Here is an 85,560-nt window from a genome sequence, read left to right on the forward strand (position 1 = left end):
TCTTCAAATCTTCAAATCTTCAAATCTTCAAATCTTCAAATCTTCAAATCTTCAAATCTTCAAATCTTCAAATCTTCAAATCTTCAAATCTTCAAATCTTCAAATCTTCAATAATCTCAGCGTGATCAATTTTTTACACCTTTCTGCATTTGCGAAGGGGTTTAGCGCATATTTTTATTTGGTTGGTCGAATGGGTTCTGGCACGTATAGCACCTTACTTTTGCCCTTGATTGCCTTATTGGTCTCTACTGGATGAAAAAGCTATCAATGGCACATTAATGCGGTGATTGGGGTGATTTTAATTCTGGCGGCTAATGCAATTTTCTTTATTCAAGTAGCTAGAAGATGGCGTAGATCTCACATCTAAATGCCATGATCGTGAAGCAGAATAGAGCTGAATAATATATAGCCATGAGCAAGGCAATCGGATTCAGCAAGCAAAAAAAACCACTCTCGAGAGAGTGGCTTGGAAAACGCGAGTTTTTAGGATGCTTTGCTGGCTTTAGCTTCGACTTGCTGTTCGGCTTGAATAGCAGTTAATGCGATCGTGAATACAATATCATCCACCAAGGCACCACGAGACAAGTCATTCACAGGTTTGTTTAAACCTTGCAGCATAGGCCCAACGCTGACGACATTGGCAGAACGCTGTACGGCTTTATAGGTGGTGTTCCCTGTATTCAAATCTGGGAAAATAAATACATTCGCACGACCTGCAACTTGCGAGTCTGGCGCTTTTGAGCGCCCCACACTTTCAACCGATGCTGCATCGTACTGTAACGGACCATCAATCAATAGGTCAGGGCGACGTTGTTTTGCAATCGCAGTGGCTTGCGCTACTTTTTCCACATCTGCACCTGCACCAGAAGTTCCTGTTGAGTAGGAAATCATGGCAATACGCGGGTCAATGCCGAAGGCTTTAGCTGAGTCTGCCGACTGAATCGCAATTTCAGCCAATTGTTCCGCATCTGGATCTGGGTTAATTGCACAGTCACCGTACACATAAACTTCATCTGGCAACAGCATAAAGAACACTGAAGATACTAGTGAATATTCTGGCGCAGTTTTAATCAGCTGGAATGCAGGACGAACGGTATTGGCGGTGGTATGTACTGCACCAGACACCAAGCCATCTACTTGATCCAGTGCTAGCATCATCGTGCCTAACACTACGGTATCTTGTAGCTGTTCGCGTGCTTGTAGTTCGTTAATTTTACCTTTGCGTAATTCAACCATCTGTGCGACATAGTTTTCACGGATCAGATCAGGGTCAATAACTTCAAGGTCAAATGGCAACTCGATATTACGTGCTTTAGCAACTTCGACCACAGCTTCTGGTTTTGCTAACAGAATACAATTTGCAATACCACGAGATTGGCAAATGGCAGCGGCTTGAATGGTACGTGGTTCATCACCTTCCGGTAAGACAATCCGTTTCTTGGCATGGATCGACTTTTGTACCAGCTCATGACGGAAAGCAGAAGGAGAAAGGCGCGGCTTATGCGTGCCTTTGATCAATTGTGCCAACCATTCTTCATTGATATGGCTAGACACAAAACGCGTCACCTGTTCTGCACGCTCAGTATCATCCACAGGAATTTCATTGCTTAAATTCATTAAGCTTTGTGCTGTTTCAAAGGTGCTGAGTGGGGTATGTAAAATTGGCAAGCCCTGCTTAATCGCGGCTTGACAGAAATCTAGAATCTGGCTGTTTGGGGCATGATGCTCAGTCAAGAGAAGACCCGCTAAAGGTGTGCCATTACTGCTGGCCAAACTACTTGCCAGTAATACATCAATACGGTCAGAAGCACTGATAATCAACTCACCCGCCACAAATTTGTCCAGTTCATGTTCAATATTCGCGGCAATCAGGCTGCTGTGCAGAACACGACGCTGTGAAGCTTCGCCTTGGTTAATCCATTCGGCTTGTAAATTGGCTGCTAAATCGGTCATGCGCGGTACGCTGAGCGTATTGCTAAATGGGACTAACCCAATCACAGGCAACTGAGCTGAGCCAATATGCGCATGGGTTTTTTGGATATTTGCCACAAAATTGTTGCTATCGCTAATCAGGCGTAGGCTAGGGTCAAATGTCAGTGGAATTTGTGCCGAACCTTCAGGTAAGCCTTTGGTACGCATTAATAATACGCCGGCAGTACGTTCACAGGTGGCACCGCCAAAATGACGTAACTGGGCTTCCACTTTGTCCGCAGTTGCTTGAGCATTGTTAATGTCAGCATTGCTGACAATAATGGCTTTAGCATCTAAAGCTTTGGCGAGAGCTGAATTGAGTTCGGAAGCAAATGCATCACGAGCATTCGGTAATAAGCCTTCTACAATGATGATGTCGTGTTTTTTTGCAATTTGACGATGTAAACGAACTGCTTCTTCAAGTAATTCGTCACTTTCACCATTGTTTAATTGCTGGGTAAGCTTGGCATAAGGAATGGGTTCAACCGTGTCACTTTTGGTGAGGTGATGAAATAGTGCACTGGTACGGTCAGCTTCAACTTTGCATTCTTGCGAAAAAGGTTTAAGAAAACCCGCTTTCACACCTTGGCATTCGAGCGCATAAATTAAACCTAAACATGCCGAAGTTAGACCAACGCCTTCTCCGGTAGGGACTAAAAGAATCGTTTTCATAGTCGTTAATTTTTTAATTTGGAAAAAAGGGAAAAGCCGAAAATGCGCGATTGCTTAAACAATCGCGGCATTAGATTCAGGCTTTTTTGAGGTTGTCTGATTAACCTCATTTTCAACCACACTTGCCGTTTCTTTGGCAATGCGGCCTTCTTCATCAGTCGGAATCACCCAAATTTGTGGACCTGTGCCAGTATCAATGCGGCCTTCAGTACCACGTTTGAGGGTGTTATTTTGTTCTTTGTTTAGGTTAAAACCAAAGTGCGGTAAGTACGCCATGGTTTTTTCACGAATGTAAGCTGAGTTTTCACCAATACCACCAGTGAAGAACAAGCCATCTAAGCGTGGTAAGCCACAGCTGAGCGCTGCTAATGATTTCGCTAGACGATAGCAGAATACTTCAATCGCCAGTGTTGCATCTTCATTGCCTTGTTCAGAGGCTTCAATCAAGGTACGCATGTCATTAGAAAGGTTGTCCGACAAGCCGAGCAAGCCGCTTTCTTTGTTCAGCATTTTGTCAATCTTGTAGACATCCCAACCGAGATTTGCAGCGAGGAAGCTATGTAAACTTGGGTCTACATCACCACTCCGCGTGCCCATCACAATCCCTTCGAGTGGGGTTAAGCCCATTGAAGTGTCGACACTTTGACCATTCCAGATGGCACAGGTTGAGCTACCATTACCCAAGTGCGCTGTGAGCCAGCCGCCTTGTTTTAGGCTACCCGCTAACTCTGAACCGCGCTCCGAAACATAGGCGTGGCTGGTGCCGTGGAAACCGTAGCGACGCACGTTGTGTTCTGTATATAAGAATTTTGGCACTGCATAGCGGTAAGCGTGTGCAGGCATGGTTTGATGGAATGCTGTATCGAATACTGCAACTTGAGGCAATTCTGGGAATAAGCGCATAGTTGCGTCAATGCCCACAAGGTGTGCAGGGTTGTGAAGCGGTGCCAGTGGCGTTGCTTCACGAATACGTTCAATAATTTCTGGTGTAAGTAATTCAGCTTTGGTCAATGTCCCACCATGGACAACGCGGTGACCAATCGCTTGAGGATTGTAGTGAGAAAGACGTTCTAAGATGGTTTCTAATGCTTTTTCGTGATCCGCATGTGGAATAGACAGTTCTAGTGGTGCGCCACCGACAGTGACGCCTTTAATGCGCGCTTCAGCAGAACCTAAGTTCTCTGCTAAACCAAAAATTCGATCTTCACGACGTTCTGAAACAAGTGCATATTTAATTGAAGATGAGCCGCAGTTAATAACTAATACTGATGTAGACACGTTTATATACCCGAATTTTAATTGAAATAAGTCGTCCCTAAAGTGATCTTTATGCAGTACTTATCAATGCAATCCAGATCAGTAGTAATGTTTTATCATGTGTTGATTTTCTGTCCTAGATAGACTTTAGGAGATTAGACTTAAGCACTATCGACCAGTGAAATAATAATAAATAGAATTTATTGGTTGATGGTTTTCATTTATTAATGAAATAGTACTCAAGCATCAATTCTCTTTCCTGTATATCTTTAACCCTAGCATGAGAAATGAATTTTGGGCAGGAGCTAAATGTTATTTTTATGCTTAGTTTTGATATTTGATTTCTGACCAGCGTACAATGACATAGGCAATTAATGCCACCATAAAAAACACCAGCATTATCCAAGCCAGACCTTGTAAGGTTTCAATGATCGTTCGGTAAATTTCCAGTACCCAGCGCTCTTGAGTCAGTTCAATCACAATTTTCTTGTCATTCTCAGTATAGGTCAGCGGCGTGATGTATTTTTCCATATCGTAAATACGAATGCCTGAAGATGTTCCGACCACCATGCCAGCAAATTTGGTGTATTTTGCCCAAGCTTCATGAATCGGGTCGTGAATAATGCGTGCCAGAATAGTATTAATCGAATTGGAAAAAATTTTCATTACTGTAAAAGAAACCAGTAATGCCAGTAAAAAGGTACAAATGATCAAATAGTAAAACATGCGATTTCCCTTTTATCTTTTTCAATTTTTTTATCATGTTACAAAATTTAGCGCAGGGATGGTGTAGTCGCTGTGTTCAGCTTCATGGTTGAAACTGAACACTTAAAGATACTTTAGATAAAGAGGAATTATTGGCGAATTTGTCCGTCGCCTAACACGATCCATTTTTGCGAAGTCAAACCTTCTAAACCGACAGGTCCACGGGCATGAATCTTATCTGTCGAGATACCGATTTCGGCACCAAGACCATATTCGAAGCCATCAGCAAAACGAGTTGAAGCATTGACCATGACTGAGCTTGAATCAACACGCGCAAGGAACTGGCGCGCTAAGCTGAAGTTTTCAGTAATGATGGCATCAGTATGGTGTGAACCATATTTGTTGATATGTTCAATCGCCTCATCCATGCCAGTCACCACTTTAATCGCTAAAATTGGACCTAAATATTCGGTGTACCAATCTTCTTCACTTGCAGGCTTGACGCCACTGCCGAGGATACGCTGAGTTTCACGGCAACCGCGTAATTCCACATTTTTCTCTGCATAGAGTTCAGCAATGCGCGGTAAAAACTCTTCGGCAACCTTTTCATCAACCAATAAGGTTTCCATGGCATTACACACGCCATAACGATGGGTTTTGGCATTCAAGGCAATTGGTAGTGCCTTGTGTAAGTCAGCATGCGCTTCAACAAAAACGTGACAGTTGCCATCGAGATGTTTAATTACTGGAATACGTGCTTCATTGCTAATGCGCTCAATTAAACCTTTGCCTCCACGTGGAACAATCACATCCACATATTCCGACATGGTAATCAGTTGGCCGACAGCAGCGCGGTCCGCGGTATTAATGACTTGTACCGCAGTTTCAGGTAGTCCAGAGGTTTTGAGGCCATGCTGAATGGCTTCGGCAATGGCTTTGTTCGACTCTAAGGCTTCTGAGCCACCACGTAAAATAATGGCATTGCCTGATTTGAGCGCCAGTGATGCCGCCTCTAAGGTAACATTTGGGCGTGACTCATAAATCATGCCGACCACACCGAGTGGCACGCGCATTTTACCGATTTGGATACCAGACGGGCGATAAGCTAAATCTGTGATTTCACCAATCGGGTCGACCAGGCTAATCACATCTTTTAAGCCTTGTAACATGGCTTTAAAGCGTGTGGGGTTCAGTTCTAAGCGATCAAGCAAGGCACTGTCTAATTGATTGTTACGACCTTTATCCATGTCTATTTGGTTGGCCGCTAAAATCGCAGACTCATTGTTTTGTAATGCTGTGTAAATAGCTGACAAAGCATTGTTTTTCATTTGGGTAGAAGCGCTGGCTAACACGCGCGATGCTTGGCGTGCTTGTTGTCCTACCGTTTGCATATATTGTTCAATCGACTCTTGCATGGCGGTTTGATCACTTAGAAATTTCAGTTCCGATAGTAACAGCCTGAGTTCCTACAATGAAGCATCTTCAGTGAAAATTGCTGAAACTTTCGTATGCATGGTGCCTCACATCGCTTTTGTGGCAAAAAAAAGATAAGCGGTCATGGAATGAGTTGCGCCCAAAAACATCATTTGTATATGATGGCTAGCGATAATGACATTGATGTCTTTAACAAAAAATGAGAATGGATTTGCACCAAAATCATCGGTGTATTCGTTGCATAAGCAAGTGTCTTGCACAATAAAAATAAAACAAGGATTGGAGGTAAGGGATATGAATTCCATTATCCAAATGGGCGCGGAATTACCGTCATCTATAAATCGTCATGGTTTTTTCGATTTATACAATAAACACAGTTTTAAACAAGCAGCCCGAACCACGTGGATAGATGGCTGGAAAATTGAGTATATGGCGATTGCTCAACCTGAAACGCTGCACTGTACGCCGATTGTGATTATTGGGGGCGCTTTTCAAAATTTTAACTCTTATAAATATTGTGTAGAACAACTGTTTGCTGCGGGACCCGTGATTTTAATTGATTTACCCTCTATGGGCGCCAATCAGCAAATTACCAATGTAGATACAGGACGTTCAGCAGGGACATTAGAGCTGAGTGATCTTGCTGCCATGCTGGGGCAGTGGCTCGATATTGTCGGCCAAAAACGGGTTTCGGTGATGGGGATGTCGTTGGGATCTGTGGTGGCGTCTAGTTTGGCAGACTCACGGCCTGAATTGATTGAGCGCATGATTTTGATGGGGGTGATGCAGAAAACTCGGAAAAGCTGGCGCATGCTCTTGGAAGAGTCTCTGTTCTTGATGCAGGAACAGCGTATGGAGGAGTTTGGTCAAGCCGTCATTTTGTATTTGGTCAATCATGCCAAACTGGATGTCACGCGTATGTCACCGACAGCCAAGCGCCTGTTCTTTCGGCAGATGGCGGACTTCACTGCAACCGAGCAGGAGCGTTATGAAATTAACTGTAATCGGCTGTTGCGTTTAACCGACGTCCCGATTCCACGCTGTAAGATTTTAGTCGCTTGTGGACAATATGACAGTTTTACCTTACCCCATGAAAATGCCAATTTTGCCTTGCAATGTCCTGATATGGAATTTGCCATGATTGCCAATGCGGATCATGTGCCCCAGTTACAACGTCGCAAAGAAACCATGCACTTGTTCGCCACGTATTTGCGGGGGGAATCCATTCAGCAGCTTGACGGAATTATTCCACTTTCACGTGCACAACTGTTAACCATGGAGCGTCGCGGAGAAGCACGTATTCAGGTGCGTTATCCGCACACGCATTTAAGCCATCGACACTCAGATTTACGCTTGGCTACCGAAATCGCAGATTTAAACTTCTTTGGACTCAAACTGAACTTTATACCTACACAAGTTACTGTCGCTGCACAGTATCCCCGTGATTTGGCTTTACATCTTGAGGATGAGGAAGGGGCGTTTGCGATTGAATGCCTGATTTTTGAAACAGGGCAAGATTATGTCCGAGCGTTATTTAAACATGGCAGTTTTGAGGTGGCAGAACGCTTATTACGTTATATACAGCGTCAGCAGTCCGTCTTAATGTCTGCGACTGCTTAATTGAGGTTGCTAGATCGAGGGTTTTGAAATTCAGGCAGCATATAAAAAGGGAGAAGCGTCTGGATTTCTCCCTTTTTTAATTGCAGGATTTAACTGGAAGACTGAGATTTACTGTAAGCATGTAGCATCCAAACCAAATCCCCTAGATGTTCTTCTGAAGAGGTCTGGCTATTCTCGACTTGAAAATAAAGTTGCGGTTGAAGCACATGGACATTTTCAAAACCCGCATGTCGTAAAAACTGCTGGGCTTCACTGGGACGAGTGAAATGAAAACTAAAGGCGCTGCGAGACATGAACTTTAATAGCTTGCTGCTGCTCCAAATAATATGTGCCAATTTGTTTTTGACAGGCTCGGGGTAAAGATCGCTGAGATAATGAATTTCGGGAAAGCTTTGCCCATATTGATGAATGGCTTTGAAGAGCTGGGACAATAAGGGCTGATCAAAATAATTAATGAGCCCTTCACTAATGACTACCAACGGGTAATTTAGATCAAATTGCTGAAAAACTTGGGCAAACTCAGTACTAAAAATATCAGCACTCAATACTGTGGGGCTGTTTGGATCAAGTTGCTGCAAAGCCTGTGTTTTGACGCGTGCCATTTCAGGTAAGTCCAATTCTCGATAAACCAAATTGCGGAATTTTTGCCGAAAATTCCAGCCGCGTGGAGAAAGTCCACAGGCTATTTCTAGAACCTGAAGCTTAGGGTGTTGCGCCAGTAATTGGTAAAGATGTTCATCAATCATGCGATGGCGTTGTTTGAGGGTGCTGCGCATACTGCCACCGACATGGCGCTCGGCCCATGCTTCTAAAGGATGCACGAGTTTTGCCAGAAATTTACCTTTACTTGTGGCAAAAATTGGATTTGAAATGCCCATCTGATACCAAATGTAGCCAGTATAGTGCGCCGTAAATGAAATATGACGATGTCGTGAAAGGGGCTGTGTCATGTCTTCCTGACCTGTTTTTTTTGTTTTGCTTTGAGTACAGCAAGATTCGCTGAAAGTGTTCACATCATAAAGAAAAAGGAGCACCTTGTCGTGCTCCTTCCGTCGAATAGTTAGCTGGCGTTTCTAAAGGCGACGAGCGTATCTCGTACAGTTTGCCATTCAGGGCCGAGGTCTAGCGTTTCACCAATTGCAAGCTTTGGAATTTTGCCGCGCATACGCTCTAAGCGTTGCTGATTTGGCAGGGGTAAGGTTGTGATTCCACTTAGTGCCACACATTGCGCAGCCCGGTCATTACAGACTAAGCCCATATCACAACCAGCTTTGAGTGCCGCTTGAATACGTGCATCGGCCCCGCCAGCGACACAAGCCGCTTGCATGCTCAAGTCATCCGAGAATAATACACCATCAAACTGCAGTTGCTCACGCAGCACTTTTTGAATCCAGAACTCCGAGAAGCCTGCTGGGTTCGGGTCAACTTGATCATAAATGACATGTGCTGGCATTAAGGCATCGAGCTGCGGCATCAGTTGGATGAAGCTTTGCATATCTTTGGCATAAATTTCATCAAAGGTACGAGAGTCAATGGCAGCAGCTACATGTGAGTCCGCTTTGACTGAACCATGTCCAGGAAAATGTTTCCCTGTTGAAGCCATGCCTGCACGTTTCATCCCTTTGAGGAACGCGCTGGCTAAAGGCACAATGTCCTGCATATTGGTTGCAAAACTACGGTCACCGATGACATCACTGATATCATTTAAGTCGAGCACGGGTGCAAAGCTAAAGTCGATGCCCACTGCAAGCACTTCAGTGGCCATGAGCCAACCACATTGTTCCGCCAGTTCCAGTGCTTGGGCTGGGTCTTGTTGATACAGCTCACCAAAACGTCCCATCGCTGGCAATAGGGTAAAGCCTTGTTTCAGGCGTTGCACTCGACCCCCTTCTTGATCGACAGCAATCAAAATTTCAGGGCGAATTTGACGCATATGGTCGGTCAGTGCGCGGACTTGCTGAGGGGATTGAATGTTGCGTGCGAATAAAATCACGCCACCGACTTGCGGAGCTTGCAATAGTTCAATATCTTCTTGGGTAAGTTCTGTGCCAGCGATGTCAAGCATCAATGCGCCAATCATATCGGTGTCCGTGTTTGAATTATTTAAATAAAGAGGCTGAGGGAGTCAGCATCCGCAAAACAATACCCGAATTCTGCAATGATTTGCTACATTTTGTCAGCACAGATTATGATAAAACTACACGACATAAACATATTCAGTTGTTTAAGATGTTGAATCTGCACCATTCAAGTTGAATAACGACGCAGTAATTTTGGTCGAAAACCAAGGAAGTACAAATTATTTATGAAACTTCAAACAATAGCTTGTGCAGTTGCGATTGCGACTGGTGGATTGTTCTTTACTCACGCAATTAATGAAGCAATTGCTGCAAATGATACGGCTGCTGTCTCTCAAGCAATCGTGCCAACCAAAGAGCAGGCGTTGGTTTCGCGACAATTGGCCACTTTAGTCGATCGTCAACATTATTTGAATATGCGTTTGGATGCGGAAACCTCGAACCGTATTCTTGATTTTTACTTGGATAGTCTAGACCCTGATCACACCATTTTTCTAAACTCAGAAGTTGAACAGTACAAAAAGCAATATGGGGCAACTTTTGGTGCGGCATTAAAAGCAGGCGACTTAACGGGCCCTTATGCGATTCATGCACAATATCGCGAGCGTTTGGCGCAGTTTTATGAATTTATGTTGGCTGAGCTGAAAAAGCCGCAAAATTTGAATCAGCCTAATGTGTATATTGATGTTGATCGCGAAAAAGCCGCCTATTTCAAAAATTCGCAAGAACAACGTAGCTATTGGCAGAAAATGCTGGTGTCGCAGCTGATTAATTTGACTATCAGCAAACAAGAAGAGCAGGCCAAGCAAAAAGTGCTGAAAGATAATCCAGAGCTTGCGAATGGTCAGGACTTGGCGAGTCCAGAAGATCTGACCCCCGTTCAGACCTTAACCAAGCGTTATACACGTCAATTGGAACGCATTAGCCGTACCAAGAGTGATGATGTGCTGGATAAAACCCTGAATGCAATGATGCTGACCTATGATCCACATAGTAACTATTTCCCGCCTGTGGATGCGATGGAGCTGAATCGACAAACCACATTGCAATTAGAAGGGATTGGGGTTTCGATTCGTCCAGAACGTGGCAATGAAGACTATACCAAGATTGAAACCATTGTGGATGGTGGACCAGCCAGCAAAACAGGACAAGTCAAATCAGGTGACCGCATTATTGGTGTGGCACAAGATGGCGAGAAAATGATTGATGTCATTGGTTGGCCAAGTAATGAAATTGTTGGTTTGATTCGTGGTAAACGTGGAACCAAGGTTACCGTTCGCTTACTGGCGACAGGCGCTGCTATGAGTCAGGCCCGAAACGTCACGATTGTGCGTGATGTGATTCAGGAAGAAGATGCAGGGGTACGCTCACGTGTGGTTGAAGTCAAACGTGATGGTAAAGTTCACCGTATGGGCGTGATAGAAATTCCATCTTTCTATTTGAATTACCGTGCGCGCCGTGCCGGCAATGAATATCGCTCTGTTTCAGAAGACACCAATAATGCATTTAAAGCACTGCAAAGCCAAAATGTTGAAGGTGTGATTGTCGATTTGCGCAATAACCCTGGCGGTTCTTTAGAAGAGGTTGCACGAATGCTCGGGCAAGTGATCAAGTCGGGTCCTGTGGTACAGATCCGTGATGGTAACGGTAATGTCAGTGTGTTTGAAGATGATGATGGCGGTGCACAAACCTATGCAGGTCCAATGGCTGTTTTGGTCAATTTAGCCTCGGCCTCAGCCAGTGAAATTTACTCGGCAGCGATTCAAGATTACCAGCGCGGTATTGTGATTGGGAGTACCACCACAGGTAAGGGTACCGCTCAAGTTCAATTGGATAGTTTGGCCTACGGGCAAGCAACCTTAACGCAGCGTAAGTTTTATCGCGTGACGGGTGGCAGTACCCAAAATAAAGGTGTAATTCCTGATATTAATTTGGTCGACATTTACAATGAAGAGTTTGGTGAACGCAAAGCCAAGAATGCATTGAAATGGGACACGATTCCAACGGCACCGTTCAAACGTGAAGGTTCTGTCCAACCTTATGTTCAGCAGCTTGAGCAATATTCACAACAGCGCGTTAAATTTGATCCGCAGTTTAAGTATCTAGAGCAGCGTAAGGCGATTGCGAAAAAGTCGGATGAGCAAAAACGTATTGTTCTAGATTTGAACCAACGTAAAGCAGAGCTCATCGCTTTAGAGCAGGAAACCTTGCAGGCGGAAAATCAGCGTCGACAAGCAACAGGTCAGAAGCCTTATGCCAACTGGGAAAGTTATCAAGCCTCTTTAGATGCTTTAGCCGAGTCGCGTGCCAAAATGAAAGCCACCCAGCGACCAGCATTGCCGGAAGAAGAAACTTTTGTTGTTGAAGCGGCCAATGTATTGTTGGACTACGCGCAGTTGCAAAAAGCCAAGTCTTAACATTAGCCTGATCCTGAACCGATCAAAGCCAGTCTTATTGAGACTGGCTTTTTTAATGCTTGGATTATAAAAAATTCCTAAAAAATAAATGGATATCAGTCAAGTTAGTCATTGGTTTATAGAAAAATTCACGAATAAGCACTTGACCAAAACGATAGAGTATTAGATTCTTAACGGGATTATAAGATTTGAAAAAACTTTACGTTTTTATCGTTTGAGAGCTCGACTTTGAATGTACTGATAAAAAAAAGATGACCTAAACGGAAGCTTTATATGGTTCATATTCATTATGATTTAAGCCTCGTTGTAGGTTCTATTTTATTTGCTTTGTTGGCATGTTTAATGGTCGTGTCACTCGAACAACTATTATTCCGTGAATCACAGCACAAGCTTCGCAAAGTCATTTTACTGGTGAGTGGCTTGGTCATGGCTGTTGCAATTTGGTGTATGCACTTTATTGCGATATTTGCAGGTCAATTTCCAGAAGCTTTTAATATCGATGTGGGTCTGACGTTAAGTTCTTATTTTATTGCATTTGTGGCTTCAACTTTTGCCATTTGGTTGGTGACACGCCCAACGCTGTCTTTTGTACGTCTGATGATGGGGGCGGTCTTGATGGGCGTAGGGATTTCAGGCATGCACTATACAGGTATGTTTGCTCTGAAATTCCCATCTTATCAGATTCAGTATGATGCCATGATGGTGGTATTTTCCATCATTTTCGCCGTTTGTGGCTCCGGGCTGACGTTCTGGTTAACCTTTAAATATAAAGCCGCGATTAAATACAAGTTCTGGTTAAAGCTGGGTATTGCTTTAATGATGTCGATTTCTATTGTCGGTATGCATTTTAGTGGTATGGCGGCAACACAATTTGTGAAAGACCCCAGTTACTTAATTGGGCTGAATCAGTCGGGCTATGGTTTGATTTTATTTACCGTTTTTCTGGTCACTGCTTTAATTTTTATTGCGGCATTTTTTGTGGCGGTTCTCGAGCAGCGTTTAGAAGAGCGTAATTTACAGCTCTATACGGCCAATCAAGAATTAGCCAAACAGGCTGTTCGAGATAACCTGACCAAGTTACCGAATCGGTTATATTTGGCCGAATACGCGCACTTTCTATTTACCAATCATCGTTATAATGATCAGAAAATTGCCTTTCTATTTATTGATTTAGATAGTTTTAAAGGGGTGAATGATGTCTTTGGTCACCATGTCGGTGACCAATTGTTGGTGCAGTTGTCGAGCCGAATTCATGCACAGTTAAATGATCGTCAAAAACTGCTTCGAATCGGTGGTGATGAGTTTTTATTGGTGATTGAAGATGCGAGCCTTGAACAAGCGGAACAGATGGCAGGGGTTGCACTAGAACAAATCCAAAATAGTTTTTTGATTGCAGGCAAAGAAATTAATATTTCTGCCAGTGTCGGCATCGCTATGTTTCCTGAACATGGTAATAATTTGCAGGATTTATTGATCAATGCGGATGCCGCAATGCTGTCTTCCAAGTATCAAGGTCGAAACACCTATTCGGTCTTTAACTATTCCGTGGATCAACAAGAAACCAAAAGCTTAACCAAGCTGATTAATGATCTGTATAAAGCCGTTGAAGAGCAGCAGTTTGTGCTGTTTTATCAGCCGAAATTCACCACACAAGATCATCAAATTTGTGGAGTCGAAGCCTTAATTCGTTGGCAACATCCAACCTTAGGCTTGCTGACCCCAAACATGTTTATTCGGGGTGCTGAAAAAACCGGATTGATTATTGAACTGGGCTACTGGGTGCTGGAACAGGCCTGTCGCCAAATTCAAATTTGGGAAAAGAATAATGCTCCCTTTTTTCCTGTGGCGGTGAATCTTTCGGCCGTGCAGTTTGAACATAAGCATTTATTTACAAATTTAGAAAACCTATTTGAAAAATATCAAATTGATCCGAGTCATTTGATGATTGAAATTACGGAAACTACAGCCATGCATCACATTGAGTCGAGCATTCTGAGTTTTGAGCGTTTACGTCAAATGGGCATCAAGTTGGCAATTGATGATTTTGGTACAGGTCATTCCAGCTTCCTGTATCTCAAGAATTTACCGGTGGATGAACTGAAGATTGATCGCGAGTTTATTTATGATCTGGAAGTCGACTCTAAAGAAGAAATGATTCTGGAGAGTATTATCCAACTGGCGATTAAACTCGGCTTGGTGGTGACCGCAGAAGGGGTGGAATGTGCCTCTCAAGCTGAAATTTTATCTCGTTTGGGCTGTCAGCAATTACAGGGCTATTTGTTGGCGATGCCGATGGAAGTTGAACAACTGGAACGTTTCTAAGCTGAGTTATCGATGACAGCCATCGCTCAGTCTGAACGGCTGTGTAGTTCAGGCTTCTGCTTCAATCTATGAATCTTGTCGGTAGATTGTGTTTATGCGGTCACACCGCTGGCTGTAGTATTTGACAACAGCCCCCCATTACATACAAATACGATTACGTCCTTCAGCTTTGGCTTGGTAGAGGTTCTCATCAGCCAGCTTCATGACCGCTTTAATGTGTACGGAAGAATCAGGCCAATGCGCCAGACCGATCGAAATGGTCACTGGACCGATGCCTTCAATCAGTGTGGTTTCCAGTTTTAGTCTGAGCCGTTCTGCTAATTTATAACCAATCGTCAGGTCGGTCGTTGGGGTGAGCACGATAAATTCCTCCCCACCAAAACGGCAACATACATCATTGTCCCGGAAATTGGCCTGAATTAATTCGGCGACTTTTTGTAATACCAGATCGCCTTTATCGTGACCATAGGTGTCATTGACTTGTTTGAAGTGGTCAATATCAATTGCGATCACACAAAACTGGGTGCGGGCATTGATCAGTTCTTGGGTAAAAACTTCCATGCCACGGCGGTTATAAAAACCAGTCAGCGGGTCTGTATTTACGTGGTAATTCAGTTCATTGATCCGCTTTTTAAAGTTTTGGGCACTGAGCAATAGCGAAAGTCGGAATTTCAATACTTCAAAATACCACGGTTCAATACTCTTAATTTTTTGATCAATATCGGGAGTATTCAGAATACTCGCCATTTTCGCCAGTTGTTCTAGAGGGTTAGAAATTAAATACGCAATACGCCAAACAATAAAGAAAATGATTAAATAAAAGATCGACATGCCAAACAAAATTTTATAGACAATATTGGTGGCTTGTTCTAACAATATAGCAGTCGGTTGTTGTGAAATCACGATCCATTGGGTGGATGGAACATAAGCAAAACCAGCCAGATTGTCCTTGCCTTCGCTATTGACCAATTGAGTCTTACCAAATTTGGTGGCTTGTATATAGGCCAGTCCCGTGTTGTTCGAAACCGTTTCTCCAATACGTTTAGCATCAGGATGGAAAATAATCCGGTTGTACTGGTCAAGTACATACATATAGCTGTTTTGATAGTTATATTTAATGCTCAACAATTCACGAATAATATTATTGTTTTTTAAGTAAACAGCACCGCCAATAAAGCCGAGATATTGATGGTTGCGGTCAAATACGGGTTGTGAAATAAAAACAATCAGATTTTTTCTGACTGAATAATACGGTGGGGTAATGACAGGGGCTTTTTTCTCTAAGGAAAGCTGAATGCCATAGGTTTTGTTGACTTGTTGTTTATTAAAAGCCAGTTGTTCAGGTGCAAAGGATACAAAGCGTCCATCCTTATTAATCACCACCACACTGTCGAAGAAATCGGATTGATAACGTAGGCGATTGACTTCACTTTGCAAGACGCGAGCATCACCGAAAGAATGCCCGAGAATTTCAGCACTATAGGCCAGTTCCTTGACGAGACTTTTAATTTGCAAATCTGTGCCATGCGCAATTTTTGAGGCATAGTCAAAATTGACAGAAAGCGAGTTTTCAATCAGCTGTTGACGTTGAATGTAGTAGCTGACCGCGAGAGAAACCACAAATAGACTAAACACACTAAACATAGCGAGAAAAAGAATGAGTTTTCTCAAATCTAGATTCAGAGTTGAAAGGAGCCTTTTCAGCATGGTCATCACATTATGGGAAATATTCTGCAAAATCAGGTTTCAGTTTAATTGACGCAAAGCGTAGCGAAGGACGAATCAATATACTTGCGATAAAACTTGCGCAATGTCGTTCAATGTATAGAGAAATGAGATAAAAATCTAGTTTTGATGAAATTTATCCATCTATTCATCACCTGTAAAACTGGTCAATTCTGTAATTAAGGACTATATTGTTTTTGTAACCATATTTTTATTTTTTGTATCCTCATTGAAAAGCTTGATCTGCTGTTGAGTCTCTGAATAAATAATCAAAATGATAGATCACAGGGTTTGATCGTCGTGTTTTCCCGAGGCACTTATGAATAGACAACTCCTTGAGATTGGCTCGGAAACAGAGCAATTGAGTGCATGTCGATTATCTTTGTTGTTGGGTATTTCGACGACTCCCAATCAAATTGCTACCTTTCTTCAGCTTGCGCGGCAATTGCTTGTCGTCGATTTCGCCTTATTGCAATTTTATAATGAGCCCTATGCATGGGTTGCGACCGAACAGGGGCTCAAAGCCTGTGAACGCAACATGGTCATGCCGATACACGCTGCCGTAGATCAGGTGATTGATGACCAGCATCCCTTGTATCCCAGCTTTGTCGCAGACCTCTCTGCTTTGGGTTTTATGGTGAATCCGCGTCTGATCGTACTGCATTTGCAAAACTCGGATGAACAGATGATTGGGCAAGTGATTCTGTTTGATCAACATACAGCGGCATTTAATCAAGCCCAGTTGCCGATGTTGCGGGAACTGTTTAACAGTTTGATCAGCCATATTGAACTCAAGATTGATTATGCTGAATTAAAAGAAATGTATGAGCAGCAGTCCGCCTTAAATTTCAGTAAAACTAAATTTTTCCAGATTATTGCGCATGATTTAAGAGCACCTTTTCATGGTTTGCTCGGGTTTTCCGAAGTGTTGGCGCAAGAGCGCGAAACTTTAGATGAAACCAGTGTGCAGAATATTGCCGATTATTTACACGACACTACGCAGTCGACCTATAGTTTGCTGGAAAGCTTACTCAATTGGGCGATGGCAGAGGGTGGGCGCTTTGTCTTCCATCCTATTAATTTTCAATTGAAACAAGCCACTAAAATTGTATTTGATGTTTTGAATGGTTTAGCGATTAAGAAAAGAATTCAATTGATTGATGCGGTGCCTGAAGAGATTAAGGTCTTTGCCGATATTAATATGGTGACTTCCGTGATTCAGAATTTGGTTTCGAATGCGCTGAAGTTTACCCACATGGATGGCACTGGTGTTGTGAAGATTTCTGCCATCACTCGTGATACAGACATTGAAATTTCGATACAAGATACGGGGCTAGGCATGACCCAACAACAAATCAAGCAATTGTTCCAACCACGTATGACCGTGAGTTTAAAAGGCACAGATGGCGAAAAAGGCATGGGGCTGGGTTTGGTGTTATGTAAACGTTTCGTCGAGATTAATCAGGGCGCAATTGAGGTCTATTCGAAAGAAGGTGAAGGCACTTTGTTCAAAGTAAGCTTGCCACAAGCAGAGTCACATTTAGCCTTAGACTTTGCACAAAAGAAAAAAGAAGTCTCTCCTTAAGGTTAGGTTTATTCAAGCTTGGCCAGTTGCTTTTCGCTCAGAAAATTCAGTGAAATCGCGAGAGAATCTGTAGTATCCAGTCGCTTGATTGAGTACACTCAGGTTTAACTCGACGTCATACCAATGCCGTATTTTCATAAAAAAGTTATCTGGAATATGCTGTCACGCTAGAAAAGCATATCGCATCGATGCAAGATCAAAATCGCCATGAGATTGTGCTGAACAGATTAAATAAAATTGAACAATGCTCTGATTATTGTCATGAAAATAGCAAAAGCATGAACTTCGAAAAATACAGATCAGCTGATCAGGCATTTACCAGAATAAGGAGCGCAGCTTTTGATGAACGCTGAACAATTGCAAAAAACCTTGTGTGCCAGCCAATATGCAGAACAAATCTTAGCCATTCATCCCATATTATTAGAACAAGATTATGCTGTTGATCAGTTTCAGTCCTCCTTAAGTACCGCGCAAATCTATGCACAAGTTGAACAAGAATTGCAAAGCGTTGCTGATGAAAGCACATGGTTGCGTCTTAGCCGTATTTTACGTGCACGCTTAATGTTTCGCTGGATTTGGCAAGATGCCAATCAACTCACCGATGTGGTGACCTTGACCCGAGAGCTGTCTGATTTTGCTGATGCTATGGTTTGTGCGGCTAAAGCCTTTGCTCGCGTGCCTTTGGTGGCCAAACATGGTGAACCCATCGGTTATAACGGTAAAGTGCAAGACCTGATCGTCATCGCGATGGGGAAACATGGTGCGCAAGAGTTAAATCTGTCGAGCGATATTGACCTGATCTTTGCCTTTGACGAGCAAGGAGAAACCAATGGGCGTAAATGTATCGATGTGCAGCAGTTTTGCGTGCTTTGGGGACAAAAACTGATTTACCTGCTGGATCACATCACCGCGGATGGTTTTGTGTTTCGCGTCGACATGCGCTTGCGTCCATGGGGGGATGGCTCAGCCTTGGCGATCAGCCATGTGGCATTAGAAAAATATTTGAGCCAGCATGGACGAGAGTGGGAGCGTTACGCTTGGATTAAGGCACGCATCGTCACGGGCGGTAAGGAAGGAGATGAATTACTGGCCATGACCCGTCCATTTGTATTCCGCCGTTATGTGGACTACACCGCCTTTGAAGCCATGCGTGAAATGAAAGCCATGATTGAACGCGAGGTGGCGCGACGTAATATTGAAGATGACATTAAGTTGGGTGCAGGGGGAATTCGCGAAGTTGAATTTATTGTGCAGGTGTTTCAGCTCATTTACGGGGGTTCCAAACTCGAGTTGCAAGATCGTCAATGCTTAGTCAGTTTGCATCATTTGGGAGAAGTGGGATTATTGGACCCACAAGTGGTGCTAGAGCTGGAAGATGCTTATTTATTTCTTCGCCGGATTGAACATGCCATTCAGGCCTTAAATGATCAGCAGACTCAATCACTACCAAGTGAGCCCGAGTTGCGCCAGCGGATGATTGACACCTTGGGTTATCCGAGTTGGGCGGCATTTCTTGAGGTGCTGAATCAAAAGCGTGCCAAAGTCATTTATCAGTTTGAACATCTAATTAAAGAAAAAGAACCAGACCCATTGCTCGAAAGTTTTGGTCAATTAGAACAGCGTTTACAAGCGGTACTGGATGAGGATGCCAAAAATCTGGTGCATGAGTTCTGGCATGGCAATGCTTTAAAAAAACTGCCAGCCAAAGCGGTACAGCGTTTAAAAATGTTTTGGCCGCATTTGATTGAAGCCATTTTAGAGTCCGATAAGCCGCAAACTGCGCTATTGCGTTTGATGCCCTTGGTTGAATCGGTCATGCGTCGTACGGTCTATCTGGTGATGCTGATTGAAAGTAAAGGCGCTTTGCAGCGTTTAGTCAAAATGGCCACTGTCAGCCCATGGATTTGTGAAGAATTGACGCATTATCCAGTGTTGTTGGATGAGTTTTTGTCCATGGATTTTGAACTGCCACGCCGTCAGGATTTACAGGATTCATTACGTCAGCAATTGCTGCGCATTGAGCTAGATGACGTTGAAGATTTAATGCGGGTCTTGCGCCTGTTTAAAAAATCGAATGTGTTGGCAGTGGCTGCCAGCGATGTCTTAGCGGAAAGCCCATTGATGAAAGTGTCGGATGCCTTGACGGATATTGCGGAAGTCTCGGTGAATGCCACCCTGAATATGGCCTATCAGATGGTGGCTAAACGACATGGTTTCCCGCTTGACATTGAAGGGCAGCGCTGTGCCATTGACCATACCGCCTTTGCCGTGGTGGGTTACGGCAAGGTCGGTGGGATTGAGCTGGGATATGGGTCAGATTTGGATCTGGTGTTTATTCATTATATGGATGAGCAAGCCGATACCGATGGTTCAAAATCCATCAGTGGCTTTGAATTTGCCATGCGCGTGGCCCAAAAATTTATTTCACTCATGACCACGCAGACTTTAGATGGTCGTGTCTATGAAATTGATACTCGATTGCGTCCCTCAGGTGAAGCTGGGGTGCTGGTGACCAGCTTGAAGGCCTTTGAACAGTATCAACTGAAAAATGCGTGGTTATGGGAGCATCAAGCGCTGGTGCGTGCCCGTTCCATCGCGGGAGAACAAAGCTTAAGAGATAAGTTTGAGCAATTACGTTGCCGCATTTTAACTTTGCCTAGAGCTGAAGAAAATGTCCGCGAAGAAGTGCTTAAAATGCGTCAGAAAATGAAAGACCATTTAGGGTCATCCAAGGAACAGCAAAAAGATGGAATTTTTCATTTAAAACAGGATGCAGGTGGTATCGTTGATATTGAATTTATGGCACAGTATGCTGTGTTAGCCTGGAGTGGGTCGAATCCGGATCTCGCCCATTACTCCGACAATGTACGAATCCTTGAAGACGCTGCAAAAGCAGGTTGCTTATCCAGTGACGATGCAACAGCATTGATTCAAGCTTATCTCAGTGAACGAGCCGAGAGCCACCGTTTAGCGCTTGCGAACCAATCCATGCAAGTAAATGCTGCGGACTGGCACGATACCCGCGTGATCGTTTGCAAGTTATGGCAAAGATTAATAGATCCAACCGCCACGGCAGTGTTGGATAAAAATGACTGTGTATAAAAAAATTTGGAGTGTGTGCCATGAATTTGGCTGATCGTGATGGTTTTATTTGGCAAGATGGACAATTGGTTGACTGGCGCGAAGCGAAAGTTCACGTTTTAACGCATACTTTGCACTACAGTATGGGTGTCTTTGAAGGTGTACGTGCTTACGAAACACCAAAAGGTACAGCGATTTTCCGTTTACAAGACCACACAAAGCGTTTGCTTAATTCTGCAAAAATTTATCAAATGAAAGTTCCGTTTGATCAAGCAACGCTAGAACAAGCTCAAATTGATGTGGTTCGTGAAAATAAATTAGCATCATGCTATTTACGTCCTTTGATCTGGATTGGTTCTGAAAAACTTGGTATTGCCGCAACAAACAATACCATTCATGCCGCTGTAGCAGCATGGGGTTGGGGAGCATATTTAGGTGAAGAAGCGATGGCGAAAGGCATCCGCGTAAAAACTTCATCGTTTACCCATCACCATCCAAACGTAACCATGTGTAAAGCAAAAGCATCAGGTAACTATACCTTGTCGATTCTTGCTCACCAAGAAGTGGCGCATTCAGGTTATGATGAAGCGATGCTTATGGATCCACAAGGCTATGTATGTCAAGGTTCTGGTGAAAACGTATTCTTAGTCAAAGATGGCGTTTTACATACCCCTGATATTGCAGGTGGGGCATTAGACGGCATTACCCGTCAAACCGTGATTACCATTGCCAAAGACTTGGGTTATGACGTAGTAGAACGCCGTATTACGCGTGATGAATTCTACATTGCCGATGAAGCGTTCTTCACAGGTACGGCGGCTGAAGTGACACCGATTCGTGAGTATGATGATCGTCAAATTGGTTGCGGTTCACGTGGTCCAATCACCACCGAAATTCAAAAGACTTATTTTGATGCAGTACAAGGCCGTAACGACAAATATGCACACTGGTTGACTTACGTAAACTAAGTTGATCGGTTAAGATCAAAAGGCGAGACTTCGGTTTCGCCTTTTTTCTTTGAGTTTTTAATATGGTTGTCGTTTATGCATATTGTCTATGTCAGTGATGGAAAAGCAGGGCATCGCTCTCAAGCCCTCGGCTTATTTAAGGCCATGCAAAGACAATCTACAGAAACCGTCAGTTTTGAAGAAATCTCCATCAATGATTTAGCAATATTGCCGCTCATTGCAGGTCTTTTTCGTGGATCGATTCCACAATTACAGACTGCACCTGATTTTATTTTGGGTGTGGGTAGTCATACTCATTTACGGGTGTTGTTACTGGGGAAAATTTATGCCTCAGCCAAGACCGTAATTTTAATGAAACCGAATTTTCCAAGTGCGTGGTTTGATTATAGTGTCATTCCCGAACATGATGGCGTGCAGGCTTCGAATCGCGTGATTGTGACGCAGGGTGCATTGAATCCGATTGTGAATGAGCAGCGACATCAAACAGGACGAATTTTAATTGCATTGGGCGGTTCATCTAAACGGCATCAGTGGAACGAAGAAAAAGTCTTTTCTGCAATTCAACAGATTGTCGAGCAACATTTGGATAGTGAAATTGTGATTACCACTTCACGAAGAACTCCTGAAGCATTTGTAGCCCGACTTAATGCTCACCCTTTTTTACCGAATGTACATTTTTTCCCTGTAGAGCATACCCCGCAAGGCTGGATTTTTGAAGAAATGCAGAAAGCGGAAGCCGTTTGGGTCACTGAAGACAGTGTATCCATGATTTATGAAGCATTGACGGCAGGTTGTAAGGTCGGAATTATTGAAATTGAACGAGTAAAGGAGGATAGGATTACTTGTTCTCTTGATAAATTAAAAACTTCAACTTTTTTTGATAATGAAAAAAAAATATTGTCTAATGCATTTCTAAATGAAGCAACTCGAGTTGCTAAAATTATATTATCTAGTTAGAGTTTTGATTTTTATGAAAATTTTGCATATATCTAATTTTGCTTTTAATAAGTTAGGAGAGCGGTATTATTCTATAGATCGAAAAATTTCTGCGGGATTAATAGAAAATGGCCATTTTGTCTATGATTATAGTTTTCGTGATATGGCAAGAATGGGAACAATTTTTAAGACAAAAAAGCTAGGAAGTGGTGTAGCTAATAATGAGATTTTAAAAATTATTGAAAATTTACGCCCAGATCTCCTATTGATAGGTCATAGTGATTTATTGAAAAAAGAAACTCTTCAAAATATTAGAAAAAATTATCCATCAATCAAAATTGGGTTTTGGTTTGTAGATTGGTTATGTGAACAATCTAAAGCAAATTATATACGAGGTTTTTCTCCTTATGTTGATGCTATTTTTTGTACTACGGGAGGGACGTTGTTAAAGCAATTTAAACTACCAAACAATAAAGTTGGCTATATCCCTAATATTTCTCAGAAATCTATTGAGGAACTTCAGCAGTTCAATAAAGAAACTTTTTCAAGAGATTTCGTGTTTTTTGGTACAGTATATAAAGATCCTGATCGTGAGGAATTTTTAAAACACCTGATTCAAAGTTTGGGTGAAAACTTTTATTGTTTTGGAGCTTTTGATAATAAAACAGTTTATGGGCATGAATACATTGATATCTTGTCTTCAGCTAGATGTGGATTAAACTTATCTAGGCGTAATGATATAGAACTATATTCATCTGATCGTATTGTTCAATTAACAGGTAACGGTTTATTGACTTTTACCCCTCAAGTACCAGGTTTTAATAAATTATATACTGATAATGAAGTAGTATATTTTAATGATATACAAGATCTTATAGAAAAATTTGAATACTATAAATGTAATATTGAACAAGCCAAAGCGATTGCGAAAAAAGGTTGGAAAAAATCACATCAATCATTCAATAGTAGAAGAGTAACGCAATATATGCTGGAGGTTATTTTCGATCAGCCTTTTTCTGAAGCTTATGAATGGTCACATGAGGTTTATCTTTAATGTGGATTTTATATATTGTTCTAGGAGTAGTTGTACTAGCCGCTCTCATCTATCTGTTGGGTAATTATACGTTTTGGCTACCATTTCGTAGTTCAAAGCTGCCTCGCGTGGTGATGCTGCATCAAGTGACACCAGACGAAGCGGCTTCGGGTATGAACATGCCACCAGAAAAATTTGAACAGCTATTGCAATATTTGGTCAACAAAAAGGCCACGTTTTGTTTTGTCTCGGAACTTGATCAATTCAAAGATCAAAGTAATGTTTTTGCTTTGTCTTTTGATGATGGCTTTTTGGATAACTATCAATATGCCTATCCATTGTTGAAAAAATACAATGCTAAAGCAACTATTTATTTGGCAACACAAATTGTAGGTATTGAAAAGTTAAATGAAGCACAGATTCATGAAATGGCAGATTCTGGTGTAATTGAGTTTGGTGCGCATACGCAGCATCATGTGAATTTATTAAAACTGTCTGATGAGGAAGCATTTGCAGAAATACAGGCATCGAAAAATGATGTAGAAGCTCTGGTTGGGAAATGTCCAAGCTTTGCTTATCCATTTGGACGGTTTAATGAAAAGCATCAACAGATGGCAAAAGAAATCGGTTTTAAAAATGCAGTTTCTACCCGTAAAAAAGTCGAGGCATATACTGCAACCAATCAATTTAATATTCCACGTGTTAGTACACATGGTGCCATGAATGCTTTACAAATGCGCATTGCTTTAGCTAAAGGACGCTACAAATTATGATTCCTTGCAGTGTTTATATCGTGACATTGAATTGTGGTGCGTGGCTTCAAGGTACTTTAAATAGTGTTAAAGACTTTGCAGAAGTGATCATTTTAGATTCGGGGAGTACCGATGATACCTATGCAATAGCGAAATCATTTCCCAATACCCGTATATCACATCAAGATTGGCTTGGTTATGCTGCACAAAAGAGCTTGGCATTGTCGCAGTGTCAACATGATTGGGTGCTGAACCTGGATGGCGATGAAGTATTGTCACCTGAATTAAAAAATGAAATTGAACAGGTCATTCAAACCAATCAAATTGATGCTTTAATTACACCGATTAATGATGTGTTCTTGGGCGTGCCGAACAGCAAGCACACCAAAAAACACGCCAAGGTACGTTTTTTTCGTAAGTCCAAAGGACAATATGATCTAGAAAATAAAGTGCATGAGAATGTGATTGTTGATGGTCATAGTATTCGTGCGGAAGGTGATATTTATCACTATGGTGAATCGAGTATTTTTGTCAAAGTTGAAAAGAATAATCAGTACTCTGAATTAAAAGCACAAGAGAAGTTTCAAAAAGGAAAATCTCCAAGTATTTTAAAATTGATATGTATCATGCCTTTAATGTTCGTAAAATCTTATTTTCTTAGACGAAATTTTATGAATGGTTGGCGTGGTTTTGTTGGTAGTATGATCAATGCTTTTTATGCTTTTCTAAAAGAAGCTAAATTGTTTGAAAAAAGAAGCTACAATAAGCGTGATTCTAAATATTGAGTATATAAAGTTGAAAATTTGCTTTATTTCTACAGATTTTCCACCAACATTGGGTGGCGTTGCATCCCATGCACATGAATTAGCAAAAGCGATGGTAAAACTTGGACATGAAGTTCATATTTTAACTTCCTTGGTTCATGGGAGTGAGCCCGAGGAAATGATGGATGGAATTTTTGTGCATCGTGCGAAAATTCTTTGGCAAAAGCCTTTTTATACTTGGGGGATGGCTAAGCATATAAAAAAATTAATAAAAGATAATTCAATAGATTTAATTCATGTGCATGGAATGCGACCTTTAGAAGCAACGAAAGGCTTAAATATTCCTGTTGTATTTACAAATCATACTTCAGGGTTTTTAAAAAGGTTAGAAAAGCCTTCAATTTTACAAGGTCGCTTAAAATCACGCTTACAACATGTTTCTCTGGTGTTAGCACCAAGTTATGAGTTATGTGATGCTACAGCCAAAATTGGCTACACTGGGCCTGTATATTTCGTTTCTAATGGGGTAGATACAAATAAGTTTTCAGCAAAAGAATTGAAGAATATCAATAAAGAAAAAACTTTCATTCTCGCGAGACGTTTAGTCGAAAAAAATGGTGTTGTAGTGTTTGCTGAAGCACTGACTAAAATAAAGAGCCCCAATTTTAAGGTGCTAATCGCTGGTATAGGCAGTGAGCAGCAAGCCATGCAGGAAATATTCAAAAAAGCCCGTATAGAAAATAAAGTTAAATTTATCGGGGCTGTGAAGAACTCGGATATGCCAGCTTTATATAAACAGGCGGATTACTCTGTTTTACCATCGTTTTATGAAGCTACAAGTATTACTGGGCTTGAGTCTATGGCTTCTGGATTGCCACTGATCGGAACAAATGTAGGTGGAATTCCATATCTTATTGAAGATGGGGTTACAGGCTTTCTTGTGCCTTCCCATGATGCTAATGCCCTAGCAGAAACAATGGATAAGGTTTTATCTTTTGATAATCAAAAATATATTCGGCTAAGTTTGGCGAGCTCAGAACGGGCAAAGTCTAAATTTGATTGGACTGTTATTGCGAAGCAAACAGAAACTTACTATAAACAAATTTTGTAAAATTTATATGCGTAAAATTAATGTATTAGTTGCTTTTGGTACGCGACCTGAAGCAATCAAAATGGCACCAGTAGTTAAAGCATTGCAAGCAGACATTACATTCAATGCAAAAGTTTTAGTAACTGCACAGCATCGTGAAATGTTAGATCAAGTATTAGCTGTATTTGATATTCATCCAGATTTTGATTTGGATATCATGAAACCTAATCAAACCTTAAGCCAGCTCTCTGCACGTATCTTAGGTAAAATGGATGATGTATTCCAAGAATTTCGTCCCGATATTGTACTAGTCCATGGTGATACCTTAACAGCTTTTGTAGTAGCACAATCAGCTTTTTATAATCAAATTGATATCGGACATGTGGAAGCAGGGTTGCGAACTTATAATTTGAAGTCACCTTGGCCAGAAGAGGGAAATCGCCAGCTAATATCTCGAATTGCACGTTTGCATTTTGCTCCTACCTCTATTTCAAGTCAAAGTTTGATTAATGAAGGATTGAAGCAAGAAGATATATTTATTACGGGTAATACTGTAATTGATGCTTTGTTAAGTATTGCAAATAAAAATGATTTACCCCTACCAAAACTTTCTGAAGAATTATTTTTGAAATTAAATTCTAATGAAAAAATAGTATTGATAACGGGTCATCGTCGTGAAAATTTTGGTGATGGATTTAAAAACATTTGTTTAGCATTAAAGCAGTTGGCAGAAAAAAATCCTACAGTTAAATTTATCTATCCTGTACATTTGAATCCAAACGTTAAAAATGTTGTGAACGATTATTTATCAGATGTCAAAAACATTGCTTTAATACCACCACAATCTTATTTAGAATTTGTGAACTTAATGAAGCATAGTTATATTATTTTGACAGACTCAGGCGGTATTCAAGAAGAAGCACCAAGTTTAGGTATTCCAGTGCTCGTAATGAGGGATACGACGGAACGACCAGAAGCAGTATCAGCTGGAACAGTGAAACTAGTCGGTACTGATCAAAATAGCATTATTTCTAATGTACAGGCTTTGTTAGATGATGAAGAAATTTACCATTATATGTCAACAGCAAGCAATCCATATGGAAATGGCCATGCTGCTAATCAAATAATAGATATATTAAAGCAAACTTACATTTAGGAAAGTTTTATTGTGTTTGGTATTTATGTTGTCAGTATTGAAGAAAGAAAGAGTCAAAGACTTTCTTCTTTCTTTAAACAAAATTTTTTTAAAGATATTCCTGAAAATGACATTAATATTTTAGGGGTCAAAGGGGGGGGGATGACAGCGAAAGAATACTTTAATTTAGCTGTGCATGGGAGAGCTAAACCTTTGACCCCTGGAGAATTAGGTTGTACTTTATCGCATCTGGAAATATATAAGAGACTCTTATTAACAGAAAACGATTTTGCATTAATTTTTGAAGATGATGCTATTTTTCCTGAGGCCTTAAACTATAAAGAACTCTTGGAACAAATTAAGCAATATAAATTTGACTCATGCTTTTTGTTAAGTTTGGGAGGGATTCAAATGAAAGTATGCCGTAATGTGAGAGGTGAAATCCAAAAAAATAAAATACTCTCTCAGCCTGTTATAACTGTCAATCCACATTTTTATAATAGAGTTTGTTATACATTTGCCTATGTAATTGATCGAGAAATGGCAGAAGTTCTACTAAAATATCATGATATACCACGAAGAGCAGATGATTGGAGTTATTTACATGATTTTAATTCTAAGGCAAGAATTTATATGACTAATTTAATAGATCATCCTGTTGATCAAAATATTAGTAATAGTTACATTGAATCTGAAAGAATAAAAAATAATGATATTCCTTTTAGTTGCTATGGGCATGGAATCTCAAAACAAGTAGCTAAAATAAAGTATAAAAGATTCAAGTTGTCTTAGAGTTTATTATTAAGATATTTTATATTTAATAAAATATCTTAATAATCTTAAAAAATTTTTTAAGATTAAATTTTTAGCGATTTCTTTAATAAAATTTTTTTCTTGATAAATTGAGTAGGAGTTGTTGACATTTTTAGCTTAAAAAAATAGCGAAGTAGTAAAATCAAATCGCTAAACCCAATTTTACTATTCGCTATGCCTCGTACTATGCTGACTAACCAACACTGGTCTAAGCTAAAACCTATTCTGTTCAATTTCGGTATTTATCTCAAACATAATTTGAAATTATTTCTGGAAGCTATTCTTTATAGAATTATAACAGGATGTCCTTGGCGAGATTTACCTGAAGCTTTTGGCAAATCTAATACGATTCTCAAACGATTCACTCGGTGGTCTAAAGACAATAAACTACTAAAAATATTTAATTTATTGTCCAAATGTGCAGATCTAGAATGGATTTTTATGGATGGTAGCTATGTCCGAGCTCATCAGCATGCGACTGGGATAAAAAACCAAGCTATTTCAAAAAGTATCGATGGAAACAGCTCTAAAATACATTTGGCTGTAGATGCTCATGGGAATCCGATTAAATTTATAGTGAGTGATGGGACAACACATGATGTAAAAATTGCACCCCAATTAGTTGATTCACTGGATTTGGAAGCAACAACAATTTTATGTGCTGATAAAGGATATGACTCCGAAAAACTGAGAGAGCAAATTATTAAAACAGATACAAAAGCCAATATACCTAAGAAATCCAATACCAATTCTGATAACAAGTATATGGATTGGTATTTATATAAAATTAGGCATTTAGTTGAAATCACATTTGTAATACTTAAACAATTTAGAGGTATTGCTACACGCTATGACAAGCTAAAGCGGAATTATGAAAATTCAGTTGCTTTAGCATGTGTCTTTATTTGGCTACCATTATGAAATGTCAACAAACCCTAGTATTTAATTGGAGATTTTATTAAATATTTTTCATGGACATTAAAATTAAAGTTTTTTTATTTCCGATCCATGAATCGCTAAAGTGATGTATGGTGTAATTGGTGTCAAGATTTGGGTAAAATGTGGTTGATAGATAAACTACAATTGAATTATTATTGTCACCTCTTTTTTTGTTATATTTCTAATATTTTGGTTGTGTTCTATGATATTAATTACTATGGCAGGTTTAAGCTCTAGATTTTCTAGAGCTGGTTATCAGTTGCCAAAATATATGCTTGAATTAGATGGTAAATCTCTATTTGAGTGGTCTGTATCTTCGTTTAAAAAATATTTTAAAACTGAGGATTTTACTTTTGTCATTAGAAGTAGTGATGAAATACGAACATATGTTGAAGCGAAAATTAAGTTATTAGGAATATTAAAATATAATATTATTGAGTTAAGCAATGATACTAGTGGGCAAGCAGAAACAGCATATTTGGCATTAAAAAATAATATAATAGATTTCTCAATCATAATATTTAATATAGATACAATTAGGTATGATTATATAAAGCCAGACTTCATTGACGAGTGCGATGGTTATTTAGAAGTATTTTATGATGAAGGAGAGCATTGGTCTTTTATTGATCCAGGGGTTGATGGTTTAGTCTTAAGAACTACGGAAAAGTTAAAAATTTCTAATCTATGTAGTGATGGACTCTATTATTTTAAAAGTCAGAAAGAATTTTGTAGAATTTTTGAAGAAGCATTGAATTCTAATGAATTGGTTAATAACGAGTTTTATATTGCCCCTTTATATAATAAACTGATTGAAAAAGGTAAAATTATTAAGTACTACGAAATTTCTTCAAGATATTTAGATTTTTCAGGAACACCTGTAGAATATGAAAATTTGTTAAAGAAGATGGGCAGTAGATGAAAAGATTAATTATGGATTTGGATGATACTATTTGCAGTACATTAAATGGTGATTATGAAAATTCATACCCTAATGTAGAAATTATAGAAAAAATGCACGAATATAAGCGGGAGGGTTTTGTTATTGTAATCAGTACTAGTAGGAACATGCGTACTTATGAAGGTAATCTAGGTAAAATAAATGCTAATACCCTCCCAGTCATAATTGATTGGTTGGAAAAGAATAATGTGCCATATGATGAAATTTATACAGGAAAACCCTGGTGTGGTTTTGAAGGATTTTATGTTGATGATAAAGCAATAAGGCCTGATGAATTTGCAAAATTGTCATTAAAAGAAATCAGAGATTTATTAGGTTTAAATTAATGATTATTATTAATTCTGCAGCATATGTTGTACCTGAGTTTCAGAGCGAATTAGGCGAGATACCACCATGTATGTTGCCTTTAGGTAACCGTAAACTTATACAGTATCAAGTAGAAAATTTAAGAAAATTCAAAAATGAAAGAATAGTACTTTCTTTACCACTTAGTTATAAAGTGAGTATAGCTGAAAGTAAGCTATTTGAAGATTTAGACATTGAAGTCATCACAATTCCAGATAATTTTTCATTAGTTAATGCATTAATTTATGTAATTAATGTTTCTGTTTGTTTGGATGACTATATCCGTATTTTACATGGCGATACGCTAATTTATGATCTACCTAATGAATTAGATAGAATTTCAGTAGCATATACTAGTGATGAATATAAATGGAAAACTGTTTCTCAGGATAAAAATGATACTATAGATTTAGTATGGTCAGGTTTTTTTTCGTTTTCTGATAGAAAAACATTATTAAAAGTATTATCTCTATCTAATGGTAATTTTGTAAATGCAATAATAAGATATCAGCATTTAAAAAATTCAAAAGAGATCGAATGTTATGAGTGGCATGATTTAGGACATGTAAATACATATTTTGTATCCAGATCATTTATTACGACGCAGCGAGCTTTTAATTCATTAAAGATTAGTGACGGAGTGGTATATAAAACAGGTATTCCTTATTTAAAGATAAAAGCTGAAGCTGAATGGTTTGAAAATATTCCCCCAATTGTAAAAAAATATACTCCTCAATTGATTTCTACGGGAATTAATGAATCTAATCAGCCATTTTATTCTCTAGAATACTTGCCTCATTTACCAATGAACGAAATTTTTGTACATGGCCGAAACTCCATTATATTTTGGAGTAGACAGTTTAATTTATTTCTTAAATATTTTGAAGATTCAAGGAAAGCTGTTGATGTTAAAATAATAAATACTCTTAGTAAGAAAATATCAAAAGATGCAGAATCATTATATTCTTTAAAAACCTACTCGAGACTGAAAGAATTTAAAAACTCTGAATTCCTTAATCATGAAGTCTCAGTGAATGCTCAGAAAATTTCAGTGGAAAACATAGTTGATGAATGTATTCATAGAACGTTGAAACTTCCCTTAGTTCCATCAGTTTTACATGGAGATTTTTGTTTTAGTAATATTTTATATGATTCAAGAGCAAAAAAAATTAAAGTTATTGATCCTAGGGGAATAAATTATAATAGTGAAATGACAATATATGGTGATCAAAAATATGATTTTGCTAAATTAACCCACTCTATATTGGGTCTTTATGATTTTATAATATCTGGAAGATATGAAATAAAAAACTATGATGATGGTAGTGAGTATATTTCTTTTGATATCGATGAGCGTTTGGAAAATATTCAAAAAAAATTTTTAGAGTATCAATTTGTAGATGGAGTAGGTGTTAAAGATATTATTCCATTAGTTGTTTTATTGTTTTTTTCAATGCTTCCTCTTCATAAGGATCGACTTGATAGACAAAAAGCAATGCTCTTAAATGCCTTTAGATTATATGAAATGATAGATTAGAGATTTATTTTAAATGAAAATAGCAGTTCAAATTTTTGGTCATATGAGAACATTTAAAAAATGTGCACCTATACTAAAACAGAAAATTTTAGAAAAATATGATTGTGATGTTTTTATTCATACTTGGAATAAACCTTATCATGATGATATTGAGGTTAAAGAAGATTTTTGTTCAGATATTATACAGTTATATAATCCCAAAAAAATAGAAATAGAAGAACAAGAATTTTATAATGATATTGAAGGGTGTTATATAGTTGATACTGATTCAAAATTTAAGGGAGTTAATGCTTTACTTAGTGGTTTAAAATACATGAATTATAGTATGATTTCTGTAAATTTATTAAGGATGGCTTATCAAAAGGAGTATTGCACAGAATATGATTATGTGTTGTGTATAAGGCCTGATATATATTTAAACGATGATTTTGATATAAATTTATTTGAAAATGATTTTAATTTTAATTCAAACACCTTAATTAGTTTTGTTAATTATCCTGTATTAACAGTTGCACTACGAAGGTTAAATATAGTTTATTTAGCGAGTGATGTTTTTATGTTGATGACTCCAAATGTGGCAAATAGATTATTCAAATCTATCTCTGATTTTGATAAATATTATATTGATTTCACAAGGATGTTTCCCAATAAAAATTTCCATCCAGAGTCAGCTTTCAGTGAGTTGGTAGTGAGTAAAAATATTATTCATCGAGCCTATATATATTCTTTTAATATAAGTAGAAAGAACTCATTAGAAGATATAGTTGTTTCATTAGAAGCATCTGATAAATATCTTGCAATGAATAATTTTGTTGGAAATAGCTCAAAGTTAAAAAAATATAAATCTAGATTATTGATTATATTTTTTATACTAATCTTTTCTGTGGTTTTTAATTTATATTTGGTTTTTTTTAAATTTTAATGAAAAAATTTTTTGAAATAAAATGGTAGTTTTCTTAATTTTTTTAAATGCATATGGATATTTATTTAAAAAAATTAAGAATAGTCTTGTTATTTTTGTATGAGGAAATATTTTTATTGATTTTATGTCAATAAAAATATCTCTCCTTTTTTTTAACATATTTAGGTAATCTAAAGTACTGTAGCATGATAGATTTACTTCAATAGAGTCATAGTCTCTTTCAAATTTTGGCATTATTAACCCAATATCCCTAGGATGTACTATTATGAATGTATCAACTAAAAACTCTTCAAAATTATCAATAATTTTTTTACTAATATCGTTATGAAAATTAATGGGAAATTTTTGATTGTTAAATAGATAGTTGAGCACTAACCATTGTTCAACCGCATACCGTGAACGGAACTTTCTTTCATTTTTATTTGAATGTATTGCATGTTTATTATATTCATACCAAACTGCATTTTCGTATTCATATCTAGGGCAAGAGAAATACCTTTGTATATCTTCTTTATATCCGAAAAGAAACATATCACTTATATGATAAGCCATATGTTCAAAACATCGAGGATTTAGTGAAAAAAGTGATGTTGTTAAAATTCTGCCATTACCAATAGATGTTTTTCGATTGATATCTTTTAAGTTATTCCAAATTTCTAAGAAATAGATTTTATTTAAAAACTGATCTGTTCTAATCTTCAGAACTAATGGTCTCGTAGCTTTTTTTATACCAGATAAACTAGAAATTATTTGTTTGTTGATGTTGTTTTTTGACAATTGATTAAATTTTAAGGTTGGAAGTGCATCTATATCTTCATTATAAATGATGCAATCAAATAATGAATTTTTATCTATATATTCATCATTAGTTGAAAGTATAAATTCACTTTCAGAGAGTATGTTTCGCATAGCATAGACATGATCCTCAATATTATATTGTGAATATATTGGACCCTGAATCACAACTGAGATATCTTTAGATGAAAAAACATACAATTTACTTATCCGGATTACCCTTCAATACCATATAAATCAAACCGACAAAAATCGCAAAGGCACCGCCCAAACTACTCACACAGAAATAGAGGATGCGGTCAGAAGTGTCTAAATTAAATAATCCGTTGGCAAGAATATAGCGCATGAATAACCACTGGACGATTGCAAACACAATTACCACTAGACCACGACGGCGGACTTCAGGACGCATAGCCATAAGCTTGATCATCTATCATCATAAAAACAGCGGCTATTATGCCACTGCTCAGAATTGATCTCAAATGAATAAAAGCAATCAGCTCAATGCCGTACAAATTTACATAAATTGGGGCTTTTATTTTGATAATTCGCACATTCTTACAAAAAGTCACCTGCTAGAGTGTTTGCAGTAAACATTCACATTGCCATAACAATTTCTGAAGCGTTTGTATGACCAGATATACTGCTCTGGTGCGAGATGAATCATTTCTTGCATTGCCAGATTTAAGCTGTCTACAGACTGCTGCAAGTCACTGGACTGAATGCTTGTGGGTAAATCAATGCAATGTATATCAAAACTTGATAATTCAGGATTACGGATGCAGCTTAAACCAATCACATTGCATTGAGTCTTGGCCGCCATTTTCGAAACCAATGTTGCGGATAGGGTATTTTGTTGGAAAAAATGCGAATAAATTCCACCAGAAGCTTTAGGTAAATGATCTGGCAAAACCACCGTCAGACCGCCTTGTTTTAAATGTTTAAAAATTTGACGTATTCCAGTTTCATTTGTTGGAACCAAGGTGGCATTAAATTTCTGGCGGGCATTTAAAATATAGCGATTCACCCCTTTTATTTTGTCTGGTTTATACATGATCATGGGTTGGGTATAGACGTTCAACCATGCATTGAGTAACTCCCAACAGCCAAAATGGGGGATCACCACAATCACACCTTTTTGGTTCGCTAAGGCATCTTCTAACCGCTCTGCACCATGAACATTTTTGAGTAAATCTAGGCTGTATTGAGGTGGCATTCCCCAACATTTTATAAACTCGATATAGGTGAGACATTGACTTCGAATACTGAGTCGAATCCGCTGTTGCAGTGCTATTTCATCTAATTCTGGATAGGCCAATTGAAGATTGATGGATGTGATTCGCTTAATATTTGAATGGGTATGAAATAGAAAAAAAGCCGCCCAACTCGCAATTTTTTGTAAAAAGGATAACGGTAAAATCGCAATACATTTAAGCAGGAAATAGATAACCATATTTTGACTCAAGAATCTTTTTTACTAGAAAGGGTGGAAAGGGTGGGAGAAATTTTGTAAAGAAACTGATAAATCTACGATCGATATAATCAAAAAAAGATGAGCGTCTTAAGAACAAAATAAAGTTTTGAATAGTGGAATTAGGGCAAGAACCGTCGCAGCAGCATATCGACTATTGGGCTTTACTCTAAGCGTGATTGAGAAAAAGTTCAAAAGAAAAATGGCAATGATCTGTAAAAATGCAATGTTCAGAAAAAATTCTTGATTCAAAAATAAATAAACCCTGCACGAGACAGGGTTTATTTGAAAATTAAGGCTTAAGCTTCTTTGGCTTCAGCTTTAGGTTTTTCACGTAGGCGAATACCTAAATCACGCAATTGATTCGCTTCAACTGGCGCTGGCGCTTGCGTTAATGGACATTCAGCAGTCTTGGTTTTAGGGAATGCAATCACATCACGAATTGATGCACCACCTGTCATGAGCATAACTAAACGGTCAAGACCAAATGCTAAACCACCGTGTGGAGGAGCACCGTAACGTAATGCATTGAGTAAGAAGCTGAATTTTTCTTCAGCTTCTTCTTCACCAATACCTAAAGCTTCAAAGATTGCTTTTTGCATTTCTAGGTTATGAATACGCAGTGAACCACCACCAATTTCAGTCCCGTTTAACACCATGTCATATGCGACAGAAAGTGCAGCACCTGGGTTGTTCTTCACGTCTTCAACGCTAGATTTCGGTAGCGTGAATGGGTGGTGAACAGAAGTCCATTTGCCATCATCGGTTTCTTCAAACATTGGGAAGTCAACCACCCAAAGTGGCGCCCATTCGCACGTTGACATCTTCAAGTCATGACCGACTTTAATACGCAAAGCGCCCATGGCATCGTTCACAACTTTGGCTTTGTCTGCACCAAAGAACACGATGTCGCCATTTTCAGCACCAACACGTTGCAAGAGATCAAGTACGATTGGCTCGATAAACTTCACGATTGGAGATTGTAAACCTTCGATGCCTTTTTCAAGCTCGTTGACTTTGATGTAAGCCAAACCTTTTGCACCATAGATGCCAACAAATTTGGTGTATTCGTCAATTTGGCTACGTGGTAAAGAACCTGCGCCTGGCACACGTAAAGCAACAATACGGCCTTTCGGATCTTTCGCTGGACCTGCAAACACTTTGAACTCAACGTCTTGCATAAGGTCAGCAACGTCAACCAATTTCAAAGGAATACGTAAGTCTGGTTTGTCCGATGCATAGTCACGCATGGCATCTGCATAAGTCATGCGTGGGAATTTATCGAAGTTCACGTTTAGAAGTTCTTTAAACATCTTAACCGTCAACGTTTCCATTAAATCCATGATGTCATCGTCGCTCATGAACGATGTTTCAACGTCGATTTGGGTGAATTCAGGCTGACGATCTGCGCGTAAGTCTTCATCACGGAAACATTTCGCAATTTGGTAGTAACGGTCAATACCACCCACCATCAACAATTGTTTGAACAACTGTGGTGACTGTGGAAGGGCATAGAAGCTACCATTTGAAACACGGCTTGGTACTAAATAGTCACGCGCGCCTTCAGGTGTTGCACGCGTTAAGATTGGGGTTTCAACGTCTAGGAAACCATTGTCTTCGAAATAGTTACGAATTAAGTTGGTAAGCTTAGAACGGAAACGTAAACGATCAAGCATTTCTGGACGACGGATGTCCAAGAAACGGTATTTCAAACGAATTTCTTCAGAAATATTGGTATTGTCATCATTCAATGGGAATGGTGGAGTTTCAGAAGCGGCAAGAACTTCAATTTCTTTACCCAACACTTCAATTTGACCACTGACCATATTGGCATTTTCAGTGCCTTCATAACGACGGCGTACACGGCCTGTAATTTTTAATACGAATTCAGAACGAGCCTTATCTGCTGTTGCGAAAGCTTCAGGAGTATCTGGGTCAATAACCACTTGCACAAGACCATCACGGTCACGCATATCAAGGAAAATGACACCACCGTGGTCACGGCGACGGTGTACCCAACCGCAGAGGGTAACGGTTTCATCAATTTGAGCTTCGGTTAAAGAACCGCAGTAATGAGTTCGCATCATAGCGTGTAAAATCCAACTATATGGGTTAAGGAAGCGTATACGTAAACAGCGTACCGCCTGTAAAGGGAGGATTATGCCTCGTTGAGGATTTTGTCACAAGGACTAGATCAAAATTCCTCTGTATTTCAGGTCATTTAGATGCAAATTTTCAGTCTGGGATAGCGCGGAAATAATCTCGGTAATCCAAGAATAAAAACAAGATACAGCCCAAACTAAAACAGGGGAGAGCCGCTTGGGTAAATTCATTGATACTTCGCGCTGTAAAATAATATAGGTTGGACATCCACAGCTCTTGGGAGAAATAACGCGCATAATCCCATACCGAATAACTGCCCATGAGCAGGGTTAGGCCCAGCAAACTCCACGCATAGACTTTAATGCTTGGGGATACCCTTCGGACTTGTCTAACTTGTTGATAATAGTGTGCACACATCCAAAATAATAAGGGTAAGGCAGCAGCCGAAGTACCAATCTGAAGTACTTGATGCATGGGAAAGCTTAGCCCGAAGAGTGTTACGGTTTGACCCAGAAAATCATGAAAAGCAAAAGTGCGAAAGTCGAGATGTGTCAGCCCATCCCAAATCAGATGGGTGCTGATCCCCAATAAAATTGCCAGAATCATCCCAAGAACAAAGCCGATGAGGTTCTGGAGGTTGTTTAACGGCAACTTATCCTGCAATCCGAAAAAACGAAACAGTACGGGACGATACAGGGCGTACCACAACAGACAAAAGCCGAGCGCAATGAATAAATTGGGATTAATCAATGCCTGCCATAAATGAGTTTTTCCCCCATCGTGTTGTGTGAACAAACGGATTAAATCGGGGGTCATTGAGCCAATGGCGAGTGCCGCAATCGGTAGTCGACCCCGACTTAACTTGGCTAATGGTGGGGCAAGGACCGCATGTGAAAGAGTAAATGGCATTGATTTTAATTGAGCGAGTGCGTTGCTTGAGGTCAAGATCTATCTATAGCTACAGCAAGTTTCAAGCAGACACAAGACAATGATGTTTTTTATTGCAAAATAATCGTAATGTTATATTATAACATTTAATAAATTCCACCAGATCCTGTTTGACTCATGTTATTTCATAAGAACTTACTTTCTCTTGCAATTCTTGCAGTTATCGCACCTGCTGCATTTGCTCAGGAAGATGAATCTACGCAAAAATTATCGACCATTCAGTTACAAGCTCATCCTTTGGTGCAAAGTGCCGCAGATTTTGCTGTAGCAGATCATGTGGTCGAGCATAAACAATTGGCCGAGCGTGGCGCAACCATTGGCGATGCGTTGGATGGTGAATTAGGGGTGTATTCCAACCAGTTTGGTGCGGGATCGAGTCGTCCTGTGATACGTGGTCAAGAGGGGCCACGGGTCAAAGTCCTAGAGCACGCTTCTGAAACGGCAGATGTATCCACGCTCTCGCCCGATCATGCGGTGACTGTCGATCCGATTTTAGCCAAGCAAGTTGAACTTATTCGGGGACCTTCAACCCTGTTGTATGGTGCAGGTACCGTGGGTGGTTTAGTCAATGTGACAGACAATAAAATTCCAACCGAAATGCCCGAAAAAGGCTATACAGGACAAGTTGGACTTCGTTATAACTCGGGCAATGATGAAAAGCTGGCGAGTGCAGGGGCAACAGTGGCGCTTTCCGATCAGGTTGCCATGCGCGTTGAGGGGCTGAAGCGTAAAGCCAATAGTTATATTGCCCCAAACTATGGGCATGAACATGAGGGAGAGTGGGAAAAACAACGTCGTGTAGACAATACCTTTGCCGAAGGCCAAACGGTCAATCTTGGATTATCTTGGATTCACGATCGTGGTTTTACTGGAATTTCCTACAGCAACCGTCAGGATCAGTATGGTTTACCAGGGCATAGTCATGAATATGAAAGCTGCCATCCGCATGATGATCATTTGCACTGCGATGGAGGTGATAACCATGGCCATACGGATGAACATGATCACTCAGGCCATGAGCATGCGCATGACGAACATGAAGCAGGCCCATGGGTCGACCTAAAATCCGAACGTTATGATTTCCGTACGGAGCTGAATCATCCATTTAACGGTTTTGAAAAACTTCGCGCGCATGCCAGTTATACCGATTACAAGCATGACGAGATTGAAGATGGCGTGGCTGCAACTACATTTAAAAGTCAGGGTTATGATGCCCGCTTAGAATTGGTACACAATCCGATTGCGGATTGGGAAGGGGTATTGGGCACCCAGTATAATCAGCAGAAACTGAACATTAGCGGTGAAGAATCCTTACTTGATCCAACCAAAACGCAAAAATGGAGTCTTTTTGCGCTTGAGCATAGGCAGTTTGGCGATGTGCATATCGAGTTAGGAGCGCGTTTCGATCATCAAAATATTGAGATTGATTCGGATAAAAAAGACTACGATGGCAATGCTTATTCTGTTTCAGGTGCAGCCAACTGGGCCTTTGCACCGGACTATAAATTGTCATTGGTGGCTTCTCATCAAGAACGTTTGCCTTTAGCGCAAGAGCTGTATGCCGATGGCAAACACTTAGCCACCAATACCTATGAACGTGGCAATCAAAATCTGGATGTTGAAAAGTCGAATAATCTTGAGCTGGGCTTGCACTACGAAACCGATCGTTTTGATTATCATGTGCATGTCTACCATAACTGGTTTGATTCTTATATTTATGCGCAAACCGCAGACCAGTTCGAAAACTTCCGCTTAGTCGATTACACCCAAGACAAAGCCAAGTTTTACGGGACTGAGGCGCAAGCGTCTTATGCCCTGAATGACCTGTATAAGTTGAGTGTCTTTGGGGACTATGTCCGTGGCAAAATTGACAATGCCAATGCACCTCGCGTACCCGCAGGTCGTTTAGGCAGTAAAGTCGATGTCGATTTTAGCGATGGCTGGTCTGGTTTAGCCGAGTACTATCATGTCTTTAAACAGGACAAAATTACCGCCTATGAGCAGGAAACGGATGGTTATAATATGGTGAATCTTAGTGTGGCTTATGCGGCGCCAGCATTCGCAGATACTAACTATCGCGTGTATTTCAAAGCCAATAATCTATTGGATGAGCAGGTCTATCAGCATGCTTCCTTCTTGGCCAATATCCCGCAAATGGGGCGCAATTTTACTGTAGGTCTCGAATTTGCTTTCTAAGCATGATTAGGCTTTTGGAATTGAATCAAGACCTTGTCACAGAAAGCCACTTGAAAATACAGCGCAGAAAACCTAGCCTGATGCTATTGGGTTAGGTTTTTTGTTATGCGTATTCTCCGAAAAGTTCAACATAAATTAAATTGGTCGCCACGACGCTATATTGCGGTTTTTGTGGGGCTATTGGCACTGGGCTATTTGGCTTCAGGCATTTATCACAGTGTAAAACCTTTACCTGAAGGGCTAAATTACACGGGTAAGTTACGCCATGCCCAAGTGAAATTCCTGGTCGATCAGACCTATTTGACTGCCAATGGTCAACAGCAGCAACAGCATGTCATTTTTAATGAAATGCTGAAGATGATTGATGAAGCCAAAACCACCATTGTCTTGGATATGTTTTTATTCAATAAAGAAGTGGGAGAGTCGAAAGCACAACAACAAGCTTTAACCCAACAGTTAACGGATGCTCTGATTTCAAAGCGCCGTCAGTATCCAGGCCTTGAAGTGAAATTCATTACCGATCCGATTAATTCAGTATATGGCGGTCTGGCTCCCGAACATTATCGCCAACTGCGTCAGGCGGGTATTGATGTGATTGAAACCGATTTACGACCATTGCGGGCTTCCAATCCAGCTTGGTCGGGTTTCTGGTATTTATGTTGTCAAGATATAGGCAATAACCCTGAAAAAGGCTGGTTGCCAAATCCATTTGGGAAAGCACCGATTACCTTGCGCAGTTATTTTAATCTATTTAATTTTAAAGCCAATCATCGTAAAACCTTGGTGGTAGATACGGCGGAAGGTTGGAAAGCTTTAGTGACGTCTATGAACCCACATGATGGCAGTTCGCGTCATTCCAATGTGGCTTTGGTGGTAACAGGCAATACTGCAATTGACATCCTCAAGACTGAGCAAGCTGTGGGGCGGATGTCGGGAGGAGATATTCCTGTGGTGATTTTAGGTGAATTTGAGGCGGAAAAAACTGAGCCACAGGTTCAAGTCTTGACCGAACAGGCCATTCTTGAAGCAACCTTAAAGTTAATTGAATCGGCACAGAAGCAAGACCAGATTGATTTAGCCATGTTCTATTTATCGGAACGACAAATTATTAATGCCATGCTGGCTGCGCAAGAGCGTGGCGTACAACTACGCGTCTTACTTGATCCCAATAAAGATGCTTTTGGACGTCAGAAAAATGGCATTCCTAACCGTCAAGTGGCCTCTGAGCTGCACGTAGCAGGGATCCCAGTGCGTTGGTGCAATACGCAAGGTGAACAATGTCACAGTAAGATGATTGTTAAACGCAGTGGCAAAGACAGTGAGCTGATTCTGGGTTCTGCCAATTTTACTGCACGGAATGTGAAAAACTATAATTTAGAAACAGATTTGCGTGTAGTCGGTTCAAGTCAAGCTGCGGTTTTCCGTGATGCAGCGCAGTATTTTAATACGGCATGGTCGAATTTAGAGGGTAAGCAGATGAGTGTGGATTATGCACAATATGCGGATGAGTCGAAGTTGAAATATGGCTTATACCGTTTCATGGAATGGAGTGGTTTGTCGACATTTTAATTTTTAATCCCTCCTTTCCTCCCTTTGAATAAAGGGAGGAAAGGCCTGAGTCATATCAGGAATTGAGAGGGGGGAATATTATTTATATCTCAGGATTCGGTGGAATGATTTGATCCAAATCTTTATCCGTCATGTTATCCAATTCACGAATATCAGTTTTAATTTTCCATTGTTCAAGATTATCCACTGGGTTCGGTAGACGTGCTTCAAGCCAGTCACAGACCACATCAGGTGGAAAGTCAGGGTGATTACATTGAATGACCCAAGATAAGAATTGCTTGGCTTCCCCATTCATATAAGGGGGGGGAGACACAGGGAGAAATTGGGTGGGTAAGCGTTCGTTGGTCGAAATGTAATTTAAAACATGCCCAAGTTCTTGTACCGTTTGCCAAGCCAGTGGGTGATTGATATTAATCTGAAATTTAAACCACCAAGCATGTTGACCATCTGTTCCATAAGAATCAATAAATTCTTTCTGTACACTTGGGACTTTACAGAAAAATTGATGCAGTCGTTCAAAGCTTAATTCCGCCACAATATTCAGCCTAATCCATGAAAAGGCTTATATTAGCATAAAGCATGAAAAGCAAAATTGAGAATCAGGGCAGATCCGTCCAGCAAAAATCTTTGTAGCACATCCTGTTTTATACATGCTTAGACTCAAAGATCGGTTAAAATATGAATAAAGACAATTGGGAGAAGCAGATGACAGCCAAGTTCTACTTCGCATGGGGTATGGCGATCCTTATGTTGAGTTCAAGCTATGCATCCGCGGATGCCAATGGATGGTCAAATTATCAGGGCACCAGTACTAAGCGTCCGCATGATCGACCTTACCCACCACACCCGCCATATCCGAACCGACCTTATCCGCCGCATGATCATCGTCCGCCCCATTGGGATCGACCACAGGCGAATGTCAGTATTAATTTACAAGCCCCGACTTATACCGAGTATAACCATCAAAGCACCAGCTATGTCTTTGGTGATGCGAACTCAAAAATTGAAAGTTCCCAATATCGGATCATCAATGACTGGCAACGCTTGGGTTTGCCAGAACCGCCACAGAACATGTACTGGATTTTTGAAAATGGGCGCTATGTTTTAGTCCCAAGATAGGATGATGCGTTCTACTTTCGAGCAAGCATGATCGAAAGTAGATGCAGTTAAGCCAATTCATCATCTTCTGGACGTGGGGTTTTTCCTGCCGCTAAAGCTTTATCTTGATGCTTGTCCCGCATCACGGATGGATAATTCCAAGAGGCAAATCGCACCACCAGAATGGCAAAGGCGAGAATTAAAATTGAGCCTGTAATAATCAGCAAATCCATATCGGCTTTATGGTCATGCTGAATATCGGAAATAAGCAGTCGAGTCAGAGCGGTAATTGCCACATAAATCAAAAAACGAACGGGCATATGGTTGGTTTTAAAATATATTCCCACCATGGCACCCAATTCTAAATAAATGAACAATAAAAGAATGTCATCAATGCTGGCGTATTGTTTCACCGTTAAAATTTCAATCACAGTATGTACAGCAGACCACGCCACCATACAGCCAATAATGAAGAGGGCAATATAGTGGAAACTTTCTACCGCCATATTGCCTAAACGGTCGAGGAGGCGTTCAAGTTGAGTCACTTTCGGATCGTGTGTAGGCATTTTTACCTCCTGATGCTGAATTTATTCGCTATTCAAACATAAGCAAATTTCATGCACATGAAGCTGAAGGCATAAAAAACGCCTGACAATGCAGGCGTTTTTTAAAATCAAATCATTATGCTTCATTTTTATGAGTGGGAAAGCTAAATCACGGTGAAGCGTGCTTCTTAGAGTAAATGTATTTGTGTCTATTTTTTGCTCTCAATCAATCTGTTGTATTTTTCTGGCCTTTTTTGAAGTCAAAATTAAGCAGTTTTTTAACAATAAAAATAAATAAATGACGCTGTGTGTCACACAATTTTTTATTTTTGATAAATAGTTGGATTGATTATATTATTGCAAAGCAAAATTTTATTAAGAAATATTTATAAATGCTTAAGCTTTAAGCTAGGGTGACAAATGAAATCTTTATCGGGGTTTACTTTAATTGAGTTAATGATTGTTGTCGCAATAATTGCAATTTTTGCAGCGATTGCTATACCGAGCTATTCAAAATATATCGTGGCGAGTCATAGAACAGAAGCACAAGCGGCCATGTTAAATTTAGCTCAATTTCTAGAGAGCAAATACAATGCTTCATTTAGTTATCCAGCGGTGGCGGATATTCCTGCAGCATTAAAATCGCCTGCAAATGTCAGCACGTATTATACCTTTTCAATTAATGTCGCCAATTCATCTCAAACTTATACGATTACCGCAACACCAACCAGTGTCCAGTCCGACTCCACATGTGGAACTTTAACGTTAAAGGAAGATGGGGCTAAAACACCAACGACATCTGGGTGCTGGAAATGAAAACAGTAAGAGCTTTTACCCTCGTTGAGTTAATGGTGACGATAGCCGTTTTGGCAATTTTGGCTACTTTAGCTGCTCCCAACCTCAGTAGCGTATTAAATAACTCCAAAGTGAAAACCAGTACAGGGGATATTTTTAATTTTCTTCAACAAGCCCGAACCGAAGCGGTGAGACTGGGGAAAACTGTCACAATTTGTGGGAGTTCAGATGGCACGACTTGTTTAAGTGCCAATAAAACCAATTGGTCAACGGGACTTATTGCCAAATCTTCGGCTTCCACTACACCGATTCAGAAGTTAACTTTCGAAAATTCCAAACTCATGATTACCGCACCAGAAACCATCGATTTCAATCCAGTGGGATCAACTACAGCTGAACATGAAATTACGGTAGCAATTTCTGGTGCTGATACTTATTCAATCTGTGTCGAAGTCATTGGCAGAGCATTCAAAAGTAAAACAGGGTGCTAAATCATGAATAAAATAAATGCTCAACAAGGATTTGTGCTCTTTGAAGCGCTTATCGCAATGTTTATTACCGCAGGGGTGTTATTGGGGTTAGGGATTCTGCATTTGAAGTCTATGCAGCAAAGTGCCTTAACCACCCAACGTACCATTGCGACAATTCAAGCCAATGATTTGATTGATCGGATGTGGGCCAGTGTTTGCTCTTTAGATGATAGCTCAGGTCAGGTTTCTACAGGGCAAATCAATGCACTTAAAGTGCAATGGCAAAATCGTTGGAAGGTTACGGGAAATAGCAGCAGTTTTGTGCAAGGACTGACTAATAATCAAAAAGCTTTACATAGCCGTATGAATAGCTGGTCGGGGAATCTGGAAATAGAGAGTGCGACGAAGCGACGGTATAAAATTACGATTCAATGGGAAAATAAGAAAGCCAAGTGGTACGAGACAAATCCGGGAGATAAGGAAAGCTTTATCTATTATTTTTCAGTGCCGAAGTGTGAAATTTAGTAGATAGAGGAAAATAGTATGAAAAGAAAAATAGTGAGTAATCGATTTTCACAAGCTGGCGTTTCTCTCATTGAGCTGATGGTGGGTTTAACCATTGGTATGATTATTACGGCAGGGGCTTTAACCATTTTATTTTCAAACCAGAAGCTTATTTTGGAAAAAGATGTCATGGATCGCTCACAAGAGAATTTTCGTTTTGCCTCAATGACGATTACTCGGTTGGTTCGACAAGCAAATGAACTGGGTATTCCTGCAAATAATAATGAATTGATTGTGACATTTGATCGTACACAACGAGATTGTTTGGGACAACTGAATAATTCATGGGTCAATACATTTAAAGTGAATGCAAATAATGAATTGCTTTGCATTTTAAATAATGATGAAAATTTAAGTTATGTGCTTGCTAAGGACATTTCTGAAATTAAATTTTCATATGGTATTCAGAATGGTGTTGGTGCTAACTCTTTAGTTTATCAACCAAGATATAGTGGTAATAGCAACACAGAAAATACGGCAGTTGTGAATGCGTGGAACACGGTAACCAGTGTTCTAACTCAGATGACTGTTACTGAGGGCAATGGTAAGCAACCCACCATTGATTTTATTTCAACATCACATCTATTGGCATTAACCAAACTGGCATCCAGTGGCGGTACAAGTCACGCCAACCCTTCAAATAACAATAACTCAGGGGATTCCTCTACAGGGAGTGGTCAGGAGGGTGGAGATACTTCTAATGGAAATAGTAATGGAGATGGTTCCGAAGAAGACAATCAGAATCCTCCTACTGAAACAGCAACTTGTTCGAGAGATGTGGTTAGCCGAGTTAAAGTCACATATGGAAATGGATCTTCATACTGGGCGAGTTTATCTGGTACAAATTTTGTGCCAAATAAATCAGTAGTCTCAGTAGATATAAGCCAAGTTAACAACAATAGGGATTGGCAGTTAGAGTGGAAATACAATACAGGAGTGACTGGAGAGAAACCTTTTTCTAGTTCGTGGAGCACTTGGACATCTGATAATTTGCAAGGTAATGAATATGTTGTATTGACGCTTAGATGTAGTGACCAAATTACTAGTTCACTTAAATTTTCGAGATAATGAGTATGAAACAAAAATATCAACAAGGTTCCGTCCTCATTATTACTGTAGTTGTGCTTTTTGCCGCGACCATGATTAGTCTTTATGCAATGCGTGGCACAATTATGCAGGATAAGATGACCGCTAATATCAATAATAAAGTGGCGACCAGTAATGCCGCAGAAGATGGGGCTACTCAATTTTTAAACTGGGCGGATAATCGATTTAAAACATCAGGCTGGCCAACAAGTAGCTCTGATAAGAACTCATGGAAAGGCGGTTTAACAGCTGATTTGATTCCTTATACAAACCCTATAAATGGTGTGAGTGCATCGAATATCCAGAATGGGCGTTATTATTGGATTAAAACAGATGCCAATATTGCAGGTTGCTCAGTTGCCAATACCAATCCATGTTGGGACGATACTCATCAGCAGGTGACTGTACAAATTACAGGAAATCTGATTAAGGGTACAGGTAGTGATACTAAGATTTTAGGTGAAAGCGTTTATCAAGTTAAATTTGCTGCACCGCAAGCAGTGCGATTACCAGAATTACCTGCAGCGTTGACATTGGCTGGTGACGTTAATTCATTTTCTGGTGCAAATAGTAATGTCTTTAGGATTGATGGGGGGCATAAACTCGCAATTGCTACGGATGATGTCAACTCAAATAATACTGTTAAAAATGGTATTCCAAACAATCGTAACGATGCAGCCCATTATCCTGGTGGTAGTGGTTGTCCATCTTCAGGTGCTTGCGTAAAGAATACCGACCTCGGTCTGTGGGGGGATGCCAATCAAGTAATGGAGCTGGTGAACTCTATCAAAAATGCGCCAGGTGTGACTTATGTTGAGGGGAATGCCACGAATCTACCAGCCTGTTCAGGTATTGTCATTATTACTGGAAGTCTACGTACTAACGGGAATCAATGTTCTTTTAAAGGTATTCTCCTCGTCCTAGGCGGAAATTATGATGTGCGAGGCAATGGTGGGGATTATGTTGGTGCTTTATATGTCGCGAATATTAGTTCAAACGGAAGTGGCGGTTACCAATTCTCTAGCAGTCCGACTCAATTTTCGGGTGGCGGGAATATGACAATTACGTATGATTCGAGTTTAATGGACGATGATGTAAATCCGAGTTATTCATCTCGCACTTCAGTTTTGTCGTGGGTCGACGTTCTCTAAGATTAATGTCTTCCATAAAAAACGCCTGACAATGCAGGCGTTTTTTTATATTCAGATCTTAGGTTTGGCTAGTGAAGTAGTCTTCACTGAAGTTCATGATCAAGTCGGAACCTGCTTTGACTTTCGCAATACGCATGTCTAATTCAGGAAGAATACGTTGTGCAAAGTATTGTGCCAGTGCCAATTTGTTCTGGAAGAACTCACCATCTTTATCTTTTGCGGCATTGGCAATACGAGCAAACATGTATGCGAAGCTGAGTAAGCCGACAGCATGTAAGTAATCAACTGCCGCTGCATTCGGGAATTCAATATTTTCCGCTGCTTGCGCAAGTACAAATTGAGTCAAATCAGCTACTTCGGTTGCTGCATCTAAAGTCGCATCTTTAATGAAGTTTAAGTCAGCATCTAAACTGTTAGCAAAATCACGAATTTCTTCGATGTATTCTGCAATGTACGCACCGTTACACTTAATGGTTTTACGACCGATTAAGTCTTGAGATTGAACGCCATTCGTGCCTTCATAGATTTGCGCAATACGTAAGTCACGGACACATTGCTCCATACCCCATTCACGGATATAACCATGACCACCGAAGCACATTTGTGCATCTAAAGTTGCTTGGAAAGCAGTGTCAGTTAAGTATGCTTTCGCAATTGGTGTTAAAAGTGCAACACGGTCATTGGCTTTTTTCACTGCTTCAGCATCAGTAGAAAATTTAGTGATGTCTAACTGTTGACCCACGTAAACGGCAAATGCACGAGAAGCTTCGTTGTTGGCACGGACGTTTAACAACATACGACGAACGTCACCATGCACTAAAATGCTGTCCGCTGGTTTGTTTGGCGATTTAACACCAGAAGCACTACGACCTTGTAGACGGTCAGTCGCGTATTGTGCCGCATTTTGGTAAGCAAACTCAGAAGCACCAAGACCTTGAATACCCATCGATAAACGTTCGTAGTTCATCATGACGAACATTGCTGCCAGACCTTCGTTTTCTTTACCTACGAGGTAACCTTTAGCGCCGTCAAAGTTCATGACGCAAGTTGCAGAGGCTTTGATGCCCATTTTATGCTCGATAGAACCCGGACCTGCGGCATTACGCTCACCCACAGAACCATCTTCATTGACTAAGAATTTAGGCACGATGAACAATGAAATACCACGTGAACCCGCGGGTGCATCTGGAGTTTTCGCCAAAACCAAGTGAATGATGTTTTCAGCTAAGTCGTGGTCACCGCCAGTAATGAAGATTTTTGTGCCGGTAATGTTATAAGTACCATCTTCGTTACGTTCAGCTTTAGTTTTAATAATGCCTAAGTCTGTACCAGAATGAGGTTCAGTTAAGCACATGGTGCCAGACCATTCGCCTGAGTAGATTTTAGGTAAATAAGTTTCTTTTTGCTCTTGAGATGCATAGCTGTTTAAGGCCATACCTGCACCCACTGAAAGTAATGGGTAAAGCATGAAAGAAGGGTTAGTTGCAAACAACATTTCGTCAGAAAGTACAGTCAGCATTTTAGGCATGCCTTGACCGCCCCATTCTTCTTCTGCGCCTAAACCAATCCAGCCACCTTGAGCATATTGTTGGAAAGCATCTTTAAAGCCAGCAGGTGTCGTCACTGCGCCATTGTTATATGTTGCACCTTCTTCATCACCTGTACGGTTCAGCGGAAGCGTTACATTCTGCGCAAATTTAGCCATCTCTTCCAAAATAGCTTCTGCAGTAGCTGCATCTAAATGAGCTAGATTTTCGTTAGACTGCCAGAATTGTTCTGCGCTAAAAACATCATTTAAGATGAATTTCATATCTGCAAGCGGTGCATTATAAATTGGCATAGTTAGTTCACCTTTGTTGTATACATATGCGTGTTTCGAATAGGGAATAACACGCAATGTGATGTATTACCGATTCGACTTTATTAAATTTAGCATTGATTCCATAAAAAAAGGACCGTCAAAACCGACCAGTCCTTTTTTCTTAATTTAACATTGCAAGCAACATTAAAGTGTGATTAGAACGCAAAGTGTTCTGCATCAAGAGACATTAATGGCTCTACACCACCAGCAATCACGTCAACGTGTGAACGAACACGTGGCAAGATTTTCTTGAAGTAGAAGCGAGCAGTGGTCACTTTGGCATTGTAGAAGTCAACATCTGTCGTGCCAGCAGCAAGCGTTTGCTGAGCTACCAATGCCATTTGCGCCCAGAGGTATGCAAGTGTTACGTAACCAGCGAAGTACAAGTAATCTACAGCAGCAGCACCGACTTCATCTGGATTTTGCATCGCGCGCATACCAATTTGCATGGTGAGGTCGCCCCATTCTTTGTTCAATGCAGCAAGCGGCTCTACAAATTCTTTCATTGCAGCATTGTCTTTGTTTGCTTCGCAGAATTTATGAATAATCTTGGTGAAGTCTTTTAACATTGCACCTTGAGTACCCAAAACTTTACGACCTAACAAGTCCAACGCTTGAATTTCAGTGGTACCTTCATATAAGCATGAGATACGAGTATCACGAACGATTTGTTCCATACCATGTTCTGAAATGAAGCCATGACCACCGAACACTTGTACGCCGTGTTTCGCAGATTCAGAACCTGTTTCAGTTAAGAATGCTTTTGCGATTGGAGTCAACAATGACAAGATGTTGTCAGAGTATTTACGCTCTTCTTCAGTTGCACCTTTCTCAACGATATCCGCATGGAAAGATAACAAGTAAACCAATGCACGACCTGCTTCAGCAAAAGATTTTTGCGTTAATAGCATGTTGCGTACAGCTGGGTGCACAATAATTGGATCGGCTTCTTTTTCAGGTGCTTTCGGACCAGAAAGAGAACGCATTGCTAAACGATCTTTAGCATAAGCCAAGGCACCTTGGAATGAACCTTCAGATGCCGCCAGACCTTGAATCGCTGTACCAATACGCGCCGTGTTCATGAAGGTGAACATACAGTTTAGACCACGGTTTTCAGGTCCAATCAAGTAGCCTTTTGCATTGTCAAAGTTGATCACGCAAGTCGCGTTACCATGGATCCCCATTTTGTGTTCAATCGAACCACAACGTACGGCATTACGCTCACCCACAGTACCATCAGCATTCAAGTTGAATTTTGGTACGATGAACAGAGAAATACCTTTGGTGCCTTTAGGCGCGCCAGGAAGACGAGCAAGAACAATGTGAATAATGTTCTCTGCCATGTCATGTTCACCGGCAGAAATAAAGATTTTCTCACCCGTAATCGCATAGCTACCATCAGCATTTGGTTCAGCTTTAGTACGGATAATACCGAGGTCAGAACCAGCATGAGATTCGGTTAAGCACATGGTGCCTGTCCAAACACCAGATACTAGATTCGGTAAGTATGCATCTTTTTGTTCAGGTGAGCCGTGGTGTTCTAGGGTACGTACTGCACCGTGAGAAAGACCTGGGTACATGCCCCATGCCCAGTTCGCAGTACCGACCATTTCAGAAATCACGTTACCTAAAGAAACGGGTAAACCTTGGCCGCCATATTGCTCTTCAGCAGAAAGAGAAGGGAAGCCTAATTCGATATATTTTTGATATGCTTCTTTAAAACCAGTCGGCGTAGTCACCACGCCATCATTCCAAGTACAACCTTCTTGGTCACCGCTTTGGTTGATCGGAGACAATTCGTTTTCACAGAAATCTGCCGCAGCTTCTAAATATTGGTCAACCAATTCACGGCTTACGGTTTCTTGGAACGCAGGGAGTTTTGCATAATGTTGTTCAGCATTTAGTAATTCATGCAAAACGAACTGCATATCACGTAAGGGCGCTTTGTATTGTGGCATGTCGGTTTTCCTCAATACTGGTTTCAACCAGCGTTATAATCCTATTAAACATGGTGACGTGCCTTCAATGACACGTTTTTAAGTACAAGTTAATCGTGCAACATCTTGTTATCAGGTACAAGCACTTGCCCCCCATTTCTTAGTGACTGTAAAGTCAAAAAAAGGTGGCTTGAATTTTATAAGTACATTGAGTGTAAACGTTTTTATGTTTTTTTTAATGATACAAATAGTCAAAAAACGTAAAAAGTTATGTTGCTATTTAGGCATAAAAAAAGACGCTTGCGGCGTCTTTTTTGTTGTTCATCTGCTTATGCTGCAGGTTTTGCTGTAGGCATGGCATTCGGTTGCGGCTGATTCGGGAAGAAACGTACCGCACATTTACCCGATAAGGTTTGTTCACCCGCTTTAATTTGCACCGCTTTACCATCGGCTTGACCTTTACATGCAGTTTCGACTGCTTGCTGGAAAGCTTGTTTTTCTTTCAGACGTTGATCGTATTGCTGCACCATTTGCTGACGTTGTGCATCTGTTAGTTTTTCACCGCGTTGTGGACGCATCATACCTGCGTCATCTTGTATGGCATGGTGTCCAAAATGCATACCGCGACCATGCTTTTGATCAGGCTGGAACACCACCTGACACTGACCATCAATTGTTTGTGTACCAGTGGTTACCTGAACCGATTGTCCGACAGTTTTACCCTCACAAGCTTGTTTCATCTGTTTGAACATTGCTTTGTGTTCAGCACGCATTTGTTCATGTTCGGCACGTTGTTCAGGCGTCATACGATCTGTATGACGACTATCCATCATGCGATGTGGTTGCTCTTGTGGTTCTGGGTGTGATTGGCATGCTGTTAAAGCCCCCACACTTAAAACACCACAGGTTGTTAATAGTATTTTTTTCGTCAAGTTCATTACAAGTTACCCCAGCCGCGATTATTAAATTTGTTCTTAAAGATTAAATAATAAAGATGAAGAAACAATGGAGGGTTTTTTGAAAATAGGTTGGTTACAATAAGTTCAAGCAAGCAACTACTGAGCCGCCTTTGTTGAATACCCGACGTGTCCCGATAGCACTCCGCCTTTTTTTGACCGTACTGCTCACCACTTTGGTGATTATTACCATGAGTCTGGGAGTTTTGCATTGGACCATGCAAAAAAACTTCACCAAATATGTTGCAGATGTCGAGATGCAAAAACTCGATCATCTGATTTCCAATTTGGCAGGGGTATACTCGGTCTATCATGACTGGGGCAATGCCATTCAGGCTCAGATTTTGCAAATAGAAGGGCAGGCTGACCCTGATGATTATGATCGTCTTTCTCGTTGGTGGCTCAGACGACAATATGACATTGCCTTACAACAGCGCTATTTTCAAGAACATACTTTTGTGAATATACCGCCTACTTTGGCGAAGGCTGATCAGGGCAAGCCTATGCTTGATCAAGAAGAATTACGGTGGTTAGAGTTAAACTTGCCTTCTGAATATCAACCTTTTGAAGGCTTGAAATTCCCATTACGCTCGAATGAAAATGCATTCCGCCCCCCAGAGCGTAAAGATGGGCAGGTGCAAAATAAATTAAAAGACAATAATCAGAAAAAGCAGTTTATTTCTATGCCTGACCGTTTGGGCTTGAGTTCGCGCTTATCTTTATATGATGCAAAACGACAGTTTGTGGTGGGTGAGCCTTCTTCAGATCAGATTTCTTATCGCCCCATTCTTGTGGATGATAAAGTGGTGGGGTATTTGGGCTTAAAACCTGTTCTTGATCAGGATGATGCCTTAAGTATCAACTTCTTTAGTAATCAAAAACGTTATTTGTTTCTGGTCTATGGCTTGACCATTTTGGCCAGTTTGATCGCAGCGTTACTCTTGGCGACCTATTTCAAAAAGCCGATACAACGCTTACTGAATGCCACTCGTGAATTAACCCAAGGCAATTACCAGCATCAGGTTAAAATTAACCGCAATGATGAATTGGGTGACTTATCCAATGAGCTGAATCAGTTGGCAGAAATTCTGAATCAACACGAAACTTCACGTCGTCAGTGGGTGGCTGATACCTCGCATGAACTGAAAACCCCGTTGGCGGTGTTGCAGGCACAAATTGAAGCGATGCAAGATGGTATTCGCAAAGCAACGCCTGAACATTTAGAAGCGATGATGCGTCAGGTCAGCAGTTTGAAAAAATTAACGCAGGATTTGGCTGATCTGGCACAGGCTGATGCACAGCAATTGAAATGTTATTTCACTTCCGTCAACCCGTGGGAAGTGGTGTTACAAGAAGTCGAAAACTTCAAACCAAAGTTTGAACAAGCACAACTGCAAGTCGCTGTGCAGGGTGACAGTCCATTCTTACAATTAGATACAGACCGGTTTAAACAAATTGTGGTCAACTTACTCAGCAATAGCATTCGCTATACCGAGCAAGGTGGAGCAATTCAAATACACACTGAAGAAACCGCGCATGAGTGGTCACTCTATGTTGATGACAGTCCTTATGGTTTAACGGATGAACAGTTGCGACACTTAGGCGAACGTTTTTACCGTGTCGATGACTCGCGGACTCGAAGTACAGGCGGCACAGGACTTGGGTTGGCACTTTCTTGTAAGATTGCGCAAGCACTTGGGGGGCGTTTGAGTTTTGAACATTCTCCATTGGGTGGTTTGCGTTGCAAACTTACTTTCCCGAAACAAATGAAATCATAAAGGAAATATTCATGAAGCATATTATGCTGGTTGAAGATGAAGTTGAACTGGCTCAATTGGTCCGTGACTATTTAGAAGCTGCGGGTTTTGAAGTTAGCCTATTCCATGATGGACAGGAAGCATATGACAGCTTTATGCAACGTAAACCAAGTTTGATGATCTTGGACTTGATGGTACCTAGAATGGATGGTCTGACCATTTGCCGTAAAGTGAGAGAACAGTCGGATTTACCGATTATTATGGTTACCGCGCGCACGGAAGAAATTGATCGCGTGTTGGGACTAAATATGGGTGCCGATGATTATGTGTGTAAACCCTTCAGTCCGAAAGAGTTGGTTGCCCGGGTACAAGCGGTGCTACGTCGTTTAGATCGTAAGGCTGAACCTGAAGAAAATAGCCTATTCCGTATGGATAAAGCACAACAACGCATCTGGTATCAACAAAAGACCCTCAACTTAACCCCAACTGAGTTCCGTTTATTGGAGTTGTTCTTGGAACATGTGGGGCAGGTATATTCACGTGTTCAATTACTGGATCATATTAACCCTGATAGTTTTGATGTCGCAGACCGTGTTATTGATAGTCATATCAAGAACTTGCGTCGTAAAATTTCCGATGCAGCAGAGACAGGAAATCGCCATGAATGGATTCAGGCAGTATATGGCGTAGGTTACCGTTTTGAGTACCCAGAAGACTGATAGTTGAGGATGAACCGAGTTTTCCTGTGGATAATCACAATGTTATCCACAGAAAATGTGGATAACCATGGAGATGAAATAAACAGAAATTTTTTGATAATTTTTACTAAAAAATAAAATAAGCTGAACTAAATTTTTGATATTTAAATATAAAAAAATCAAACAAATATTCTAAGAAAAAGTTGAATTGTGTCTCGAAAGAATATATTTTCGCAGACTTAAATCATTCTAAATATAAAAATTTTATTAGAGGGTATTCATAATGTTGAAGAAAACATTACTTGCAGTGATGTGTGGCTTGTCTTTAGTTGCTTGTGGCGGGGGAGGTGGTGGAGATTCATCATCAACATCTGGTGGATCAACCAACAATGGTAGTACAACTACACCAGTGTCTGATTTGGATAAAGCCAAACAACTGATTAAAACCACCAATGCCATTGTGTCTTATTATGATGGTTTTCAGGATATTTCTGAACAATATAAAGTACCAGCTCAAGTAATTAATGAAACTGCGCCTGATTTAAGTCGTGCAACAGGACTTTTATTGGCGGTTGCAGAAGCTATAGCTGAAGATGCTCAAGGTCAAACCAAATCTTATACGTCTCAACAAATCCAGGAGTTGATTGAATCAAATTCTTCTGACTACCAGTTTGTGAGTAATGCCTTAACTGCAAAAGTGGCTGGTGAAACGATTACTATTTCAGGAAATGCTAAGGTAAAGTATTGGCAAGAATATGATTGGGATAAAATTATTTCAGACAATGCATGGTCTAGTTCGGAAAATTGGTCAAATGATCCAGCATATTCAATTTATGGAGATGATGCTGAAGTCACGGCTTCAAATTTGATCTTGACGGCTCCTTTTGTCGATACACCCCGAACAACCTATAACTTTACAATAAAAAAAGATGGGAAAATTGCGGTTAAAAACCTGAAGAATCAGACTGCGAGCTTTAGTGCTACCGCTGAGAGTACGGCATCAATTGTCTATGCAACTAATGATACGCTCGAAAATAGAGAAGATATTCCTACAAAAGCGACAATCACTCTAAAAGGAATTATTCTTGAAAGTGCAGATGCTCAGTTTAATTTAACTGAATTAACTTCGACTGCGCAAAATGCGACTCTTCTATATGGTGCAGAAACAGTTGAGCAATTAATCCCATCGCAATTAACCCTTAAAGGCACGGTTACTTATTTACAAGAATCATTAAATCTTGATGCATTGATGACACTGAATAATGATTTAAGTAAGCCGATTGATGTCAGTCAAAATGAAACAGCCACCAATTTTATTAACGCAAATTTAGTCGTGAAGTTAAATGGAAAGCTGAAAGGTGCAAATGCAACACCAACACCATTTAATCTTGATATTAGTGCGAAGCGGGCTGAATTTACAAAAGGTACAGCATCAGTTGCAGTCAGTGTTGACCAAAATGCGCTTACAATTGATCTTTTAGCCAGAAATCTTGACCAAGACGAGAAAATCATGGATGTGACGGTGCGTCATGCAAATGGTGCATTTGTAAAAATTAATGATATTCAGAACTTCACCTCAGCTGAAGTCAAAGTTGGAAATAGTAGCTACGGTACGGTCACTAAAAACTCTTCTGGCCAGTATGTCGCTAAATTCACTGATAATAGCTTTATTTACATTACCCCATAATTTGCACAGGCACACAAGAGACAGTTTTCACTGTCTCTTTTTTAATTTAAATGAAAAAAACTCTTTATCTGATGTTGTTGCTTCCAGTCGAAGCATTTTCACAAGAAGCGGTTCAATATTCTCTGCATGCCGATGTATACAGTGAACCTGTTTCAATTCATGCATTTCTTAATGATTGGGACAGCCCGAATTTAAAAAAAGGTGAGAATGCTTTTGCTCATGGAAAAATGAGTTTATTGGCGCAAAAAGATCATTGGTCTTATGGTTGGGTATGGTCTTATGACTATCAATTACATTTTAGTGAAGATATGGCACGACTGTATTATCAGACACAGAATGAACAGCTGATTGATGCGAATACCCGTTATGAATTGTCTTTAGAAGCACAGCATGTAGAAACCATAGGAGCGCGTTTTGCTTATGATTGGCAGCTTGATTCAAATTGGATGTTAACGACTGGCGTGACCGCACTCTTAGGGCGGCATTTTGTTGATGGTGACTTTAAGGCAACAGGTCAAACCCTAGATATGCCTGAATTGATGGATCGTGTTGATTGGTTAAATGGATATTTAGACTATAGTTATGATCAACCTGCATTAAAAGAGGATGAGCTTGGCTGGGCTGGGCAAACCAACAAAGGTTATGGCTATGCATTTGATTTTTCCCTAAAGGGGAAATATAAGAACTGGCAGGCATTGATTACAGCTGAAGATATTTTAGGATTTTTATATTGGGAAAATGCTCCTTTTACCCGCTATACACTCAACTATGATCAAAATACTCGTCCAAGAATAGATTTAAGAGGACAACTCAGTAAAGAGAAGCAATATCGTCAGACGATACCTTATAAGATTCATTCGGACATTACCTATTTGGCTGACACTCAACCCTGGAGTGTGAGTATGAGTAGTTTTTCAAATCAGTATATTTCACTCGTGCAGCTCAGTGGTTATTGGCAAAAAGAAGCCTATAAATTTGGAATTCATGCAGAGCCTCAAACTGGAGCATATGGTTTTTCACTGCAACACTTCAATTGGGGACTTAAATACCTGACGGATGATTTGAAAACCAATCAGGCGCATCGTTTTCAGACCTATTTATACGCACAATATCGTTGGTGATTTAAAAGTAACTCAAGATGAACAACTGACCATGACCTCAGGTACATCATTCGGTAATGGGGCTAAATCTTCAGCGCGTTCTAAATCAGGTTGATGGGTAAAGGGCTGGCTCAGCAGCTTGAAGAGTCGATCCACCTCGGTAAAGTCATTACGCTCCGCCAGTTCAATTGCGCGTTGTGCCATGTGATTGCGCAAGATGTAATGGGGATTAACTTCAGACATGGCCTGATCTAAAAGCTGTAGATCTTGATGTTCTCGAATCGATTGATATTGATCTAAGAACTGTTCAAATTGACGTCGGTCTAAGCAGTCATCTAGGATCTGTTGATATTGCTGATTTTGCAGACGCATAAAGCTCTGGGTGTAATCCAGTTGTTCAGATTGCAGAATACGTAGGAACAACATGCCACAGTCAAAGCTGTCCTTATGAAAATCAGGGAGCCCCATCTTTTGACACAAGCCTAAACGGTAATGTTCCAGAAAAGTAGGTTCATAGTGGCTTAAACAGCCCGCGAGATCTTCTTTCCATTGTTCTTTTTCATAGCCTTCTGGGCATAAAGGAATTAAGTTGTTGAGCCAGACCCACAGGTTCCAATGTCCAATACTGGGTTGCTGTTGGTAGGTGTAACGCGCCTGATAGTCGGAGTGATTGTTAATCCAATTGGGGCGGAAGCGTTCCATAAAGCCATAGGGACCAAAATCGAGGGTTGAGCCTGTAATATTCAAATTATCGGTATTCATGACTCCATGGGCGAAACCGACCAGTTGCCACTTGGCAATCATGATCGCAGTACGCTGTATCACTTGTGTGGCAAAGGCCAAAATAGGCTGTTCAGCGTCTAAACATTCAGGATAATGCCATTCCAGACATTTCTGTGTGAAGCTGCTGAGTAGGGTCGGCTGATATTGATTGATCCATTCAAAGTGTCCGAGCCGAATATGGCAATCTGAGGTTCTTAACAGCATCGCACCCAGTTCGAGTTTTTCGCGCTGTACGCCTTGGGTAGAAGATGTGAATCCGACTGCATTACTGGAAGGGACACCGAGTGCATTTAAGGCATGTCCTGCCAGATATTCACGAATCACGGAACGTAATACCGCACGTCCATCTCCCATGCGGGAATAAGGGGTTTGGCCAGCACCTTTTAAATGCAGATCAATGGTGTGTTGGTTTTGATCCAAAATTTGCGCAATCAATAAACCGCGACCATCTCCGAGTTGTCCAGCCCATTGCCCAAATTGATGTCCAGCATACACCATGGCCAGTGGTGAAAATTCAGCAAAGGTTTTCTGTCCGCTACAAATCTCGACCCAATCCGCTTGATCTGCTTCACTCCATTGCAACTCTTCAGCCAAGGCCTGATTAAAATGCCCTGCTTTTGCCCCAACAAGAGGAACAGGCATTTGTTGATGGAAAAGTTTTGAATCGAGCGTAGGGTAGCGTGAATTGAATAGCATGAAATGGAATCGGACGATGGGACTCCGCTCACTATAACAAATCTCAGGGCTAAAATGAAAAAAGCTCCCTAGAGGGAGCTTTTCGTGAGTTGAATAAGGACTTATTCAGACACTGCATTTTTCTTAATATTACGCATCAGGACTTTGAGCGTTTGACGGTGATGTCCTAAACGTTGTTCAACCAATTGGAAATCCATTTTGAGTTTATGGTCCATTTGGTGAATCTTTTCAGCCACAGACGCTTTTTTGGCCTGAATTTCTTGTTCTTTCAGTTTCGCCCAGTCATTCAAGGTGTGGGTGAATGCTTCATATTCTTGTGAAATACGTTGTTTGACATTCGCCATATCTTCGTTGACATTGTGCCCGTAAACCGCCAAATCTTGTTCTGCATATTTGAACTTCATCGCAAGTTCAGCTTTCTTAATATTAAAGCTTGGAATACGACGTAGATTTTTCGCTAAACCGACTTTTGAACATGACCAGATCAACCATTTGGTTGGGTCATACTGCCACCATTTCACACCATTACGATAATCGTATTGGAAGATGTGGTGATAGTTGTGATAACCCTCCCCCCAAGTTGCAATCGCAAGTAGGAAGTTGTCACGTGCGGTATTTTCGTCGGTATATGGACGTTTACCCCACATATGGCAAAGCGAGTTAATAAAGAAGGTCACATGGTGACTGAGGATTAAACGAACCAATCCACCCAGTAACAATACACCCCACATATCACCTACGGCCCAACCAATCGGCATTAAAATACCGGCATGAACCAAGATGACCAAAGGAATATAGTATTTGTGTTGGAACATGACCAGTTTGTCATTTAACAGGTCCGGCGCATTTTTATAATTTGGCTCTGCTGCTGGATAATCACGTAACATCCACCCGATATGGGCAAACCAAAAGCCTTTATTAATTGAGTATGGGTCTTTTTCAACATCATCTACATGGCGGTGATGGGTACGGTGACCTGAAGCCCAGAACAAGATACTGTTCTGAACGGCAAAAGTTCCCATAATCATCAGAATGATTTTTAAGGGAAGAGTCGCTTCATACGCACGATGCGCCCATAAGCGATGATAACCCGCAGTAATACCTAAACTGCTTACCCCCAGTAACACAATCATACTGACCCAAGCACTTAAGCTAAAATCATGATTGATGGCATAGAGGGGAAGAGCGATAACCGCAACAATAGGTAAAAAAACCAGGGCAAAAATTGCAACCCAGTTGATTGGGGCTTGAGGTAGGGGAGGATTCATCTCCAACAGCACTCCTAGAAACCTGAGACAGGTTAAAATTGAGAACTTAATTCAATACAATTTATATGGATTAAGATTCTGGCATATTAGCATGAGCAACAATTGTACTCTAGCATTATTGTACAGTTGTATTGTACTAAACAGTAACAGAATAAGACTATGCCGTGATTGAATTTATCGTAAACAATCGTCTATTTTTATTGGTTGCTCGATAAATTTTCATTGTAGTTTGAGTCAACTGGATGATTGATCTTCAGTTGAGTCAGCCCATCTTTAGTGTACACGCGAAGATTTAGCCCAGCTCAAGCTGTTGTAGCATCATTTTAGGGAAATCCGTAATCAAGCCATCAATGCCACAGGCTTGTAAATGCTTGGCGCGTTCAACATCATTGACGGTCCAGACACTGACCTTTAATCCCGCGGCTTGAGTCGCTTGAATCATGACATCTGTCGCCAATTGATTCATCCAGCCAATACGGCTACAGCCAAGAGCCAAGGCTTGTTCGATGGCTAGTTCTTTTATGTCATCTTCAATGAGTAGTCCACGTCTAAATCGGGAGCTGGACTGCTGTAAAGCTTGATGAATTTTCAGGTCAAAACTGGTGATCACGGCATTGTGTTCAAATCCAGTTAAGGCTAATTCTAAGTGCTGAACCAGCTTTTCCGCCGCTGCCATATCTTCTACGGCTTTAATTTCAACTTCAAGATGGGAAAAGTCACGTAGAATCTGCAAGCTCTGTTCCAAAGTGGGGGTTACTTCATGTTGCCAGTTCATCCAAATAGAGGCTTGATTGAAGCGAGACAAATCATGAGCGCTACACGCATACAAATCATAATTGATGGACGCGGTGCGTAAAAAGTTATCATCATGCATGACCACTAAGCTGTCATCGTTGAGTTGACGAACATCAAACTCAACAGCACGAATACCCAAGTTATGTATATATTGAAATCCACCTAGGGTATTTTCAGGTGCTTCACCTCGTGCGCCGCGATGTCCAATAATTTGCATGTGCTGATCTGCCTTTATTTTTCAGTTTTGATTATTACGGAGTTAAGGAGCTTTCCTCAATCTCTGATTTTGGAGTTTGAAAATTTTTTCGTTATATACTTTTTTAAGGATTGAATAGTACATCTGAAGAGGTATGTTTAAGAGCGGTCATCAGTTAGCTCTAAAGGATCAATCGAGACTTAATCGCTATGATTCAGCCTCGATCATTCAATGGGTTTTAAATAGTCTCGTTAATATTTTTTTGCCATAACACTTCACTACCGCCTTCGGCACGTTGTAATGTACGCGAAGCCACAAAGAGCCAGTCAGAGAGTCGGTTTAACAACTGTAAAGAGCTTGGTTGAATGTTTTGATCACGATGATGGACGGACATCAGACTACGTTCAGCACGACGGCAAACGGCACGCGCTTGATGGGCAAAGCTACATGCCAGTGTACCTGATGGCAGAATAAAATCTTTCAACATCGGTAAAGCTTCATTCATACGGTCGATGTCTTGTTCTAGAAATTCAACTGAAATGGGTTGAACCAAATGATAGTTGGGAATACAAACTTCGCCACCTAAGTCGAATAACCAGTGTTGAATCAGGCTCAGGCTTTTATCCCAAGTAGCTTGTTCAGCTAGATCACTTTGATTGATTTGAGCACGCAAAACACCGATACAAGCGTTTAGTTCATCAACATCGCCTAGTGCATTAATACGTAAATCATCTTTGGCGACACGTGAACCATCACCCAGTCCAGTCGTGCCAGAATCGCCCGTGCGGGTATAAATTTTACTTAAACGATGACCCATAATTTTTCCTAAGGTTGCAATGAAAAAAAGGATAATGCCGGTCAAAACATTATCCATAAACTGCGCTATTTTATATATTTTTTTGGAGCTGGAGATTAGTAACGGAAAGTTACCCCAGCAGAGGCGAAACGACCGCCGTTGATGTACCAAGTATCATTGCTTGAATAGACGGCTTTGTATTTCACATCACCAATGTTTTGGATGTTGGTGAACAATTTAATGTTTGGATTTACATTCCAAAATGCATTGAGATCAATCGTTGCATACCCAGGCACTTTAATTGAATCCTGACGTAGTTGAGCTTTTGCATGAGAACGAGCGACAAGGGCAGTATTTACACCATAAGTTCCATCATCATATCCTGTTGTTAAAGTGAAGGTTTGACGTGGACGACGGATGAGTTCAAATCCAGTAGACTCATCTTCTGTTTTAACGTAAGCATAGTCCGCAGATGCAAACAGTTGATCATGTTTCCATTTCAGACCGAGTTCGCCACCAGTCATCTTCGCATCATCAGTATTGATATATTGCCATAACTTATTAGCACCAATCATATTTTTAACTTGTGTGTAGTACATAGAAGCACTTGTACTTAAACCATAATTAAATTGTTGATCTAGACCAATTTCATAAGAAATACTTTCTTCAGGTTTTAAATCTTGATTACCGTAAGAACCAGCATATAGCTGATAAGCAGTAGGAGCTTTAAATGCGGAACCAATATTGGCATAAATACTGGTTAGAGGAGCAATCTGTAAACGTCCAGCAATTTGTCCGACAGTATGTTGGCCAAATTGATCATCATCTTCTAAGCGAATACCCGCTTGAGTATGTAAGCTGGCATTATTAAACTGATGTTGTAAATAATACCCTGTAGACCCAAGGTTTTTCTTCCCAGATAGGTAATCATAAGTCACATCAGTATCTTGCGTTGATACGCCGAACAAAATGTTTTGTTTTGGAGTGAACTTCCAATTTAAATTGATGTCACCTTCATTGCGCTCACTATCATAGGCATACGAATACGTTTCAATATAAGTTGCTTCATCTTGATAATTTGAATAGCGGGCATTTAAAGTTAATACATCTGTGAATTGGTATAGACCATTCCAGTTGATCAATTGATTTTTAAAATCACGTTGTGCTGTATTTGTACCTGTAGAATAGTCTAAATAGTGATTGATTCCTTCATTTTCATTAATAGATACACTTGTTTTAAAATTATCTTGTTTGTATCCAATCTTAGCGCTGTAGCCTTTTTGGTCATAACTCGCTTGATCTTTCCCTTGGGTATTTAAAATTTCAGTGCCATCACTTTCTAAGCGCTGACCACGAATCTGGGCAAAAAAACCATCTTGATTAAGATCTAATCCTACAAGGGCTTTATAGGTATTGTTCTCACCATACAATCCAGTAATGAATGCACTATTTTTCTCTGGGGTATCAGTCAATAATTGGATGACACCGCCAATTGCATCAGAACCATATTGAACTGAAGCAGGCCCTTTAAGAATTTCAATTTGACCAATATCGGATAGGTCTAACAGTTCTGAATTACTTTTACCGTTAATACCTTCAATTAAGGCAGCACCATCTTTAAGAACTAAAGTATGATTCGAACTCGTACCACGGGTAAAAATGGAAGTTGTTTGTCCAAGACCGCCAGTTTGAACAACATTTAGAGCAGCATCTTGTTTGACAAGATCATTGAGGTTGAGCGAGGGATTTTTTTCAATCTCAGCTTTTGAAATCACACTAATACGCGCAGGAACATCTTTAATTTTTTCTTCAGAACGCGTAGCCGTGACCACCAAAGTGTCCAAAGATGCATTTACAACATTAGTGTTGTCTTGTGCAGATACAGACGTAGAGAAACCCATCGCAATAGCGATTGCGCCCACTAAAGCAGTAGGCTGAAATAAATTTGACATGTTTGCTCCATACATTCACCCCCCGTGAATGATTGAGTTAAACGGACAATAAGCAGGTCTCCGGACTTAAATATAAATATTGCGAACAATATTGGTATACCCATCTTCCCACACGAGTGCAGTGATGTAAGTGCAAACTTATAAAGGTATACGTTTCGTTTTACCGTTGCGGGGGCAGTGTTGGATTTGCACCAACTTCCCTAAAGCATATTGCTATGACTTATTGCATTTGCGCGCAGTATAAGGTTTGTATGCGAATTAAACAATCTATGTAAAGAATATTCAGGATGAACTTTACTCAAGAGAAAAGAATTGCATTACAATGATTCGCCCCGATATTCATAGACAGGCTATGAACTTGGTCTAGTAAGAGCTGAAACTGTATGCGAACCCGTGCCAAAATTTGTGGAATTACCCGTATTGAAGATATTCAGTCTGTAGTACAGTCAGGGGCTGATGCAATTGGTTTAGTTTTTTATCCGCCCAGTCCGCGAAATGTCAGTATGGAGCAAGCACAAATCTTGGTTCAACACATTCCTGCTTATGTGCAGGTGGTAGGGTTATTTGTCAATGCAACAGCGGATGAGATTACGCAGGTTTTAAAGCATGTCCCTCTAGATATGTTGCAGTTTCATGGCGATGAAAGTCCTGAACAATGTCAGGCCATTGCAGAGCAAACGGCGCGACGTTGGTATAAGGCCATTCAGGTCAAACCCGATTTAGATGTGATTGCGACGATTGAAAAATATCAACAAGTGGGTGCAAGCGCAGTCTTATTGGATGCTTGGCATCCTGAACTAAAAGGTGGAACAGGGCACAGTTTTGACTGGACTCAGTTTCCACAACTCGATATTCCTTTAATTTTGGCAGGCGGTTTAAATCCTGACAATATTGAAGATGCAATACACACTACCCAGCCTTTTGCTGTAGATGTTAGTGGCGGTGTAGAGTCCGCAAAAGGTATTAAAGACCAACAACTCATACAACGATTTATGCAAGGAGTCCAACGTGGATCAGCAAAATAATGTGATTGACTATACCCAATACCCTGATGCAAAAGGGCATTTCGGTATCCATGGCGGACGTTTTGTGTCAGAAACTCTAATGGCTGCATTAGAGGACTTAGAAAAGCTCTATTTCCGTATGAAAAACGATGAGCAATTTCTGGCAGAATTCGACCGTGATCTCGCCTACTATGTAGGTCGTCCTAGTCCTTTATATTATGCTGAGCGATGGTCGAAAGAGTTGGGTGGTGCGCAAATCTATTTAAAACGTGAAGACCTGAATCATACCGGTTCGCATAAAATCAATAATACGATTGGTCAGGCGCTCTTGGCTAAGCTTTCAGGTAAAAAACGTATTATTGCCGAAACAGGTGCAGGTCAACATGGTGTGGCAACCGCGACGATTGCAGCGCGTCTAGGTCTTGAGTGCGTGGTATTCATGGGTGCAGAAGACGTAAAACGTCAGGCCATGAATGTGTATCGTATGCGTCTATTGGGTGCAACTGTTGTACCTGTAGAAAGTGGTTCAAAAACGCTGAAAGATGCCATGAACGAAGCGATGCGTGACTGGGTCACCAATGTCGATTCTACTTATTATGTGATTGGTACGGTAGCAGGTCCACATCCATATCCACAATTGGTGCGTGACTTCCAGTCGATTATTGGTCGTGAAGCACGTCGTCAAATTCAAGAGCAAGCAGGGCGCTTACCTGATGCGCTTGTAGCATGTGTTGGTGGTGGTTCAAATGCAATGGGCTTGTTCTACCCATTCTTGAATGATGCTGAAGTGAAAATGTATGGTGTTGAAGCGGCAGGTTATGGCATTGAAACTGGTAAGCACTCCGCACCGTTAAATGCGGGGCATGTCGGCGTCTTGCATGGTAACCGGACTTATTTGATGTCGGATGAGCAAGGTCAAATTATTGAAACACATTCAATTTCGGCAGGTTTGGATTATCCAGGTGTAGGCCCTGAGCATAGTTTCCTAAAAGATATGCATCGTGTTGAATATGTGCCAATCAATGACAATGAAGCTTTACAAGGTTTCCGTGATTTAACCCATATTGAAGGGATTATTCCTGCATTGGAAAGCTCGCATGCCATGGCGTATGTCACTAAGTTGGCACCAACCATGGATAAGGATCAAATCATTATTGCCACGGTTTCTGGACGTGGTGATAAAGACTTGATGACCGTGGCACGCATTGATGGCGTGGAAATGGTTGAGATGTAATTTCAATATAAGTCCCAAAAGCACGAGCTAGACTCGTGCTTTTTTATGCTTGAAATTTTAGTGTATTGATCGTTTGGTTCATTTAAATAAAACAAGGAATGTACAAATTGTGATTTGTCTTATACTTTGCATTTCTTCAACATGATCATTATTCAAAACATATTTCATCATGCCATCACAATAAAACCCAACTCAAACTCATACTGAAGTTTTGAGTGTAGAAAGAACCAAATACTTTTAGTGAGGAGCTATGCCATGTCCCATTTATTTGTTGTGATGTTGGGTGGACGCCATCAACGAGCCAATACCGAAGTGCATGATGTTGTGGCGGTTTGGGGGGATAGCTTGGAAGCGACCTTTCCGCAATTAAGACAGGCGTGGTTTGCTGAACAAAAGGGCTTACATATTGATGCTTGGATGAAAATCAATACGGTGGAATCTGAAGGTCAGTATTATCAAATTCGGCTAAGTAACACGGCTCCACAGCCAGATGCACCAAAATTATTTTTGATTAATTTGGGTGGTTATGATGCGCAGGAATTTGGCGAATTACACCGTTATGTTTTGATCGTCGCTAATAATGCACAGCAGGCGAAACAACGGGCGAAGCTGCATTTTGCGCAGCAGTGGCAAAAGCCGCATACAGATCGAGTCCTCGAGGTGGATGACTGCATTGCGTTGGCTCAGGTTGAAAATCAATATATTCATTTAGAATTAGCCACGCCACAGAAAAATGATTGGGAAAACACATATCTGCTATTAAATGATTAATATTCAACATTTTGTGCTGAGTGTACAGTAGTGCTGTTTTTTTGTGCTAAGATGGCAGACATCAAAATGATCCTTCGTCGTGAAGTATAAGTGGCTGTAAAAATTGGGTGGTTATACGACGAAAAATCAGCATAGACTTAGCTAGGGAATTGAATAAATGGATTTAATTCAGTCGAATGGTCAGCCGCACTATGGACGGTTCGATACATTACCTCGGAATATTGACGTTCAAAAATACCAATATAAAACGCCTTATGGCGAGGTGCTCAATGGCTGGCGTAAGCGATTAAAATACAAAAAATTCAAATTCTGTTCTATACAACATGAGCATTATACCCTTGGCGTTGCAATTGCGGATATTGCGTGGGCAGGGCATGGTTTCTTTTATGTCTATAACCATCTTTCGCAAGAAGTTATGGAATGGAATGCGATTAATTTTTTAGCGCGTAATACCGTTTTGGATGAACAGCCTTTATATAATCAAAGTTTTTTTCACAAATCTCCATTTCAAATCGAAATGCAGCATGCCAATGGGGTGCGTTATATACGTGTCACCAAGTATGGTGAAATCAAGCTAAATGCCCGTATTTTTTGTGCGGGAACGAATGCTTTAAGTATGTGTAGCCCGACAGGGATTAATGGCTGGACCTATACCCAAAAGCTGACCACACTAGGGTGTGAGGGCTACTTTGTAAATAAGCAGAGTCAAGTGGTGCAATTTCACGAAAAAACATTTGCCTCCTTAGACGACACCTGTGGTTTTTTGCGTCCTGAGACGGCATGGTTCTGGTTATCTTGTAATTTCTGGGATGTTAACAATCAGCGCATTGGGCTGAATTTGGCTTCTGGTGTGAATGAAAGTTTTGGCAACGAAAACTGTTTATGGATTAATGGTGAACTCTTTCCATTAACCGACATTTTATTTCAACAGCAGGAAGAAGGTCGCTGGACCATTCGGTCTTTAGATCAGCGTTTAAATTTGAATGTCACCACCAGCTGGCGCCGTTATGAAAACTTAAATTTGAGATTGGTTGGAAGTCAATTTAGCCAGTGGCAAGCGCGTATTAGTGGCACGATTGTCCAAAATGATCAGGAAATTGTATTGCTGGATGAGTATGGTCTTTTAGAACAGCATTATGCGAAATGGTAGTGGCTTGGGCTGATGTTTAGCTCAGGTCGGGATCTGTTTTTGAGCTGAGCTAAACATGCAAAAAATATTTAAGTTTGACTCTGTGCCGCTTGCCAGAATGCTTCACCGGCTTGAATCGGATCATTGGTTTCAGCCAGGGTGTTCACCCAGACATCGTATTGACGAATAATTGGTTGCTGCGAGGGGTGGAAGTCTTTTTTAAACCAATCAATATATTGTTTACGAATACTGGTTAGCGTACCTTTGCGTCCAAAAAACCAAGGCAAGCCCTTAATAATCATATTCAGGCGTTGCCAACGACCAAAACCATCATGTCTAAGCATGATATTGGCACGATAGAGAGTAAAGCCAATCATCATCAGGGTGGTGAGAATTAAGGCCCAACGTCGCATCAGTTCAGAAACTTCACCGACTTGTTGCATGACATCAAATGCGACATCACGATGCTCCATTTCCTCAATAGCATGCCAAGCCAAAAGTGCCCGCACATAAGGGTGGGCATGGGCTAAAGTTTCTTTCTTGCCATAAAAGGTTTCTGCCATTAACGCGGTTAAATGTTCGGCCGCTGCAGTCATGGCAATATTGTATTGGGGGGAGCGTTCTTCAAGCTCGAATTTAAAGACTTTATTAATGCGTTGAATAAATTGGTCGACCGGCATACCTTGAGCACGCAAGACATGGTTCATTTTTTCATGGGCAATACCATGTTGGGCTTCTTGGCGGATAAAATCGGCCACACGTTGTTGTAATTCAGGATCTTTAATTTTGTCTTTAAACAATCGGACCGATTGGATGAAATAGCGTTCCCCATCTGGAAAGGTCAGACTGAGTGCATCAAAAACACGAGTGAGAAAGGGGTCATTGTTCATCCAATAGCGAGGCGCCTCATCCAATTTGAAATTGAATTCGGTACGAACAACAGGATGGAGCTGGGTGCGGACTATTGTATTCATCTTTGTTTTGACTAATAGAACCTTTGATAAGAGCAGTATGTCGATATTGGTCGGATAAGTTTTGACACTACTTGCCAATTTTTATACATTTTACGCCATATTGAAAATAAAAAAATGTTAAACAGACGGGTGGAGCCATGTATACATTACAAATCCCCAATGGCTTTTTTCACTTATGGCATAGTTATCTAAAATCACGTGATATTGATGCTTTTGCTTTGCCATTCACGACCACGCAAAAACAACAGCTAAGTTTTATTTTATCACAGCCGATAGATGCACAATCATCCTACGTTTTGTTTATCAATTTAATACAACAAACCAGACTCCAACTCAACTGCCCGCATCTGATTTTCGATATGGTGCAGTATGTTCAACCTGAGCATTTTGGCATATTGGGTTATCTTGCATCTAAAAGCAGTAGTGTGGCGGAAGCCTTACAATTCGTATTGCGTTTTAATCGCTTGGTGATTGATGGTCGTGAAACCTTACCCGTGCATATGTCGCAGTCTGAAACGGCTATTCATCTTTATTGGGCTGTTTCGCATCCAGCGTTGGTGCTGATTAATGAAATGCTGGTAGCTGCGATGGTGCAACTGGCACGCCAAATTTTTTCTGCTGAAGCGTTTGCTTTTCAGACTTTGTATTTCGCTCATCCGCCGCAATGCGCCGTGTATCATTATCAGCGTTTTTATGGTTGTGAGGTCTGCTTCAATCAAAGTCATTATGCGCTCGCCTTGAATCGTGAAAGTTTGTTCTTAAAATCACAACAACCAGATCCATCGCTGAATCATTTACTGCTTAAGCATGCCGAAGAGGTGATTGCGGCCAAATCCGAGCGTACTAATTTAATGACACATTTGCAGACCCTCGTCGCTGAGTATTTGATTTTTCATCAGGATGTGCCGAAATTGGAGTGGATTGCACAAGAGCTGCATCTTTCGGTACGAACTTTACAGCGTCAGCTAGGGCAGTTTGATTGTTCCTATAAGAAAATTATTGAAACCGAACGAATGAAACGCTGTGAGCTGTTGTTGCAACAGCATTTAAGTTTGAGTGAAATCGCTGTGGAGTTGGGCTATTCGGATCAATCTGCATTGGCACGTGCGTTTAAAACGGCTACAGGGCAGACCTTGTTGATGCGTAGACAGCAATTAAAACTGCCAGAATAATTCAGCGCTGTGATGATTCACTGAATTATTCTTCACCAAAATGTTTAGTCGGTTTTGGCTGCAAGGCGTGGATAGCGCAAGGTAATGGCTAAGATGGCAAAAATCGCCAATACCCAGCAATAATAAATGTGACCAATTAGCTCAACAGGAGAGAGTTTGGCAATCGAACACGCCAATAATAGTTGAGCACCATAAGGAATCAAGCCTTGTACGACGCAGGAAAAAATATCCAGTAAGGCTGCTACACGTTTGGGATCTAAACCATATTCTTGAGCAACTTCACGCGCCATATCCCCCGACAAAATAATTGCAACGGTATTATTGGCCACGAACAGGTTGGAGAAAATTACCAAGAAACTGACCCCAAATTCTCCTGCACGCTGTTGTCCAACTTTTAACAGTCGGGTCAGGCTATAAATTCGCTGAATCAGCCATTCCAAACCACCCTCACGTTGCATAATGGCCGAGAGTCCACCGAGTAACATCGACAATAATGCCACTTCAAACATGCCGACAAAGCCGTCATAAATGGCGCTGTTAAGCTTTAGCAGAGTAAACTCAGCATGCTGCATTAAGCCAATCATGGCTGAAATGAGTATGCCAATGCTGAGCACCGCCAATACGTGTAATCGGCTAAAAGCCAAAAAGAATACTGCGACATAAGGCAGAATGAGCCATAGGTCAAAGTCTTTATATTGAATACTTTGAGCGTCTTTGCTCATCAAAATATAAACTAAAATGGTAATAATCGCTGCAGGACCTGCAATCCAGATATTGACCCGAAATTTATCTCGCAATTGTACTTTTTGGCTACTGGTGGCAGCGATAGTAGTGTCTGAAATCATAGACAGGTTATCACCAAACATTGCACCACTTACCACAGCACCAATTGCCATCACCGTCTCAATATCCGTCACTTGGGCAAAGCCAAAAGCAATCGGTGCACAAGCAGCAATCGTGCCCATTGAGGTGCCCATTGCAGTCGCAATAAATGCCGAGATAATAAACAGCATAGGTAGCACAAAAGCAGGAGGAATCAATGATAATCCCAGCTGTACGGTTGCATCGACACTGCCAATTGCGCTACTGGTACTGGCAAATGCTCCAGCCAGCATAAACACCATGAACATTAAAATAAGGTTCGGGTGGCTCGCCCCTTTGAGGAAGGTGTCAATCGCTTGATTTAACTTCCCGCGATAAATTAAAACCGCCAGGATCACTGCGGGTAATGCTGCAACAGGAGCCTTAATTTGATAAAAGGCAAATTCAGTCCCAATCAGCGAATGATAAATTCCGCTACCCAAAAAGATAGCCAAAAAAACAATAAGGGGGAGTAGTGCAAGCGCTCGGGCTTGCACCTTGCTCTGAGGGTCGGAGGTCATAAAATTAAGGAAACAGCGAATAAGTCGGCTTAGTATAATGTAGCCGATACAATTTCTGAAAACTTAAAATGTAAAATGCCCTGAGACTGGCAAATGGGCTTCCTTGCTTCAGGGCGAAGATTTGCCCCATTTTGCAAGCTTACATAAACCCGAAAATTAGGCATCTTTGATCATTGAGAAAACTCTTCAAATATTAGTAAATGTAGCTTTCGGGTTGTTCTGAATCATGTGATGTCGTATGAAATTCAAAGGAAGTGCATGAACTCTATTCAATGTGTAAAAAATAGCGTTACAATGCGTTGTCTTGTATTTCTACAAAACCAACTCCTCAGTTTTAAATAATTCAAGGAATGTACAACCCTATGTCACGTTTAGCCACTCGTTTTGGACAACTTAAATCTCAACAGCGTAAAGCGCTGGTTTCCTATGTGATGGCTGGAGATCCTCATCCGCAAGTAACAGTACCTTTGTTACATCAAATGGTTGAGGCGGGCGTAGATGTTATTGAACTTGGACTGCCATTTTCAGACCCTATGGCGGATGGTCCTGTCATTGCTTTGGCCGCAGAGCGTGCTTTGGCTGGTGGAACCAATACCCTAGATGCTTTGAATATGGTGAAAGAGTTCCGTCAGAAGGATCAGGAAACACCAGTGGTATTAATGGGATATCTCAATCCTGTTGAAGTGATTGGCTATGAAAAATTTGTAGCCTATGCCAATGAATGTGGTGTAGATGGCATCTTGCTGGTCGATTTACCGCCAGAAGAAGCACAGGCTCTGGATGACGTCCTCGCAAAGTACAACATGGATCAAATTTTCTTACTGGCTCCAACCTCTACGGATGAACGTATTCATCATGTGGTCAAGCAAGCAAGTGGTTTTATCTATTATGTTTCTTTGAAAGGGGTAACGGGCGCAGCAACTTTAGACATGTCTGAAGCTGCAGCACGTATCCAAAAAATTAAAGCAGAAACAGATATTCCTGTAGGTGTGGGTTTTGGTATTAGCGATGCTGCTTCCGCGAAAGCGATGGGCAGTGTAGCCGATGCTGTGATTGTCGGCAGTGCATTTGTAAAACAATTTGCAAGCTTGGCGCCAGAACAAGCCGTGATTGAAACGGTTAATAAAGTCAAGGAGCTTCGAGCAGCGCTCGATGAGTTAGTATGAATCAAGAAGTGAAATCAGGGAAAATTCTTAGCCCATCGACACCGTGGACTGAACGTGGCGTTCCAGGCATTGAAGTTCCAGATGAGCAACAAGCACTAAAAGCAACATTTACAGAACCAACAGTTGAATGCCCTGAATGTCATGCATTGGTAACGCGCACAGCGATGACGTTTAATGCTTATGTTTGTCCGCAATGTGATGAACATTTACGTATGAAAGCCCGTGATCGTTTAACTTGGTTCTTTGATCAAGTAAAAACTGAATTGGGTCAAGAATTTGTGGCGAAAGACCCGCTAAAATTTGTCGATAGCAAGCCTTATCCTGAGCGTATGGCTGAAGCACAAAAGAAAACGGGTGAAACTGAAGCGTTGATCGTGATGCAAGGTTTGGTTAAAGACGTGGCAATGACGGCGTGTGCTTTTGAATTCGACTTTATGGGCGGTTCAATGGGTACAGTCGTGGGCGATCGTTTTGTTCAAGCGGCAGAAAGTGCGATTGAGAAAAAACAACCGTTTATCTGTTTTGCTGCTTCTGGTGGTGCGCGTATGCAAGAAGGCATGTTGTCTTTGATGCAAATGGCACGTACCTCTGCTGCAATTCAACGCGTTAAAGAAGCGGGCTTACCTTATATCGTGGTTCTGACTCACCCAGTCTATGGCGGTGTAACAGCATCTTTAGCTATGTTAGGCGATGTGCATATTGCTGAGCCAAAAGCCATGATTGGTTTTGCGGGTAAACGTGTTATTGAGCAAACTGTGCGTGAAAAATTGGAAGAACCGTTCCAACGCGCTGAATACCTGCTTGATCATGGTGTAGTCGATCAAATCGTTCATCGTCATGCATTACGTGATACTGTATATCGTATTGTGACCAAATTGATGAATTTACCTTGAACAACACTGCACCACTTGCACAAGATAATTTAGACACATGGCTCTCGTATTGGGGCCATGTTCACGTTACGGGGATTGATTTAGGTTTAGAACGCGTCATTCCCGTCGCTGAAATGCTTGGTGTTACGCAACCTGAGGCGAAAGTCATTACGGTTGCTGGCACCAACGGCAAAGGCTCAACCACTACAACTTTAGCGGCCATTTTAAATGCGCAAGGTTATAAGGTTGGGCTGTATCAGTCTCCGCATATCTATCGTTTTAATGAACGCGTTAAGCTGGCAGGTCAGGAAGTTGATGACCAAAGCCTGATTGATGCCTTTGTGCAGGTCGATCAAGCACGTCGTGCGTGTGGACTCAGTTTATCCTTCTTTGAAGCAACCACTTTGGCTGCTTTTTTGATTTTTAAACAGCAAGCTTGCGATGTTTGGGTACTTGAAGTTGGACTTGGTGGTCGTTTGGATGTGGTCAATGTGATTGATCCAGACGTCGCGGTCATTACCAATATCGGTCTAGACCATATTGACTGGTTGGGTGATACCATTGAGAAAATTGCCTATGAAAAGGCAGGGATTATTCGACCGAATATTCCTGTAGTTTTTGGGGGGCAACAAACTTTACCTGACGCTATTGCGACAAAAGCACGGGACTGTAATGCAGCACTTTTTGTTGCTGAACGCGATTATTTCTATCAGCCAAGTGAAGATGGCCAGCACTGGATGTTTGCCTCTTCGGGCACGACGTTAAAACTCCCACTGGGAAGTTTGGCACTCGAAAATATTTCAACCGCCGTTGCCGCAATTTTGGTGAGCGGTTTAGCAGTCAACCAAGCAGCGATTGCTCAAGGTATTCAACAGGCACAACTGGCAGGGCGCTTTGAAATTCGCCAGATTGCCGATAAAACCGTGATTTTCGATGCTGGACACAATCCACATGGCGTAGAATTTTTGTTAAAGCAATTGCGAAATTTCTTAAAATACAATAAACAATACACGGAAGTGGTTGCAGTCTTTTCCATGCTGGCAGATAAAGATATTAAATCTGTGGTGGAGGCATTGAAAAGCGATGTTTCAATGTGGAAAATTGCACCCTTAACTGTGCCGCGGGCTGCGGAAATCGCGCAGCTAGATGAAGCATTGCAACATCAGGCAGTACAACAATTTACGAATGTACAATTCGCTTTCCAATCAGCGCTCGATGAATCTAAAAATAATCAGCTGATTTTGGTATGTGGTTCATTTCATACCTTGGAAGCAGTCTGGGAGTATTTGGAAGAATGTCAATGAATAACAAACAACGCTGGATGGGTGGCGTTGTTTTACTGGGTGGCGGTGTTTTATTGGCAGCCTTGCTTCTGAAGGGTCAAGAAGAAATTCATCAAAATAATGTGAAACAGGCTGAACCGATTGAACAAGTTCAGTCCAACAATGTTAAGCCCGATACTGGTGCAGTTCAGCTTCAGGGACTCACTGTAGATGTAGAAACGGAAAAACGTCTACTGGAAGAACAACGTCGTGCCCGTGAGAAAGCGGTTGCAGAACAGGAAGCACGTGCTGCTGAATTTCTAGCGATGCAACAACAGGCTGAGGCGGATGCGGCACGTAAAGCTGCCGAAGAGTATGCTGCTTTAAATGCGGCTCGCACGGGGGCACAGCAAAGTTCAGATAATATTCCACCAGAATTGGTTGAGGATGAAAAAGCTAAACAAAAACGTTTAGCTGAGGAAAAACTTGCTGCACAAAAGAAGTTAGATCAGCAGAAAGCAAAACAACAGGCTGATGCTGATAAACAACAAAGTGAAGAACGTCGCAAAGCAGACGCTCAGCGTAAGGCCGAGGAAGAGCGTAAAGCTCAAGCCAAAGCTGCTGAAGAGAAAAAACAGCGTGAAGTAGAAGCTCAACGTAAACTTGAAGCACAGCGTAAAGCTGATCAAGAACGTCAAGCAACGGCGAAAGCAGCAGAAGAAAAGAAACTGCGTGAAGCTGAAGCGAAACGTAAAGAAGATGCCAAGAAAAAGGCCGAAGCTGAAAAAGCCCGTGAGTTGCTGGAAAATGGTGATAAGCAGTGGATGGTGCAAGTGGCGCTTGCTGCCAATGCCGCCAATGCCGACGCACTGATTTCTAAGTTAAAAGCTAAGGGCTATAAAGTGGTACAAAGCCCGACGTCTAAGGGAATCCGCATTATGGTCGGCCCAGCCAAAAGCCGAGATATCGCAGATGTCACCCGTAAAAAAATTACAACTGATGCCAGTCTCAATATGAAATCGGCTTGGGTAATTGACTGGGTACCGCTCGATCGTCGTTAATCGCGGCTTAGATGACCTATTTAAGATGGATTCGAGAGTTGTTCTTGAATCCATTTTACATTTTCAGGGCTGAATAAATTTTCAATGTTTTGCCAAATGGGATGAAAACCATAGCCACCATATTTCATTTCTTGTAGCGCATCTTCAATCTTCCATTTTTCAAAAATAATTCGATACATGGCAATACTGGCACCAGTCCGGTCGGAACCGTGATAGCAATGAATCAGCACTTTTTGATGTTGTGCTTTTGCGAGTTGAATTTGACGCATCACCGCCAGCAAATCTTCACGGCTCATGGCCCAAGTATGAATCGGGATATGAACCAGATTGAATTGATCGGCATTGAGCTGTTTTGGGTCGTGGTCACGTGACCTTAGATTAATCACCACATCAATATCATTGGCTTGCAGTTGTTTGATCATTTCAGCATTGGGTTGTTCGCTACGGAACACATCGGCACTGACTTGATAAAAATTATTGGCCCGATCCAGTACGCTTCCCCAATGCTGAGGACGGCTGTCGGCTGGAAGTGCGGGTGTGGTCATGCAAGCGGTTAGATTCAGGGTAGAAATGATTAGACCGCAGAGGAGGAGTTTAGATTTCATCTTGATGGGTATCGTGCTAATTCAACAGGATCATGAGCGCAGATGAGTTGCACTTCAGGATGTGTTTGAGAAAGTATCTGCAGCCGTTTCAGATTGTCTACACGTGCTTGGTTATCTTCTGCAAAAAACTGCTCGAGTTGGTTCAAGGCTCTTAACGGATGCTGACCGTCAAGCTGTAAATGCGAGTAGTAGGCATCGCCACAGAAGAGTAGCCAATTCTCCTGATTACGGACAGCAATGCCACTATGTCCTGCGGTATGCCCCAATAGAGGAACCATTAAGAGGTCATTTTCAAACAAATCAAAATTACGAATATGTTTTAGATTAAACCAGTTTTCTTCAGCAATGGGTTCAATAAAGTTCCAGTAACGGTGTTGTTGAAACTGTTTGACTTTATAGCGTGCTTTTCGTTTGTAATGACTGAGGTTTTGCGTGGCATTGTATTCTGATGACAGGACATGCACGGTTGCGTGAGGGAAGTCTGAAATCCCTCCCGCATGGTCAAAGTCTAAATGCGAGATAAAAATATGCTGGACATCTTTCGGGTGAAAACCGAGTTTCTGGATTTGCGCGATAGCGGTCAGCTCTAAATTATTTTCAATGTTACCGAAACGCGCGATCATGCTACCTAGACGGGCTTTGGTATGCAGCAGATCTTGAACACCCAAGCCAGTATCAATCAGAACCAAGCCTCGGTCTGTTTCTAACAATAAGCAATGACAAATAACATGGGCATGCAGTCCCTTTTGTCCAAATAAGGGACCGCAAATGGGGCACATGCTGCCACAATGTAAATGATGAATTTTATGAATCACAGGAATTATTCTTAAAATGTGCTGCAGTATTTATAACTGACTGTCGCCTAAATACCAAATACAACTTGTTATCTAGGCATTAAGCAGACGGAAAACCTGTCCGTAGACAGGTTTAAAAGAATGATTGAATTCGGGATGCTTTATTTTAGATTCGGTTGCGGCGTTAGGCGTAAATAGGGTTTTACCGCGGTATAACCTTGCGGAAAGCGTTGTTGCAGTTCAGTTTCATCTTGTAAGGATGGAATAATCACCACATCGTCCCCGTGTGTCCAGTTGGCCGGTGTGGCCACTTTATGCTGGTCAGTGAGTTGCAAAGAGTCAATCACGCGCAAAATTTCATGAAAATTTCGTCCTGTAGAGGCGGGATAGGTAATGATGAGGCGGACTTTCTTATTCGGGTCAATAATTAGGAAAGAACGCACCGTCAAAGTTTCACTGGCATTCGGGTGAATAAAATCATACAGGGTGGAGACCTTTCGATCATGATCAGCAAGAATTGGGAAATTAACGGTGGTATTTTGAGTTTCATTAATGTCCTGAATCCAGCCCTGATGGGATTCAACATCATCGACAGATAGGGCAATGGCTTTGACTCCTCGCTTGGCAAACTCGTCTTGTAGTTTGGCGGTATAACCGAGTTCTGTGGTACAGACTGGCGTGTAGTCTGCGGGATGTGAAAACAGGATGCCCCAACTCTCTCCTAAATAATCATAAAAATGAATTCGACCTGTACTGGAGTCTTGTTCAAAATTGGGTGCGATATCACCTAGACGTAATGACATTTTAAATTCCCTCAATGCTGTTGTGTATTGGCTATAGCTAAGACTATCGCGCAATTCTTTTACTAAGAAAAATAGCTTTTTTGCATTTGGTTATGCAGCAATGGAATAAGCAAAATCCGTCTTGTTGAGAAAATAAGCAGGGATTCAAGATCAACGCTCTATATCGCTTGGCTGAAATTTGTTACATTATTTCGCCTTAGGTCAGGGGCTAGAACCAGTGATCAGAATTTTTTTATTGGTTTTGTGCAAAACCCTTGTACTTCAAATTTCTAGCACCATAATAACGTCTGAGAAAAAATTTATTCATTGACAAGCAAGATTTAGAGAGTCTATTCATGTTGGCAAGTCTGATCGGAGGAATCTTCGGTACCAAAAATGAGCGCGAACTCAAACGCATGCGTAAAATCGTAGACAAGATTAATGCGCTCGAGCCGACGATATCTGCCTTAAGCGATGCAGACTTATCTGCAAAAACCGAAGAATTCAAACAACGTTATAACAAAGGTGAAAGCCTCGATAAATTATTGCCAGAAGCATTTGCCGTTTGTCGTGAAGCCGCAAAACGTGTCATGGGAATGCGACACTATGATGTGCAGTTGATTGGTGGTATTACCCTACATGAAGGTAAAATTGCTGAGATGCGTACTGGTGAAGGTAAAACCCTCATGGGGACTCTCGCTTGTTATCTCAACGCAATTAGTGGTCAGGGTGTGCATGTCATTACTGTCAATGACTACTTGGCCCAGCGTGATGCCGAGTTAAACCGTCCATTGTTTGAATTCTTGGGTCTTAGCATTGGCATTATCTATTCCATGCAAAACCCAATGGAAAAAGCAGATGCTTACCGTGCCGACATTACTTACGGTACCAACAATGAATTTGGTTTTGACTACCTGCGTGACAACATGGTGTTTGCGCTTGCAGAGAAAAAGCAGCGCGGATTGGTGTATGCCATTATCGATGAAGTGGACTCAATTTTAATTGATGAAGCACGTACACCGTTGATTATCTCGGGTCAAAGTGATGACTCTTCTCAGCTTTATGCAGCAATCAATACGATTCCACCGAAACTACATGCACAGAAAGAAGAAAAAGTTGCAGATGGTGGTCATTTTTGGATTGATGAAAAACAGCGTTCGGTAGAAATGACCGAAGTGGGTTTTGAAACTGTTGAAAATGAATTAATCGAAATGGGACTCTTGGCTGAAGGTGAGAGCCTGTATTCAGCATCGAATCTCAACTTGGTGCATCATGTGACCGCTGCAATTCGTGCCCATTTCCTGTATCAACGTAACGTGCATTACATCATTCACGAAGGTGAAGTGATTATTGTCGATGAGAACACTGGACGTACCATGCCGGGGCGTCGTTGGTCAGAAGGTTTACACCAAGCAGTTGAAGCCAAAGAAGGTCTTGAAATTCAACCTGAAAACCAGACTTTGGCAACCACGACATTCCAGAACTATTTCCGTTTATACAAAAAACTGTCTGGTATGACGGGTACTGCAGATACCGAAGCTGCGGAAATGAAAGAAATCTATGGTTTGGATGTGGTAATTATTCCGACACACCGACCAATGATTCGTCAGGATCAAAACGATTTAATCTATTTAAACCGTAATGGTAAATACAACGCGATTATTCAAGAAATTCAACGTGTGCATGAGGCTGGTGTTGCTCCAATTCTGATTGGTACGGCCACGATTGAAGCTTCTGAAATTCTCTCGGAAAAACTGAAAGAAGCAGGCATTCAGCACGAAGTCTTGAATGCCAAGCAGCATGAACGTGAAGCAGACATTATTGCTCAAGCCGGTTCACCACGTGCCGTGACCATTGCCACCAACATGGCCGGTCGTGGTACAGACATTATTTTGGGTGGTAACTGGAAAGCCAAACTGGCCAAAATTGAAAATCATACACCTGAAGATGAAGCGCGTTTAAAAGAAGAGTGGGAGCAAAACCACGAAATGGTCTTGGCTTCCGGTGGTTTGCATATTATCGGTTCTGAGCGTCATGAATCGCGTCGTATTGACAACCAGTTGCGTGGTCGTGCAGGACGTCAAGGGGATCCAGGGGTTTCACGTTTCTACTTGTCACTTGAAGATGACTTGATGCGTATCTTTGCCGGTGACCGTGTAGTGGCTATGATGCGTGCCATGGGCTTGCAGGAAGATGAAGCGATTGAGCACAAAATGGTGTCACGCTCCATTGAAAATGCCCAGCGTAAAGTTGAAGCGCGTAACTTTGATATTCGTAAGAACTTGTTGAAATATGACGATGTAAACAACGAACAGCGTAAGATTATTTATTCGCAACGTGATGATGTCTTAGCAGAAAACACCCTGCAAGATTATATTGAAGAAATGCATCATGAAGTGATGAAAGCCGTGATTGCCAACTACATTCCTCCTGAATCAATTCATGATCAATGGGATATCGAGGGACTTGAGCGTGCTTTACGTGAAGAGTTCGCAGTCGATTTACCGATTAACCATTGGTTGGAAAGTGAACGTCGTTTGGACGAAGAAGCTTTGGTGGATCGTATTACTGATGAAATTGTGACACGTTACCGTTCACGTCGTGAGCAAATGGGGCCAGAATCAGCAGCGATGCTGGAACGTCACTTTGTGCTTAGTGCTTTAGATCGCCATTGGAAAGATCATTTGGCTGCAATGGATTATTTGCGTCAAGGTATTCATTTACGTGGTTATGCACAAAAGAATCCTGAGCAAGAATATAAGAAAGAAGCGTTCAATCTCTTCGTGAACATGTTGGCGGTAATCAAAACTGACGTGGTAACTGATTTGTCGCGTGTCCATGTTCCAACGCCTGAAGAGTTGGCTGCAATGGAAGCACAAAAGCAAGCCCAAGCCCAAGCCATGCAGCTGAATTTATCACATGATGAAGTAGATGGTTTAACGGGTGAAGTGACTTCGCAAGCTCAACCCGAACAACATGCAGGCTTTAGTCCAGCCTCTGCACAAGACATAGAGCCGCCTGCAAGCCGTAACTCGCCTTGTCCTTGTGGTTCAGGTCTAAAATACAAACAATGTCACGGTAAAATTTAATTTTATCAATTGATTAAATTAGCCCTTGTCCGATCTGATAAATGCTTCATGTCTGGCAAGGGTTTTTTATTGCGGCACGCAATGTAGTGAAATATTTGCAAGATGTGAATAAGGTTTGCAGTGCTAAACATTAAGTGTTATTAAGTTGCTCATCGGAAACTGAAAAGCGAAAGACAATGAAAAAATTATTACAACCTTTGGTTATTGCCGCTTTGGCAATCCCGACTTTGGCGATGGCGAATACTCCTGCAACTACGACCATGGCAAAGGTGACAGCCGCACAAGGGGCAACTACCGCGCCAGCAACGGTGCAAGATACCAATGTGACCGTCATGAGTCCGCGTACAGGGATTAAATATACCTTTCCAAATCCGCAGCAACGTCCAATTATTCTGAAAACCGCTGCAGTTAGTGCAGCAACCACAACCACAGCCAGTCGTATTGTGGCAGCCAATCCAGCGCTTTCAGTGGAAAGTCAGGAGCAAGCCAAGCAGGCTCTTGCTGGAAATTCTCCGCAGTTAGCTGCAAACTAAATCTGATTTATAAAATGCAGCCTTCGGGCTGTTTTTTTTTATGGTTTTTATTGAGCCAAGCGGGGGATTGTTGTCTCGTTATCCTAATTTTTAGAGCGCTTAACCATGAGTTTCCATCAAGCGTTGTAATCGTGAAGGAAATTGCCTGAAACACCTCGATTTTTAGCCGTATTTCTACTAAGCTGTGACACTTACTTGAACAACAAAGTGGACATTTCAAAATGGCAGTGGGTGACGTTACTATGCCACAGATGCATGTGGTTAAAGGGGTAAAAATCGGTTCGGCTGAAGCATATATTCGCTATCAGAACCGACGTGATCTGGTCATTTTTGAATTGGCTGAAGGCTCAAATGTCGCGGGTGTTTTTACACAAAATGCCTTTTGTGCAGCACCTGTACATGTATCTAAAGCACATTTAGCTGTCGGTAATCCACGTTATTTAATTATTAATACAGGCAATGCCAACGCAGGGACAGGTCCATTAGGCATGCAAAATGCCCAAGAAACCTGTGTGCAACTGGCTCAACTGGCTGGCGTAAGCCCAGAACAGGTTTTACCTTTTTCAACTGGGGTGATTGGTGAGCAATTACCAATGCCACGGTTAGTTGCAGGACTTCAACCTGCCTTAGACAGCGTGCAGGAAGATGCCTGGACCGATGCTGCCTTTGGCATCATGACCACAGACACCACGCCGAAAGGGGCTTCTGAACAGTTTGAACTGGATGGTGTTCGCTACACTATGACAGGAATTTCTAAAGGCGCAGGCATGATTCGCCCGAATATGGCGACCATGTTGAGTTATGTAGCAACGGATGCCCCAATTTCGCGTGAATTAGTACAACAACTGTTACATATTAGCGTGAACCAATCGTTTAACCGTATTACCATCGATGGCGATACCTCAACCAACGATTCCTGTATTTTTGTCGCGACAGGTCAAGCGGGCGGTGCTGAAATTACCTCGGTTGAAGATGCTCGTTATGCTGTTGTGCTTGACGTGTTAAACCGTGTAATGAAGCGTTTAGCGCAGCTCATCGTCCGTGATGGAGAGGGTGCAACCAAGTTTATGACCGTAGCGGTTGAAGGTGGTGCCGATACGCAGGAATGTTGTGATATCGCCTATAGCATTGCGCATTCACCCTTAGTCAAAACGGCATTTTTTGCATCTGATCCAAACTGGGGACGTATTTTGGCGGCCATTGGTTATGCAGGCGTGAAAAATTTAGAGGTTGAAAAAATTCAGGTTTGGTTAGATGATGTACAAATCTGTAAGGATGGTGGCGCAGCAGCTGATTATACTGAAGCAGAAGGCGCACGCGTAATGGCACAGCCAGAGATTACCATTCGGGTCGATTTGGGACGTGGACAAGCGAAGGACACGGTCTATACCTGTGATTTATCTTATGACTATGTCAAAATTAATGCGGATTACCGTTCTTAATGGAATTTGAGTGAAGAAAAGCCTCCGATGTGAGGCTTTTTTATCAATTAAGGTTTTTTGAATGACTGGTCAACGGCTTATGCATAGTTTGACCGTGTTATGGATGCACCGCTTGTAAACAAGCAGCTGGGATAGAGAAGACGTTTTTATGAATGATGCGACCAATTTAATTGCCAATGACGCAAAATCGATTGTGCAGGCGCATTTAGACCGTTTAGGCGAGCCAAAGGACAATCATTTAACTGAGCAAGCCAAACAGGAAAAATTTGAACAAATCAAAGCGGAATTGAAAAAACGTGATGCTGTTCTAGTCGCGCATTATTACTGCGATCCTGAAGTACAGGAATTAGCAGAGTTAACCGGTGGCTGTGTTTCTGATTCTTTAGAAATGGCACGCTTTGGTCGTGACCATGCTGCTTCAACTTTGGTTGTAGCAGGAGTGAAGTTCATGGGGGAAACTGCAAAAATTCTATCCCCTGAAAAAACCGTGCTCATGCCAACCTTGGAAGCAACCTGTTCACTCGATTTGGGCTGTCCAGTGGATGAGTTCACTGCATTCTGCGATCAGCATCCTGATCATACTGTTGTGGTCTATGCCAACACCTCTGCTGCGGTTAAAGCACGTGCAGACTGGGTGGTGACCTCAAGCTGCGCGGTAGAGATTATTGAGCACCTAGATAGCTTGGGTGAAAAAATTATTTGGGCACCCGATCAGCATTTAGGCCGCTATATCCAGAAAAAAACGGGTGCGGATATGTTGCTGTGGGATGGGGCTTGTATTGTACATGAAGAGTTCCGTGCACGCGGGATTGCCAATATGAAAGCCTTATACCCAGATGCTGCTGTATTGGTGCATCCAGAATCTCCAGAATCGGTCGTGGATATTGCGGATGCTGTGGGGAGTACTTCACAACTGATTAAAGCGGCTCAGACCTTGCAGCATGAACGTTTAATTGTGGCGACAGATCGCGGCATCTTCTACAAGATGCAACAAGCTGTGCCGAATAAAATTTTGGTGGAAGCACCAACAGCTGGTGAAGGTGCAACCTGTCGTTCTTGTGCACATTGTCCGTGGATGGCGATGAATGAACTCGATGGTATTTTGCAGGTCTTACAGCAAGGCGATCAGGAAATTCATGTTGATCCAGCCCTTGCCGAGCGTGCAAAACTACCTCTAGATCGCATGCTAAGTTTCAGCGCGAGTTTAAAACGATAAATATTGTATAAAAAATGTCTGAAATGCTTGATATTTATACGTTTGAAGCATTTTTTTAACTTTTTTTAAATATAGGTGTTGACGTTCTCGGGCGTCACGCCTAGAATGCACACCGTACCGCACGATGTGCGATACGAAAAAAGCTGAGATGAATCGGAGCATAGCACAGCCTGGTAGTGCACCTGGTTTGGGACCAGGGGGTCGTAGGTTCGAATCCTACTGCTCCGACCAATTCTTCAAGGCAAAGTATCGCATGATACCAAGTATCATCGGTCATGCGCCTGTAGCTCAGTTGGATAGAGCATCCGCCTTCTAAGCGGATGGTCACAGGTTCGAATCCTGTCAGGCGCGCCATTTGGTAGCTTGGTACTGTAGAACTTTATAGTGGTGGATGTAGCTCAGTTGGTAGAGCCCTGGATTGTGATTCCAGTTGTCGCGGGTTCGAATCCCGTCATTCACCCCAATTTCGGAGCATAGCACAGCCTGGTAGTGCACCTGGTTTGGGACCAGGGGGTCGTAGGTTCGAATCCTACTGCTCCGACCATCTTCTGAAGATGAAATAAATAATCCGCTTTATAGCGGTTTTTTTATGCCTGAAATTTAATACTCTGTTATTCGGCATCTTTCATCTTTCATCTTTCATCTTTCATCTTTCATCTTTCATCTTTCATCTTTCATCTTTCATCTTTCATCTTTCATCTTTCATCTTTCATCTTTCATCTTTCATCTTTCATCTT

Annotated in this window: 70 protein-coding genes, 4 tRNA genes, 1 pseudogene and 1 riboswitch; of the genes and pseudogenes, 48 read left to right on the forward strand and 27 right to left on the reverse strand. The window is 41.1% G+C overall.

Annotated elements, in window-relative coordinates:
- Positions 1-118: 118 nt before the first annotated feature.
- Positions 119-367: pseudogene (locus ACX17N_RS15100) on the forward strand (DMT family transporter); the annotation flags it as partial.
- A 116-nt stretch (positions 368-483) separates the two neighbouring features.
- On the opposite strand, the gene pta reads toward ACX17N_RS15100, so the two are convergent.
- The 4 genes from pta to ACX17N_RS15120 all read right to left on the reverse strand — a co-directional run bounded on the left by pta (position 484) and on the right by ACX17N_RS15120 (position 6,020).
- Positions 484-2,643 carry a phosphate acetyltransferase gene (pta, locus tag ACX17N_RS15105; protein WP_458893385.1) on the reverse strand — a complete coding sequence of 720 codons (2,160 nt, stop codon included), beginning with the start codon at positions 2,641-2,643 and terminating at the stop codon, positions 484-486.
- Between the two features lie 54 nt (positions 2,644-2,697).
- A complete protein-coding gene (locus ACX17N_RS15110) occupies positions 2,698-3,921 on the reverse strand; it encodes an acetate/propionate family kinase (RefSeq protein WP_458893386.1) in 1,224 nt (407 codons plus the stop codon).
- A gap of 303 nt (positions 3,922-4,224) precedes the next feature.
- A complete protein-coding gene (locus ACX17N_RS15115; protein WP_458893387.1) occupies positions 4,225-4,626 on the reverse strand; it encodes a hypothetical protein in 402 nt (133 codons plus the stop codon).
- A gap of 128 nt (positions 4,627-4,754) precedes the next feature.
- Positions 4,755-6,020 (reverse strand): glutamate-5-semialdehyde dehydrogenase, encoded by a 1,266-nt coding sequence (locus tag ACX17N_RS15120; RefSeq protein ID WP_458893388.1) that lies wholly within the window; start codon positions 6,018-6,020, stop codon positions 4,755-4,757.
- Positions 6,021-6,333: 313 nt separating this feature from the next.
- Here ACX17N_RS15120 and ACX17N_RS15125 point away from each other — a divergent pair, with 313 nt between their 5' ends.
- Entirely contained in the window at positions 6,334-7,659 is a 1,326-nt protein-coding gene (locus tag ACX17N_RS15125; RefSeq protein ID WP_458893389.1) for an alpha/beta fold hydrolase, read from the forward strand.
- A gap of 89 nt (positions 7,660-7,748) precedes the next feature.
- On the opposite strand, the gene ACX17N_RS15130 is transcribed toward ACX17N_RS15125, so the two are convergent.
- Together ACX17N_RS15130 and nagZ are read right to left on the reverse strand one after the other, a co-directional pair.
- On the reverse strand, positions 7,749-8,609 hold the full coding sequence (locus tag ACX17N_RS15130) for a class I SAM-dependent methyltransferase (RefSeq protein WP_458893390.1): 861 nt from the start codon (positions 8,607-8,609) through the stop codon (positions 7,749-7,751).
- 110 nt (positions 8,610-8,719) lie between these two features.
- Entirely contained in the window at positions 8,720-9,739 is a 1,020-nt protein-coding gene (gene nagZ, locus ACX17N_RS15135) for a beta-N-acetylhexosaminidase (protein ID WP_458893392.1), read from the reverse strand.
- Positions 9,740-9,964: 225 nt separating this feature from the next.
- Between nagZ and ACX17N_RS15140 the strand changes: the two genes are divergently transcribed.
- Together ACX17N_RS15140 and ACX17N_RS15145 are read left to right on the forward strand one after the other, a co-directional pair.
- The gene (locus ACX17N_RS15140; protein ID WP_458893393.1) at positions 9,965-12,154 is read left to right on the forward strand and encodes a carboxy terminal-processing peptidase; all 2,190 of its coding nucleotides are present in this window, start codon (positions 9,965-9,967) and stop codon (positions 12,152-12,154) included.
- Between the two features lie 273 nt (positions 12,155-12,427).
- Entirely contained in the window at positions 12,428-14,476 is a 2,049-nt protein-coding gene (locus tag ACX17N_RS15145) for a bifunctional diguanylate cyclase/phosphodiesterase (protein WP_458893394.1), read from the forward strand.
- A gap of 138 nt (positions 14,477-14,614) precedes the next feature.
- Here ACX17N_RS15145 and ACX17N_RS15150 read toward each other — a convergent pair whose 3' ends face one another.
- Positions 14,615-16,189 carry a sensor domain-containing diguanylate cyclase gene (locus ACX17N_RS15150; protein WP_458893457.1) on the reverse strand — a complete coding sequence of 525 codons (1,575 nt, stop codon included), beginning with the start codon at positions 16,187-16,189 and terminating at the stop codon, positions 14,615-14,617.
- Between the two features lie 331 nt (positions 16,190-16,520).
- On the opposite strand from ACX17N_RS15150, the gene ACX17N_RS15155 reads away from it, so the two are divergent.
- The 15 genes from ACX17N_RS15155 (at position 16,521) to ACX17N_RS15225 (ending at position 33,062) form a co-directional block, all read left to right on the forward strand.
- Positions 16,521-17,786, forward strand: coding sequence for a sensor histidine kinase (locus tag ACX17N_RS15155; protein ID WP_458893395.1), 1,266 nt, complete (start codon positions 16,521-16,523; stop codon positions 17,784-17,786).
- A gap of 342 nt (positions 17,787-18,128) precedes the next feature.
- Complete coding sequence (gene glnE / locus ACX17N_RS15160) at positions 18,129-20,888, forward strand: bifunctional [glutamate--ammonia ligase]-adenylyl-L-tyrosine phosphorylase/[glutamate--ammonia-ligase] adenylyltransferase (RefSeq protein WP_458893396.1); 2,760 nt, start codon at positions 18,129-18,131, stop codon at positions 20,886-20,888.
- A 20-nt stretch (positions 20,889-20,908) separates the two neighbouring features.
- Positions 20,909-21,835: a branched-chain amino acid transaminase gene (locus tag ACX17N_RS15165; RefSeq protein ID WP_458893397.1), complete on the forward strand. Its 927-nt coding sequence runs from the start codon at positions 20,909-20,911 to the stop codon at positions 21,833-21,835.
- 75 nt (positions 21,836-21,910) lie between these two features.
- Positions 21,911-22,792, forward strand: a complete 882-nt coding sequence (locus ACX17N_RS15170; RefSeq protein WP_458893398.1) for a mitochondrial fission ELM1 family protein — start codon at positions 21,911-21,913, stop codon at positions 22,790-22,792.
- Positions 22,793-22,805: 13 nt separating this feature from the next.
- The gene (locus tag ACX17N_RS15175) at positions 22,806-23,825 is read left to right on the forward strand and encodes a glycosyltransferase family protein (protein ID WP_458893458.1); all 1,020 of its coding nucleotides are present in this window, start codon (positions 22,806-22,808) and stop codon (positions 23,823-23,825) included.
- Positions 23,825-24,577 carry a polysaccharide deacetylase family protein gene (locus tag ACX17N_RS15180; RefSeq protein WP_458893399.1) on the forward strand — a complete coding sequence of 251 codons (753 nt, stop codon included), beginning with the start codon at positions 23,825-23,827 and terminating at the stop codon, positions 24,575-24,577. The genes ACX17N_RS15175 and ACX17N_RS15180 overlap by 1 nt, the downstream gene beginning before the upstream one ends.
- A complete protein-coding gene (locus ACX17N_RS15185; RefSeq protein ID WP_458893400.1) occupies positions 24,574-25,341 on the forward strand; it encodes a glycosyltransferase family 2 protein in 768 nt (255 codons plus the stop codon). The genes ACX17N_RS15180 and ACX17N_RS15185 overlap by 4 nt, the downstream gene beginning before the upstream one ends.
- The gene (locus ACX17N_RS15190) at positions 25,301-26,431 is read left to right on the forward strand and encodes a glycosyltransferase family 4 protein (protein ID WP_458893401.1); all 1,131 of its coding nucleotides are present in this window, start codon (positions 25,301-25,303) and stop codon (positions 26,429-26,431) included. The genes ACX17N_RS15185 and ACX17N_RS15190 overlap by 41 nt, the downstream gene beginning before the upstream one ends.
- A gap of 7 nt (positions 26,432-26,438) precedes the next feature.
- Entirely contained in the window at positions 26,439-27,566 is a 1,128-nt protein-coding gene (wecB, locus tag ACX17N_RS15195) for a non-hydrolyzing UDP-N-acetylglucosamine 2-epimerase (protein ID WP_458893402.1), read from the forward strand.
- Between the two features lie 12 nt (positions 27,567-27,578).
- Positions 27,579-28,337, forward strand: a complete 759-nt coding sequence (locus ACX17N_RS15200) for a glycosyltransferase family 25 protein (RefSeq protein WP_458893403.1) — start codon at positions 27,579-27,581, stop codon at positions 28,335-28,337.
- Between the two features lie 195 nt (positions 28,338-28,532).
- The gene (locus ACX17N_RS15205) at positions 28,533-29,279 is read left to right on the forward strand and encodes an IS5 family transposase (RefSeq protein ID WP_458893404.1); all 747 of its coding nucleotides are present in this window, start codon (positions 28,533-28,535) and stop codon (positions 29,277-29,279) included.
- Positions 29,280-29,499: 220 nt separating this feature from the next.
- Positions 29,500-30,219 (forward strand): glycosyltransferase family 2 protein, encoded by a 720-nt coding sequence (locus tag ACX17N_RS15210; protein ID WP_458893405.1) that lies wholly within the window; start codon positions 29,500-29,502, stop codon positions 30,217-30,219.
- A complete protein-coding gene (locus ACX17N_RS15215) occupies positions 30,216-30,584 on the forward strand; it encodes an HAD family hydrolase (protein ID WP_458893407.1) in 369 nt (122 codons plus the stop codon). The genes ACX17N_RS15210 and ACX17N_RS15215 overlap by 4 nt, the downstream gene beginning before the upstream one ends.
- Positions 30,584-32,140, forward strand: a complete 1,557-nt coding sequence (locus tag ACX17N_RS15220; protein ID WP_458893408.1) for a glycosyltransferase family protein — start codon at positions 30,584-30,586, stop codon at positions 32,138-32,140. Before ACX17N_RS15215 ends, ACX17N_RS15220 begins: the two co-directional genes overlap by 1 nt.
- A 13-nt stretch (positions 32,141-32,153) precedes the next feature.
- Positions 32,154-33,062 (forward strand): hypothetical protein, encoded by a 909-nt coding sequence (locus tag ACX17N_RS15225; RefSeq protein WP_458893409.1) that lies wholly within the window; start codon positions 32,154-32,156, stop codon positions 33,060-33,062.
- On the opposite strand, the gene ACX17N_RS15230 is transcribed toward ACX17N_RS15225, so the two are convergent.
- The 5 genes from ACX17N_RS15230 to ACX17N_RS15250 all read right to left on the reverse strand — a co-directional run bounded on the left by ACX17N_RS15230 (position 33,036) and on the right by ACX17N_RS15250 (position 38,340).
- Entirely contained in the window at positions 33,036-34,025 is a 990-nt protein-coding gene (locus tag ACX17N_RS15230) for a WavE lipopolysaccharide synthesis family protein (RefSeq protein ID WP_458893410.1), read from the reverse strand. The two genes, ACX17N_RS15225 and ACX17N_RS15230, sit on opposite strands and share 27 nt — an antisense overlap.
- A gap of 34 nt (positions 34,026-34,059) precedes the next feature.
- On the reverse strand, positions 34,060-34,275 hold the full coding sequence (locus ACX17N_RS15235; protein WP_458893411.1) for a hypothetical protein: 216 nt from the start codon (positions 34,273-34,275) through the stop codon (positions 34,060-34,062).
- Between the two features lie 150 nt (positions 34,276-34,425).
- The gene (locus tag ACX17N_RS15240) at positions 34,426-35,310 is read right to left on the reverse strand and encodes a lysophospholipid acyltransferase family protein (RefSeq protein ID WP_458893412.1); all 885 of its coding nucleotides are present in this window, start codon (positions 35,308-35,310) and stop codon (positions 34,426-34,428) included.
- Between the two features lie 317 nt (positions 35,311-35,627).
- The gene (aspS, locus tag ACX17N_RS15245; RefSeq protein WP_458893414.1) at positions 35,628-37,415 is read right to left on the reverse strand and encodes an aspartate--tRNA ligase; all 1,788 of its coding nucleotides are present in this window, start codon (positions 37,413-37,415) and stop codon (positions 35,628-35,630) included.
- A 148-nt stretch (positions 37,416-37,563) separates the two neighbouring features.
- The gene (locus ACX17N_RS15250; RefSeq protein WP_458893459.1) at positions 37,564-38,340 is read right to left on the reverse strand and encodes a DUF4184 family protein; all 777 of its coding nucleotides are present in this window, start codon (positions 38,338-38,340) and stop codon (positions 37,564-37,566) included.
- A 156-nt stretch (positions 38,341-38,496) separates the two neighbouring features.
- On the opposite strand from ACX17N_RS15250, the gene znuD reads away from it, so the two are divergent.
- Both znuD and ACX17N_RS15260 read left to right on the forward strand, forming a co-directional pair.
- Positions 38,497-40,575, forward strand: a complete 2,079-nt coding sequence (gene znuD, locus ACX17N_RS15255) for a zinc piracy TonB-dependent receptor ZnuD (protein WP_458893415.1) — start codon at positions 38,497-38,499, stop codon at positions 40,573-40,575.
- 105 nt (positions 40,576-40,680) lie between these two features.
- On the forward strand, positions 40,681-42,144 hold the full coding sequence (locus ACX17N_RS15260) for a phospholipase D family protein (RefSeq protein WP_458893416.1): 1,464 nt from the start codon (positions 40,681-40,683) through the stop codon (positions 42,142-42,144).
- Positions 42,145-42,226: 82 nt separating this feature from the next.
- On the opposite strand, the gene ACX17N_RS15265 is transcribed toward ACX17N_RS15260, so the two are convergent.
- On the reverse strand, positions 42,227-42,679 hold the full coding sequence (locus tag ACX17N_RS15265; RefSeq protein WP_458893417.1) for an SAM domain-containing protein: 453 nt from the start codon (positions 42,677-42,679) through the stop codon (positions 42,227-42,229).
- Between the two features lie 143 nt (positions 42,680-42,822).
- Between ACX17N_RS15265 and ACX17N_RS15270 the strand changes: the two genes are divergently transcribed.
- The gene (locus tag ACX17N_RS15270) at positions 42,823-43,263 is read left to right on the forward strand and encodes an RcnB family protein (protein WP_458893418.1); all 441 of its coding nucleotides are present in this window, start codon (positions 42,823-42,825) and stop codon (positions 43,261-43,263) included.
- A gap of 47 nt (positions 43,264-43,310) precedes the next feature.
- On the opposite strand, the gene ACX17N_RS15275 is transcribed toward ACX17N_RS15270, so the two are convergent.
- A complete protein-coding gene (locus tag ACX17N_RS15275; RefSeq protein ID WP_458893419.1) occupies positions 43,311-43,808 on the reverse strand; it encodes a phosphate-starvation-inducible protein PsiE in 498 nt (165 codons plus the stop codon).
- Positions 43,809-44,207: 399 nt separating this feature from the next.
- On the opposite strand from ACX17N_RS15275, the gene ACX17N_RS15280 reads away from it, so the two are divergent.
- From ACX17N_RS15280 to ACX17N_RS15300, 5 genes are read left to right on the forward strand one after another with little or no spacing between them, the layout of a single operon-like run.
- Positions 44,208-44,603, forward strand: coding sequence for a type IV pilin protein (locus ACX17N_RS15280; RefSeq protein ID WP_458893420.1), 396 nt, complete (start codon positions 44,208-44,210; stop codon positions 44,601-44,603).
- Positions 44,600-45,073, forward strand: a complete 474-nt coding sequence (locus ACX17N_RS15285; protein WP_458893421.1) for a GspH/FimT family pseudopilin — start codon at positions 44,600-44,602, stop codon at positions 45,071-45,073. The genes ACX17N_RS15280 and ACX17N_RS15285 overlap by 4 nt, the downstream gene beginning before the upstream one ends.
- A 3-nt stretch (positions 45,074-45,076) precedes the next feature.
- Positions 45,077-45,577: a type IV pilus modification PilV family protein gene (locus ACX17N_RS15290; protein ID WP_458893422.1), complete on the forward strand. Its 501-nt coding sequence runs from the start codon at positions 45,077-45,079 to the stop codon at positions 45,575-45,577.
- Positions 45,578-45,595: 18 nt separating this feature from the next.
- Positions 45,596-46,684, forward strand: a complete 1,089-nt coding sequence (locus tag ACX17N_RS15295) for a PilW family protein (RefSeq protein WP_458893423.1) — start codon at positions 45,596-45,598, stop codon at positions 46,682-46,684.
- The gene (locus ACX17N_RS15300; protein ID WP_458893424.1) at positions 46,684-47,853 is read left to right on the forward strand and encodes a pilus assembly PilX family protein; all 1,170 of its coding nucleotides are present in this window, start codon (positions 46,684-46,686) and stop codon (positions 47,851-47,853) included. The genes ACX17N_RS15295 and ACX17N_RS15300 overlap by 1 nt, the downstream gene beginning before the upstream one ends.
- 58 nt (positions 47,854-47,911) lie before the next feature.
- Here ACX17N_RS15300 and ACX17N_RS15305 read toward each other — a convergent pair whose 3' ends face one another.
- The 3 genes from ACX17N_RS15305 to ACX17N_RS15315 form a co-directional block, all read right to left on the reverse strand.
- A complete protein-coding gene (locus tag ACX17N_RS15305) occupies positions 47,912-49,693 on the reverse strand; it encodes an acyl-CoA dehydrogenase C-terminal domain-containing protein (protein ID WP_458893425.1) in 1,782 nt (593 codons plus the stop codon).
- Between the two features lie 176 nt (positions 49,694-49,869).
- Positions 49,870-51,672, reverse strand: coding sequence for an acyl-CoA dehydrogenase C-terminal domain-containing protein (locus ACX17N_RS15310; RefSeq protein WP_458893426.1), 1,803 nt, complete (start codon positions 51,670-51,672; stop codon positions 49,870-49,872).
- Positions 51,673-51,980: 308 nt separating this feature from the next.
- Positions 51,981-52,589: a hypothetical protein gene (locus ACX17N_RS15315; protein ID WP_458893427.1), complete on the reverse strand. Its 609-nt coding sequence runs from the start codon at positions 52,587-52,589 to the stop codon at positions 51,981-51,983.
- A 134-nt stretch (positions 52,590-52,723) separates the two neighbouring features.
- Between ACX17N_RS15315 and baeS the strand changes: the two genes are divergently transcribed.
- From baeS to ACX17N_RS15335, 4 genes are all read left to right on the forward strand, one after another.
- Positions 52,724-54,385 (forward strand): sensor histidine kinase efflux regulator BaeS, encoded by a 1,662-nt coding sequence (gene baeS / locus ACX17N_RS15320; RefSeq protein ID WP_458893460.1) that lies wholly within the window; start codon positions 52,724-52,726, stop codon positions 54,383-54,385.
- A gap of 11 nt (positions 54,386-54,396) precedes the next feature.
- Positions 54,397-55,083 (forward strand): response regulator, encoded by a 687-nt coding sequence (locus ACX17N_RS15325; RefSeq protein WP_458893428.1) that lies wholly within the window; start codon positions 54,397-54,399, stop codon positions 55,081-55,083.
- A 262-nt stretch (positions 55,084-55,345) separates the two neighbouring features.
- A complete protein-coding gene (locus ACX17N_RS15330; protein ID WP_458893429.1) occupies positions 55,346-56,749 on the forward strand; it encodes a hypothetical protein in 1,404 nt (467 codons plus the stop codon).
- A gap of 50 nt (positions 56,750-56,799) precedes the next feature.
- A complete protein-coding gene (locus ACX17N_RS15335) occupies positions 56,800-57,870 on the forward strand; it encodes a hypothetical protein (RefSeq protein ID WP_458893430.1) in 1,071 nt (356 codons plus the stop codon).
- A 12-nt stretch (positions 57,871-57,882) separates the two neighbouring features.
- Here the strand turns inward: ACX17N_RS15335 and ACX17N_RS15340 are convergent, their stop codons facing one another.
- The 5 genes from ACX17N_RS15340 to ACX17N_RS15360 all read right to left on the reverse strand — a co-directional run bounded on the left by ACX17N_RS15340 (position 57,883) and on the right by ACX17N_RS15360 (position 64,335).
- Positions 57,883-59,328, reverse strand: coding sequence for a protein adenylyltransferase SelO (locus tag ACX17N_RS15340; RefSeq protein WP_458893432.1), 1,446 nt, complete (start codon positions 59,326-59,328; stop codon positions 57,883-57,885).
- A 101-nt stretch (positions 59,329-59,429) separates the two neighbouring features.
- A complete protein-coding gene (locus ACX17N_RS15345) occupies positions 59,430-60,596 on the reverse strand; it encodes an acyl-CoA desaturase (RefSeq protein ID WP_458893433.1) in 1,167 nt (388 codons plus the stop codon).
- A 292-nt stretch (positions 60,597-60,888) separates the two neighbouring features.
- On the reverse strand, positions 60,889-61,608 hold the full coding sequence (locus ACX17N_RS15350; RefSeq protein ID WP_458893434.1) for a glycerophosphodiester phosphodiesterase: 720 nt from the start codon (positions 61,606-61,608) through the stop codon (positions 60,889-60,891).
- A 217-nt stretch (positions 61,609-61,825) separates the two neighbouring features.
- Positions 61,826-62,404, reverse strand: coding sequence for a cob(I)yrinic acid a,c-diamide adenosyltransferase (locus ACX17N_RS15355; RefSeq protein WP_458893435.1), 579 nt, complete (start codon positions 62,402-62,404; stop codon positions 61,826-61,828).
- 95 nt (positions 62,405-62,499) lie between these two features.
- Positions 62,500-64,335 carry a TonB-dependent receptor plug domain-containing protein gene (locus ACX17N_RS15360; protein WP_458893436.1) on the reverse strand — a complete coding sequence of 612 codons (1,836 nt, stop codon included), beginning with the start codon at positions 64,333-64,335 and terminating at the stop codon, positions 62,500-62,502.
- A 34-nt stretch (positions 64,336-64,369) separates the two neighbouring features.
- Positions 64,370-64,574: riboswitch (cobalamin riboswitch) on the reverse strand.
- 144 nt (positions 64,575-64,718) lie between these two features.
- Between ACX17N_RS15360 and ACX17N_RS15365 the strand changes: the two genes are divergently transcribed.
- From ACX17N_RS15365 to ACX17N_RS15380, 4 genes are all read left to right on the forward strand, one after another.
- Positions 64,719-65,360, forward strand: a complete 642-nt coding sequence (locus tag ACX17N_RS15365; RefSeq protein ID WP_458893437.1) for a phosphoribosylanthranilate isomerase — start codon at positions 64,719-64,721, stop codon at positions 65,358-65,360.
- Entirely contained in the window at positions 65,344-66,573 is a 1,230-nt protein-coding gene (gene trpB / locus ACX17N_RS15370) for a tryptophan synthase subunit beta (protein WP_458893438.1), read from the forward strand. The genes ACX17N_RS15365 and trpB overlap by 17 nt, the downstream gene beginning before the upstream one ends.
- A 255-nt stretch (positions 66,574-66,828) precedes the next feature.
- Complete coding sequence (locus ACX17N_RS15375; RefSeq protein ID WP_458893439.1) at positions 66,829-67,344, forward strand: DUF1543 domain-containing protein; 516 nt, start codon at positions 66,829-66,831, stop codon at positions 67,342-67,344.
- A gap of 157 nt (positions 67,345-67,501) precedes the next feature.
- Complete coding sequence (locus tag ACX17N_RS15380; RefSeq protein WP_458893440.1) at positions 67,502-68,494, forward strand: DUF2804 domain-containing protein; 993 nt, start codon at positions 67,502-67,504, stop codon at positions 68,492-68,494.
- A gap of 68 nt (positions 68,495-68,562) precedes the next feature.
- Here the strand turns inward: ACX17N_RS15380 and ACX17N_RS15385 are convergent, their stop codons facing one another.
- Positions 68,563-69,447 carry a metal-dependent hydrolase gene (locus ACX17N_RS15385; protein ID WP_458893441.1) on the reverse strand — a complete coding sequence of 295 codons (885 nt, stop codon included), beginning with the start codon at positions 69,445-69,447 and terminating at the stop codon, positions 68,563-68,565.
- A 137-nt stretch (positions 69,448-69,584) separates the two neighbouring features.
- Between ACX17N_RS15385 and ACX17N_RS15390 the strand changes: the two genes are divergently transcribed.
- A complete protein-coding gene (locus ACX17N_RS15390; RefSeq protein ID WP_458893442.1) occupies positions 69,585-70,619 on the forward strand; it encodes an AraC family transcriptional regulator ligand-binding domain-containing protein in 1,035 nt (344 codons plus the stop codon).
- 44 nt (positions 70,620-70,663) lie between these two features.
- On the opposite strand, the gene ACX17N_RS15395 is transcribed toward ACX17N_RS15390, so the two are convergent.
- Entirely contained in the window at positions 70,664-72,001 is a 1,338-nt protein-coding gene (locus ACX17N_RS15395; protein WP_458893443.1) for a Na+/H+ antiporter NhaC family protein, read from the reverse strand.
- Between the two features lie 362 nt (positions 72,002-72,363).
- Here ACX17N_RS15395 and trpA point away from each other — a divergent pair, with 362 nt between their 5' ends.
- From trpA to ACX17N_RS15415, 4 genes are read left to right on the forward strand one after another with little or no spacing between them, the layout of a single operon-like run.
- Positions 72,364-73,167 carry a tryptophan synthase subunit alpha gene (gene trpA, locus ACX17N_RS15400; protein WP_458893444.1) on the forward strand — a complete coding sequence of 268 codons (804 nt, stop codon included), beginning with the start codon at positions 72,364-72,366 and terminating at the stop codon, positions 73,165-73,167.
- The gene (accD, locus tag ACX17N_RS15405) at positions 73,164-74,060 is read left to right on the forward strand and encodes an acetyl-CoA carboxylase, carboxyltransferase subunit beta (RefSeq protein ID WP_458893445.1); all 897 of its coding nucleotides are present in this window, start codon (positions 73,164-73,166) and stop codon (positions 74,058-74,060) included. The genes trpA and accD overlap by 4 nt, the downstream gene beginning before the upstream one ends.
- On the forward strand, positions 74,057-75,343 hold the full coding sequence (gene folC / locus ACX17N_RS15410; protein ID WP_458893446.1) for a bifunctional tetrahydrofolate synthase/dihydrofolate synthase: 1,287 nt from the start codon (positions 74,057-74,059) through the stop codon (positions 75,341-75,343). The genes accD and folC overlap by 4 nt, the downstream gene beginning before the upstream one ends.
- The gene (locus ACX17N_RS15415) at positions 75,334-76,362 is read left to right on the forward strand and encodes an SPOR domain-containing protein (protein WP_458893447.1); all 1,029 of its coding nucleotides are present in this window, start codon (positions 75,334-75,336) and stop codon (positions 76,360-76,362) included. The genes folC and ACX17N_RS15415 overlap by 10 nt, the downstream gene beginning before the upstream one ends.
- A 20-nt stretch (positions 76,363-76,382) precedes the next feature.
- On the opposite strand, the gene ACX17N_RS15420 is transcribed toward ACX17N_RS15415, so the two are convergent.
- The 3 genes from ACX17N_RS15420 to ACX17N_RS15430 all read right to left on the reverse strand — a co-directional run bounded on the left by ACX17N_RS15420 (position 76,383) and on the right by ACX17N_RS15430 (position 78,564).
- Entirely contained in the window at positions 76,383-76,967 is a 585-nt protein-coding gene (locus ACX17N_RS15420; RefSeq protein ID WP_458893448.1) for a dual specificity protein phosphatase family protein, read from the reverse strand.
- Positions 76,964-77,782 (reverse strand): MBL fold metallo-hydrolase, encoded by an 819-nt coding sequence (locus ACX17N_RS15425; RefSeq protein ID WP_458893449.1) that lies wholly within the window; start codon positions 77,780-77,782, stop codon positions 76,964-76,966. The genes ACX17N_RS15420 and ACX17N_RS15425 overlap by 4 nt, the downstream gene beginning before the upstream one ends.
- 140 nt (positions 77,783-77,922) lie before the next feature.
- The gene (locus ACX17N_RS15430) at positions 77,923-78,564 is read right to left on the reverse strand and encodes a peroxiredoxin (protein ID WP_458893450.1); all 642 of its coding nucleotides are present in this window, start codon (positions 78,562-78,564) and stop codon (positions 77,923-77,925) included.
- 335 nt (positions 78,565-78,899) lie between these two features.
- On the opposite strand from ACX17N_RS15430, the gene secA reads away from it, so the two are divergent.
- The 8 genes from secA to ACX17N_RS15470 all read left to right on the forward strand — a co-directional run bounded on the left by secA (position 78,900) and on the right by ACX17N_RS15470 (position 85,367).
- Positions 78,900-81,632, forward strand: coding sequence for a preprotein translocase subunit SecA (secA, locus tag ACX17N_RS15435; protein WP_458893452.1), 2,733 nt, complete (start codon positions 78,900-78,902; stop codon positions 81,630-81,632).
- A gap of 176 nt (positions 81,633-81,808) precedes the next feature.
- Positions 81,809-82,165, forward strand: coding sequence for a hypothetical protein (locus ACX17N_RS15440; protein ID WP_458893453.1), 357 nt, complete (start codon positions 81,809-81,811; stop codon positions 82,163-82,165).
- Positions 82,166-82,386: 221 nt separating this feature from the next.
- Positions 82,387-83,607, forward strand: coding sequence for a bifunctional glutamate N-acetyltransferase/amino-acid acetyltransferase ArgJ (gene argJ, locus ACX17N_RS15445; RefSeq protein ID WP_458893454.1), 1,221 nt, complete (start codon positions 82,387-82,389; stop codon positions 83,605-83,607).
- A gap of 148 nt (positions 83,608-83,755) precedes the next feature.
- Positions 83,756-84,823, forward strand: coding sequence for a quinolinate synthase NadA (gene nadA, locus ACX17N_RS15450; protein WP_458893456.1), 1,068 nt, complete (start codon positions 83,756-83,758; stop codon positions 84,821-84,823).
- A gap of 154 nt (positions 84,824-84,977) precedes the next feature.
- Positions 84,978-85,054 (forward strand) — tRNA-Pro (locus ACX17N_RS15455).
- Positions 85,055-85,100: 46 nt separating this feature from the next.
- A tRNA-Arg gene (locus ACX17N_RS15460) sits at positions 85,101-85,177 on the forward strand.
- A gap of 33 nt (positions 85,178-85,210) precedes the next feature.
- A tRNA-His gene (locus tag ACX17N_RS15465) sits at positions 85,211-85,286 on the forward strand.
- A gap of 4 nt (positions 85,287-85,290) precedes the next feature.
- Positions 85,291-85,367 (forward strand) — tRNA-Pro (locus ACX17N_RS15470).
- Positions 85,368-85,560: the final 193 nt, after the last annotated feature.

Source organism: Acinetobacter sp. GXMZU3951 (assembly GCF_054457875.1).

Excerpts from the sequence above, each read along its gene's own strand:
- ACX17N_RS15385 (WP_458893441.1), bottom strand. The coding sequence starts at position 69,447 with ATGAATACAATAGTCCGCACCCAGCTCCATCCTGTTGTTCGTACCGAA.
- ACX17N_RS15205 (WP_458893404.1), top strand. The coding sequence starts at position 28,533 with ATGCCTCGTACTATGCTGACTAACCAACACTGGTCTAAGCTAAAACCT.
- secA (WP_458893452.1), top strand. The coding sequence starts at position 78,900 with ATGTTGGCAAGTCTGATCGGAGGAATCTTCGGTACCAAAAATGAGCGC.
- ACX17N_RS15420 (WP_458893448.1), bottom strand. The coding sequence starts at position 76,967 with ATGAAATCTAAACTCCTCCTCTGCGGTCTAATCATTTCTACCCTGAAT.
- ACX17N_RS15125 (WP_458893389.1), top strand. The coding sequence starts at position 6,334 with ATGAATTCCATTATCCAAATGGGCGCGGAATTACCGTCATCTATAAAT.
- ACX17N_RS15300 (WP_458893424.1), top strand. The coding sequence starts at position 46,684 with ATGAGTATGAAACAAAAATATCAACAAGGTTCCGTCCTCATTATTACT.
- ACX17N_RS15395 (WP_458893443.1), bottom strand. The coding sequence starts at position 72,001 with ATGACCTCCGACCCTCAGAGCAAGGTGCAAGCCCGAGCGCTTGCACTA.
- ACX17N_RS15150 (WP_458893457.1), bottom strand. The coding sequence starts at position 16,189 with ATGACCATGCTGAAAAGGCTCCTTTCAACTCTGAATCTAGATTTGAGA.
- ACX17N_RS15215 (WP_458893407.1), top strand. The coding sequence starts at position 30,216 with ATGAAAAGATTAATTATGGATTTGGATGATACTATTTGCAGTACATTA.
- ACX17N_RS15270 (WP_458893418.1), top strand. The coding sequence starts at position 42,823 with ATGAATAAAGACAATTGGGAGAAGCAGATGACAGCCAAGTTCTACTTC.
- ACX17N_RS15280 (WP_458893420.1), top strand. The coding sequence starts at position 44,208 with ATGAAATCTTTATCGGGGTTTACTTTAATTGAGTTAATGATTGTTGTC.
- ACX17N_RS15290 (WP_458893422.1), top strand. The coding sequence starts at position 45,077 with ATGAATAAAATAAATGCTCAACAAGGATTTGTGCTCTTTGAAGCGCTT.
- pta (WP_458893385.1), bottom strand. The coding sequence starts at position 2,643 with ATGAAAACGATTCTTTTAGTCCCTACCGGAGAAGGCGTTGGTCTAACT.
- ACX17N_RS15335 (WP_458893430.1), top strand. The coding sequence starts at position 56,800 with ATGAAAAAAACTCTTTATCTGATGTTGTTGCTTCCAGTCGAAGCATTT.
- ACX17N_RS15275 (WP_458893419.1), bottom strand. The coding sequence starts at position 43,808 with ATGCCTACACACGATCCGAAAGTGACTCAACTTGAACGCCTCCTCGAC.
- ACX17N_RS15250 (WP_458893459.1), bottom strand. The coding sequence starts at position 38,340 with ATGCCATTTACTCTTTCACATGCGGTCCTTGCCCCACCATTAGCCAAG.
- accD (WP_458893445.1), top strand. The coding sequence starts at position 73,164 with ATGAATCAAGAAGTGAAATCAGGGAAAATTCTTAGCCCATCGACACCG.
- ACX17N_RS15325 (WP_458893428.1), top strand. The coding sequence starts at position 54,397 with ATGAAGCATATTATGCTGGTTGAAGATGAAGTTGAACTGGCTCAATTG.
- ACX17N_RS15355 (WP_458893435.1), bottom strand. The coding sequence starts at position 62,404 with ATGGGTCATCGTTTAAGTAAAATTTATACCCGCACGGGCGATTCTGGC.
- glnE (WP_458893396.1), top strand. The coding sequence starts at position 18,129 with ATGAACGCTGAACAATTGCAAAAAACCTTGTGTGCCAGCCAATATGCA.
- ACX17N_RS15175 (WP_458893458.1), top strand. The coding sequence starts at position 22,806 with ATGAAAATTTTGCATATATCTAATTTTGCTTTTAATAAGTTAGGAGAG.
- ACX17N_RS15185 (WP_458893400.1), top strand. The coding sequence starts at position 24,574 with ATGATTCCTTGCAGTGTTTATATCGTGACATTGAATTGTGGTGCGTGG.
- ACX17N_RS15155 (WP_458893395.1), top strand. The coding sequence starts at position 16,521 with ATGAATAGACAACTCCTTGAGATTGGCTCGGAAACAGAGCAATTGAGT.
- ACX17N_RS15440 (WP_458893453.1), top strand. The coding sequence starts at position 81,809 with ATGAAAAAATTATTACAACCTTTGGTTATTGCCGCTTTGGCAATCCCG.
- ACX17N_RS15315 (WP_458893427.1), bottom strand. The coding sequence starts at position 52,589 with ATGAACTTGACGAAAAAAATACTATTAACAACCTGTGGTGTTTTAAGT.
- ACX17N_RS15115 (WP_458893387.1), bottom strand. The coding sequence starts at position 4,626 with ATGTTTTACTATTTGATCATTTGTACCTTTTTACTGGCATTACTGGTT.
- ACX17N_RS15130 (WP_458893390.1), bottom strand. The coding sequence starts at position 8,609 with ATGACACAGCCCCTTTCACGACATCGTCATATTTCATTTACGGCGCAC.
- ACX17N_RS15225 (WP_458893409.1), top strand. The coding sequence starts at position 32,154 with ATGAAAATAGCAGTTCAAATTTTTGGTCATATGAGAACATTTAAAAAA.
- ACX17N_RS15295 (WP_458893423.1), top strand. The coding sequence starts at position 45,596 with ATGAAAAGAAAAATAGTGAGTAATCGATTTTCACAAGCTGGCGTTTCT.
- ACX17N_RS15145 (WP_458893394.1), top strand. The coding sequence starts at position 12,428 with ATGGTTCATATTCATTATGATTTAAGCCTCGTTGTAGGTTCTATTTTA.
- wecB (WP_458893402.1), top strand. The coding sequence starts at position 26,439 with ATGCGTAAAATTAATGTATTAGTTGCTTTTGGTACGCGACCTGAAGCA.
- aspS (WP_458893414.1), bottom strand. The coding sequence starts at position 37,415 with ATGATGCGAACTCATTACTGCGGTTCTTTAACCGAAGCTCAAATTGAT.
- znuD (WP_458893415.1), top strand. The coding sequence starts at position 38,497 with ATGTTATTTCATAAGAACTTACTTTCTCTTGCAATTCTTGCAGTTATC.
- ACX17N_RS15285 (WP_458893421.1), top strand. The coding sequence starts at position 44,600 with ATGAAAACAGTAAGAGCTTTTACCCTCGTTGAGTTAATGGTGACGATA.
- ACX17N_RS15120 (WP_458893388.1), bottom strand. The coding sequence starts at position 6,020 with ATGCAAGAGTCGATTGAACAATATATGCAAACGGTAGGACAACAAGCA.
- ACX17N_RS15340 (WP_458893432.1), bottom strand. The coding sequence starts at position 59,328 with ATGCTATTCAATTCACGCTACCCTACGCTCGATTCAAAACTTTTCCAT.
- ACX17N_RS15345 (WP_458893433.1), bottom strand. The coding sequence starts at position 60,596 with ATGAATCCTCCCCTACCTCAAGCCCCAATCAACTGGGTTGCAATTTTT.
- ACX17N_RS15220 (WP_458893408.1), top strand. The coding sequence starts at position 30,584 with ATGATTATTATTAATTCTGCAGCATATGTTGTACCTGAGTTTCAGAGC.
- ACX17N_RS15170 (WP_458893398.1), top strand. The coding sequence starts at position 21,911 with ATGCATATTGTCTATGTCAGTGATGGAAAAGCAGGGCATCGCTCTCAA.
- ACX17N_RS15140 (WP_458893393.1), top strand. The coding sequence starts at position 9,965 with ATGAAACTTCAAACAATAGCTTGTGCAGTTGCGATTGCGACTGGTGGA.
- ACX17N_RS15210 (WP_458893405.1), top strand. The coding sequence starts at position 29,500 with ATGATATTAATTACTATGGCAGGTTTAAGCTCTAGATTTTCTAGAGCT.
- ACX17N_RS15375 (WP_458893439.1), top strand. The coding sequence starts at position 66,829 with ATGTCCCATTTATTTGTTGTGATGTTGGGTGGACGCCATCAACGAGCC.
- argJ (WP_458893454.1), top strand. The coding sequence starts at position 82,387 with ATGGCAGTGGGTGACGTTACTATGCCACAGATGCATGTGGTTAAAGGG.
- ACX17N_RS15380 (WP_458893440.1), top strand. The coding sequence starts at position 67,502 with ATGGATTTAATTCAGTCGAATGGTCAGCCGCACTATGGACGGTTCGAT.
- ACX17N_RS15165 (WP_458893397.1), top strand. The coding sequence starts at position 20,909 with ATGAATTTGGCTGATCGTGATGGTTTTATTTGGCAAGATGGACAATTG.
- ACX17N_RS15430 (WP_458893450.1), bottom strand. The coding sequence starts at position 78,564 with ATGTCATTACGTCTAGGTGATATCGCACCCAATTTTGAACAAGACTCC.
- ACX17N_RS15365 (WP_458893437.1), top strand. The coding sequence starts at position 64,719 with ATGCGAACCCGTGCCAAAATTTGTGGAATTACCCGTATTGAAGATATT.
- ACX17N_RS15305 (WP_458893425.1), bottom strand. The coding sequence starts at position 49,693 with ATGCCAATTTATAATGCACCGCTTGCAGATATGAAATTCATCTTAAAT.
- ACX17N_RS15350 (WP_458893434.1), bottom strand. The coding sequence starts at position 61,608 with ATGCAAATTATTGGACATCGCGGCGCACGAGGTGAAGCACCTGAAAAT.
- ACX17N_RS15240 (WP_458893412.1), bottom strand. The coding sequence starts at position 35,310 with ATGGTTATCTATTTCCTGCTTAAATGTATTGCGATTTTACCGTTATCC.
- nadA (WP_458893456.1), top strand. The coding sequence starts at position 83,756 with ATGAATGATGCGACCAATTTAATTGCCAATGACGCAAAATCGATTGTG.
- nagZ (WP_458893392.1), bottom strand. The coding sequence starts at position 9,739 with ATGATTGGCGCATTGATGCTTGACATCGCTGGCACAGAACTTACCCAA.
- ACX17N_RS15360 (WP_458893436.1), bottom strand. The coding sequence starts at position 64,335 with ATGTCAAATTTATTTCAGCCTACTGCTTTAGTGGGCGCAATCGCTATT.
- ACX17N_RS15390 (WP_458893442.1), top strand. The coding sequence starts at position 69,585 with ATGTATACATTACAAATCCCCAATGGCTTTTTTCACTTATGGCATAGT.
- ACX17N_RS15180 (WP_458893399.1), top strand. The coding sequence starts at position 23,825 with ATGTGGATTTTATATATTGTTCTAGGAGTAGTTGTACTAGCCGCTCTC.
- ACX17N_RS15235 (WP_458893411.1), bottom strand. The coding sequence starts at position 34,275 with ATGGCTATGCGTCCTGAAGTCCGCCGTCGTGGTCTAGTGGTAATTGTG.
- ACX17N_RS15260 (WP_458893416.1), top strand. The coding sequence starts at position 40,681 with ATGCGTATTCTCCGAAAAGTTCAACATAAATTAAATTGGTCGCCACGA.
- ACX17N_RS15330 (WP_458893429.1), top strand. The coding sequence starts at position 55,346 with ATGTTGAAGAAAACATTACTTGCAGTGATGTGTGGCTTGTCTTTAGTT.
- ACX17N_RS15415 (WP_458893447.1), top strand. The coding sequence starts at position 75,334 with ATGTCAATGAATAACAAACAACGCTGGATGGGTGGCGTTGTTTTACTG.
- trpA (WP_458893444.1), top strand. The coding sequence starts at position 72,364 with ATGTCACGTTTAGCCACTCGTTTTGGACAACTTAAATCTCAACAGCGT.
- ACX17N_RS15310 (WP_458893426.1), bottom strand. The coding sequence starts at position 51,672 with ATGCCACAATACAAAGCGCCCTTACGTGATATGCAGTTCGTTTTGCAT.